The sequence below is a fragment of the Brachymonas moutaii (nom. illeg.) genome (genome assembly GCF_049977365.1).
Classification (GTDB): Bacteria; Pseudomonadota; Gammaproteobacteria; order Burkholderiales; family Burkholderiaceae_C; genus Brachymonas.
The window spans coordinates 1-114,294 of sequence record NZ_JBNGEN010000005.1 but is presented as its reverse complement, the minus strand read 5'-3'; the positions used below and the strand labels follow the sequence as shown (position 1 = coordinate 114,294).

Sequence of the window (114,294 nt, the reverse complement as noted above, 5' to 3'; positions counted from 1 at the left end):
CCGCAGCAGATCGGGCTGGCGGGCCAGGAGCGCCATGCGGGCATTGAGCAAACGCAACCGGAAATGCTCGCGCACATAGACGCCCTGATCCGGCGGCAGAAAGACGGCCTCGGCAGGTGTGCCGGCCCCGCCGCTGCGTGCACGCATCCAGCGGGTCAGCGCCTCGCGCGCGGGAGTCCAGAGCCGCCGCCACCAGGACACCGAGGCGTCGGGCGGAGGAGCAGAAGCGGCAGACCGGGCCACCACGCCAGAGGCAGAAGAAGTTCCAGGGCGCAAGGGAAGGGTGTCGACCATGGCCACCAGCTGGTCGAGCCGATGTGCAAGGGCGGGCACATCCGTCAGGCTGGCGCCCTTGAGGCGGTCGATGTCACTCTGCACGGCCCGGTGCAGTGCGCGCAGTCGGGGCTGTGCGCTGCGGGCCAGACGGTGTTCGCTGCTGACGAGCGCGGCCAGCAGAGGATCGACGCTGCCGGTGAGCTGGGACTGCTGCTGTCCCAGTTCAATGGCCGAATCGATGTCGACGAGCAGATTCTCATCCTTGGCCCGTGCCAGCCCCTGAAGCATGGCGTCGATCTGGGCCCGCTGCGCCTGGATGTCCCGAACCTCGGACTGCAGGGCACCGGAACGGCTCTGCGCGTCCTGGCTCTGCTGATGCGCCTGGCGTGCCAGGAGAGCCGTCTCCCGGGTCTGCAGCCGCATATCGGCCACCTGCGTGCTGACCTGGCGCTGCATCTGCTGCACGGTCTGCCACAGCCAGATGGCCACGAGCGTGGCTGCCACGGCCAGCAGCACAGCCAAGGTCAGTGCCACACGCGCAAGGGCAGGCATGCTCTGGAGGCCTCCTGCGCCGGCCCCTTCCCTGACGTGGGGAGGGGCAGAGACACCCAGGGAGGCCGGACGGGAAGAAGCCGGGGCATCCGGTGCCGGGAGGGGAATCATGCGACCGATTGTATCGACCGCACCACGTCCTCCACAGTGGGTCGGGAAGACACCACCCTCCCGAAGCCCATGCGCCCGGCCGCCTCGCCGATGCGCGGATGGGTCACGATGGCCACGGCCTGCTGCCAGTTCTGCCCTGGCAGCAGCGCATGCAGATGGGTCAGCGCCTGTGAACTGCTCCAGACCCAGAGGCTGGGCTGCTGCACCTGCAGGGCCATGCGCTCGCGCTGCAGCGGATCCCACCCCGGCGGCTGGCGCAGATAGGCCACCACGGTGTCGAGCGCCACGCCTTCCTCGCGCACGCGAGCACCCAGCCAGTCGCGCCCTGCACCGGCGCATGCCGGATCGCACTCGGCCTGCGAATCGGCCCCCCTCACGCGCAGCACACGCTGCCTCTGATGCCGCGCCGCTTCCAGCTGGGGGCGCACGAGCGGCCAGAGGGTCTCGGAATCGAACTGCGCGGCCTCGGGCGAAGGGCTGTCGATGAGATCGGGACGCACGCCCAGCTCATGCAGCGCCTGCCAGGTGCCCCGGCCCGGTGCCCAGGCGCGCACGCCGGCCGCGTTCCATGCCGTGACACCGCCCGGCAGACTTGCCATGAAATACCGCACGGCCGGGATGCTGACGAAGAAGGCTGCCGCATACGAGGCAAGGTCTTGCCCCACCTCCCGCAGGCGGGCCTGTGCCGCGGGGAGCGTCACAGGGCCAATGTCGATGAGAGGCAGGGCCTCGGGCACAAAGCGCGCATCGAGCTGCACCTGCAGTGCCCGGCACCATGCCGAGGCCTGCGGCTCGGGCCGGGTCACGAAGACCGGCAAGGCCTGCGATGCCCTGGAAACCGTATCGGGCACCATGTCAGTCCCGCACGGGAACGGCACCCTGCGCGATCAGGCGCTGGGCCACTGCATGGCCTAGGGCGGCAGCGTCCTCCAGCGTCTGCACGGCCTGTTCTGCCCGTGCACGCACCAGCACCGGAGCAGACGCCTCCGCATCGCCCCAGGCGGCCTCGATGGACAGCACACCGTCGTCACGCAGCACGGCATGGGCGGCCAGCGGCATGGAGCAGCTTCCGCCCATGGCGCGGCTGACGGCCCGCTCGGCGGCCACGCGCAGCCAGGTGGCCTGATCGACCAGCGGGGCGAGGGCCGCTTCCAGCTCGGGGCGCCCCGCACGGATCTCGATCCCCAGTGCGCCCTGCCCGGCTGCCGGCAGCATGGCATCCGGCGCAAAGATGTGTCGAATGCGCTCCCCCAGCCCCAGCCGCTTGAGGCCTGCAGCGGCGAGCACGATCCCGTCATAGGCTCCTTCGTCGAGCTTGCGCAGGCGGGTGTCCAGATTGCCACGCAGGGGCTCGATGCGCAGATCGGGGCGCGCCGCACGCAGCAGCACGGTGCGACGCAGGCTGGAGGTGCCGATCACCCCGCCCTGAGGCACCTCGTCGAGGGAGGCGTAGCGGGGCGAGACGAATGCGTCACGCGGATCCTCGCGTTCCATGATGCAGGCCAGCTCGAAGCCCTCGGGCAGCTCCATGGGCACATCCTTGAGCGAATGCACGGCCAGATCGGCTCGCCCTTCCTGGAGCGCGATTTCGAGCTCCTTGACGAACAGGCCCTTGCCGCCGACCTTGCTGAGGGTGCGATCCAGAATCTGGTCGCCCCGGGTGGTCATGCCCAGCAGGGTCACGCGGTGTCCACGGCTTTCGAGCAGGGCCTTCACATGTTCGGCCTGCCACAGGGCAAGCCGGCTTTCGCGCGTGGCGATGGTAAGTGCGAGGGGAGCAGCCTGTGCTGCAGCGGTGGTCGACATGGTGATTCCAGATGCATCGGTAGCAGGAGCGCTTCGGAGCGGAAGGCTCCCATGAGACGGGATTCAGGAAGAAGACAGCTCTCCAGCCCGGGTGCCACCCGGTGTGGCCCCGCCCGGAGCGGCTGCCCCTTCCTCTGCATCGGCGATGCTAGCACGGCCCCCAGCCGATCCTCGGTGCCCAGTCCCTGGCGGGGGCTTTTGCTGATCCAGGGCAGGAACCTCGGCACTGCCCGGTCAGTCCTCCTGCCGGAGCACCTGCCTCACCGCAGGCAGCTGGCGCCGGGATACCTGCACCCATTTCGGCACCCCCTCGACCTGCACCTGCCAGCCTTCATCGTCTCCGTCGATGGAAGGCGGCGCCCGACGCAGGCCGCGCACCGCCGCCCGGGCCACCAGCGCGCTGCGGTGCACCCGCAGGAAGTGGTCGGCATAGCGCTCTTCCAGCTGGTTGAGGGTGCCGTCCCACAGCAGCCCCTGTTCCTGCGCGGTATGCAGGGTGACATATTTCCATTCGGCCCGCGCGAGCAACACCGCCGGGACCGGCAGGCGCTGCTCGCGCCCACGCGACTCCACGCGCAGCGTCGGCACATCGGGTGCCACTGGCGCAGTCGATCCCGGCGTGGACGGCCCCGCTCCCCGCAGGCGAAGCGCCTTGTCCAGTGCCTCGGCCAAACGCTCGCGACGCACAGGCTTGGTGAGGTAATCGACCGCTGCCACCTCAAAGGCTTCCAGCGCATGCTCCGCGTGCGCCGTCACGAACACCAGCGCACAGTCCGGAGCCCGCGTGCGCAGCCTGCGGGCCAGCTCCATGCCGTCCATGCCCGGCATCTGGATGTCCAGCAGCACCAGATCGGGATGGCAGTCCGCCACGCGCGCCAGCGCCTCGGCTGCGGTGCCAGCCTCGCCCACGACCTCGGGCACAGGCTCCGCCATTTCAGCGAGCAACCCGGTGAGCCGCAGACGGGCCAGCCGCTCGTCATCGACCAGCAGCACCCGCAGCGGTGCGGTGTTCGATCCCGGATGCGCACTCATGGGCACCCCCCTTCTGCCGCGATCTGCATCGGCACCTCGATGCGCACCACGAAGCGGTCCCGCACCACCTTGGCGGAAAAGCGCAGCTCCATGTCGTGACAGAGGGCGAGGCGGTTGCGCACGTTCTCCAGGGCCATGCCGTTTCCGGGCGCCCCCGGCCCGGCAGGGAAGGTATTGGCAAGGACGATGCGAACCCGATTGCCCCGCAGCTGGGTCCGCACCCGGATGGCGGCTCCCGTGTCACTGGGCTCCACGCCATGCCGGATGGCATTTTCGAGCAGGGGCTGCAGAATCAGCGGCGGCACCACCGCCAGCCCTGCGGCAGGGTCCAGCACCCAGTCCACCCGCAGCCGCTCCCCGAACCGCACTTCCTCCACGCGCAGGTAGCGCTGTGCCAGCTCCAGCTCTGCCGCCAGGGTGCTGCGGTGCCGCGCGCCCCGCAACATGCCGCGGAACAGGTCGGCCAGATCCTCCAGCACCGACTCGGCCCGCGCCGGATCGACCCGTACCAGCGCAATCGCGCTGTTGAGCGCATTGAACAGAAAATGCGGCCGGATGCGGGCCTGCAGCTCGGCCAGCTGCGCCGCCACGTCCTCGGGGGAACGCAGGCGACTGCGCAGAAGCTGCTGCGACGCCAGCAGCCAGGACAGCACTGCTCCCACCAGCACGCCCCCCAGCCAGGGGCGCCACGGTGCGGTTTCCACGACACTCGTGTAGAGCAGTGCGGCAAACCAGCCGCATCCGCCCCCAGCCAGCACCGCCACCCGCCACTGCACCCGGGCGGGTCGCCCCGCCAGCACCGGCCGCAGCGCGCACAGCACCATCAGCCACAGCAGGGTCGCCGGCAGCGCACAGCCGGCTCCTATGCCCAGGGACAGCAGCCACCCACCCCAGCCGGCTCCACGTGGTTCCCCAAAAAGCAGAAAGCCTGCCAGCACCACCAGATGCACCAGCACCACCGCCCGCAGCACCATGCCGGAACGGCAGGCCTCCAGCCCGGGGGCGGGAGCGCCGCCCCCCACGACTCCCGCCGGAGTCGCCCGGCTGGCTACAATCTGGGCATCCACCGTCCGGTCCGCCGTCGTGGATGGGGCTCTGCTTCGTGTCTGCATGCGCATGGGAGTTCCAGACGGGGCCGGCGCTGCTGCGCGCCCCTCTGGGGTGCCCTTCCTTTCGGTGTCTATTTCCGTTTCGTATCCCATCCGCACCATTGTGGCGGCTCGCCAACTCCCGGAGCCTGCACCGTGGCGGATTTGCCTCTTTTGATGGATTCTCCCCCATGTCCGAACCTTCCCAGAACCAACTCGATTCCAAATCCCAAGGCTGGTCCGCCCTGTTCTCCGAGCCCATGAGCGAGCTGGTGCAGCGCTACACCGCCAGCGTGTTCTTCGACAAGCGCCTGTGGCGCGCCGACATGCAGGGCAGCCTTGCCCACGCCGACATGCTCGCCGCCCAGGGCATCATCAGCCCCTCCGATCTGGCCGCCATCGAGCGCGGCATGGCCGAAATCCGCACCGAGATCGAATCCGGCACCTTCCAGTGGAAGCTCGAACTGGAAGACGTGCACCTCAACCTCGAAGCCCGCCTCACCCAGCTCGTGGGCGATGCCGGCAAGCGGCTGCACACCGGCCGCAGCCGCAACGACCAGGTCGCCACCGACATCCGCCTGTGGCTGCGCGACGAGATCGACCTGCTCGTGGGCCTGCTGCGCGACGTGCAGGGCGCTCTGCTCGACGTGGCCAGCCGCCATGTCGACGTCATCCTGCCTGGGTTCACCCACCTGCAGGTGGCTCAGCCGGTGAGCTTCGCCCACCATCTGCTGGCCTATGTGGAAATGTTCGCCCGCGACGAAGAACGCCTCGGCGACGTGCGCCACCGCGTCAACCGCCTGCCGCTGGGCTCGGCCGCTCTGGCCGGCACCACCTACCCGCTCGACCGCGAACGTGTCGCGCGCACCCTGGGCATGGAAGGCGTCTGCCACAACAGTCTCGACGCCGTGAGCGACCGCGACTTTGCCATCGAATTCACGGCCGCCGCCAGCCTGGTCATGGTCCACATCAGCCGCCTCAGCGAAGAACTGGTGCTGTGGATGAGCCAGAACTTCGCCTTCATCCGCATCGCCGACCGCTTCACCACCGGCAGCTCGATCATGCCGCAGAAGAAGAATCCCGACGTGCCCGAGCTCGCGCGCGGCAAGAGCGGCCGCGTCTTCGGCCATCTCATGGGCCTGCTCACCCTCATGAAGGGCCAGCCCCTGGCCTACAACAAGGACAACCAGGAAGACAAGGAACCCCTGTTCGACACCGTCGACACCGTGCGCGACACCCTGCGCATCTTCTGCGACATGATCGGCGGGCAGGTCAACCCCGACACCGGCGCCAAGGAAGGCGGCATCACCGTCAACCCCGACGCCATGCGCCGCGCCGCCAGCCGCGGCTACGCCACCGCCACCGATCTGGCCGACTACCTCGTCAAGAAGGGCCTGCCCTTCCGGGATGCCCACGAAACCGTGGCCCATGCCGTGCGCCTCGCCCAAGAGCAGGGCATCGACCTCTCCGAACTCCCGATCGACGCCCTGCGCCGGATCCACCCCGACATCAACGAGGACGTGTACGAAAAGGCCCTCACCCTCGAAGCCTCGCTCCACGCCCGCAACACCCTGGGCGGCACCGCGCCGGCCCAGGTGCAGAAGCAGCTCGCACGCCACCTCGAACGCCTGGCCGCCGCTCGCGCCTGACCCCGTTCACCCCGGCCCTGCGCCCCTCCTCCGAGCCCCTGTCCGGTCCGCCGGCAGGGGCTCGGTACATCTCCGGGGGATACAGGATTTGCCGCGGCACATATAATCGGAATTTCCACCACGCGGGATATTCACACCCGCTTCTGGCCATGACTACCAAATTCGTCTTCGTCACCGGTGGTGTCGTGTCTTCCCTCGGCAAAGGCATCGCATCGGCGTCCCTGGCTGCCCTCCTCGAGTCGCGCGGCCTCAAAGTCACCCTCATCAAGCTCGACCCCTACATCAACGTCGACCCCGGCACGATGTCGCCCTTCCAGCACGGCGAAGTCTTCGTGACCGACGACGGCGCCGAAACCGATCTCGACCTGGGGCACTACGAACGCTTCATCGAGACCCGGATGAAGCAGAGCAACAACTTCACCACCGGCCGCATCTACCAGAGCGTGCTCGAAAAGGAACGCCGCGGCGACTACCTCGGCAAGACCGTGCAGGTCATCCCGCACGTCACCAACGAAATTCAGGAATACATCAAGCGCGGCGCCGGCATCGGCACGCCCGACATGGTCGACGTGGCCATCGTCGAGATCGGCGGCACCGTGGGCGACATCGAATCCCTGCCCTTCCTCGAAGCCGTGCGCCAGCTCAGCCTCAAGCTGGGCCCCAACAACAGCGCCTTCGTCCACCTCACCTACCTGCCGTGGATCGCTGCGGCCGGCGAGCTCAAGACCAAGCCCACCCAGCACACCGTGCAAAAGCTGCGCGAGATCGGCATCCAGCCCGACGCACTGCTGTGCCGTGCCGACCGCGCCATCCCCACCGAAGAACGCGAGAAGATCAGCCTCTTCACCAACGTGCAGCCCTGGGGCGTCATCAGCATGTGGGACGTGGACACCATCTACAAGGTTCCGCGCATGCTGCACGAGCAGGGACTCGACGGCCTCATCTGCGACAAACTGCGCATCAACACCCGCCCCGCCAACCTGCAGCGCTGGGACAACATGGTGTATGAAGTAGAGCACCCGCAGCACACCGTCACCGTGGCCATGGTCGGCAAGTACGTCGATCTCAGCGACAGCTACAAGTCGCTCAATGAAGCCCTGCGCCACGCCGGCATGAAGAACCATGCCCGAGTCAAGATCACCTACATCGACTCCGAGACCCTCACCGCCGAGAACGTCGACGGCAAGCTTGCCGGATTCGACGCCATCCTCGTGCCCGGCGGCTTCGGCAAGCGCGGTGTGGAAGGCAAGATCGCCGCCGCCCGCTATGCCCGCGAGCACAAGGTCCCGTATCTGGGCATCTGCCTGGGCATGCAGGTCGCCACCATCGAATACGCCCGCCACATGGCCGGCCTCGAAGGCGCCAACAGCACCGAGTTCGATCCCAAGACCCCCTACCCCGTCATCGCCCTGATCGACGAATGGCAGGACGCCGACGGCAGCATCCAGAAGCGCCACGAAGGCGGCGACCTGGGCGGCACCATGCGCCTCGGTGCCCAGAGCTCCGACGTGCTTCCCGGCACCCTGGCCCACAGCATCTACGGCGACGTGGTCACCGAACGCCACCGCCACCGCTACGAGGCCAACACCCGCTACCTCGACAAGCTGCGCGAGGCCGGACTGGTCATCTCCGCCCTCACCCAGCGCGAACATCTCACCGAGATCATCGAGCTGCCCCAGAAGGTGCACCCCTGGTTCATGGGCGTGCAGTTCCACCCCGAGTTCAAGTCCACCCCGTGGGCCGGGCACCCGCTGTTCAACGCCTACATCAAGGCAGCCCTGCACCAGCACGGTGACGCTCCGAAGAAGGCCACGGCATGAAACTCTGCGGATTCGACATCGGGCCCGACCGGCCCTTCTTCCTGATCGCCGGCCCCTGCGTCGTCGAGAGCCTGCAGCTCCAGATGGACGTCGCCGGCACCCTCAGGGATCTGACCGCCGAGCTGGAAATCCCCTTCATCTTCAAGAGCAGCTACGACAAGGCCAACCGCTCCAGCGGCGCCAGCTTCCGGGGACCGGGCATGGAGCGGGGACTCGACATCCTCGCGGCCGTGCGCAAGGAACTGGGAGTCCCGCTGCTCACCGACGTGCACACCGAAGCCGAAGTCCCGGCCGCCGCCGCCGTGGTGGACGTGCTGCAGACACCGGCCTTCCTGTGCCGCCAGACCGACTTCATCCGCGCCGTGGCGCAATCGGGCCGCCCCGTCAACATCAAGAAGGGCCAGTTCCTCGCGCCGCACGACATGAAGAACGTGATCGACAAGGCCCGCGCCGCCGCCGCCGAAAAGGGACTCGACACCGACGTCTTCATGGCCTGCGAACGGGGGGTGAGCTTCGGCTACAACAACCTCGTGAGCGACATGCGCAGCCTCGCCATCATGCGGGAAACCGCGGCACCGGTCGTCTTCGACGCCACCCACAGCGTGCAGCTGCCCGGCGGACAGGGCACCTCCAGCGGCGGCCAGCGCGAGATGGTTCCGGTGCTGGCCCGTGCGGCCGTGGCCGTGGGAGTGGCCGGCGTCTTCATGGAGACCCATCCCGACCCCGCCCATGCGCTGTCGGACGGCCCCAACGCCGTGCCCCTGCGCCACATGCGCGCCCTGCTCGAATCCCTCAAGGAACTCGACGCCGTCACCAAGCGGCGCGGGTACCTCGAAAACGACTTCGGGGCCTGAGCCCCTCCGGGCCGGTCCGGCAGGTCTGGCCCCTCCTCCCCTTTGCTAACAGAAAGAGAACCGACCATGAGTGCAATCGTAGACATCGTAGGCCGCGAAATCCTGGACAGCCGTGGCAATCCCACCGTCGAATGCGACGTGCTGCTCGAAAGCGGCGTGATGGGCCGTGCAGCCGTCCCCTCCGGCGCCTCCACCGGCAGCCGCGAAGCCATCGAACTCCGTGACGGCGACAAGAGCCGCTACCTCGGCAAGGGCGTGCTCAAGGCCGTCGAGCACATCAACACCGAAATCAGCGAAGCCGTGCTCGGCCTCGATGCCTCCGAACAGGCCTTCCTGGACCGCACCCTGATCGACCTCGACGGCACCGACAACAAGTCCCGCCTGGGCGCCAACGCCATGCTCGCCGTCTCCATGGCCGTGGCCCGTGCCGCCGCCGAGGAATCCGGTCTGCCGCTGTACCGCTACTTCGGCGGCATGGGCGGCTACCAGCTCCCCGTGCCCATGATGAACGTCATCAACGGCGGCGCCCACGCCAACAACAGCCTCGACCTGCAGGAATTCATGATCATTCCCGTGGGCGCTCCCAGCTTCCGCGAAGCCCTGCGCTATGGCGCCGAAGTGTTCCATGCCCTCAAGAAGATCATCCACTCCCGTGGCATGAGCACCGCCGTCGGTGACGAAGGCGGCTTTGCCCCCAGCGTCGAAAACCACGCTGCCGCCATCGAGCTGATCCTGCAGGCCATCTCCGACGCCGGCTACGTGGCCGGTCAGGACATCGTCCTGGGCCTCGACTGCGCCAGCAGCGAGTTCTACAAGGACGGCAAGTACGTGCTCGCCGGCGAAGGCGGCCTGTCACTCAACGCCGAGGAATGGGCCAACATGCTCGCCGCCTGGTGCGACAAGTACCCCATCATCAGCATCGAGGACGGCATGGCCGAAGGCGACTGGGACGGCTGGAAGCTGCTCACCGAAAAGCTCGGCAGCAAGGTCCAGCTCGTGGGCGACGACCTGTTCGTCACCAACACCAAGATCCTGTCCGAAGGCATCGACAAGGGCGTCGCCAACTCCATCCTCATCAAGATCAACCAGATCGGCACCCTCACCGAAACCTTCGAAGCCATTGAAATGGCCAAGCGCGCCGGCTACACCGCCGTCATCAGCCACCGCTCCGGCGAGACCGAGGACAGCACCATCGCCGACATCGCCGTGGGCACCAACGCCGGCCAGATCAAGACCGGTTCGCTGAGCCGCTCCGATCGCATGGCCAAGTACAACCAGCTGCTGCGCATCGAGGAAGACCTCGGCGAAATCGCCGTCTACCCCGGCCGCAAGGCGTTCTACAATCTGCGCTGATCGCTGACCGCCCCCTCCCAGACCCTGCTCCCACCGCCCCATGCGCACATCGCCCGTCAACCGCACCGTCATCGCGGTCCTGCTGCTGCTCTTCGTGCTGTTGCAGTACCAGATCTGGAACGGCAGCGGCAATGTGCGCCAGGTGGCCAAAATGAAGCAGGATCTGGCGCGCCAGCAGGCCGCCAACGCCCTGCTGGAACAGCAGATCGCCCGCTCCCAGTCGGAAATCCAGGACCTCAAGGAAGGCCTGTCCACCGTCGAGGAAAAGGCCCGCTACGAAATGGGCATGGTCAAGCCCAACGAAGTCTTCGTCCAGATCGCACGCTGAAGCCCCAGCAGCCCCAGCTCCGCATCCTGCAAAGCCCGTGCTCCCGTTCAGGGACCACGGGCTTTGTCATGGCAGGGGGTGAACATGCACCTGAGAGCGCTGGCAGCATGCGACGCTCCTTCTCCGCATCCGAGGCTATTTTTGCCGGATCATTTCGTTCAAAGTGGGGGTTTCCTGCGCTCTTCAGGGTCGCCGCTCTGCGAGGCGGCGCCTCGCCTACCCCCACTCAATGCACGGTATCGCTTGCCGGAGGGCGGGCTTCTGCGGGGACGAAGATGCGGGCGGCTTCGACGGGGTCGAAGCGGTATTGCTTGCCACAGAATTCGCAGCCGACTTCGATGCGGCCCTGCTCTGCGAGGATGCTGTCGGCTTCTTCCCGGCCCAGGCTGCGGATCATGGCGCTGACGCGCTCGGTGCTGCAGGTGCAGGCGAAATGGGGAACGGGGTCGCTGTCGGCAGGGGCGAAGCGCAGCAGCTTTTCGTCCCAGAACAGGCGGTGCAGGATGGTGTCGATGTCCAGCCCCAAGAGTTCCTCGCGCGTGAGGCTCTGGGCCAGGGTGACGATGCGATGGTAGTGTTCGGCAGCTTCTGCCTGGGCTTCGTCTCCGGCATTGCCTGTGCTGCCCGCGAGGTTGGCTTCGCCTTCCAGGGGCAGGCGCTGGATGAGCAGGCCGGCTGCCACGTGGTCATCCGCCGCCAGCACGAGGGTGGTGTCGAGCTGTTCGCTCTGGCGCATGTAGTGCTGCAGAGCCTGTGCCACATCCGGCAGGAGCATCTCCTGGGCATCGCTCAGAGGCACTATGCCCTGGTAGGGCTGCTGGCCGGGCAGGCGGTCGCGGGGGTCGAGGGTGATGGCGCAGCGGCCCTTGCCGTGCTGGTTCACCAGAGTGGACAGGGTGGCGTCCTCGGGAATGGAACCGAGCACGGTGGCCGTGGCGCGCAAGGCCAGGTCGGGCAGCACTTCAGCCACCGCCACCTTGACGGGGCCGTCCCCCTGCATCTGCAGGATGAGTGCGCCGTTGAATTTGATGTTGGCCTGCATCAGGCAGGCTGCGGCAGTCATTTCGCCCAGCAGTCCGGTGACGGCGGGGGCATAGGGGCCGCTGTGGCTGTTGGCGGCACGGCGCTGCACGACCTCCTGCCAGGCATCGGTGAGGCGGACGGCCACGCCCCGGACGGGCATGCCATCGAAAAGGAATTTCTGCAGTTGTGACATGGGAGAGAGGCCACGCCCCCGAGTCGAAGGAGGCACCCGGGCAGGAGCGGCGAAAGGGAAAAAAGAAAGGAGCGGCGGATGCATCACTGCCAGCTGCGCGTCATTGGTAGAGGCGAACGGGAAGCGTGGGAATGCTGGAGGTGCAGATGGGGATCAGGGGAGCTTCTTCAACCGTGTGGCATACCGGCGAGCGTTGTCGACGTAGTGGCGCGCGCTGGCACGCAGCCCCTCGATCTGCTCGGGAGTGAGCATGCGCACCACCTTGGCCGGACTGCCGAGGATCATGCTGCCGTCGGGGAACTCCTTGCCCTCGGTCACGAGGGAGCCTGCGCCCACGAGGCAGTGGCGTCCGATGCGCGCGCCGTTGAGAATCACGGCGCCGATGCCGATGAGGCTTTCGTCTCCGATGGTGCAGCCATGGAGCATGACCATGTGCCCCACCGTGACATGGCGACCGATGGTGAGCGGCACTCCGGCATCGGTGTGCAGCACGCTGCCGTCCTGGATGTTGGTGCCCTCTCCGATGGTGATGGGGTCGTTGTCGCCCCGCAGCGTGGCATGAAACCAGATGCTCGCGTCCTCCGCCAGACGCACGTCTCCGATGACCTGGGCGCTGTCCGCGACCCAGGCACTGTCCGCGATCTGGGGCACCTTGTCATCGAGCTGGTAGAGGGGCATGGACGTCTCCTGGCAGGGAAAAGAGGGGCGAAAAACACGTGCGGCCAGTGTACGCCATGCCCCGGCCGAGGGCAGCCGGGAGAAGCCCGGAAGCGTCCCTGCCAACGGCGAATGCCCTGTGCTCAGGCTGGCAGGGCGTCGAGCTCTTCCGGGGTAAAGCCGGCTGCCAGCCGGGCTTCGCGGTTGTAGGGGCCACGCAGGCGCGGGGCGCCATGGCGTTCCGCGAGCTCGGCATAGGCGACCACTGGGTCGAGTCCGCGCTCGGTGCATACATGGCGGTACCAGCGGTTGCCGATGGCCACATGACCGATCTCGTCGTGCAGGATGACATCGAGAATGGCGGCGGCCTCCAGATCGCCTGCGTGGCACAGCTTGTCTCGAATGGGGGGAGAGGCGTCCAGGCCGCGCGCCTCCAGCGTGCGGGGAACCAGGGCAAGGCGAGCGAGCAGATCGTCGCGCGTTTTCTCGGCCATTTCCCACAGCCCGTTGTGCGCCGGAAAGTCGCCATAGCGATACCCCAGCGTCTCCAGGTGGGCGGCCAGCAGGCTGAAATGCCGCGCTTCCTCGCGCGCAATGCCCAGCCAGTCCCGATAGAAGGCTTCGGGCATGCCCGGAAAGCGCCACACGATGTCGAGCGCCAGATCGATGGCGTTGAACTCGATGTGGGCCAGGGCATGGAGCAGCGCTGCGCGGCCTTCGGTGGTGGCTACCGAGCGCTTGTGCAGCTGGGCTGGCGACACCAGTTCGGGCCGTGCCTCACGCCCCGGAATGGGGGCGGTGGGCTGCAGGACCAGCCCGGGATCGAGAGGGACCTGAAGATCCAGGGCGAGGACGCCCTGCACCTTGGCCGCATGGGAAGACGCACAGAGAAGATCGAGGGCAAGAGCTCGCAGCATGGACACGCGGAAGTGAAAAAGAGAAAGACGAAGGGAATGGCAGAGACGCGCTCCCCTGCCGGGGCCGCCGGACAGCGGCTTCCGGTCAGGGGCGGCACGCGGCCGCCGGGATCCTCAGCGCATCAGATGTATCCGAGCACCCGACCCCAGGCAGTACCGACCGTGAGCCAGATCAGCAGGTTGACCACGCTCATGACGAAGCCGGTGCGCCACCACTGGCCCAGGGTCACGTAATTGGACCCGAAGATGACGGGTGCACTGCCAGTGGCGTAGTGCGTGAGGGTCATCATGAGGCTCGACGCAGCCGCCATCAGGAAGGCCCAGGCCATGGGCGGGGCTCCCAGCGCCAGCCCGGCAGCGAAGAACGCACCGAACATGCTGGTGATGTGGGCCGTGGTGCTGGCGAACATGTAGTGGGCATAGAAGTAGGCCAGCAGCAGGAGCGCGGCCGCCATTTGCCAGTTCAGCCCCATGGACTGGATGCCGTCCTTGAGCGAGCCGGAGAACCAGCCCACGAGGCCGAGCTTGTTGAGGAAGTCGGCCATCATCACGAGGGCCCCGAACCAGATGATGGTGTCCCAGGCGCTCTTTTCCTTGAGCACGTCATCCCAGCTCAGCACGCCGGTAAGGAGCAGCAGCGACAACCCCACGAAGGCCGTGGTGGTCGGGTCGACCTCATAGCTGCGGCCGAAGAACATGGCCGGCACGCCGGCCCACAGCAGCAGCAGCAGCGCGAAGATGCCCACCATGATCTTTTCGCCGCGCTGCATGTGCCCGAGCTCCGCGAGCTTGCCACGCGCAAACTGGGTGGCGTTGGGGGTATCGGTGATCTCGGGCTTGTTGAGCCAGTAGACCACGAGCGGCATCACCAGCAGGGCCACGATGCCCGGCACCAGCATGCCCAGTGCCCACTGGGCCCAGGAGATGTGGATCTGGCTGTGGGTGGCCTTGGCGATGAGATCGACGACCAGCGGATTGGGGGCCGTGGCAGTGATGAACATGGCCGAGGTGATGGGGTTGGTCTGGTAGTTGACCAGCGCGAGGTAGCGGCCGATGCGGTTCTGGGTGCCATTTTCGGGGCGGGAATCGAAGCTGTCGGCAATGGACCGCATGATGGGGTGCATGATGCCGCCGCCGCGTGCGGTGTTGCTGGGCGTCACGGGAGCGAGCACCAGCTCGGAAAATGCCAGCGCGTAGCCGATGCCGATCGTCTTGCGCCCGAAGATGGAGATGAACCAGTACCCGATGCGCGATCCCAGCCCGGTCTTGATGAGCCCGCGCGAGATCATGATGGACACGCCGATCAGCCAGATGAGCGAGTTGGACATGCTGGAGAGCGCATCCTTGATGTAGTCGGCTGCGGTCGAGGGCTTGACGGGCTTGGCCTCGCCCTTGGAGGCAGAAGCAGAGGCCGATGCAGGCGCCGAGGCTGCTGCCCTGGCGGCCGATGCGGACGAGGCTGCCTTGCGTGCGGCAGCCGGTGCTGCCGCCTGTACCGCCGGTGCGGATGCAGACACGGACGCCACGGCGGCGGAAGCCGGATGTGCCCCGCCGGACGCTGCAGGCACCGAGTGCCCGGTGACCCCCGTGAGCGCCACGAGCGTGATGGCCACGATGGAGAGCGCACCAATCGGCATGGCCTTGCCGATGATGGCCACGATGGTGGCCGCGAACAGGGCCAGCAGATGCCATGCGTTGGGGGTCACCCCATTCGGCACGGGAATCACGAACCAGATCAGCAGGCCCACCGCTACCGCGATGGCCATGGGAAGTCGTTTGAAGCCCATCACATCCTCCTGTCCCTTTGCATGCCGCTTCGCACCCGTGTGCGAAGCTGGCCCCATTCTATGCAGGGGACCCCTGCCCCTTCCGCAGCCCTGCCGGGAATGTGGCAGCGAATTGATAGGGATTAAACCCGCTGCCGTCCCCGCAGCTCCACCACACCTGCAGCCGTTTCAGGGCGCGGCTGACCCTGCATCCGGCACGTCGATGCCTGCGGCCAGAAAAACCTCGCGCCAGGCGGCCAGCTTGCGCTCGAAGGACCAGCTGGCATTGGCAGGGCTGGTGGAGGGCAGGCGGTACACCGGCACGCCCAGCCCCTCCGTATGGCGATGCTGGCGCCAGCTTTCGCCGCCGTTGTGGGCTATGGCACGCAGATCGGGGCAGCGTGCGCGCAGGCCCGCCAGATCGTTGACCACGGCGTGGCGTATGGCGGAGTCGAGGCTGCCCTCGCGCTCGCAGCTGGCATACACATCCCAGATGCCGACCCCGTGCGCCAGTGCCGCCGCACGCCGCACGGCATAGTCCGACTCGCGCAGGGGCAGCCCCCAGAGCGTGCCCAGAATGCGCCAGAAGTGGTTCTGCGGATGGCCGTAATACTGCTGCAGCTCCAGCGAGCGCACGCTCGGAAAACTGCCGAGAACCAGCAAACGTGTGTCGGAGTTGGCAAGTGGTGCCAGGCCCGTGAGCGGTGCGGTGCTATAACCTTCAGCCATGCGCGGCCCCCTCGGCGCGCAGCCCGGCCGCCCGGCCGAATCGCGCACCGACGCCCCCGGGCGACACCGGTGCCCGGCCTACGGAAATCTGCATACACGGATACGACATGAACATGAACGTCAATGGACAAATGGACAACATGCTGGCCTACCTTGCCACGCAGGGCACCGATCTGGCGCTCAAGGTGGCGGGGGCCGTCGCGGCCTGGATGATCGGCCGCTGGCTCATCGCGCTGGCCACCCGCCTGCTGGGCAGGATGCTCTCCCGCTCCGGGCGGCTGGACGTGACGCTGGTCGATTATCTCAAGTCGATCACGAGCGTCCTGCTCACCATCATGCTGGTGCTGGGCATTCTGAGCTTGTTCGGGGTGCAGACCACCTCGTTCGCGGCCCTGCTCGCCGGCGCGGGTCTGGCCATCGGCACGGCCTGGGGAGGTCTGCTCACCCACTTCGCGGCCGGCGTGTTCATGCAGGTGCTGCGCCCCTACAAGGTGGGAGACACCATCCAGGCCGCTGGGGTGACGGGCACTGTCACCGCTCTCGGTCTGTTCACCACGACCATCACCACGGCGGACAACGTGACGACGATTGTCGGCAACAACAAGATCTTTTCGGACACCATCCAGAACTACAGCGCTCTGCCCGTGCGCCGCGTGGACTGCACCGCCAAGCTGGCCCACGGCATCGACCCCGACGAGGCCATCGAACGCCTGCGTGCCGCCGTGGCCACGGTGCCGCACGTGGCGGCCTCGCCCGCGCCGGTCATCGGCATTCTGGAATCCTCCGCCGACGGCCTGACGCTGTGCGTGCGCCCCTACACCTCCAATGCGGACTACGGACAGGTGCTGTTCGACACCAACCGCATCATCGCCGAGACGTTCCGCACGGCAGGCTACCCGGTGCCTGCCGCCACCACCATCACGGTGCCGGCTGCCCAGCGCTGAGATCGGCTGCTGGCGCTGCCGACGGCTCTGTGTTCTGCCCCAGCACGGCCAGCCGGGGCAGAACGCGCAGGGCATTGGCCGTGGTGGCAGCGCACAGCTCCTCCACCGGCATGCCGCGCAGATCCGCCAGCACGGCCCCCATGCGCGGGATTTCTGCCGGCCGGTTCGGGGGCACGACTTGTCCCGCCCGGCGCGCTTCCTGCGGCACATAGAGCCAGCTCGGCGGAATGTCGGGAGCATCGGTTTCCAGCACCAGGCTGTCGAGCTGCAGTGTGGCTGCCTGCGCACGCAGACGGGTGGCGCGCTCGAACGTCATGGCGCCGCCGAATCCCAGCACAGCCCCGACCGCGCACAGCGCCTCGGCCTGCTGCAGGCTCCCGACAAAGGCATGGGCAATGGCTCCCGGCGGCGGCAGCTCGCGCAGATGGCGCAGCACGGCATCGACGGCACGCCGTGTATGCAGCAGCACGGGCAGGCCATATCGACGCGCAAGTCGCAGCTGCCCCCGCAGCAGAGCCTCCTGCCGTATCCGCACGGCGGGGTCGTTCCAGCGCCCGTCATGGGCATCGAGGCCGATCTCGCCCACAGCGACCAGATGCGGGTCGTCCTGCCACTCGCGCAAGTGGCCATCGAGCCGCTCCAGCGCCTCTGCCACCTCACCTTGCGGCAGATACAGGGGGTGAAAGCCGAGCGCATACCCATCGCCGGTACGGTGGGCCAGCTCGCGCACGGCGGCAAAGTTGCCGGCATCCACTGCCGGAATCACGATTCGGCCCACGCCGGCGGCCCGCGCCTCCTCCCGCACCCGCTGCGGCCCTCCGCAGGCCGCGAATTCAGGGGCATCCAGATGGCAATGGGTATCGATCCAGAAAGCCATGCGTGCCGCTCCCGATGCCCCGCGCCCGGCCCTGTCAGGCCAGCTGGCCCCGCACCATGCGCAGCTGGCGGCTGCAGCGGGCGGCGAGCTGGTCGTCGTGGGTGACGAGCACAAACGCGGTCTGGTTCCGGCGCGCCAGATCGAGCATGAGCCCGAAGACCTGGTCGGCCGTGCCGCGGTCGAGGTTGCCGGTGGGTTCGTCGGCCAGCACGCAGGCCGGCTGCGTGACCAGGGCACGGGCAATGGCCACCCGCTGGCGCTCGCCCCCGGAGAGCTCGCCCGGCCGGTGGGCAGCGCGATCGGCCAGCCCCACCTGTTCGAGCATGCGCAGGGCTTCGCGGTGGGCCTCCTCGCGGTCGGCACGCCGGATCCACAGGGGCATGGCCACGTTTTCGGCTGCCGTGAATTCGGCCAGCAGATGGTGAAACTGGTAGACAAAGCCCAGGTGCCGGTTGCGCAGGGCCCCCTGCTCCGCGAGCGAGAGTGCCGAGAACGCCTGCCCCATGAGCTGCACGCTGCCACTGGTGGGAGCATCGAGCCCGCCGAGCATGTGCAGAAGCGTGCTCTTGCCCGAACCCGAAGCCCCCACGATGGCCACCGTCTCCCCGGCGCGGATGTCGAGGTCGATGCCCCGCAGCACGGTCAGGTCGAGGTCACGCCCTTCGTGGAAGCGCTTGGTCAGCCCGGTGGCCTGCAGCACGGTGCGGCCCGGGGTACGAAATGCGGCATCGGGAGAAAGGGACATCTCATTCATAGCGCAATGCCTCCGCAGGATTGACGCGGCTGGCACGCCAGCTCGGATAGACCGTGGCCACGAACGACAGCAGCAGCGACACGATGACGATGGGCACGATGTCGCCGGCCTCGGGGTCGCTCGGCATCTTGCTGATGAGGTACACGTCCTGCGGCAGGAAGTGCGTGTGCAGCAGGTGCTCGATGAAGGGCACGATCACGTCGATGTTGCAGGCCACCAGCAGCCCCAGCAGCAGGCCAGCCAGCGTCCCGATGATGCCGGCTGCAGCCCCCTGCACCATGAAGATCGACATGATGCTGCGCGGCGTGGCGCCCAGCGTGCGCAGGATGGCAATGTCGGCGCGCTTGTCCTGCACGCTCATCACCAGCGTGCTCACCAGGTTGAAGGCCGCCACCGCCACGATGAGCGTCAGGATGATGAACATCATGCGCTTCTCGACCTGCACGGCGGCAAACCAGCTGCGGTTCTGCTGCGTCCAGTCGCTCACGCGGTATTCATGGTCGAACAGGGCGCTGATCTTCTCGGCCACCAGCGGCGCCTGGTTCAGGTCCTTGAGCTTGAGGCGCACACCCGTGGGCCCTTCCACATGGAAGATGCGCGCCGCATCGCTCACATTGAGCAGCACCAGGGTGGAGTCGTATTCGTAATGGCCGGAATTGAAGGTTCCCACCACCGTCACCTGCTTGAGCCGCGGCATCACCCCCGCAGGCGTCATGGTGCCGCTCGGAGCCACCAGCGTCACGGTATCTCCGCGCTGCACGCCCAGCGCGCGAGCCAGCTGTTCGCCCAGCACCACATTGAAACTGTCCGGCTTGAGCTGCTGCAGCACCTCGGCGTTGCCGGCAGACACGTTCGACACCTCGGCTTCGCGCGCAGGCTCGATGCCGCGCACCAGCACGCCGCGCATGTCCTCTCCGCGCACGAGCAGCGACTGCCCGACCACAAAGGGAGCGGCCCCCACCACCTCGGGCACCGCGCGCACCTTCTGGAGCACGCCCTGCACATCTGGCAGGGCGCCGCCCGACGGCGTGAGAATCTCGATGTGCGACACCACGCCCAGCATGCGGTCACGCACCTCCTTCTGGAAGCCGTTCATCACGCTGAGCACGATGATGAGCGCCGCCACCCCCAGCGCGATGCCGAGGATGGAAGCCGCCGAGATGAACGAGATGAACCCGTTGCGCCGGGTGGAGCGACCGGCGCGCGTATAGCGCCAGCCAAGAGAGAGTTCGTAGGGAATGGCCATGGAGGATGGGTGTGTCGGGACGAAGCGCCGCCCCGGTCTGCTGCAGCCGGCAGCTCAATCGCTGCCACACCCTGCATTGTGGCAGTGCCATCCCGGCCTCTCGCCGCCGCCCACCGAAAAGCGTGCAAGCAAAGGTTGCGAACGCGTGCCCGGCTCATCGGCAACGCGCCCGATGGGTGCTGGCTGCGGGGCCTGCCATGTGGCATGCCCCACACGAACCGCAACGAGGACAGGCTCCACGACAACATTGGATACATTTGTTTCAAATTGTCTTCAATCTCCCGGTACTCCCTTTCCTGCAGCATTCTGCGGCAGCGCTCCCTGTGCGGAGCGCCCCTGAACAGGCACGTCACCGCCTCACCCGCCGCGTCTGGCCATCGGAAGAAAGTGTTCGGTTACCCTTTTCCTTATGCCCCAAGGATGCAAATGCAAGCGCGATACGGGACAATAGAGAGTTGCTATATGACCGAAGTCTCCGAGCCCCAGCAGATGGCCATGTCCTCCGCCGCCCATCACCTGATCGTGCCCTTTGCCGCAGCGTCCTCTGCGCGCTGTCAGGCCCGCCTTGACCAGCTGACCCTGCGCCATCTTCCGGTGCTGCTGGGCCGCCTGCAGCGCGAGCAGGACGTGCAGTGCGACGAATACAGCTACAGCCCGCCGCACGAACACGTCCTGGCCCGCGCCCTGGGCTGGCCCGAAGCCTCGCGGCAGGACGGCTGCATGCCCTGGGCGGCCCATCTGGCCCGGCGCCACGGGCTCGAAGGCGCATCGTCCCTGCCCTGGGGCGTGGTCACGCTCTGCCACTGGCAGATCCATGCCGACCACGTCACCATGGCGCATCCGGCCGACCTGCACCTCTCCGCCGCCGAAGGCGACGCGCTGCTGGCCGCCATGCACCCCTGGTTCGCCGAGGAAGGCCTGCATCTGGTTCCCCTCCCGGTCGACAAGACCGGCGTGCTCCAGTGGCTGGCCTGCGGGCCGAGCCTGGAAGGCCTGCGCACCGCCTCGCTCGACCGGGTATGCGGCCGCAACGTCGAAGGCTGGATGGCACTCGCTGCCAAGGCCAGCACCAGCCCCACGGCTGCCCACTCCGCGCCCCTGCGCCGTCTGCAGAGCGAGATGCAGATGCTGCTCTATACCCATCCGGTCAACGATGCCCGCGCCGAACAGGGGGCACTCCCCGTGAACTCATTCTGGCTGTGGGGAGCCGGCTCCCTGCCTGCCGAGCCCCCGCGCCCCTCTGCCGAGGTCTCCGCGCCAGAAGCCGGCACACCGGCCCTGCTGCATCCCCATGTGCTGAGGCAACTCGCCCTGCCGGCGCTGCGCGAAGACTGGGATGCCTGGGAAAAGGCCTGGCACTGGCTCGACGAAGCCGTGTTCGGCCCCCTGCTGGCGCAGCTGCGCGGCGGACAGGCACCGCGTGTGCGCATCACCCTGTGCAGCGAGCGGGGCGCCACGACCTGGCACAACGACCAGCGCCCCGGCCTGCTGCGCCTCCTGGGCCGTCAGCTGCGTCCGCTGCAGATGGCCCGGGTGCTGGAGTCCCTGTAATGCGCCTGCAAACCCGCGATGTGCCTCCCCGCGCGCGCTGGGCGCTGGAGCAGGCTGGCCTGCATCCCCTGCTGGCCCAGCTCTATGCTGCCCGGGGCGTCACCCAGGCCTCCGAGCTCGACGATGCCCTCGCACACCTGCTCCCGCCCGACACGCTCAAGGGCGCCTCCGAGGCGGCCTCTCTGCTGGCCGATGCGATCCGGGACAACCTGCGCATCTGCATCGTGGCCGACTACGACTGCGACGGCGCCACCGCCTGCACCGTGGGCCTGCGCGGCCTGCGCCTGCTGGGGGCGCGACAGGTGCACTTTCTGGTGCCTGATCGCGTCAATGACGGCTACGGACTGACTCCCACCATCGCGCAGCGCGTGCATGCCACGGGCGCCGACGTGCTCGTGACCGTGGACAACGGCATTGCCAGCGTGGACGGCGTGGCCGCCGCACGCGCGCTGGGCATGCAGGTCATCGTCACCGACCACCACCTGCCCGGTGCCGAGCTGCCCGAGGCCGACGCCATGGTCAACCCCAACCAGCCGGGCTGCACCTGTCCGAGCAAATCCATGGCCGGTGTGGGCGTCATGTTCTACGTGCTGCTGGCGCTGCGGGCCGAGCTGCGGCGGCGTGGCACCCTGCCCGATCCCCAGCCCCGCCTCGACACCCTGCTGCCCCTCGTGGCCCTCGGCACCGTGGCCGATGTGGTGCGGCTCGATGCCAACAACCGCCGCATCGTCGCCCAGGGCCTGCGCCGCATCCGGGCCGGTGCCATGCCTCCCGGCATGCGCGAGCTGTTTGCCGTCTCCGGCCGCGATGCGCGCCGCGCCAGCACCTTCGACATGGGCTTCGCGCTCGGCCCGCGCATCAACGCGGCCGGCCGACTGGCGGACATGACGCTGGGCATCGAATGCCTCACCACCGACGATGCCGCCCGCGCCGCAGAGCTCGCGCGCATGCTCGACAGCATCAACCGGGAACGTCGCAGCCTGGAAGAAGGCATGCGCGAACAGGCCATGCACCTGGCCGAAGACCTGTTCACCGACGCCGATACCCCGCCAGCGGCCCTGAGCGTGTTCGATGCGGACTTTCATGAAGGCGTGGTCGGCATCGTGGCCTCCCGCCTCAAGGACCGCCTGCACCGCCCCACCTTCGTGTTTGCCGTGAGCGGCGCCCCCGGACAGCAGCATCTGCTCAAGGGCTCGGGCCGCTCCATTCCCGGCTTTCATCTGCGTGATGCACTGGACCTCGTGGCCAAGCGCCATCCCGGCGTGCTCGTCAAGTTCGGTGGACACGCCATGGCTGCCGGCTGCACCATTGCCCGTGACCACTTCGCCACCTTCGAGCAGGCCCTGACCGAAGTCGCCCATGAATGGCTGGACGCCGCCACTCTGGAGCGCACGCTGGCCACCGACGGCCCGCTGCCGGCCAGCTTCCGCCGCATCGACGTGGCTGCCAGCCTGCAGGAGGCCGTCTGGGGCCAGGGCTTTGCCGCCCCTGTGTTCAGCGAGGAGCTGGAAGTGGTGCACCAGCGCCTCGTGGGCGAGCGGCACCTCAAGCTGCAGCTGCGCCATCAGGGCGAGCTGGTGGATGCCATCTGGTTCGGTCGCAGCGAGCCACTGCCCGCACGCGCCACCCTGGCCTACCGGCTCGACGTCAATGAATGGCGCGGCCAGCAGACGGTGCAGCTGGTGGTCGAAGGCATGGCCGACTGAGCACCCGGCCGTGCGAAAGCACCCTGGCCAGCCATCCTCTCTCCGTCACGGGGCTCCCAGACTGGCGGCATGCCAGCACAGCCCCAGCACGGCGAGCACATGGCCGGCCACCGTGGCCCAGAACACCGACTGGAATTCCGGCTTGGCGTTCTTGTGCCGCAGCAGCTGCTGCGCGGCCAGCGCCCCGGGCCAGCCGCCAGCCAGCGACAGCACATGCAGCTGTTTTTCGGGAATGCGCCAGCGCCTGCGCTGCGCCCGGGTCTTGTCGATGGCATAGACCAGAAAGGTCAGCACACTCAGCCCCGCAAACCCCGCCACCAGCCCATTCGAGAGACGGGGCTGCATGAGCACCATGCCCCACAGCAGCAAGGCGCCGGCCTCGATCGGCCAGAACCACAGCGGCAGGGGGGAAGGCACCGGCCGCCCTGTCCGGCGCCCGGCTCCTGTCCGGCCCGGTGGCACCCCCCGCTCGCCAGGCGCACTGCGTGCAGCCTGCCGCCTCCCTGCCGCTCCGCCCGCTGGAGCAGCAGGGCGCCCGCGAATGACGCTCTCCGGCCCTGTGGCCTGCCGTCGAGGTGCCCCGGTCTCTGGTTGGGGAGCCAGGAACTCCACGTTGTGCCCCTGCCAGCCGCCCTGGTGATCGCGCACCAGCCCCAGGCTCACGCGATCTCCCGGCTGCGGACGATGCTGCCGGTCTGGAAAGGCGCGCCAGTGCACAAAGATCTCGGTTCGGCCCAGAAGCCTGCGGGCTCGCTGCACATCGTCCAGCCGCACAAAGCCGAATCCGCGCGCATCGTCGAACCGGGCCACCCGCCCCTGCCAGCGCTCACTGCCCATGCTTTGCCCCGTGCATTTTCCCCTCGGGGCGATGGACCGGCCGGCTGCTCACAGCCGCCCCATGCGCGCCATCAGTCGACGATGCACCCCTGGCGACACCAGTCCATCCACCTCGCCACCCAGCGAGGCGATCTCACGCACATAGGTGCTGCTCAGAAACTGGTACTGGTCGCTCGGGGTCAGGAACACCGTCTCCACCTCGGGCATGAGCCGGCGGTTCATGCCCGCGAGCTGGAATTCGTAATCGAAGTCCGACACCGCACGCAGCCCACGCACCATGGCGCGCGCACCACGGGCCACCACGAAATCACGCAGCAGGCCGTCATAGCGCTCGACCGTCACGTTCGGATAGCGGGCCACAGCCTCGCGCATCATCGCAAGCCGCTCCTCCAGCTCGAAGAGCGGCTTCTTGTGGTGTCCTGCCGCCACCGCGACAATCAGCTCGCCGAACAGCTCCGACGCACGCCGGACCAGCTCCTCGTGTCCCAGAGTGACCGGATCGAAAGTGCCCGGATAAATGGCCGTGATCGGTTTCATGTCTCGATTGCTCCTGCGGACGCCACCACGCCCGCCTCCAGAAAAACAAATTCCACCCCCATGCTCCCACGTGTCAGGAGCAGGCATGTCCCGACACCAGCCACCATGCCAGGGCGTGCGGGGTCCCTGCAGCAGCCTCTGCGGCCCGGTGAGCGGGGTGGTTCAGACCGCCGGCTCTCGCAGCGGCCGCAGCAGATGCGCATGCACCTGCCCCGCCTTGAGATGGCGCACGCGCTGCCAGCCCAGAAGCAGCAGATCCGCCTCGGTCCATTCGCGCCCGGCCTCCAGATAAAGATAGCCTTCGTCGGCCACCACCTGCTGCGCCAGCCGCACGGCGTCGGCATACCAGTCGCTGGCGTAGGGAGGGTCGAGCAGCACCAGATCGTAACGCTCCCCTCCACCTGCCAGCACCGCGCGCGCGTCGCCCTGCCGCACCGCGACGGCAGTGGCCTGCAGCAGGCGAGCCTGTTCCTGCAGATGTCGCACCAGTCCGGCATGCTGCTCCACCATGCGCACCACCGCCGCCCCCCGCGAGGCAGCCTCGAACCCGAGTGCGCCAGTGCCCGCACACAGATCCAGGCACTTCCAGCCGCCCAGATCCTGCCCGAGCCAGTTGAACAGCGTCTCGCGCACACGGTCGGGCGTGGGACGCAGCCCCTCGGGCATTCCCTTGCCGCTCGGCACAGGCAGCAGGCGGCGCCGCCACTGGCCTCCGATGATGCGCACCTGCCCGGGAGCCAGTCGCGGGCGGTGGGACACAGGCGGGCGCTCCCCGCCAGCAGAAACACGACCGGATCGCTCCCCGGTCAAGGCTGAAGATCGTCTCATGCATGCATGATAGCGGTTGCCCCCTGTGCTGCCGGAACGGCCCCCACTACAATCAGTGGCCTTGCCTTCGTGCAGACCGGACACACCTGCGGAATGGAAGCCCTCCGCTCCATGCCCGCTTCTCGTTCGGACAGAGGATGCCGCGCCGTCTGCGCCTGCCGTTTTGCGCCCACACCCGCTCCATGTTCAGCTTCTTCAAGAAAAAACCCTCTCCTCCCGCCGCCACCGACACCCCCGTGGTGCCCGCGCCCTCTCCTGCCGAGTCCCGCACCGAGCCCGCAGCCGCTTCCCCTGCCCCGTCGGAGCCGCCGGCTGGTGCGGGCGGATGGCTCGGAAAGCTCCGACGCAGTTTCGGCGCAGAGGCACAGACCCCCGAGCCTCCCTCTCCGGCCCTGCCCGACGACCTCCCGCTCGCCCAGCAGGCCCTGGCCAATGCCCTGCAGGCTGCCCCCCTGTCGAGCGCCGGCCCGGCCGTCGAGCCCTCCCCCATCGACGAGGCCGAACTCACCCAGGCCGCGCTAGACGCCGAGCCAGCCGACGAGGTCGAGGTACCGACTCCCGCCCCCCCTGCTCCGACACAGCCCACCGACGCTGCGGCCGATGCTCCCGCGCGCAGCCGCTGGCTCGACCGGCTCCGCAATGGCCTGCGCCGCACCGGCAACAGCATCACCACCGTCTTTACCGGCACGCGCATCGACGACGCCCTCTACGAAGACCTCGAAGCCGCACTCCTCATGGCCGATGCCGGCGTCAATGCCACCCAGTACCTGCTCGACGATCTCAAGGGTCGCGTCAAGGCCGCCAAGGCCACCGACCCGGCCCAGGTGCGCGGTCTGCTGGCCGACGCCATCACCGACTTGCTGCGCCCACTCGAAAAGCCGCTCGTGATCGGGGAACACACCCCCACCGTCATCATGGTCGCGGGCGTCAATGGCGCAGGCAAGACCACCTCCATCGGCAAGCTCACCAAGCATCTCGGCCACCACGGACAGGCCGTGCTGCTGGCTGCGGGCGACACCTTCCGTGCGGCCGCCCGCGAGCAGCTCGCTGTCTGGGCCGACCGCAACACCGTCGAGATCGTCAGCAGCGCCGGCGGAGATCCCGCTGCGCTGGCCTTCGACGCCGTGGCCGCAGGCCGCGCGCGCGGCAAGGACGTAGTGCTGGTGGACACCGCCGGCCGTCTGCCCACCCAGCTCCACCTCATGGAAGAGCTCCGCAAGATCCGGCGCACCATCCAGAAGGCCGAAGGCAGCGCCCCGCATGAGGTGCTGCTCGTCATCGACGGCAACACCGGCCAGAACGCCCTGGCCCAGGTCAAGGCCTTCGACGATGCGCTGCAGCTCACGGGCCTCATCGTCACCAAGCTCGACGGCACAGCCAAGGGCGGTGTGCTGTGTGCCATCGCCCGCGAGAAACCGGTTCCGGTGTACTTCATCGGCGTGGGCGAAAAGCTCGAAGACCTCGAAACCTTCAACGCCCGCGAATTCGCACAGGCCCTGCTGGGCTGATTGCGGACGCCCCGGGGGAGCCATGCGCTGCCCCCGGACAGATCCTTACAACTTGCCGCAGGCCGTTTCCATGGCGCCAGAGAGGGGGGTGTTACCATCCCTGAACACGATGCGATGCCCGATCATGGATGCACACGATGCCTGCGCCTCCTTGGCAAATGGCTCACAACCCAAAACAGGCACGGTATTTGCTTTAATTCCCGCCTTTTTGGGGAACCTTTCCTGATCCGAGGTATCCAATCTCTCGAAAGGAGTGAAAGACCTATGGCCAAACAAGCTGTTTCTTCCACCGCTACCCATGACCTCGCCCTTGCCCCCAACTGGTCGGCAGTGGCGACTCTTCCCCCGCTCGGCAATCTCGACGCCTACATCACGGCAGTCAACCGCATGCCCATGCTCACCGCCGAGCAGGAATCCGAATACGCCCGCAAGCTGCGGGACCACAACGACCTCGACGCAGCAGGTCGCCTCATCATGTCGCATCTGCGCCTGGTGGTGGCCATCTCGCGCCAGTACCTGGGCTATGGCCTGCCGCAGGGCGACCTGATCCAGGAAGGCAACATCGGCCTCATGAAGGCCGTGCGCCGCTTCGATCCCACGCAGGGCGTGCGGCTCGTGAGCTATGCCATGCACTGGATCAAAGCCGAGATCCACGAGTACATCCTCAAGAACTGGCGCATGGTCAAGGTCGCCACGACCAAGGCGCAGCGCAAGCTGTTCTTCAACCTGCGCAGCAAGAAGCAGGGCTTCAAGGCCAGCGCCGACATGGACGACGCCCTCGCCCATCGCGACACCCTGACCGAGCAGGAAATCGACATCATCGCCCGGGACCTCCACGTCAAGCGCGAGGAAGTCATCGAGATGGAAACCCGCATGACCGGCGGCGACGTGCTGCTCGACCCCACGCCCACGGATGACGGCGAGCATGCGTTCGGCCCCATCGCCTACCTGAGCGACGCGAGCCACGAGCCCACCGCCATGATCGAAGCCCGCCAGCGCGACGTGATGGCCACCGACGGCATTGCCGCCGCACTCGACACCCTCGACCCGCGCAGCCGCCGCATCGTCGAAGAGCGCTGGCTCAAGGTCAACGACGACGGCAGCGGCGGCATGACGCTGCACGAGCTGGCCTCGGAATACGGCGTGAGTGCCGAGCGCATCCGCCAGATCGAGACCGCCGCCATGAAGAAGATGAAGAAGGCACTGGCCGAATACGCCTGATCCGCCGGCCTTCTGCTTCTGCCTCTCCCCTACCGCCCCTCTGCCGAGGGGCGTTTTTTTGGCTGCCGCACTGTCTTTCCCCCTCAGCCCCACTCGGCAGGCGTTCCATAATGGCTTCATCGCCTTCGCCTGCCGAGTCCCTGCCCTGCCGTTCCTGCAGGGGGCCATGCGGGCTGTGCGCTTCCGATCATCGACCTTCCTTTTCTGCTCTTTGCCTGCCCATCCATGTCCATTTTTCAGCACCACACCACACACGCCGACATCCACGCCCCCAAGCGCACGCTGTATCCGCCCATCGAGCCGTTCCGCACCGGCATGCTCGACACGGGCGACGGGCACGAGATCTACTGGGAGCTGGTGGGCAATCCGGCGGGGCAGCCGGCCATCTTCCTGCACGGTGGGCCGGGGGCAGGATGCAGCGCCGACCACCGCCGCCTGTTCGACCCCGAGCGCTACTGCGTGCTGCTGTTCGATCAGCGGGGCTGCGGCCGCTCGCGCCCGCATGCCAGCCTCGAACGCAACACGACCTGGGATCTCGTCTCCGACATCGAGCGGCTGCGCAGCATGCTGGGCACCGAGCGCTGGCTGGTCTTTGGCGGTTCGTGGGGCAGCACGCTGGCGCTGGCCTATGCCGAGGAATGCCCCGAGCACGTCAGCGCCCTCGTGCTGCGCGGCATTTTCACGCTGCGCCAGCATGAGCTGGACTGGTTCTACCAGGCAGGCGCTTCCTACCTCTATCCCGACCTGTGGGAGGAATATCTGGCCCCTATCCCGGAAGCCGAACGCGACGACATGGTGGCCGCCTACCGCCGCCGCCTCGTGGGCGACAATGCCGCCGCCCAGCTCGAAGCCGCCCAGGCCTGGGCCCGCTGGGAAGGCCGCACCATCTCGCTGCTGCCTCCGCCCGATGCCGACCACTATGGCGATGCGCATTTCGCGCTGGCCTTCGCCCGCATCGAGAACCACTACTTCACACACCACGGCTTCATGGAAGAAGGGCAACTCATCGCCCATGTGGATCGCCTCCGGGGCATTCCGACGGTGATCGTGCAGGGACGCTACGACCTGTGCACCCCCGCCACCACAGCCTGGGACCTGTACCAGGCCATGGTGGCCATTCACCCCGAGGTGGAGCTGCACTGGGTGGGCAATGCCGGACACGCCTACAGCGAGCCCGGCATTCTCGACCAGCTGGTGCGGGCAACCGACCGCCTGTGCGGCAAGGAGGACTGAGCCCCTCACGCGGCCCACCGCCCCACTGGCCGCGGCAGTTGTATCAGGCTGCCTCTGCTCCCAGCCCTTCTACGCCCGGGGGCGCGCTCAGGCAATCTCTCAGGAGCCTACGGCAAGTGGGCGCATGAGCGGCAGATTTGGACTGCTACCCCGGCGCGGACAGTCGGTGCGAGACAGACCGGAATGCTCTACAAGTTGTGACAATATGGCCGGCGCTCCTGTCACTGCAGGTTGTCCGAAGGCTGACGCGATGGTTACACTTTTCTCCAGAGTCTACGCACTCGGTTGTTGTAGCAGGGCCAGTCGAAGCCAATCCATGCCTCTGACCCATCCATGTTTCATTTTTGGAGGATTTTCAGATGACCACCCGTTTTGCCATGCGTACTGCCCTCGTGGCTGCCGCCCTTGCCGCTGCCTTTGGTGCCAGCGCTGCTGTTCCGCACTCCAAGGAAGCCGCTGCGGCCAAGGCGCACAGCGCCACGTTGACAGCCCTGCCGGAAGCCCAATACACCGCCAACGCCGAAGCCCGCTGCGCCCCTCTGCCTGAAGGCTACAAGGAAGCCTGCATGGCCCGCGTGAAGGACGGTGCGGGCAGCAAGGAAGGCAGCGTGCAGGGCGGCGGCATCCTGTTCGAGAGCAAGACCACGGCTCCGCTGGGCTCCAAGCTGGACCTGCCCCCGAAGGTGGCTGCCGAACATGCGCCCATGGGCAAGCCGGCCAAGGCTGCCAAGCCCATGAAGCATGCTGTGCCCCACAAGCCCATGGCCAAGAAGCCCCTGCCCAAGAAGGCCCCGGCTCCGGCTCCGATGAAGGGCAAGCCGGCTCCTGCTTCTATGCAGCCGGCTCCTGCCGCGAAGTGAGCACATCCACCTGACCGGCCTGCCGCTCTGTGCGCCCACGCAGCGGCAGCTTCGCCTGTCCGGCATGTGACCAGCCCGCCCTCCGGCGGGCTTTTTTGTGTGCTCGGAAAGCGTGTGGGAGCTCTGGCGCCGGTCCCTGGCATGGGTAGGCAGGGCCAATCCGGCGGCAGTATGATGACGCCCTTTCCTCTTTTCAGCAGTTGCCCCTTACCCTCATGTCGGATGGTCTGAACGTCTCCCAGCAAGAAGCTGTCAATTACCTGCAGGGCCCCTGCCTGGTGCTCGCGGGGGCGGGATCGGGCAAGACGCGCGTGATCACGCACAAGATCGGCCGCCTCATCCAGGCAGGCTGCGCCCCCGAGCGCATTGCGGCCATCACCTTCACGAACAAGGCCGCCGCGGAGATGCGCGAACGTGCCAAGGGCCTGATTGGCAAGGCGGCGGGCAAGGTGATCATCTGCACGTTCCACGCCCTGGGAGTGCGCATGCTGCGCGAGGACGGGCAGGCGCTGGGGCTCAAGGAGCAGTTCAGCATTCTGGACGCCTCGGATGTGCTCAGCCTGCTCAAGGACTGCGGGGGCACCACCGACGCAGCCGTGGCGCGCCAGTGGCAGTGGACGATCAGCCTGTGGAAGAACCAGGGGTTGACGGCCGAACAGGCGCTGGCCGCCTGCACGGTGGGCCATGACGAACACCGCAGCGCGGCCATGGTCATGGCCCGCTACCAGGAGCGCCTGGCGGCCTACCAGAGCGTGGATTTCGACGATCTGATCGGCCTGCCGCTCAAGCTGCTGCAGGAGCACCCCGAGGTGCGAGCCAAGTGGCAGCAGGCGCTGGGCTACGTGCTGGTGGACGAATACCAGGACACCAACGCCACCCAGTACGAGCTGCTCAAGCTGCTCGTGGGCTGGCCAGACCGGCCCGATGCGCGTTTTACCGCGGTGGGTGACGACGACCAGAGCATCTACGGCTGGCGAGGGGCCACACTCGACAACCTGCGCAAGCTGCCGGTGGACTTCCCGGGGCTCAAGGTCATCAAGCTCGAACAGAACTACCGCTCGACCGGCGCGATCCTGCAGGCCGCCAACAATGTGATCGGCCCGAATCCCAAGCTGTTTCCCAAGACGCTGTGGAGCGCGCTGGGCGAAGGCGAGCCGGTGCGGGTGGTGGATGCCGACAACGAGGAACACGAGGCCGAGCGCGTGGTGGCCCGCATCCAGAGCCAGCGTGCCACCTCGCCGCACAAGGAATGGCGGGATTTTGCCGTGCTCTACCGCGCCAACCACCAGAGCCGGCTGATCGAGACCGCGCTGCGCAAGGCGCAGATTCCCTACAAGGTCTCGGGGGGCACCAGCTTTTTCGACCGAGCCGAAATCAAGGACCTGTGCGCCTGGTTCCGGCTGCTGGCCAACAACGACGACGATCCGGCCTTCCTGCGCGCCATCACCTGCCCCAAGCGCGGCATCGGGCACACCACCCTGGCGCAGCTCGGGGAGTTCGCCAACCGCTACCGCATCAGCATGTTCGAGGCCCTGTTCAGCCACTCGCTGGGCACGGCGCTGTCCAAGCGTGCCGTGGATGGCCTGCACGAGTTCGGCCGCTATCTCAACGATCTCGAATACCGCGCCCGCTCCACGAGCGGCGCCGAGGCGGCCAAGGCCTTTCTGCAGGAATGGCTGCGCGACATCGGCTTCGAGAAGTACCTCTACGACAGCGAGGACAGCGAGAAGGTGGCCGCCGGCCGCTGGAACAATGTGCTGGAATTCTGCGACTGGATGGCCAACCGCTGCGGCGGCTTCGTGGACGACACGGCGGGCGTGACCATGCAGAGCACCACCAAGACGGTGCTCGAAATCGCGCAGAACGTGGCCCTGCTCTCCACCATCTCGGAGCGCCAGCAGGACCAGAACGTGGTCACGCTCTCCACGCTGCATGCAGCCAAGGGGCTGGAATGGCCGCACGTCATGCTTGTCGGCGTGACCGAGGGCATGCTGCCCTTCAAGGTGGAAGATGCCGAGGGCAATACGGAAAGCGAGGGCCTGGCCCAGCGCATCCAGGAGGAGCGGCGGCTCATGTACGTGGGCATCACCCGCGCCCAGCGCAGCCTGGCCGTGAGCTGGCCCAAGAAGCGCAAGAAGGGCCGCGACCTCGTCAGCGCGCAGCCCAGCCGCTTCATCAAGGAAATGGCGCTCGACGCCGCCACCGTCAAGGAAGACCCGCGCGAGAAGCTCAAGGCCCTGCGCGCCGAGTTCGCCAAGCGGGCCGCCGCCAGCAAGGCCTCACAGGCGCCACACTGATCCCCCGCCCGGACGCGGGTGGCATGCAGACCTGCATGTCCGCCGCAGCCGGGCATCTCCCGTTCCCTTCTTTTTTCTGTGCCTGCACTTTTTTTGCCATGACCTTTGCCGACACCCTGGCCACCCTGCCCTCCATCGACCATCTGCGCGGACTCGACATCGTGAATGAACGGGGCGAGGTGATGCACCACATTCCCCATGCGCCGGGCAAGACCGGCTCACTGCGGCTGTATGCCGCACTGGCAGACCGCTTCGGGGGGCTGCTGGATGCCGCCGCCGTGGAACAGGGGCTGCAGTGGTTTGGCGAACACGTGGCCGACGCAGAGGCCCATCCCGGAGCCCATCCCAACATCGATCTGCTGCTGCAGCAGCGCAAGGCCCTGGCCGGCTGGCGCCTGGTGCCGCTGCCGCGCTGAGTCCCGGCACGCTGCCCCCGAGGCGGCAAGTGCCTGTCCCGCAGGGGCGCGCCATCACGCGATGGGTTCGACCGTGACTCCCACCGACAGCGTGTGGTCTGCGTGGCCATACAGCACTCCCCGGATGGGAGAGACATCGGCAAAGTCGCGGCCAACGGCCAGACACACATAGTCTTCGCCCGGCGCCATCCAGCCCACGCGGTTGTTGGTGGGATCGAGATCGAACCAGCCTCCCTGGGGAGCGGAGTCCTCCCCCGCCGGGACAGCCCCGCCGATCACCGGCAGCCAGGCCGGCAGATCGGGCACATAGACCGACACCCAGGCGTGCGAGGCATCGGCTCCGCGCAGCCGCGGCTGACCGGGTGGCGGCATGGTGAGCAGGTAGCCACTGACGTAGCGTGCGGCCAGCCCGAGCGAGCGCAGGCAGCACAGCAGCACATGGGCAAAGTCCTGGCAGACGCCGGCGCGCCGGATCAGCGTGGTTTCGGCCGGTGTGCCGATCTCGGTACTGCCGGCGCGATAGCTGAACTCATGGTGAATGCGGGCCGTGAGGTGGCAGGCTGCCTCCACCAGCGCACGCCCCGGCGTGAACGAGGGACGGGCATAGTCGATGAACTCGGGACGGGTGCGCACATGCACCGAGGGGTACACGTACTGGCTGGCCGGATCGTAGGGGGCTCCCTGTCGGTACACGAAGCGCTCGCGCACGGCTTCCCAGGCCACGGTGCTGAAAGCGGGTGGCGGTGCCGTGGTGCACACGTCGCTGACAGAGCGCACACCCAGATGGTCATGGGGATGGTCGATGGCGAACCAGTCCACCCCATTGCCGAAAAGATCCTGTCGGTGCTCGATCCAGGCAGGCGCGGGATCGACGTCGAGCGCGTGCAGGAGCGTCGTCTGCAGCGGAGTGGCCACGGGCCGCAGATGCGCCTGATGCAGTGCGCCATCGACCATGTGCTCGTAGAGATAGCGGGTGTCATGGGTGATGCGCAGCTTCATGGATCATGCCCCCAGACTGAGCCGCACCTGGCGCGTATGGGTGAAGTGCCGCACCGTGAGCGCCTGCGAGAGTTCCCCCATGGCACGGCGCACCTCCTGCAGCAGGGCATGCAGGGCTGCCCTGTGGCCCTGGGCATCGGCCTGGGCGAGCATGGCGGGATCGACATTTCCCGGCTCGGGCAGGTGCAGAGCCAGATCCTCCAGATCGGGCGGATTGCCTTCCTGCAGGCGGGCCAGCCGCCCCGAGAGCGACTGCATGACCCACCCCAGGGCACGCGGGTTCTCGCGGCTGTGCACCAGCAGCTCCAGCAGCGCGGCCAGATCATGGCTCTGCTGGTAGCGCGCATGGAACGAGATGGTGCTGTCGCACAGAACCAGCAGGGCCTCGAAGCCGTCATCATCCTCCACGGCGCGGGTGGAAAAGGCCAGATCGAAGGCCTCGCACAGAAAGCCGGCCCGCTCGATGAAGCGGCCGATCGAGAGCAGCCGCCAGCCGTTGTCGCGCATCATGCGGTCGAGCTGGGCGCCGATGATGCCGGAGAGCCGCCGCATGAGGTCGCGCAGCAGCTCCTGCGCATCGGCCCACGAAGGCACAGGCTGGGCGGCCAGGGCACGGCTTTCGAGGGCAAAGGTTTCCTGCAGCGAGCGGATTTCGGCCCAGTGCTCCAGCGCAAGCCGGTCGCGCACCTGCGAGGCCGCATGCCGCAGCGACTGCAGGTTGAAGGCCAGCGAGCACAGTCCGTCCTGCCCGGCCATGCCGGTGATGAGGGCATGCACAAAGGCCTGTCGATCCTCCACCAGCCCGGGCGTGCCCGGTGGCACCAGCCCTTGTGCGCGGGCGAGCGCATCGAGCCAGCCCCGCAGCGGGTGCGAAGCCTGCTCCTCGCCGGTCAGGGTATTGAGAATGAGCTGGATGAGGCGGGCATTGTTCTCGATGCGCTCGGTGTAGCGCCCCATCCAGAACAGGTTGTCTGCCGCCCGACTGGTGACGTTGCGCACCGGCGCACCGCGCGCAGCCAGGGTCCGGACGACCGGGCGGGGCGCCATGCCCTGCATCTCCTGCTGCTGGCTGGAGAGCACCCACACATCCGCGCTGGAGCCGCCCCAGCGCATCGAGGACAGCTCCCCGCCCTCGCTGGCGAGCCGGGCCATGCCTCCGGGCAGTACCCGCCAGCTGTCCGCCCCGTTGGAGAGGGCAAACACGCGCACGATGGCAGGGCGCTCCAGCAGCTCGCCTGCCCCCGTCTGTGCCCCGGCAGCAGGGCGCCAGATCGGTACGCCCGAAGCGGGCAGATAGCGCTGCACGGTGCACTCATCGGCCTGGGCACGGATGCGGTTCACCCACTCCGCACGCTGGGCCGGAGTGAGCCAGCGCGTGAGTGCCGTGTCGAAGTGCTGGCGTGCCGGTGCGCCCGGATACGGCGCCGGATAGGTCGGCTTGATGACGCAGCCGTCGATGAGCCCCAGGGCCTGTTCGCGTGCGGCTGCCTCGCCGCACCACCAGGTCGGCAGGGCGGGCAGCGCCAGCTCCTCGCCGATGAGGCGGCGGGCCAGCGCGGGCAGGAAGCCGAGCAGCGCCCCGGACTCCAGAAACCCGGCCCCCGGCGCATTGGCCATGAGCACATGGCCGGCACGGAGCGCCTCCAGCAGACCGGGCACGCCCAGCTGCGAATCGGGGCGCAGCTCCAGAGGGTCGAGGAACTGGTCGTCCATGCGCTTGATGAGCACATCGACCCGTTCGAGGCCCTGCAGGGTCTTGAGGTAGAGCCTGCGGTCGCGCACCGTGAGGTCGCTGCCCTCCACGAGCGAGATGCCCAGATAGCGCGCCAGATAGGCATGCTCGAAATAGGTTTCGTTGTAGGGCCCGGGGGTGAGCAGGGCAATGTGCGCATTCTCGCCGGCAGGGCTCGCCTGCCGCAGGCTGGCCATGAGGCTGCGATAGGCCCCTGCAAGCCGCCGCACGTGCATGCCGTCGAAGGCCTGCGGGAACTGGTGCGAGACGGCGTGGCGATTCTCCAGCAGATACCCTAGCCCCGAGGGTGCCTGCAGCCGCTGGGAAACGATCCACCAGCCGCCCTCCGGCCCCCGAGCCAGATCGAAGGCGGCAATGTGCAGCCTCCGCCCGCCCACCGGCGTGACACCGTGCATGCAGGGCAGGTAGTCGGGGTGCCCCTGCACCAGCGCAGGCGGCAGCAGCCCCTCGCGCAGCAGATGCTGGGGGCCATAGACATCGGTCAGGATGTGTTCGAGCACCCGCACCTGCTGCAGCACGCCCTGGCGGATGTGGGCCCAATCGGCCGCGCCGATGAGCAGCGGAAACAGGTCGACGGCCCACGGGCGCTGCACATCGCCGTCACCGGCGTAGACGTTGTAGCTGACATCGTCCTCGCGGATCTGGCGGCGCAGCCCCTGCAGGCGTGCGTCGAGCGCGGCGGGATCGGGCCGCGTATGGCGCCAGAAGTCGCGCCACGCCGGCGCCAGATCCTCCTGCCGCAGGCCGGGCAGATCCAGCCGCCCCCCCTCGCAGCGCGCCTGCCCCAGCAGCTCGCTGAAGCGCAGCACGCTGCCGGGAGCGCAGACAGGGGGAGACGCCGGCACCAGGCCGGGCGGAGAGGAGGAAGAAAGCACGAAGGACACGTCCCGGATTGTCCGCTTCCGGCTCAGTATCTGGAAGCCGCAGGATGGCGGCGCAGATCCAGAGTGAACGGAAATTCACGGTCTGCCAGCATGGAATTGCTGGTGGGCAGCGCGTTGCGGGCCAGATCCAAGGTGCCTGGCGTATGGCCGAGCCGGAAAAAGCGCGCCAGCCGGCGGCTTTCCGCCTCGTAGGCGTTGACGGGCAGCGTCTCGTAGTTGCGTCCACCAGGATGGGCCACATGGTAGGAACAGCCGCCGAGCGAGCGCCCCATCCAGGTGTCGACCACATCGAAGGTCAGGGGCGCATGCACCCCAATGCTGGGGTGCAGGGCGGACGGCGGATTCCAGGCCTTGTAGCGCACCCCGGCCACCAGCACCCCGGCCTTGCCGGTGGGCTGCAGGGGCACCGGCACGCCGTTGCAGGTGATGGTGTGGCGGGCCGGGTTGAAGCCCCGCACCTCGACCTCCAGCCGTTCCAGCGAAGAATCCACATAGCGCACGGTGCCACCCCCGCCGCTTTCCTCGCCCATGACGTGCCAGGGCTCCAGCGCGCTGCGCAGGGTAAGCGTGACGCCGTCGGCCTCCATGTCCCCGATGTGGGGGAAACGGAACTCGAAATGCGGAGCGAACCACGCATCCTCGAACGCGAATCCAGCGGCACGCAGCTCGGACATGACATCGGCAAAGTCGGCCTGCACAAAGGTGGGCAGCATGAAGCGGTCGTGCAGCTCGGTGCCCCAGCGCGCCAGGGGAGCGCGGTAGGGCTCACGCCAGAACCGGGCAATGAGCGCACGCATCAGCAGCTGCTGCACCACGCTCATGCGGGCATGGGGCGGCATCTCGAAGGCACGCAGCTCCAGCAGCCCCAGCCGGCCGGTGCTGGAATCGGGCGAGTAGAGCTTGTCGATGCAGAACTCGCTGCGATGGGTGTTGCCCGTGACGTCGATCAGGATGTTGCGCAGGCTGCGGTCGACCAGCCAGGGCTGCATCTGTTCGCCGTACTTGGCCTGTGCCCCGTGGATTTCGGCCAGGGCGATTTCGAGCTCGTAGAGCTGGTCGTTGCGTGCTTCGTCCACCCGGGGAGCCTGACTGGTCGGGCCAATGAAGAGCCCGCTGAACAGATAGGAAAGACTGGGGTGGTTGTGCCAATAGGACAGCAGGCTGGCCAGCACGTCGGGCCGCCGCAGGAAGGGGCTCTCGTCGGGCGTGGCGCCGCCCATCACGAAGTGATTGCCACCGCCCGTGCCGGTATGCCGTCCGTCGGTCATGAACTTCTCGGCGGAGAGCCGGCAGTGGAAGGCCGCGTCGTACAGGAACTCGGTACGCGACACGATCTCGCGCCAGGTGCGGGCAGGCTGGATGTTGACCTCGATCACTCCGGGGTCGGGCGTGACCTGCAGCATGGTCAGACGGGGATCGCGGGGCGGCAGATAGCCTTCGAGCACCACGGCCACGTCGAGCGCCTCGGCGGTGCGCTCGATGGCGGCCACCAGGTCGAGATAATCCTCCAGCCGCACGACCGGGGGCATGAACACATACAGCGCCTGATAGCCCTTGGAGGGATCCTTGGGATCGACGATGCCCGTGGTACGCCGCGTGTCGCGTGCCTCCACGCACAGGGCGGTGCGCACGATCCACGGTGCCGATTCGTACAGCCGCGGCTTGCGCTCGCGCAGCTGCCCGCTGGCCATGCCGTCGTCATCCGCGTCCTCGTGCATGCCCACCATGCCGCCACCGGCGAGATTCTCGCTTTCGCGGCGGCGGTGTCTTGCAGCGGTCCCCTCCTTCTGGCAGGCGGCCGCGTCCCTGCCTGCGGCAGCGCGTGCCTGCGCGCCCGGGCGGTCCTGTGCGGGCTGGTCGGCACCGGTGCTGTCGAGCTCCTCGCGCGGCTCGAAGGGATCGACCGGCACGGGTACCGCGCGGTCATCGGCGGCCACCCAGGGCAGCCGGTCGAGCGGCAGACGCAGCCCCACCGGGGAGTCGCCCGGAAGCAGATAGAGCTGCCCTTCGCGCAGATGCCAGGGACTGGTGGCCCAGTGGGGGGCATGCTCGGCCGTCAGCTCGGCGTAGGTGCCCACTTCGGAGACTGCCTGCAGAGGCAGCACGTAGCCCACAGGCCGTGCGAGGCCCTGTCCGAACACGCGGCCCAGCCGGGCACGCTCCAGACTGTCGTCGAGCCGCGCATCCTGCGGCGTGACGTTGCTGGGCAGGCGCTGCTCGCGCCACAGGTGATACCAGGTGTCCTCCAGCGCCGGCATGACGTGGCTGTCGGTGATGCCCAGCTCCTCGGCCAGCTGGCGGATGAAGCGGTCGGCATCTTCCTGGGTGTAGTGCTGGGGCGTGCGCTCATCGGCCAGACGGGCCGGGTTGTGCCACACGGGCTCGCCGTCGGTGCGCCACAGGGCCGAGAGGGCCCACCGCGGCAGCTGCTCGCCCGGATACCACTTGCCCTGCCCACAGTGCAGGAAGCCCCCTTGGCCATACTGGTCGCGCAGACGGTGCAGCAGCTCGATGGCCCGTTCCCGCTTGCGCGGCCCGAGCGCCGTGGTGTTCCACTCGGGCGCGTCGCGGTCGTCGATGGACACGAACGTCGGCTCGCCCCCCATGGTGAGGCGTACATCCCCCTCCTGCAAGGAAGCATCCACTGCATCGCCCAGGGCGAGCACGCGCTCCCACTGCGCATCCGAATACGGCAGCGTGACGCGGGGGGTCTCCAGAATGCGGGACACCGACATCTCGTGGCTGAAGGTCACCTCGCAGGGATCGACCAGTCCCTCGATGGGCGCGGCCCCCCCGGGCTGGGGCGTGCAGGCCAGCGGAATGTGCCCTTCGCCCGCAAACAGTCCCGAGGTGGCATCGAGCCCCACCCAGCCGGCCCCCGGCAGGTAGACCTCGCACCAGGCGTGCAGGTCGGTGAAGTCATGGTCGGTGCCGCTGGGGCCGTCGAGCGACTTCACATCGGGCTTGAGCTGGATCAGGTAGCCGGACACGAAGCGCGCCGCCAGCCCCAGATGGCGCAGCAGCTGCACCAGCAGCCATGCCGAGTCGCGGCAGGACCCGCTGGCCTTGCCCAGGGTCTCCTCCGGCGTCTGCACGCCGGGCTCCATGCGGATGAGATAGCGCACATCCTGATGCACCCGCTGGTTGAGCGCCACCAGAAAGTCCACCGTCGGCGTGGCGCTGCGGTCCACGCCTGCCAGATACTTCTCCAGCAGCGGCGTGAGCGGGTCTGCCGCCAGATAGGGCGCCAGTTCCTGCTGCTCCAGCTCGCCATAGGCAAACGGAATCTGCTCGGCCTCGGGCTCCAGGAAGAAATCGAACGGATTGAACACCGCCATTTCCGCCACCAGATCCACCGTGACCTTGAACTCCTGCGTGGGCTCCGGGAACATCAGGCGCGCCTGGTAGTTGGCGAACGGATCCTGCTGCCAGTTGATGAAATGCTGGGCCGGCTCGACCTTGAGGCTGTAGGAAAGGATGCGACTGCGGCTGTGGGGGGCTGGCCGCAGGCGCACCACCTGCGGTCCGAGCTGCACCAGGCGGTCGTACCGGTAGTGGGTGACGTGGTGAAGTGCGGCGTGTATCGACATGGCTGTGCCCTGCTGGATCATCGGCCCGCGCTCCCGAACAGGGGAGACACGGTCCTGGAAATGGAAGTTCCGCTCATTCTCGTGCGAACGGAAGGCTTCCCTGCGAATCGTGCATCACGAAAGGGGCCTGTCTTCCTCATGGGCGCCGAGGCATGGAAGGCCGGCGCCATGAGGAAAACGGGGCCCTGTCTGGTCAGTCAAGCAATACACATGCCAGCTGCACCCCTGGAGCTGCAGCACGCGCCTCGCTGGCTTCCCCATTGCTCCATGCACGGCCATCGGCCCCCCCTGGGGGCCGATGCACCACTCAGGCTGCCGCGCCGGCAAGCCCCTGCGCGGCAGCCCAGGTCAGCACAAATCCCAGCTGCACCATCCCGGTGCGCGCCAGAACCCGGTTGTAGCCCTTGCCTGGCGCGTGGCGCACAACATCGGTCACCTGCCTGAGCGCAGGCACGAGCATCACCAGCGGCAGAGCCATCCAGGGCGAATTCGCTGCCGGCCCGATCAGCGGCAGAATCACAAACGGGAACAGCATCACCCCTGCATACAGGAGTCGGCTGGCCGGCAGACCCAGCCGCACCGCCAGCGTGCGCTTGCCCGCCCGCACATCGGTCGCACGGTCGCGGGTGTTGTTGACCAGCATGACTGCCGCCGCAAAGGCTCCCATCGCATGCCCCATCCACCAGACATGGGCTGTGGGCACGCCGGCCTGCAGCCAGAAGGTACCCCCCACTGCCGCCAGGCCAAAGAAGCACCAGACGAACACTTCCCCCCACGGTCCATAGGCAATCGGACGCGGCCCCGAGGTATAGGCCCAGCCACACACCAGTGCCAGCAACCCTGTCGCCACGATGGGCCAGCCCCCCACTCCTGCCAGCACGATGCCGAGCAGGAATGCGCCCCCCATCGCCAGAAATCCCGCACGCCTCACGGCGGCAGCTGGCAGCCAGCCACTGGCCACCGCCCGCGGAGGCCCCAGTCGATCGGGCTGGTCGGCCCCCTTCTCGTAGTCGCCCACATCGTTGAGCAGATTGGTGCCGATCTGGATGCACATGGCCGCCAGCAGCGTCACCAACGCCAGCAGTCCGTGCAGACGTCCTGTCTGCAGCCAGGCCAGCATGCACCCTGCCACTACCGGCGAAAGGGTCACGGTCAGGGTGTAGGGCCGGGCCGCCAGCCACCAGGCATGCGCGGCAGACGGCGCAGCCGAACCGGCAGGCGCGGGGGCCGGGAGAACATCGCCCCGCAGGGATTCATCGGAAGAAGCAGACATGGCGCCCCATTGTAGGGGAGGGCCGGAAGCGCCCAACCCTTCCATGGGCCGCAACGCCGCCCCTTTCAGCGCATGGCAAACAGCTCCTGATGGAAGCGCCCTGCCGGCAATCCCTGCGCCAGCAGATCGGTCCGCAGCGCCGTGCCGAATCCTGCCGGGCCGCAGAACCAGACACTGGCCGTGCGCCAGTCCGGCACGGCCGCACGCAGGCGTTCGCCCGTCAGGCGTCCATCACGCGCATCGACCAGCACATGCAGATGCACCCCTGCCGCAGCCGCATCGGCCTCCAGCAGCGCGAGCGCCTCGGGGTCGAGTTCCGTTGTGGTGTGGAACAGATCCACCTCGGGTGCATGGGCCCCCTGGGCCCGCTCCTGCGCCATTTCCTTGAGCCGCGCCACAAAGGGCGTGATGCCGATGCCCCCTCCCACCCAGATCTGGCGGGGAGCATCGTCATTGAAGGTGAAGCACCCATACGGCCCTTCCACCGTGGCCGGCATGCCGGGCTGCAGCGCCTGCGGCAGAGTGGCGGTGTAATCGCCCAGCGCCTTGGTGATGAACGTGATTTCCCGCGTGGCGGGATCCCAGTGCGACGCGATCGTGTACGGATGCGCCCCTTCCGCACGATGCGTGGTCACAAAGGCAAACTGCCCTGCTTCATGCCCCGGCCATCCGGAAGCAAGCCGCAGTGTGGTGCGCACCACGCGCAATGCAGGCAGGCGATGCACCTCCAGGATCTCGCCAGACACCTTGCGCCCGGCCCCCACGCGCCCCAGCAGCACCATCAGGGCAGCCACCACTCCGGCCGCGGTCAGCACGGCCATCAGCCATCCCACCGGCTGGGACCAGTAGGCATACTTGAGCAGCACCACCGTATGAAAGGCCAGCACCAGATAGGCCACGGCCAGCAAGCGGTGTGTCTTGGAAAACAGCCGGTAGGGGAACCACTTCACGAGCGCCAGAACCATCAGCACCACAGCCCCATAGAAGGCCCACTCTCCCATCGATTCGGCCAGATGGCGCTGCGTGTTGAGCCACTGCTCCAGCGTCACAACCGCCTGTGCCACCCCTTCTCCGCCGCCTCGGGGGCCACGGCGTGCGGGGCGCTCCAGCCAGCCCCAGCCCACCATCCACTTCGTCCCCTTGGACATCCACCAGTGCACCACCGACACCACCAGCGCCGTGATCCCCAGCCATTTGTGCAGGCGGTACATCTTGTCAAGCCCATTGAGCCGGGCCTCCAGCCACCGCTGACGGGTCGCCAGCACCATGCCCACGCTCATCACCGCCATGGCCACCACGCCGGTGAACTGGATAAAGACCTCCCTGAACGGGAAATACCTGAACGGCTGCACCCACAGCGTATCGGCCATGAACCACAATCCCGCAGGCACCAGCAGCACCAGCCACCACCCCATCTTGATATTCTTCATTCTGTCCTCGCAAAAAAGTTCCGGACTCCGTGGTCCTCACGCACAGATAGAGTGCATCCAGGCCCCGAAGTTCCCGTATCCATGTTCACCTTGCCGCATGCCTCTTAAGCTTCCCTGAACCGCCTGGCGCCGTCCACCTTGCCCAAAGCCGGGCGCCGGTGCCTCCATACACGCTGTCACACCTGCCGCTGAACTTTGCAGCCGCCATGTGATCTGCCCTTACACACTCATTTCCATCTTCCGACGAACATCCCATGACTGCCGCCCTCCCGATCCGTCCTTCCGCTGCCCCTGCGCGCGCCCTCCGCGGGCCCGCTGCCCTGCTGCTCACCGGTCTCACCCTGCTGACCTCTGCCTGCGTTGCGCCCCTGCCCTACGCCACGACCGACAGCGGTGTCTGGAGCGATGTCGGGGTCGTCCAGCCCGACCCGCTGCTCATTCCCTACGACCCGCCGCCGGTCCTGGTCGAAACCCCGCCCCCCATGCCTTTCATCGGCGCCATCTGGATCGGCGGCTACTGGACCTGGCAGAACCAGTGGGTCTGGGCGCGCGGCCGCTGGGCCAGTGCCCCGCGTCCGGGCTATACCTGGACGCATCCTTACTATGCCCATCGTGGCAATGGCGTCGTGTTCGTCAATGGTCACTGGACTGCGCCTGGCCACCGCTTCGTGCCACCCGGCCCCTCTACCCCCCTGCATGCGGTTCAGGCCCCCGTCAACGGACGTCCATGGGGAGCCACCGCCCCTCACGCCCCCACTGCGCCGGCTGTCACCCCCACGGGCTGGATGCATGCCACGCAGGGCCGGACAGCGCCCGCAGTTTCCCCGGCGGCCCAGCCCGGCACTCCTGCTCCAGCCGCTGTTCCACGTCCTGCCTGGATGTCACAGCGCCCGCGCACCTTGCCGAACTCTCCGGCCGCCGAGCAGCGTCGCATGGCTCCCCAGGCACAGCGTGTGGAACGTGCCCGCACGTTCCAGCGCGATCCCCACGCTATCCAGCAGCCACAGCAGCAGCGCCCCCACAACCGGCCCCAGGAGCATCGCGAATCTCACGATTCCCGGAGTGAACCCCACTTCTGATCCCCCCCTGCGCGCCTCCCTGCCGCCCCCTGCTGCAGACAGGGCGACAGACAGGCCGGGGGATTCGCAAACGGCACCCCAGGTGGTACAACGTGCGCATGGCATCTTCCGGAGCTTTCCCGATGCACCCCCTGCCGCCCCCCCTCTCCTCTCTTTCCATGCCCGCCCTGCCCCCCACCCTTCGGCGGGAGGGGCAGTCTGATTCTTCCTCTCAAGACCTCGCCTCGCGCCGCCACCTGCTGCTCCTGGCCGGGGGAGGCTGCGCAGCCCTCTTGCTCGCGGGCTGCGCCAGCCCTGCCCGCACAGCCCGTCGGCGCTCTTCCGGCACCTCTCCGGGCACGCTCCGGACCGACTACCCCTCCATCGCCCTGCTGCATCCGCTGCAGTTTTCCGGCGACCTGCGCGAAGCCGCCATTGCTCGGGCCATGCTCGCCATCAACACCCCCTACACCTACGGCGGCAATACGCTGGAAGGAGGCTTCGACTGCAGCGGCCTCGTGCAATACGTCTTCAGCGGCATTGCTCCCCGTGCCTTGCCTCGCAGCACCCTGCAGTGGGCCCAGTCGAGTCGCCCCCTTGCCGTGAACCAGCTGCAGCGGGGTGATCTGGTGTTTTTCGATACCTCCGGCAACCCCTTCTCGCACATGGGCATCTATATCGGCCGCCGCGAATTCATCCATGCCCCTTCTTCGGGAGGCATCGTGCGCACCGCCAGCCTCTACAGCCCCTACTTTGCCTCCCGCTTCAACGGTGCACGCACGGTATTCCGCGGGTGAGCCACCCGGCATGGCACCCGGTGCCATGCGCAAGTTTTGCCCATCCGCCTCTTGAATCCCCCTGGATCGCCCTTATCATTAGCACTCGCCAGGGTAGAGTGCTAAAGCCATCCACGCATGTGTGCCGGGATCGCCAGCCGCCTCTGCCGGCCGATGCTTTCCCCGTCCTGCACGGACGCGTTTCCGTGCAGGCAGGGAACATCCCCTGTTTCAACTGTTTGTCTCATCACGACTTACTTTCAAGGAGAGTCCATGAACCTGCGTCCCCTGCACGATCGCGTGATCGTCAAGCGTCTGGAAAACGAAACCAAAACCGCTTCCGGCATCGTCATCCCCGACAACGCCACCGAGAAGCCCGACCAGGGTGAAGTGCTGGCCATCGGCCCCGGCCGCATCAACGACAAGGGTGAAGTCAAGCCCCTGAACGTCAAGGTCGGTGACCGTGTGCTGTTCGGCAAGTACAGCGGCCAGTCCGTCAAGGTCGACGGCGAGGAGCTGCTGGTGATGAAGGAAGACGACATCTTCGCCGTCGTCGAGAAGTAATACCCACCCCATCCCGCACGGATGCGTGGCCGCATGGCACAGGCATCCTGCACCACTGAATCACTGGAGAATTTGCAAATGGCAGCTAAAGACGTAGTTTTCGGCGCGGACGCCCGCGCCCGCATGGTCGAAGGCGTGAACATCCTGGCCAACGCGGTCAAGACCACCCTGGGCCCCAAGGGCCGCAACGTGGTGCTCGAGCGCTCCTTCGGCGCTCCCACCGTGACCAAGGACGGTGTGTCCGTGGCCAAGGAAATCGAGCTCAAGGACAAGCTCATGAACATGGGCGCCCAGATGGTCAAGGAAGTCGCTTCCAAGACCTCCGACAACGCGGGCGACGGCACCACCACCGCCACCGTGCTGGCCCAGGCCATCGTGCGCGAAGGCATGAAGTACGTGGCCGCCGGCATGAACCCCATGGACCTCAAGCGCGGCATCGACAAGGCTGTCGCCGCACTGGTCGAGCAGCTCAAGGCCGCTTCCAAGCCCACCACCACCTCCAAGGAAATCGCACAGGTCGGCTCCATCTCCGCCAACTCCGACGAATCCATCGGCCAGATCATCGCTGACGCCATGGACAAGGTCGGCAAGGAAGGCGTGATCACCGTCGAAGACGGCAAGAGCCTGAGCAACGAACTCGACGTCGTCGAAGGCATGCAGTTCGACCGTGGCTACCTGTCTCCCTACTTCATCAACAACCCCGAAAAGCAGGTCGCTGTTCTCGAAAACCCCTTCGTGCTGCTGTTCGACAAGAAGATCAGCAACATCCGTGACCTGCTGCCCGTGCTCGAGCAAGTGGCCAAGGCCAGCCGCCCGCTGCTGATCATTGCCGAAGACGTGGACGGCGAAGCCCTCGCCACCCTGGTGGTCAACACCATCCGCGGCATCCTGAAGGTCGTGGCTGTCAAGGCTCCGGGCTTCGGCGACCGTCGCAAGGCCATGCTCGAAGACATCGCCATCCTGACCGGCGGCAAGGTCATCGCCGAAGAAGTCGGCCTGACGCTCGAGAAGGTGACCCTGGCCGATCTGGGCCAGGCCAAGACCATCGAAGTGGCCAAGGAAAACACCACGATCATCGACGGCGCAGGCGCTGCTGCTGACATCGAGGCACGTGTCAAGCAGATCCGTGTCCAGATCGAGGAAGCCACCTCCGACTACGACCGCGAAAAGCTGCAGGAACGTGTGGCCAAGCTCGCCGGTGGCGTGGCCGTGATCAAGGTCGGCGCTGCCACCGAAGTCGAAATGAAGGAAAAGAAGGCCCGTGTCGAAGACGCCCTGCACGCCACCCGTGCAGCCGTCGAGGAAGGCATCGTCGCCGGTGGTGGCGTGGCCCTGCTGCGTGCCCGCGCCAGCGTGGGTGAGCTCACCAGCGCCAACGCCGACCAGAACGCCGGCATCAAGCTGGTGTTCAAGGCCATCGAAGCCCCCCTGCGCGAGATCGTCGCCAACGCCGGTGACGAGCCCAGCGTGGTGGTCAACAAGGTGCTGGAAGGCGCCGGCAACTTCGGCTACAACGCTGCCAACCACGTGTATGGCGACATGATCGAAATGGGTATCCTGGACCCGACCAAGGTGACCCGCACTGCGCTGCAGAACGCCGCCTCCGTGGCCAGCCTGATGCTGACCACCGAGTGCATGGTGGCCGAAGCCCCCAAGGAAGACGCTCCTGCCGCCGGCATGGGTGACATGGGCGGCATGGGAGGCATGGGCGGGATGATGTAATTCATCTCCGCCGGTCTCCGGCTGCAGGGCAAGCGGGCGCGGTTCCCGCAAGCCGCTGATCCCTGCATCCGGCCCACCGCACCAACCCTCTCGTCCTTCGGGGCGGGAGGGTTTTTTCATGCGCAGGCAGCGTGCCGAACACCCCACCCTGCGGTCTTCTCCATCCCCCACATCCCGATACAGAACGCCCCTTCCAATCCCTTGAAAATCCTTTGATGGCGCTTACTTAGGAGACATGCAACGTTGCCGTGAACTTGAATTTTCACCTTCAACCTGATGGAGAAACGCATGAATACCCTGATCAACCGCAATCCCCTGCTCGATGACTTCTTCAAGGATGTCGCTCCCGGCTTTTTCATCAAGCCGCTGCATGGCGAGCCTCTGCCGCCGCCCTCGCAGCTCCGGATCGACGTCAAGGAATCCGGTCAGGACTTCACCGTGCATGCCGATCTTCCCGGCGTCCCCAAGGAAGACATCCAGGTGGGAGTCGAAGGCAATGTGGTGACCATACGCGCCGAGGTCAAGCAGCAGGACAGCCACCGCGAAGGCGACAAGGTCCTGCGCACCGAGCGCTACCAGGGCGAGGTGGCCCGCAGCTTCCAGCTGCCTGCAGAGATCGATGAATCCGCTGCCAAGGCCCGATACGAAAATGGCGTGCTCGTGCTCACCCTGCCCAAGAAAGCCGTCAACGTCCCGCAGCGCATCCGGGTCGAGTAAGGCAGGTCGGGCTTTTTCTGCGGCGCAGATCAAGGGACGGTTACGTCCACTGCGCCGCGTCATCCGTCACCGCCACATACAGAAAACCCGCCTCCCTCACGGACCGGCGGGTTTTCTGCTGCTCCGGCAGAAGCGTCACATCGCAGCGCGCATGCGGGTCAGGAGATCGGCCGTGGAAGCATCGAGCCCCTGCACATCCCCGCTCGAGAACCGTGGTGCCAGTCCGCTCGCGAGCTGCTTGCCCAGCTCCACGCCGAACTGATCGAAACTGTTGAGCCCCCACACGGCACCGCTCACGAAGACACGGTGCTCGTAGAGCGCGATCAACGTCCCCAGCGTGAAGGGGGTGAGCTCCGGCAGGAGAATGAAGGTGCTCGGCCGGTTTCCCGGGCAGCAGCGCTGCGGATCAGGGTCGTCCCGTCCCAGCATTAGCGCCTGCGCCTGCGCCAGCGCATTGGCCAGCAGCAGCTCATGGTGCAGCGCCCATGGATGCTGGGGCCGACACACGGCGATGAACTCGACAGGCAGCACCTGGGGGCCCTGATGCAGCATCTCGAAGAAAGCATGCTGCCCGTTCGTTCCCGGTTCTCCCCACACGGTGGGACAGGTGGCATAGTCCAGCAGCTCTCCGCATGCGCTGGAGCGCTTGCCATTGCTTTCCATTTCAAGCTGCTGCAGATAGGCCGGGAAACGTTGCAGCATCTGGGCATAGGGTGCCATGCACCGGGATGCATGCCCAAGGAAACTGCTGCGCCACACATCCAGCAGACCCAGCTGCATCGGCAGACTGTCCTGCGCCGGGGCTTCCACGAAATGCCGGTCCATGGCATGCGCTCCTGCCAGGAATTCCCGGAAGCGGGTGGCACCGATTGCCACCGCCAGCGACAGCCCCACAGCCGACCAGACCGAATACCGCCCGCCCACCCAGTCCCACATCGGAAATGCCTGCCGCATGCCGAGCGCATGGGCCGATTCGACCCGTGTCGTGATGCCCACGAAATGCTCGCCCAGGCGATCGGCATGGCGGCCTTCCTCTGCCGCGCGGAACCAGGCCATGGCAGTGGCCGCATTGGTCATGGTTTCGAGCGTCGTGAAGGTCTTGCTCGCCACGATGAACAGGGTATGTGCAGGCTTCACCCGCGCCAGCACATCGTGCAGGGCATCGCCGTCGACATTGCTCACGAAATGGAACCGCTTGCCTGTGTGCCCATAGGGAGCCAGCGCCTCGATCGCCATGCGCGGCCCCAGATCGGACCCCCCGATGCCTATGTTGACGATATCCGTGATGGACGCATCGTCCCGCACCCGTTCCGCATAGTCGAGAAAGGCGGTGCGCACAGCATCCATCTCGCGCCACAGAGGCTGCAAGGGCTCCGCCACGCCTGCTTCCACAGGCTCGCGCAGCAGCCAGTGCATGACCCGACGCCCCTCTGTATGGTTGATGCGCTCACCGTCAAACATGGCCTGACGGCGGGCTTCCACTCCCTGGGCACAGGCCAGCCGGTGCAGAAGGGTCAGCACGTCGTCGTCGATGTGCGTCTTCGAGAAATCGACGTGTGCCAGCCATCTGTCCCCGTGGACAAAAGTGCGGCTCAGGCGTGCCGTACGCCCGGCATCCCGCGCAAAGGCAGTTCGAAGATCGAAGAGAGCGGCTCGCTCTGCCGAAGACGGCAGCGGCACACCCCCTGGCTGCACCCGGTTGACCGGAAAACGCGCTGCTGCCTCCTTCAGGAGACGCCATTCTGGCTGCCGGCTGGCGGCGCCGGGAGGCGTACAGACCACGGCAGACGACGATGCGGCCTGTGCCTCACAACGCTCGGGCGAAAATACATTCATGAACGGAACCTGGAGAAAACGAACTAATTGCGCAGCCTGACGGCAGATGGCATACCAGTCCCGACAGAGACAGGTGCGGTCTGCCCCGGGATCAGGCGGCTGCGTGCATCAGGGCCTCAAGCTTGACCGCATCGGCCGCAAACGCACGGATGCCCTCGGCGAGTTTTTCGGTGGCCATGGCGTCCTCATTGAGGGCATAGCGGAACGAGGCCTCGTCGAACTGCACGGCAGGAAGGGCACTTTCCCGTGCCTGTGCCACCGTGAGAGAGGGTGCGAAATCCGGCTGCGCGGGAGTCGTGGCCAGCTGCGCAAGCAGCTCGGGACTGATGGTGAGCAGATCACACCCGGACAGGGCCATGATCTGGCCCACGTTGCGGAAGCTGGCCCCCATGATCTCGGTGGCCACCCCATGCTGCTTGTAGTAGTCGTAGATGCGCCGCACGGACTGCACGCCGGGATCGTTCGGACCGCTCATGGCTGCGTCATCCCATGCAGCGCCGGCCTGTTTTCGGTACCAGTCGTAGATGCGGCCCACGAAAGGCGAAATGAGCTGTACTCCCGCATGGCCACAGGCCACGGCCTGACAGAAGGAGAACAGCAGCGTCAGATTGGTATGGATGCCGCGCTCTTCCAGAATGCGTGCCGCCTGGATGCCCTCCCAGGTCGATGCGATCTTGATGAGCACACGGTCGATGTGCACGCCCTGCCCCTCGTAGAGTTCGACAAGGTGCTCCGCGCGCGCTACCGTGGCTTCGGTATCGAAACTCAGTCGTGCATCCACTTCGGTCGAGACCCGGCCGGGAATGAGCGTGAGGATTTCGCAGCCGAACCGAACCAGCAGGTGGTCCATGGTGTCTGCGAGATTGGACACCCCCCTGCTGCGCACGATGTCCAGCAGCAGCGGTGCATAGTCGGGCTTCTGGACGGCCTTGAGAATGAGAGAGGGATTGGTCGTCGCATCGCGCGGCTGGAACTGGGCGATCTGGCGAAAATCGCCAGTGTCTGCCACGACCTTGGTGTATTGTCGGAGAGCGTCGAGCTGATTCATGTGGAGATTATGTGCCAATGGCTGCACAGCCTTGAATTCTGCATTGTGCAGTCGAATGGTTTCCGTGTGCTGACGCATCGACACAAAAATGTGACCAGGGCATACACCACGTGGCGCACACCCTCAGCCGGCGCGGGCATCCTCGGACACAGTGGCTTCCACTCCGTCGACCAGTGCGCGAAAGGCGGCACGCACCTGCGCTTCGCTGCATCCCAGCAGCAGGGCATCGTCAAGCGCATCCTGCAGGAGCTCGCGCAGCTCGGCATAGTTCTCGTTGAGCACCTTGACCTTCTCGAAGCACGACACGACCGAGCCATCTGCTCGGCGCCAGATCACGGAAGGGGATGCATCGGGTGTCCCGGAGGACACCGGAACAGGAGTGGAAGGGCTGCTCATGCGCAGGGATTGTAGAAGGGCATGCCCGGCCGCGCCACTGCGGCGTCGAGAACCCCTGCCCCGTCAGGCCGAAGGACCTGAAGAACCCGGTGCGTAGCCCAGGCGTGCCATCCAGGCCAAGCCCGCATCCGTCCCACCCACTCCCCCGCGGGCTGGCACATACTCACAGCCGACATAGCCTCCATACCCTGCGGCATCGAGCCAGCGCAACCAGGTGCGAAAGGGAATCCGGCCAGTCCCCGGCTCATGGCGTCCGGGGGCATCGGCCAGCTGGAGATGCCTGATGCGCGGCAAGTACCGGGCCAGCAGAGGCAGCGCCTCCTGCCCCATGCGGGCTACATGGTAGAAATCCAGCTGCACCTTGACCCCAGGCACCTGTTGCCGATCCAGCAGATGCAGCACCTCCTGCACAGTGGGCAGAAGGAATCGGGGCATATCCCAGGTATTGATGGCCTCCACCACCAGCCCGATGCCGTGCGGCGACAGGCGCGCCTGCGCATACCGCAAGTTCGCCCCCATCACGCTCCGCGCCTCTGCCGGATCTGCCCCTTCCGGCAGCAGCCCTGCCAGACAGTTGAGCTGCCGCACCTCGGTGATGCGCGCATGCGCCAATGCCTGCTCCACTCCCTCTCGAAATTCCACCTGTCGATCCGCCAGACAGGCGATGCCCCGCTCGCCGGTGGCCCAGTCCCCCGCTGGCAGGTTGTGCAGCACCAGCCGCAGGCCATGGCGATCGAGCAGATCACGGCAGCGCCGGGCAGGCAGCGCATAGGGAAACTGGCACTCCACCGCACTGAAGCCGGAACGTGCCGCAGCGGCAAACCGGTCCTCGAAGGGGTATTCGGGATAGAGCAGGGAAATATTGGCAGCGAACCGAGGCATGCGCCCAAGTATGCCCCCAATCGGACAGGGCGCGTTTCACCGCGTCGCCCTCCGCCTTTCTGCATCCCACGATTGCCTGTCGACACCCTGTGACAGGCTCTCGGGTGTCGGGTGCCATCCGGGGGCTTGTCCGGAGCAGGTCGTGCACTTTTTCGGCCTGCATTGGCGCTATGCTTGTCATGCAGCTGACTTGCACAACTTGTAAAAGGAATGAGATTCCCCTAGGCTTGTCATGCTCTCCCTGCTGCCGTTTTGCTTCGGTGCCGACGGTGGGGAAAGCCGGATGAGTCAGGTGATTCTGTTCCGCTCCCTTTTCTTGGATCGACCCCATGCGTAGTCCCACCACCCGCACTCCTTCGGATGATTCCTCCTCTCTGGCATCCCGTACCCCTTCCCGGGTGCTGGACCAGAAGTTCCAGGCACTGATTGCCCAGGCCACGGGTTCGCAGTCTCCTGCGCTCAACACCATGGCGTTCTACGACTGGATGGTCCACCTGATGGCCTCCCCCGGCAAGCAGCTGGAGCTCTGGCAGCTCGCCACCCAAATGCTCACGGAACTGCATCGCTTTGCCGTGGAGAGCCGCAATCACACCCTGCAGGAAAAGCTCGCTCCGCTGGTCGGTCTGCGCGCTGCAGACCCCGTGCGCTACCCTGTGGAAGACCACCGTTTTGCCGATCCGGCCTGGCAGAACTGGCCCTTCAGTCTGCTGCAGCAGGGCTATCTGATGCAGGAACGCTGGTGGCGCGCCGCCACGCAGAACGTGCGTGGAGTCGACCCCCACCATGCCGACTGGGTGTCTTTCTGCGCCCACCAGTGGATCAGCATGTACTCGCCAGCCAATTTCGCGCTCACCAATCCGATGGTGCTGCATCGCACCAAGGAAGAACATGGCGCCAACCTGGCGCGTGGTCTCAAGAATTTCTTCGACGACATGCAGCGCAAGCTCCACAACGCACCTGCAGCGATCACCGAAGACTTTGTGGTGGGCAAGGATCTGGCGGCCACTCCGGGCAAGGTCGTGCTGCGCACCGAGCTGATGGAACTCATCCAGTACAGCCCCACCACCGACAAGGTGCGCCCCGAGCCCGTGCTCATCGTTCCGGCGTGGATCATGAAGTACTACATCCTCGACCTGTCCCCGCACAACTCCATGATCCGCTATCTGGTGACACAGGGGCATACGGTATTTGCCATCTCCTGGAAGAACCCCGGGCTGCACGAGCACAACCTGGGCATGGAAGACTATTTGCGCGAAGGCCTCTATGCCGCCATCGACGCCATTGGCCGCATCGTGCCCGATCAGGGCATTCACGCCTGCGGCTACTGCCTGGGCGGCACGCTGCTGTCCATCGGCGCGGCTGCCATGGGGCGCGATGACGACAAGCGCCTCGCTTCCGTCACGCTCCTGGCTGCACAGACCGATTTCTCCGAACCCGGGGAGCTCGCGCTCTTCATCGACGAGAGCCAGCTCAACCTGCTCGAGGCACAGATGGCCGAACGTGGCTACCTCGACTCGACCCAGATGGCCGCCGCCTTCACCTGGCTGCGCTCCTACGACCTGGTCTGGTCGCGCATGGTGCAGGAATATCTGCTTGGCGACCGCGGACACAGCATCGACCTCATGGCCTGGAACGCGGACGCCACCCGCATGCCCGCGCGCATGCACACCGAATACCTGAGCAAGCTGTTCCTGCACAACGACCTTGCCCGCGGCAAGTACGAGGTCGGCGGCCGTCCTGTGGCGGTATCCGAGATCAGGCAACCCGTCTTTGCCGTGGGCACCGAGAGCGACCACGTCGCTCCCTGGTGTTCGGTCTACAAGATCCACCTGCTCAGCGATGCCGAGATCACCTTCGTGCTCACCAGTGGCGGACACAACGCCGGCATCGTCTCTGAACCCGGTCACCCCCACCGCCATTACCGCCAGATGACCCGCAAGGCAGGCGGGCATTACCTTTCGCAGGAGGAATGGGCCGCCACCGCACCGAGCTTCGAGGGCTCGTGGTGGGAATCCTGGAACCGCTGGCTCGATGCGCACTCCGGTGCTCCCATCGCTCCTCCGACCATGGGTGCCCCTGACGGCGGCTGCCCCGTCCTGTGCGACGCCCCTGGACATTACGTCCTGCAACGCTGAAACCGTTCCTTTACCCGTTCACCTTTCACGCACGATCCGCCATGCCCGATATCCCGAACATCCTGAATACTCCCAGCAGCCATTTCGTCACCGTGAGCCCCGACCTTTCCGTCAAGGAAAACGGCGAGCCCATGGCACTGCACAACCGCACCTTCGACGAACTGCAGATGGGCGACAGTGCCAGCATCACCCATACCCTCACCCGCGAGGACGTGACCCTGTTCGCCCTGGCCACCGGCGATCTCAATCCCCAGCACATCGATGACGCATACGCTGCCAACAGCATCTTCAAGACCGTGATCGCGCACGGCATGTGGGGTGCCGGACAGATCTCCGCCGTGCTCGGCATGCGCTTTCCCGGGCCAGGCACCATCTATCTGGGCCAGACCCTGCACTTCCGCGCGCCCGTGCTGGTGGGCGACACCATTACCACCACCCTCACGGTCAGCGCCCGCGACGAGGTCAAGCGCCACATCACCTTCAGCTGCGAGTGCACCAACCAGCACGGCAAGACCGTCATTTCGGGCGACGCCACGGTCATTCCTCCGCGCGAACATGTCGAATGGGTGCCCCACGGCATCCCGGAAGTCCGCCTCATTCCGGCGCAGGATGGTGCCCGCCGCCTGGTCGACTATGCCCTCACCCTGGGTCGCATCCGCACGGCCATCGTCCACCCCTGCAATGCCCTCACGCTGGACTCCGCCCTCAAGGCTGCCGCCCGGGGCCTGATCGAGCCGGTGCTCATCGCCCCCAAGTCCAGACTCGAAGCCCTCGCAGAGCAGTGTGGATATGACCTGAGCGGCATCGCCATCGAGGACGTCCCCCACAGCGATGCCGCCGCCGAGCGTGCTGCCGAGATGGCCCGTGCCGGCACGGTCGAAGCCATCATGAAGGGCAGCCTGCACACCGACGAGCTCATGCGCGCCATCGTGGCCAAGGATTCCGGTCTGCGCACCAAGCGGCGCATCACCCACTGCTTCCTGCTGCAGTCGCCCGCCTACCCGCGCCCCTTCATCATCACCGATGCGGCAATCAACATCCTCCCCACGCTGGAGGTCAAGGCCGACATCATCCGCAACGCCATCGATCTCGCCCATGCCATCGGCGTGGCCAGGCCCAAGGTGGCCATCCTGGCTGCCGTGGAAACGGTGAATCCGGCCATGCCCGCCACGCTCGATGCCGCTGCCCTGTGCAAGATGGCCGATCGCGGCCAGATCACCGGTGGCGTGCTCGATGGCCCCCTGGCGCTCGACAATGCCGTCTCTGCCCATGCGGCGGCCATCAAGGGCATCCAGTCCGAAGTAGCCGGCGAGGCCGACATCCTTGTCGTCCCCGACCTCGAAAGCGGCAACATGATGGCCAAGCAGCTCGAATACCTGGGCGGTGCCCACATGGCAGGCATCGTGCTCGGAGCCAAGCTGCCCATCATTCTCACCAGCCGCGCGGACGAAGAAGAATCGCGCATCGCATCCTGCGCGCTGGCCGTGGTGCTGGCCCACCACTACCGCGTCACGCCGCCCTGAGGCACCTTGCGGCATCCCCTTGCCGTCAGAAGACGACAAGGGGAGCTCGCACATGATGCCCCCCTTTCGCCCCTCTTCCCTTCTTCTCCCGCCCACTCGACGGGCCTTCCTTGCCTTGCTGTCCACTTCCTCTGCGGCCACAACGCTACACAGGAAACGTCATGACAGAACTGCCGTCAGAATGACTCGGCCCGCATAGCGCAAGCCGGGACGTTGCCCCAGTCTGCGTCCTGCTTTCTCATGCGCAAGCGGCGTGTGCTCTGCACAACACAGCACTCTCTTCGCTCTCCAGTCCGTTCCTTTTTCCTTCCACTCATGAGCAAACTCATCCTCGTCCTGAACTGCGGTTCCTCCAGCATCAAATTTGCCCTGTTCGAAACCTCTGCTGGCAAGGTGCCGCGCCAGCGCATCTGGGGAGGCAAGGTCAACGGCATCGGGGGCACCCACCCCACCTGCGACACCACTGCTGCACCCTCGGTCGACCTCCATCTCGACCCGGAGCGCCCCTACCATGCGGCACTGGAACATATCCGGGATCTGGTCGTGGACTACCAGGGGGAACGCCGCATTGCCGCCGTGGCCCACCGCGTGGTGCATGGTGGTACCAAGTACTTTGCCCCTGTGCGCGTGGATGCAGCCGTACTCGATGACCTGCGCAGCTACATCCCCCTGGCGCCCCTGCACCAGCCCTTCGCTCTCGAAGCCATTGCCGCCCTGCTGGAGGAATATCCCCGCCTGCCCCAGATCGCGTGCTTCGACACGGCCTTCCACCACACCCTGCCCGATGTCGAGAAGATGCTCCCCATCGACTGGGAGGCCTGGGAAGGCGGGTTGCGCCGCTACGGCTTCCATGGACTGTCCTACGACTACATGAGCATTGCGCTGCCCGAACGCCACGGCGATCTGGCTCGCGGCCGTACCCTGGTCGCCCACATCGGCAGCGGAGCAAGCCTGTGCGCCATGCACCACCTGCAGAGCGTAGGCACCACCATGGGCTTTTCGTCGCTCGATGGCGTGATGATGGGCACGCGCTGCGGCGCTCTCGATCCCGGCGCCGTCATCTACCTCATGGAAATCCAGAAACTCTCTCTGGAGGAGGTGGGACACATGCTCTACCACCGATCCGGCTTGCTGGGCATTTCCGGGCTCTCGGCTGACACCATGGATCTGCTTCCGGTCGAGCACGACAATCCCCGCGCCCGCCTCGCCCTCGCGGTCTATGTGCGCAGCATCGCCAAACAGATCGCCACCATGGCAACCACACTGGGAGGCATCGATCTGCTCGTTTTCACCGCCGGCGTGGGGGAACACAACGCCACGATCCGGGAACGCGTCTGCGCCGAGCTGGAATGGCTGGGAGCTCGACTCGACCCCGAGGCCAATGCCCGCCATGCCAGCGTCATCTCTGCCCCAGAGAGTGGCTTCACCATCGCGGTGGAACCCACCAACGAAGAATGGGTAGCCGCCCAGCGCAGCCACGAGCTGCTGGGATTCACGGAGTGAACCCCGACAGCCCCCGATGCACACCAGCCTAGTTCTGGCTCACATCGAAATGTTCGGCCTTGAGCACGAGATCGTGCTGCAGCCCATCACTGCTGAATTCGCGCGGCATCTCGACCACGGCATCCAGCCCCTTGTCGAGGTCAGGAGCGGACGTCTCGGCATCGGGCCAATAGCTCTCGGCCGTGCGCTCGAGGCTGCCGAACCGCTCCACAAAGGCGGCAATGGCTGCCTTCCCGGCAGCATTCAGGGCATAACGTTTCATGGACATGTCTCCTGGTACAGGTTTGAGGACACGCATCCAGCTCCTTGGCGTCGGCATTTGCCTGAGGAGCGGGGTCGTGGCTGCCCTATTGTGCCCGTTTCCCATTGCGTCTTCCGGAGGCAGAGGAGACTGTCGGTAGCCTGTACGAGGCCTTGTGCCCTGTCTGCCCTCCTCCGCCCTCCTCCGCCCTGTGCGACGGTTTCGTGAACATTGGATGACGCCCCCTTCTCGCGCCTCGAGGTACTCCCTACAATCTTCGCAAGCGGCTGAAATGCCTTTTCTTGGTGCATTTCCTGTCTGCAGGCTCAGGCTCTCCAAGTCGCGGTCCTGCAGCAAGCAAGCCCGTTTCCAATCCCTCAGTCCCTGAAAGGCCCCCCATCATGCGTGCGATCAAGGAAGCACGGAAGTTCATCGAGAAGAATCCCGGAAGTGACAGCGCTAAAACCCTGTCACGACTGGTGCTGGCGCTCGAATCCGAAGCCGACTTTCCGATTTCGGATATCTACCTGCTGGACTACGACAATTTCAATCTGGCTCTTGCCATCCTGCAGGAATGGCGGCTGGATCGCCATTACGCCGGCAAATCGCGCCTGTTCGACATTTCCCGGCATGTCGCCGACCTGCACGAAGACGCCCCAGTCCCACAGAACGACGCGCTCCGGCCAGAAGGCTCCCCGGCTCCTGCTTCGCGCAAGAGCAGCAGCAAAGACAGCAAGAAATAACGGCTTTCTTGCTGTTCCCCAGAGCTTGCTTGCGTTTTCTGCGAGCTCAGGACAAAAAGAAAAGCGCCTTCAGCCGAAGGCGCCTCACAGGGCATGGAGTTTCCCCATGCCCATCGCATCATGGCAAGCCGCCACAGACATCACAGGCGGGTGCCGTGCGGTCAGTCTGGTCAGGCTGTTCCGATCACGCCGTCATTCCACAGGAGCTGGCCGACGCCATAAAGCTGGGCCAGCGTGCGCAAATGAGACGGCGCATGGAAAATGCTGAGCGCATGCCCCTCTTTCTCGCAGGTTCTCTGCAGAGCCAGCAGCACCGCCAGCGCGGACGAATCGAACTTGCTGAGCGCCCCCGCATCGACAGCGGGAACCGCATGGCCCAACTCACGCAGGAGCTGCTCGCGCAGACTGCGCTCGACTGCCGGCGCCGTATGGACCGTGATTTCGGAAGGCAGGCTCAACATGGTCACGCTTTCTCAAAGGGATTCAATGATTCGCCCTACCCCACTCACCGGCCGGCATTGGCGCGGTTCTTGGCGGCCAGCGAAGCGATGAGGCTGTCCACCCCCTTGGTGTTGACTTCCTGCGCGAACTGCTGCTTGTAGGTGTCGATCATCCACACACCGCCCACATTGAGGTTGTAGGCCTTCCAGCCATATCCGTGCCCGGGCGTCTTTTCGAGCCGGTAGTCGAGATTGACCGGCTGACCGGAACCACCGATGAGCTGGCTGTGCACCAGCACGTCGGATGCTGCACCGCCGCGAACCGGATAGACCTTGACCTGCTTGTCACCAGCCATCTTGAAGGCGCCGGCATAGGTGCGCACCAGCAGCGTCTTGAACTCCTGCTCCAGACGGGCCTTCTGGGCAGGGGTGGCAGTGCGCCATGCGGGACCGACCGTCGAGGCCGTCATGCGTGCAAAGTCGACATGGGGCATCACCTTGCTGTCGACGAGGTGGATGATGCGGTTCACGTCCCCTGCCTGCATGGCCTTGTCGGCCTTGATGGATGCCAGCGTGTCACCCGACACCTTCTGCACCATGGCTTCGGGGCTGAGGTCAGCTGCCCATGCCGCTGCAGGCAGGGCAGACCCGGCCAGCAGAGCAGCGGCAGTGGCCACGGAACCGAGGGAAGCGGTGAAAGTACGACGTAGCATGGTGTTTTTCTCCTTCTGTGCAATCCATGGATGGAATATTCGAAACTGGGCCGCCTATGCCGACCGGCATCCAGCCAATCCCGTGCCGCCATCTTGGCAGCGCTTTGAGCCCACACCGGGCCGAGATGCAACCGAATGCAACGCATGCGGCATCCGGCACGCACCGTGCAGCGAATCGGTCGTTCTTGTTACAACTTCACTGCAGCGTGGGGACCACGGCGATTCATCGTTTCCAGAACGTGCCGCCCCAGTTGTTGTTGAGGCGGTTGAGCAGCTGCGGTGCAGCCGGCATGATCTGACGGCTCTGCTGTCCCACCGATTCGGCTGTTTTGGGGGCAACCATTCCTCCCGTTGTCCCCACCTCCGCAGAGGCAGCGGCCGCAGGCGCTGATGCAGCCCCGGTGGCCGATGCAGCCGGTTCAGGTGCTGTGGCGGTATCCTGTCCCTCGGGCGGTGGCTCGTAGCCGTCTGTGCCATCGGGCGGCGGCGCATAGCCATCGGCCGCCGATGCTGCCCCTGAAGCCGGAGTGACCGGCGTGGCGACACTTCCATCCGCGTTCTGCGCTGCCACCTGATACTGGCGATTCTGCAGATAGGCGTCCCGCATGAAGCTGTAGGGATCCAGGGCAGCCTGGTCGAGCAGATCGGTGGTGTCGAGCAGACCCGCGCGGGTATTGACGGCAGAAAGCACAATGACGCCGTTGCGGGCATCCACGTTGTGAATGGCCCCCACAGGATTCATGTACCAGTCCATCGGCAGAGCTGCCGTATCACGCAGCGTGGAAGGGCCCAGAATGGGCAGCACCAGATAGGGTCCCGGCCCCATGCCCCAATGGGCCAGCGTCAGGCCGAAATCCTCGCGCTTCTGGGGGATGCGTGCCTCGGAGGCCACATCGAAGATGCCGCCCAGACCAAAGCTGGTGTTGATCGCAAAGCGCCAGAAATTGTTCATGGCCTCCTGGCCCTTGAACTGCAGGACGCTGTTCACGGCCGACCATGCATCGCCCAGATTGCTGAACACATTGCGCACACCCGTCTGCACGAACCCCGGTGTCACCTTGGTGTAGGCCACGGTGACGGGTCTGAACACGGCCCGGTCAAAGGCATCGTTGAAGCTGTAGACGCCGCGATTCCAGGGTTCGAGCGGATCGGCGGGGTTGGCCGTGGGGCCCGTCGCACAGCCGGCCAGCACAACCGAGGCTCCGAGCGCCCACAGCCAGCGACGGGGCACGCGGACGGAAGAAGAGGACAGGGACACGTGTTTCACTGGCTGGCTCCTTGCTTGCTGCTTTTGGCGAGAGCGGGAGCAGGTGCGGCCGCCTTGCCTGCATCGCTGCCGTCGGAGGCCGAACCATCGCTGCTGCCGGCCTGTTCGGCCTTGCTGTTGATGAACTGGCCGATGAGGTTCTCCAGCACCACGGCAGACTGTGTATTGGTGACTTTGTCACCCTGCTTCCAGCTGGCGTCGCTGTACCCGGCCTCGATGCCGATGTACTGATCCCCCAGCAGCCCGCTGGTCAGGATCTTGAGGGAGCTGTCGGAAGGAAAATGATACTGGCTGTCGAGATCGATGGTGACCATGGCCTGATAGGTCTTGTCGTCGAAGTGAATGCTCTTGACGCGCCCCACCAGCACCCCCGCGCTCTTGACGGCGGATTTGGGCTTGAGCCCCCCGATGTCCTGGAACACGGCCTGGACCTCATAGCCCTTGCTGCTGCCCAGCGACAGCAGATTGCCGGCCTTGAGCGCCAGGAAAAGCAGTGCGACGCCTCCCAGCAGCACAAACAGTCCTACCCAGATATCGACTTTGGAACGTTGCATGATCGAAGAATCCTTCCGTTGTTCTTGTGCGCTGCTCAGATGCTGAACATCATGGCCGTGAGCAGGAAATCGAGTGCCAGCACGGTCAGCGAAGCCACCACGACGGTGCGGGTGGTGGCACGGGACACCCCTTCTGGCGTGGGCCGCGCCGAATATCCTTCCAACAGGGCGACGAAGGTCACGGCAATGCCGAACACCACGCTCTTGATGACCCCATTGGCCACATCCTTCCAGACATCGACTCCCCCCTGCATCTGACTCCAGAAGGAGCCGTCGTCGAGCCCGATGAGCTTGACCGCCACCAGCCAGCCCCCCAGAATGCCGACAGCGCTGAAGATGGCAGCCAGGACCGGCATGGCCACCACCCCGCCCCAGAAGCGCGGTGCCAGAATGCGATCCACCGGATTGACGGCCATCATCTCCATGGCGTCGAGCTGTTCGCCCGCCTTCATGAGGCCGATTTCCGCCGTGAGCGAAGTGCCCGCACGGCCGGCAAAGAGCAGCCCAGTCACCACCGGCCCCAGCTCACGCAGCAGACTCAGTGCCACCAGCAGCCCCACCGATTCCGAGGAGCCGAAGCTCTTGAGGGTGTAGTAGCCCTGGAGGCCGAGCACAAACCCGACGAAAAGCCCTGAAATGGCGATGATGGACAGGGAATAGTTGCCCAGAAAATGCACCTGGTCCCGGATGAGTCCCGGTCGGCGCCAGCTTCCCACGGAGGTGATGAGGCGGCCGAAGAGGCGTGCGCCCATGCCCAGCCGCACCACCTGACGGCGCAGGGCATAGCCGAGATCGGAGGGATTGAGATAGTTCATGGCTTTTGTGCCTGCCCTTGCAGATCGCGCAGCCCCAGGTCCTGCGCCAGACTGGGGCCCGGGTAGTGGAAGCGCACCGGGCCATCCGGCGAAGCCTGCACGAACTGGCGCACCAGAGGGTCCTCGTTGCGCCGGATGTCATCGGGTGTGCCCTGCGCCGCGATGATGCCATTGGCCAGAATGACCACATGGTCGGCGATGCGGAAGGTCTGATCCAGATCGTGCGACACCAGAATGCTGGTGAGCCCCATGGCATCGTTGAGCTGGCGCACGAGCTGGGCAATGGTGCCCAGGGAAATGGGGTCGAGCCCGGCAAACGGCTCGTCGTACATGACGAATTCAGGATCGAGCGCAATGGCCCGCGCCAATGCCACCCGCCGCGACATGCCTCCCGACACCTCGCTCGGCATCAGATCGCGCGCTCCCCGCAGTCCCACGGCATTGAGTTTCATGAGCACGATGTCGCGGATCATCGACTCGGGCAGCTGCGTGTGCTCGCGCAGGGGAAACGCCACGTTGTCGAAGACCGTCATGTCGGTGAACAGGGCACCGAACTGGAACAGCATGCCCATGCGCCTCCGTGCGGCATACAGGGCGGCATGATCCAGACGCCCCACATCCTCGCCGCCCAGGAGCACCTCGCCGCTGCGCGCACGCTGCTGCCCACCGATGAGCCGCAGCACCGTGGTCTTGCCTCCGCCTGAAGCCCCCATGATGGCCGTGACCTTGCCACGGGGCACCGTCAGGGAAACATCTCGGAGAATCTCCGGCCCCTCGCCATAGCTGAAATGCACATGCCGCAACTCCACCAGTGCAGGCACGGCAGAGGACGGCTCGGCCCCGGAAGCCATCGACGTGGTCACCGGGGCCCCGGAAACGGCAGGGGACATGGACATGCCAAGGATTCTAAGGCCTGCGCCCGAGACCTGCACGGCCCCCTTGTCGGGCTCCTTCCACCCTGAAGTCATCTGCCCCATTCAGGCAGTCAGCACCTCGCCCCGCAGGGAATGCGGCAGCGCCTCGGTGATGCGCACGTCCAGCATGTGCCCCACGAGGCGATCACGCCCCGCTCCTGCGGCGAAGTTCACGATGCGGTTGCAGGCAGTGCGCCCCATGAGCTCTTCGGGGTTCTTGCGGGAGGGGCCTTCGACCAGAATGCGCTGCACCGAACCTACCCGGCTGGCGCTGATGCGCCGCACGTTTTCCTCCAGCAAGGCCTGGACCTGCTGGAGCCGGCGCAGCTTCACCTCGTGCGGCGTATCGTCGGCCAGATTCGCAGCCGGGGTACCGGGACGTGGACTGAAGATGAAGCTGAAACTGGAGTCATAGCCCACATCCTCGATCAGACGGAGCAGACGGGCGAAGTCGTCGTCCGTCTCGCCGGGGAACCCCACGATGAAATCGCTCGACAGACTGATGTCCGGCCGCACGGCACGCAGCTTGCGAATGATGCTCTTGTACTCCATGGCGGTGTAGCCACGCTTCATGGCCATGAGAATGCGGTCGCTGCCATGCTGCACCGGCAGATGCAGGTGGCTCACCAGCTGGGGCACGCGGGCATAGACGTCGATGAGCCGCTGGGTGAATTCGTTCGGATGGCTCGTGGTGTAGCGGATGCGCTCGATCCCTGGAATATCGGCCACATACTCGATCAGCAGCGCAAAATCGGCGATCTCGCCGCCATCTCCCATCTTTCCTCGGTAGGCATTCACATTCTGCCCCAGCAGGGTCACTTCTTTCACGCCCTGGTCGGCCAGCCCCGCCACCTCGATCAGCACTTCCTCCAGCGGTCTGCTGAACTCCTCGCCGCGCGTGTAGGGCACCACACAGTAGCTGCAGTACTTGCTGCAGCCTTCCATGATGGACACGAAGGCTGATGCCCCCTCCACCCGGGCAGGCGGCAGGTGATCGAACTTCTCGATCTCGGGAAAGCTGATGTCCACCTGTGGCGCATGCTGCGCCTCGCTCTCCTGCAGCAGCTCAGGCAGCCGGTGCAGTGTCTGGGGACCGAACACTACGTCCACAAAAGGCGCACGCCGGATGATCTCGGCCCCCTCCTGACTCGCCACGCAGCCCCCCACCCCGATCTTCACGCCACGTGCCTTGAGATGCCGGATGCGCCCCAGATCGCTGAAGACCTTTTCCTGCGCCTTTTCACGCACGGAGCAGGTGTTGAAGAGGATGAGATCGGCCTCCTCCACGTCGTCGGTTTTCTGGTAGCCCTGCGCTGCACCGAGCACATCGGCCATCTTGTCCGAGTCGTACTCGTTCATCTGGCAGCCGAATGTCTTGATGTAAACCTTGCGGGGAGTGGAATTGGACATGAGGGAAACTCCTGCCGCACGCCATGCGCATGCAGCCATTCAATGGAAGGATGAAGAATTCAAATTCAGGAAGCGGAGGCCACAGCCCCTGCCACCGCAGATGGCATGACCATGCGCGTCACCGTCACTGCGGCCGAGCGGCCCGGCGATGGAATCGCTTCCACAGGTCGGAACGCCTCCTGCCTGACACCAGAAACGCAGCCCGCCCGGGAAATGCCGTCACTGCGTCCCGTCGAAGGTAGGCAGCTGATCAAAGGGGGTGTCGCGCCGAACCCTGCGCGTGGGATCCACCCCCATCATGCGCAGGGCCTGGTCGCGCTTCTGACGGGGCGAGAGCTGCTGCGCCTCTTCGCGATCCAGCAGCCAAATGTCGCCGATGCGCCCGCTGGCATCGCGCAAATACAGAGCGTCATAGAGAATGCCCGTACCGCCGAGCTGTCGTGCCGACAGCTGGCGATTGCGCGGCCCGCGCACATGCGACCCCGGCGAAAGCCGCTCGTCGTGGCCATCGACCCGGATGGCCGGCGGCTCCACGAACTCGATCATGCCCCGCTCTGCCTTGTCTGGGAAACTGCGGTGCCGCATGTAGGGCTGGGAGGAAGACGTGCTGTCCGTTGCCACCGGAAAGCCGGTATCGGCAAGGGCACTCCCTGCCGCCCCCCACAAGGCAAGCACATGCGCACACAGCGCCAGACGGGACATGCAGCGGTTCATGGTGTAGATCCAGAGGCTGAAAGGAATGAGGACCGAAGAACGGCATGCGCGCCCGGAGCGGGAACACTGCTGTCCTATCCGTATCATCCCGAATCGGGATTTGTAAAACTTGCGGCCGGCCTTTTCGCTGCGGATGCGAACACCCTGCATAATGGAACGGCAAGACGCGGAGCCCGCACTCTCCTGGAGCAGTGCAGCACGGGCGGCCAGCGATTTTACCTCACCCGCTATTTCAGGGGATTGACATGAGCGCTGCACCCGAAGAACTGAGCTACGGCCACCTCAGGATGAATGTACCCAAATTCCTGGCCAACAACATTCCCATCAAGCTGACCAAGGTCGCCAAAATCGACATCCAGGGGGATGAAATCCCCGGCACCGCCATCTACAGCGTCTCCAATGCCATCACGGGAGAAACCATCTTCAAGAGCACCCAGGTGGAAGAACTGCGGCGCTGGATCCACGACAACTCCGACGCCTACGACACCAGCTACTGAAAAGAACGGAACGCAGAGAGCGGCCAGCCACGCCTCGCTCTGTGGCTGGCGCCTTTGGGGATACCCATGAGGCAAGAGGACGCCTGCGCTCCCCATACTCACAGCTAAAATGAGAAAACCCCTGCCTTCGCAAAAAGGCAGGGGTTTTTATTGGTGGCGCTTCACGGACTCGAACCGCGGACCTGTGGATTATGATTCCATCGCTCTAACCGACTGAGCTAAAGCGCCGTAGGAGACGAAGTATAGCATGGCTTTTGAAAACTCTGGGCATGCCGAGTTCAAAAGTTGCTGCGCTTCGCATCACGCCGGTGGATCAGCTGTTGGTGAAGGCAGGCTTGCGCTTTTCGACGAAGGCGGCCATGCCTTCCTTCTGGTCATGGGTGGAGAACAGGCTGTGGAACAGGCGGCGTTCGTACATGACACCGTCGGAGAGGCCGCTTTCAAAGGCGCGGTTGACCGATTCCTTGGCCGCGAACACGGCCAGACGCGGCATGCTGGCGATCACCAGGGCAGTGCCGAGAGCCTCTTCCATGAGCTTGTCGAGCGGCACGACGCGGCTCACCAGTCCGGCACGCTCGGCTTCGGTGGCATCCATCATGCGGGCGGTCAGGGCCATGTCCATGGCCTTGGCCTTGCCCACGGCGCGTGGCAGACGCTGTGTGCCGCCAGCACCGGGGATGATGCCGAGCTTGATCTCGGGCTGGCCGAACTTGGCATTGTCGGCAGCGATGATGAAGTCGCACATCATGGAGAGTTCGCACCCGCCACCCAGCGCATAGCCGGACACAGCGGCGATCACGGGCTTGCGGATGTGGCGAATGGCCTCCCAGTTGCGGGTGATGTAGTCGCCGCCGAAGGCATCGGCAAAGCTGTAGCCTGCCATGGCCGTGATGTCTGCGCCTGCGGCAAAGGCTTTTTCACTGCCGGTGATGACCATGCAGCCGATCTTGTCGTCTGCCTCGAAGGCCTGCAGCGCCTGGCCGAGTTCGGTCATCAGCTGGTCATTGAGGGCGTTGAGGGCCTGGGGACGATACAGGGTGATGACCCCCACCTTTTCGCCTTCGATACGGGTCTGGATGCATTCATAAGCCATGAGTGAGCTCCTGAAGGAAAGTGTTTGTTGCACATGCACACACCGGCCCGAGAGCCGGCTGCAGATCGGCGCGCTGGGCGCCTGCTCCTTGGACGGGCGGAGCCGTCCATCACCGCCCACTATACCCGAGCACCATGTCACCGGCGCGGCAGAACTGGGATAATGCCCGCCATGTCTGCAGTGCTGAACCGGCCACCCTGGTGGAAATATGTCTTCTCGGTGTTCAGGGGCTTCGATGGTCCCCTGGCCTTTGCCGTGTTCATCCTGATGTGCATCGGCCTGACGGCCATGTATTCGTCCGGGCACGACATGGGATCGCGCTTTGCCGACCATGGCCGCAACATGCTGCTGGCGGGATTCATGATGTTCGTGGCAGCCCAGATTCCGCCGCAACGGCTGGTGTCCTTTGCGGTGCCGCTCTACACGATAGGCGTGGCGCTGCTGGTGGCGGTGGCGCTCTTCGGCATCACCAAGAAGGGGGCTCGACGCTGGATCAACATCGGCGTGGTGATCCAGCCAAGCGAGCTGCTCAAGATCGCCATGCCGCTCATGCTGGCCTGGTGGTTCCAGAAGCGGGAGGGTCAGCTGCGCCCGGTGGACTATGCCGCTGCCGGGCTGCTGCTGGTCATTCCGGTAGGGCTCATCATGAAGCAGCCCGATCTGGGGACGGCCCTGCTGGTGCTGATTGCCGGCATGTCCATCATCTTCTTTGCCGGACTGAGCTGGAAGCTCGTGATTCCCCCTGTGGTGCTGGGCGCCATCGGCATTGGGTTGCTGGTCTGGTTCGAGCCCCGGCTGTGTGCCGACGGAGTGCGCTGGCCTGTGCTGCACGACTACCAGCAGCAGCGCATCTGCACGCTGCTCGACCCCACCCGCGACCCGCTGGGCAAGGGCTTCCACATCCTGCAGGGAATGATCGCCATCGGCTCCGGCGGCATCTGGGGCAAGGGGTTCATGAAGGGCACCCAGACGCATCTGGAATTCATTCCCGAGCACACCACGGACTTCATCTTCGCCTCTTTCAGCGAAGAGTTCGGGCTGGTGGGCAATCTGGCCCTGCTCCTGGCCTACCTGTTTCTGATCTACCGCATTTTCTATCTGGCAGCCCACGCCAGCTCGCAGTTTGGACGCCTGCTCGGAGGCAGCATCGGGGTGATCTTCTTCACCTATGCCTTCGTGAACATGGGCATGGTGAGCGGCATTTTGCCGGTGGTGGGGGTACCCCTGCCCTTCATCAGCTACGGAGGAACGGCCATGGTCACCCTGGGACTGGCGCTGGGCATGATGTTTGCCATTGCGAGGGACAAGCGCACCTTCCACTCCTGAGTTCCCGCCCCTCCCGAGGCCATGCGCCATGCATCGCCCATGGCCCCGGCAGGGGCCGGGAGAGAGCCTGTCCCGCGTCGCGGCGAGTCCCCCTACAATGCGGACATGACCCTGAATCTTCCCGATTTTTCCGCCCTTTCCGATCGTCCGCGCAAGCGCCACACCAGCGAGCGGCTTGCCTTGGCCGAGCGCCTGCTGCTGACGCCCTTCGATCTCACGCTGCCTCGCCTGCACAAGGCACTTGCTGCCATGCACACGCATCAGGTGGACGATGCGGATCTGTACTTTCAGTACACCTGCAGCGAAGGCTGGAGCCTGGAAGAAGGCATCGTCAAGACCGGCAGCTTCAGCATCGACCAGGGCGTGGGCGTGCGTGCGGTTTCCGGCGAAAAGACGGCCTTTGCCTATTCCGACGACATTTCGCGCGAGGCGCTGATGGATGCGGTACGCAACGTGCGCACCATCGGAGCAGCTGGCCAGCAGGGACGCCAGCGCGTGGGGCGCGCCGACACGCGCAAGGCGCGCAGCCGGGCCCTGTACGCTCCGCTGGACCCGATCGGCACACTCGACAGCACGAGCAAGGTGGCCCTGCTGGAAAAGGTGGAAAAGCGGGCCCGCGCCAGCGACCCTCGCATCCGACAGGTGATGGCAGGACTGGCCGCAGAAAATGATGTGGTTCTGGTGGTGCGGCTCGATGGCAAGGTGGCCGCAGATGTGCGGCCCCTGGTGCGCCTGAGTGTGACCGTGATTGCAGAGCAGACCCAGGGAGGCGAAGTGCGCCGTGAGGTCGGATCCAGCGGAGGCGGCGGCCGGTTCGGCCTGGATTACTTTGACGACACCCTGATCCAGCAGTATGTGGACGAAGCCGTGCAGGCTGCCCTGACCAACCTGGAAGCCCGCCCTGCCCCTGCCGGCGTGATGGATGTGGTGCTCGGATCGGGCTGGCCCGGTGTGCTGCTGCACGAGGCGGTCGGGCACGGGCTCGAAGGCGACTTCAACCGCAAGGGCAGCAGCGCCTTCAGTGGCCGCCTGGGGCAGCGGGTGGCGGCCAAGGGCGTGACCGTGCTTGACGACGGCACCCTGCCGGATCGCCGGGGCAGCCTGAATGTCGATGACGAAGGGCATCCCACCCAGCGCAACGTGCTGATCGAGGACGGCATTCTGCGCGGCTATCTGCAGGACCGCCTCAATGCGCGTCTCACAGGCGCGAGCTCCACCGGCAACGGGCGCCGCGAAAGCTATGCCCATACGCCGATGCCCCGCATGACCAACACCTATATGCTCGGCGGCAGCGAAGATCCGCAGACCGTGGTGTCGAGCCTCAAGAAGGGGCTGTACGCCACCAACTTCGGCGGCGGACAGGTCGACATCACGAGCGGCAAGTTCGTGTTCTCGGCCAGCCAGGCCTGGTGGGTGGAAGACGGCAAGCTCCAGTATCCCGTCAAGGGGGCCACCATCATCGGCAACGGCCCGGATGCGCTGACCCGCGTGAGCATGATCGGCAGCGACCTGCAGCTCGACAGCGGCGTGGGCACCTGCGGCAAGGACGGGCAGAGCGTGCCCGTCGGTGTGGGACAGCCCACCATGCGCATCAATGGCCTCACGGTGGGCGGCACAGCCTGAACACAGGCCCGGCCCCTGCCCGGCGATATTCCCCGAACATCGGGCTGACGCGTCAGCCTATTGACAGCAGCCCGGGAAATCGTGCTATATTGCAGCCATGCAAGTTTCACGTGCTTTTTATTTTGGCTTTTGGTTCTCGGTCCCAGGCGGACGAGAGGCTTGAGCTCAACTGCAAAAGCACACTTCTCAAAACCGCCGGATCTCCGGCGGTTTTTTTTTGCCGGTTTCATCCCCTGTTCTTCCCACCGCTTTGTGCAAGGAGTTGCCCTCATGTCCGCCAGCAAGACGAACGACACAGCCTGGTTTTCCCAGCCTGCCGACAAGACCAGCCAGACCGACAACACCCGCCTCAAGAGCCTGACCGTGCTGCCTCCTCCCGACCACCTGATCCGTTTCTTCCCCATTCATGGCTCGCCGGTGGAGAAGCTGGTGGAGAACACCCGCCGCACCATTCACGACATCATGCGGGGCAAGGATGACCGCCTGCTGGTGATCATCGGACCGTGCTCCATCCATGACGTGCCCGCCGCGCTCGACTATGCCCGCCGCCTGCAGAAGCTGCGCGAAACCTACAGCGACACTCTGGAAGTGGTGATGCGGGTGTACTTCGAGAAGCCCCGCACCACCGTGGGCTGGAAGGGCCTCATCAACGACCCCTACCTCGATGAGAGCTGCCGCATCGACGAGGGGCTGCGCATCGCCCGCCAGCTGCTCATCGAGATCAACCGGCTGGGTCTTCCGGCTGCAAGCGAATTCCTGGACGTGATTTCTCCCCAGTACATCGGCGACCTCATCAGCTGGGGCGCCATCGGTGCCCGCACCACAGAGAGCCAGGTGCACCGTGAGCTGGCCAGCGGGCTGTCGGCTCCGATCGGCTTCAAGAACGGCACGGACGGCAATCTCAAGATCGCCACCGATGCCATCCAGGCGGCCTCGCGCGGGCACCACTTCCTGTCGGTACACAAGAACGGTCAGGTGGCCATCGTGCACACATCGGGCAACGAGGATTGCCACGTCATTCTGCGCGGCGGCAAGGCACCCAACTATGACGAAGCCAGCGTGCAGGCGGCCTGCAGAGATCTGGAAGCAGCGCACCTGCGTCCGACCGTCATGGTGGACTGCAGCCATGCCAACAGCAGCAAGAAGCACGAGAAGCAGCTCGAAGTGGTGCGCGAGATCGCTCGCCAGATGGCTGCGGGGTCCACGCAGGTCTTCGGGGTGATGATCGAGAGCAACATCCATGAGGGAGCCCAGAAGTTCACCCCTGGCAAGGACGATCCTGCCCAGCTCGAATACGGCAAGAGCATCACCGATGCCTGCATCGGCTGGGATGACTCCATCCAGGCGCTGCAGGTGCTTTCCAATGCCGTGGAGGCTCGCCGCAAGGCCCACAAGAAAGGCTGAAGGCACAGGACCTCCGCAGCAGAGCGGCTCGCGTATCGCGTGCCTGCGGTCTGCTGCGAGGCTTGGCTCCCAAGGGTAATTCCCGAGCCTGCGAAGGGCAAGAGAGGATCTGGGCGCTGCTAAGCTGGCCTGAGGGCCTGTTGGCCTTTTCGATGCCTCGCTCCGCCCAGTGGAGCATTCCTGTGAGGAGTTCCACGATGCACAGTGAACTGTCCGTGCGCTTCGATGCGCAGCACGCCTTCACCTTTCCGCTCGATCAGGCGCAGCCCATGGATCCCAGGGCTGCGCGCGCATGGCTCGACCGCGAATTCATTCGGTATGCCTGCGAGCCCTTGCGCCGTTCGGGCAAGGTGCTCAATGCGGACAAGGTGGTGTGCGTGGCCCAGGCGGCAGGCAGGCAGGGGTTTGCCGATCCAGAGTGGGCCCGCGCCTTTGCCAGCGCTGCCCACGCGGCACTCGATCAGGAGGTGATCCTGATCGACGCCACCATGGCCTCGGTCACTTTCTGTCCGCCGGCTCCTGCCATCCCCGGCACGCGCACGGCGCCGCATTCCTAGTCGTCGCTGCAGCGCGGATGGCACACGAATCCAGCCCTGCTGTCTCCCTCTGTGCCCCCTCTCCAATGGAGGAAATCAGGCGGGAGGCTGTTCTGCGTCATCGCGCTGGCGCAGGCGGCGATAGAGGGTGTTGCGGCTGACGCCGAGCCGGCGCGCGGCGAGTGACACATTGCCGTCTGCAGCCTGCAGGGCCTGTTCCACCGCAGCCAGGGTCAGGGCAGCCAGGGTGATCGGCTCCACAGGCGAAGACGCCAGTCCCGACACCGCCGCATCGTCGAGCACCTCGGGGCACTCTGCTGCGTGCAGGGACGCGGAGGGGCTGCCCTCTCGCTCTTCCGGGAACCGCGCAGCGTCAAGTTCGGGCAGCAGGTCATCGGGCAGGTGCTCGCGTTCGATGCAGGAGGCATCCCCGAGCAGGGCCACGGCCGTGCGCAGCACGTTGTCGAGCTGGCGCAGGTTGCCTGGCCAGCCATAGGCCTCGAAGGCCTGCTGCAGCTCCGGTGCGAGCGCGATGTCGCGCCGTGGAGCCATGTCGGCCAGCATGCGCGCCATGAGGGTCGACAGATCCTTGCGTACGCGCAAGGGCGGCAGATGCAGGGTCAGCCCATTGAGCCGCCAGTACAGGTCGGCCCGGAAGCGCCCGGCGGCCACCTCTTGCTTAAGGTCGCGATGGGTGGCGCAGATGAGGGCAAAGTCGACGGCGATGGGCTGTCCGCCGCCCAGAGGGACGACCTGCCGGTCCTGCAGCACGCGCAGCAACCGTGTCTGCAGCGACAGCGGCATGTCGCCGATCTCGTCGAGGAAAAGCGTGCCGCGATGGGCCTCCCGGATGCGTCCGGGAGCTCCTTCGCGCCGGGCTCCCGTATAGGCGCCGGGAGCATAGCCAAAGAGTTCGGCTTCGATGAGGTGCTCGGGCAGGGCTGCACAGTTCACCGCCACCAGGGTCTGCGCACTGCGAGGACCGCTGCGGTGCAGGGCCTTGGCCAGCACTTCCTTGCCGGTGCCGGATTCGCCGTGCAGAAGCAGCGGTATGGGCTGCCCGAGCATCTTGCGGGCCTTGCCGATCAGCACATGCCAGTCCGCATCGCCGGTGTCGAGCCGGGCGAGTTCGTCCTGGGGTGCAGACGACGGCACGGACTGGTCGATCACGACCTCTCCACGCAGCCCCCCCTGGGCTGGAAGCATCACCCGCGCATGCAGAATCTGTACCGCGGGCTGCCGCCCCCGCAGATGCAGGGCAAACACCACCTGAGGCTGCCGGCGCTCCCGGGCCAGCATCTGCTCGGTCGTGGTGTCGAACACCTGTTCGAGCGACACCCGCCCGAGCTTGTGGGTATCGAGTCCCAGAAACGCCAGGGCCGCCTGGTTGGCCCCCACGATGTGGTGCGTTTCATCGAGCGCAATGACCCCTTCTGCGATGGTGCCGATGCCTTCGGGCAGAGGATGGAAATGCAGCCGCACATGGCTGCCGTGACGCGCCTCGAACAGGCGGTTCTCGATCATCTGCGTTGCCGCCCGCACCATGCTGAAGGTATGTGGATGGCGGTTGCTGCGCTCGCCGGAAATGTCGAGCACCCCCAGAATGCGGCCATCAGGCCCGGTGACCGGCGCCGCCGCGCAGGTGAGAAAGCCGTTGCACTCCAGAAAATGCTCGGCCCCATGGACCGCGATGGGCACCCCTTCGGCCAGCGCGGTGCCGATGGCATTGGTGCCGCGGTGGGTCTCATGCCAGGATGCGCCAGGCATCAGCGCCACGCGCTGGGCACGGTCGAGAAACCGGGCATCGCCCAGGGCATGCAGCAGGAGTCCGGCCTCGTCTGCCAGGATGACCATGCTGCTGCTGTCACGCATCTGGCCGTGCAGATATTCCATGACCGGCCGTGCATGCGCCAAGAGCTCGTGCTGGCGCTCGGTGGCCTGGGCCAGCTCGAAGCGGCTCACGGGCAGTCCACGCTGGGGGTCCAGCCCCGCGTGCAGGCCCGCTGCAGCGCTGCGGTTCCATGAACGCGACACATATCCCAGGGTGTCGGGCAACACCCCCTCAGGCAGCGCCCCGCGTTGCTGCAGCATCCGGCGGGCCTGCTGCAGGCTCGCTTCGTCTCGGGAGGTCATGATGGGCATGGTAGGGTCCTCGTCCGCCCTGTCGGGCGCCGTTTCGGCGGCATCCTAGCATGGGCCCGCGCCGCATCCAAACGGGTAAACCCCCGCCATGGGACTGTCTGCGCTGCAGCCCGTGCATGACACAGATGCGCCATGTTCACTTATGACACACCCGTCCTCATTCAAGACACTCATGGCACAGAATGGTGTTCATCGAAGTCGATGTGAAAACCAGATTCTCCATGTGAAAACCAAGTCTTATAGAGGAGTGTCCGGAATTTCCCTTGGATTGCTCGAACTGGCACGCCTGTTGCTCGATGGGCCGCAGCCGCAGCGGACTCCCGCAGTCCGCCGACGGCGACAAGCACAACCTCAAACAGGAGACATCCATGATCTATTCCTACCCCGGCCAGCCCAGCGCGCCCGTCCAGTTCAAGGCCAAGTACGACAACTTCATCGGCGGCAAGTGGACGCCTCCGGTCAAGGGCGAATACTTCGACAACATCACCCCGGTGACGGGACAGGTCTACTGCCAGGCCGCACGCTCCACCGCCGAGGACGTCGAGCTGGCCCTGGATGCCGCCCATGCCGCTGCCGACCAGTGGGGCAAGACCCCCGCTGCCGACCGCAGCAACATCCTGCTCAAGATTGCGGACCGCATCGAACAGAACCTGGAGAAGCTGGCCTACGCCGAAACGGTGGACAACGGCAAGCCGATCCGCGAAACGCTCAACGCCGACGTCCCCCTCTCTGCCGACCATTTCCGCTACTTTGCCGGCTGCCTGCGCGCACAGGAAGGCAACATGTCGGACATCGACGAGAACACGGTGGCCTACCACTACCATGAACCTCTGGGCGTGGTCGGCCAGATCATTCCCTGGAACTTCCCGCTGCTGATGGCCGCCTGGAAACTGGCCCCTGCCATTGGGGCCGGCAACTGCGTGGTGCTCAAGCCCGCCGAATCGACCCCCACCTCCATCCTGGTGCTGGTCGAACTCATCGCCGACCTGCTGCCCCCGGGCGTGCTCAACGTGGTCAATGGCTTCGGGCGCGAAGCCGGCATGCCGCTGGCCACCAGCAAGCGCATTGCCAAGATCGCCTTCACCGGCTCCACCGCCACGGGTCGCGTGATCGCACAGGCCGCTGCCGGCAACCTGATCCCTGCCACGCTGGAACTGGGAGGCAAGTCGCCCAACATCTTCTTCGAGGACATCATGGCGCGCGACGACGCCTACCTCGACAAGGCCATCGAAGGACTGGTGCTGTTCGCCTTCAACCAGGGCGAAGTGTGCACCTGCCCGTCCCGTGCCCTGATTCAGGAATCGATCTACGACCGATTCATGGAACGCTGCCTGCCGCGGGTGGCTGCCATCAAGCAGGGCAACCCGCTCGACACCGAGACCATGATCGGTGCCCAGGCCAGCCAGATGCAGCTCGACAAGATTTCCTCCTACCTGGAGCTCGGCAAGGAAGAAGGCGCCCAGGTCCTGTGCGGTGGCGCCCCGGCGCAGCTGCCCGGTGACCTGGCTGGCGGCTACTACATCCAGCCGACCCTGTTCAAGGGGCACAACAAGATGCGCATCTTCCAGGAGGAAATCTTCGGCCCCGTGCTCGCCGTGACCACCTTCCGCGACGAGGCCGAAGCCCTGTCGATCGCCAACGACACCCAGTATGGCCTGGGCGCCGGCGTGTGGACCCGCAACGGAAATCTGGCCTACCGCATGGGCCGCTCCATCAAGGCCGGCCGCGTGTGGACCAACTGCTACCACGCCTACCCCGCCCACGCTGCGTTCGGTGGCTACAAGGAATCGGGCCTGGGCCGCGAAACCCACAAGATGATGCTCGACCACTATCAGCAGACCAAGAACCTGCTGGTGAGCTACAGCGAAAACAAGCTGGGCTTCTTCTGATCGCCTGATCTCCGTCAGGTGCTCCCGTGCCGCGCGGCGATATGCTCCGTGCGGCCTCCGTCCCTCCTGCCCGCCACCCGGTGCACAGGGGTGGACCCGGGCGCTCCGGACCCAGGGTTGGCGCAGTTCAGCGATCCTGCCGCATGCCGCGGAACCGAGGTGATCCCTCGCGCTTCCGCGCCGGTGCGGCGTCAGCCATGCCTCCGAAGTGTCCTTCCTCTTTCCTTCCTACTTACCCCTACAGGAACTGAACATGGCACTGTCGCAATTCTTCATGCCCTCCAACAACCTGCTCGGCGCAGGCGCCCTCGACGAGGCCGTCCGCCAGCTGGGTGAAAGCGGCTTCCGCAAGGCGCTCATCGTCACCGATGCCGCGCTCGCCCGCATGGGCCTGGCCCAGACCCTGGCCGACAAGCTGACCGCCAAGGGCATTGCCAGCACCGTCTTCGACGGCGTGCAGCCCAACCCCACCATCGGCAACGTCAATGCCGGCCTTGCCATGCTGCACGAAGCCCAGTGCGACCTGGTGATCTCCCTGGGTGGCGGTTCCGCCCATGACTGCGCCAAGGGCGTGGCCCTGGTCGCCAGCAACGGCGGTGCCATCGCCGATTACGAAGGGCTCGACAAGTCTGCCAAGCCGCAGCTGCCGCTGCTGGCCATCAACACCACGGCCGGCACCGCGTCCGAGATGACCCGCTTCACCATCATCACCGACGAGAGCCGCCACGTGAAGATGGCCATCGTCGACAAGCACGTCACGCCCTTCATGTCGGTCAACGACCCCGAGCTCATGGAAGGCATGCCCGCAGGCCTGACCGCCGCCACGGGCATGGACGCCCTCACCCACGCCGTCGAAGCCTACGTCTCCACCGCCGCATCGCCCATCACCGATGCCTGCGCCGTCAAGGCCGTGGCGCTGATTGCCCGCTACCTGCCCGTGGCCGTCAAGGAACCCCACAACAAGGAAGCCCGCGAACAGATGGCCTACGCCCAGTTTCTCGCCGGCATGGCCTTCAACAATGCCTCCCTTGGCTATGTGCATGCCATGGCCCACCAGCTCGGCGGCTTCTACAACCTGCCCCACGGCGTGTGCAACGCCCTGCTGCTGCCCCATGTGCAGGCCTTCAACCTTCAGGCTGCCGGTGGCAAGCTCGGAGAAATCGGCACCCTGCTGCAGGACAACAATCCCGACCTGGCCGGACTCGACACCATCCCTGCCATCAAGAAGCTGGCTGACATCGTCGGCATTCCCAAGTCGCTGGAAGAACTCGGCGTCAAGCGCGACGACTTCGACACGCTGGCCGCCAATGCGCTCAAGGACGTCTGTGGCCTGACCAACCCGGTACAGGCTGGACACACCGAAATCGTCGGCATCTTCGAAGCGGCCTTCGGTCCGCGCTGAGCGCACACCGACCGCGGGAAGACCGCCGCCGTCATCCCGCGTCCGGCACGGCCAGCGCCTACAATGCCCAACCATGCATATCCACATTCTTGGCATTTGCGGCACCTTCATGGGAGGTGTCGCGGCGCTGGCCCGTGAGGCCGGACACACGGTCACCGGCTGCGATGCCGGTGTCTATCCCCCCATGAGCGACCAGCTGCGGGCGCTCGGCATCGACCTCATCGAAGGGTTCGATGCCAGCCAGACCGCCCTGCAGCCCGACATCTACGTGATCGGCAACGTCGTGAGCCGCGTGCACCATGCCGACGGCAGCCCCAGGTTTCCGCTCATGGAAGCCATCCTCGATCAGGGCCTGCCCTACACCAGCGGCCCGCAGTGGCTGGCCGAAAACGTCCTGCAGGGCCGCCATGTGCTGGCCGTGGCAGGCACGCACGGCAAGACCACCACCACCTCCATGCTGGCCTGGATTCTGGAATCGGCCGGACTCACCCCCGGCTTCCTCGTCGGCGGCGTCCCTCTCAACTTCGGGGTCTCCGCCCGCCTCGGACATCTGGCCCCGGGACATGCCCGCAGCTACTTCGTCATCGAGGCCGACGAGTACGACACCGCCTTCTTCGACAAGCGCAGCAAGTTCGTGCACTACCGGCCGCGCACCGCCGTGCTCAACAACCTGGAATTCGACCACGCCGACATCTTCGACGATCTGGCTGCCATCGAGCGCCAGTTTCACCACCTTGTGCGCACCGTCCCCTCTACCGGCCGCGTCGTGGTCAATGGCCTCGAAGCCTCCCTGGCCCGCGTGCTCGACATGGGCTGCTGGAGCGAAGTGAGCCGCTTCGGCGCACCCGACAGCGACTACACCGCCCAGGGCGAACCCCATGACTTCGACGTGCTCCACCGGGGACAGATCGTCGGCCATGTGCAATGGGGCATGACCGGCATGCACAACCAGCGCAATGCGCTCGCCGCCATCGCTGCCGCTGCCCACGTGGGGGTCGATCCGCACACGGCCGCAGCCGCCCTGGGGCAGTTCGCCAATGCCCGCCGCCGCATGGAAGTGCGCGGCACCGTGGCACGCGCCGGCGGCACCATCACCGTCTACGACGACTTCGCCCACCATCCCACGGCCATCCGCACCACGGTCGATGGTCTGCGCCGCCGCCTCGACGCCGAAGGCCGTCGCCAGGACCGCATCCTGGCCGTCTTCGAGCCTCGCAGCAACACCATGAAGCTCGGCACCATGAAGTCGCAACTGCCCTGGAGCCTGGAAGAGGCAGACCTGGCGTTCTGCCACGCGGGCGGGCTCGACTGGGACGCTGCCGAAGCGCTGGCCCCCATGGGTTCCCGTGCCCAGGTAGCCGGCGACATTGCCGCACTGGTCGAGCAGGTGGCCGCCGCCGCCCGCCCGGGAGACCACATTCTCTGCATGAGCAATGGAGGCTTCGGAGGCATCCATGACAAACTGCTGGCCCGACTCGCGGGCTGATCTCCTCCCGGCACAGGTGCCCCAGCAGGCTCCCTGTGCCCATTTCCCCGTCACGGGAGGCCTGCATCATGCATGACATCTCCCTGGACACCCTGACCGCCACCGCAGCCCGTCTGGTGGTCGAGGAAGGGCTCGATTACGGCGCCGCCAAGCAGCGCGCGCTCCGGCAGCTCAAGCTGTCGCCCCGCACCCCGCTGCCGGACAACCTGCTCCTCGAAGCCGCTGTCCGCGAGTATCTGGCCGTCTTCTGCGCCGATACGCAGCCCACCGAGCTGGCAGCCCTCAGGCAGCTGGCACTGCAGTGGATGGAACGGCTCGCCGAATACGCCCCCCTCATCGGCGGCGCCATCTGGCACGGCACCGCCACACGGCTCAACGACATCTATCTCCAGCTCTTCTCGGACGACCCCAAGGCCGTCGAGCTCACCCTCATCAACCAGAATCTGGACTACGAGGTGACCCGCGTCACCGGTCTGCACGGGACGGACGTGGATGCACTGAGCCTGCACGCCTGGTGCCCCGAACTCGGGGAAGATGTGGGCGTGCACCTGCTGGTCAACGACGGCAGAGCGCAGCGCGGCGCCCTCCAGCCCGACCAGGCCCGCCGCAAACCCCGCGGCACAGCCGCCCAGCTGGCAGCCCGACTGCAGGAGGATGCTGCATGACAGACGAACGCCCTCTCCCCCGCCCTTCACGGCGAACGATGCTGGGTGCCGGCGTGGCCGTGGCGGCCCTCGCCGCCGCAGGCTCTGTGGCATGGCTCCGGCGTGATCCGCCCTCTCCTGCCGCAGGCCTGGCTCCGATTCCCAAGGCCGACTGGTGGGAGCGCTCATTCCCCACCCCCGACGGCACGCCCCTGGCTGTGCGCACCTTCAAGGGCCGCCCCCTGCTGCTCAACTTCTGGGCCAGCTGGTGCCCGCCCTGCGTACAGGAAATGCCCCTGCTTGCCGAGTTCTACCGGCATCATCAGACCAACGGCTGGCAAGTTCTGGGTCTGGCCGTGGATCGGCCCGATGCCGTCCGGCGTTTTCTGGCGCGCCACCCCATGCCGTTCCCCATCGCACTGGCGGGCGACGAAGGGCTGGACCTGGCGCGCGCTCTGGGAGATACCCAGGGCTCCCTGCCCTTCAGCGTGCTTTTCGACGCGAGCGGTGCCATTGCGGACCGCCATCTGGGGCAGCTCCACCCCAAGCAGCTCAATCACTGGGTCACCACCGAAAAATCCTGAAATCACGCGATTCAAGGCACCAAATCCGTTCCAAAAGGCGCGAACTCCACGCAAGATTCCTGTCCATTACCCTCTCCACCCCGGCCATGCACGATGGAAGATAGATGAAAAATAAGGGAAAGTAGCCCACAAAAGACGCAAATTTCCTGATTTGCGTTACATTCACCCCATTGGTTCACCCTCCTCTTTTGTCTGGAACATCCTCATCATGGATCTACGCAAACTCAAGACACTCATCGACCTGGTGTCTGAATCCAACGTCTCCGAACTCGAAATCACCGAAGCCGAAGGCAAGGTCCGCATCGTCAAGGGCGGCGGTGCCGTACAGGCCGTCATGCCGGCCATGATGCCGGTGCCTGCAGCTCTTCCGGCCGCTGCAGCTCCTGCTGCGGCCCCCGCAGCGGCTCCAGCCGCCGCCGAGCCCGAACAGCCCAGCGGCCATCAGGTCAAGTCTCCGATGGTGGGCACGTTCTACCGTGCCAGCAGCCCCGGCTCCGACCCGTTCGTGGAAGTGGGCAGCACGGTGAAGGAAGGCGACCCGCTGTGCATCGTCGAGGCCATGAAGATCCTCAACGAGATCGAAGCCGACAAGTCCGGCGTGGTCAAGCAGATCCTGTGCGAGAACGGGGACACGGTGGAATTCGGCCAGACCCTGTTCATCATCGAATAAGACGGGCCCACCGTCCTTCCGGCAGGCATTCTCCATGCGCCCGCCCCGTTCGCTCCCTCTCCGCCTGCCGGCCTGTGATCGGGCCTTGCGGTCGACATGCGCGGCACTCCTTCCTTCGGACGTGCCGCGAGAAAAGAGCGCCAGGCTCGGGGCCAGGGTCTGCCGGGACATTTCGCGGACCGCCGCAGGCATACAGCTCCCCCGCCCTCTGCCTGGTGCCGTTTTCCCGGTATTCCGGCGCTCCATGCCGGACGCCCCAGAAGGACTCGTCCCGAGGAAATCCTCCCTATGTTCAAGAAAATCCTGATCGCCAATCGCGGCGAAATCGCCCTGCGCGTCCAGCGCGCCTGCAAGGAAATGGGCATCAAGGCCGTCATGGTCTATTCCGAGGCCGATCGCGACGCCAAGTACATCAAGCTGGCCGATGAAGCCATCTGCATCGGCCCGGCGCCGTCCTCGCAGAGCTACCTGAACATGCCTGCCCTGATCTCTGCGGCCGAAGTCACGGACGCCGAGGCCATTCACCCCGGCTACGGCTTCCTGAGCGAGAACGCCGACTTTGCCGAGCGGGTCGAGAAAAGCGGCTTCACCTTCATCGGCCCCACTGCCGAATCCATCCGTCTGATGGGCGACAAGGTGTCTGCCAAGCAGGCCATGATCAAGGCCGGTGTGCCTTGCGTGCCGGGCTCCGACGGCGAATTGCCCGATGATCCGGCCGCCATCAAGCGCATTGCCCGCCAGATCGGCTATCCCGTCATCATCAAGGCATCGGGCGGCGGCGGCGGACGCGGCATGCGCGTGGTGCACACCGAAGCAGCCCTGGTCAACGCCGTGGCCATGACCAAGGCAGAGGCCGGCACGGCCTTCGGCAACCCCTCGGTCTACATGGAGAAGTTCCTCCAGAACCCCCGTCACATCGAGATCCAGGTGATGGCCGACACGCACCGCAACGCGGTCTACCTCGGCGAGCGCGACTGCTCGATGCAGCGCCGCCACCAGAAGGTGATCGAGGAAGCACCGGCACACGGCATTCCCCGCCGCCTCATCGAGCGCATCGGCGAACGCTGCGTCGCAGCCTGCAAGAAGATCGGCTACCGGGGAGCGGGTACCTTCGAATTCCTGTACGAGAACGGCGAGTTCTACTTCATCGAGATGAACACCCGCGTGCAGGTGGAACATCCCGTGACCGAGAAAATCACCGGCATCGACATCGTGCGCACCCAGATCCTGGTGGCGGCCGGCGAGAAGCTGCCCTTTGCCCAGCGGCACATCCAGCTGCGCGGCCATGCCATCGAATGCCGCATCAACGCCGAAGACCCCTACAAGTGCCTGCCCTCTCCCGGGCGGATCACGCAGTGGCATGCCCCGGGCGGCCCCGGCATCCGGGTCGACAGCCATGTCTACAACAACTATTTCGTCCCCTCCAACTACGACTCCATGATCGGCAAGATCATTGCCCATGGCGACACCCGCGAACAGGCCATTGCACGCATGCGCACGGCCCTGAGCGAGACCGTGATCGAGGGCATCAACACCAACATCCCCCTGCACCGCGAGCTGATGGTGGATGCGCGCTTCCTGGAAGGCGGCACCAACATCCACTATCTCGAAGAGTGGCTGCAGCACCGCGACCGCTGATGCTCCGTGACCCTGCGCGGCTGCAGGACGCTGCCCCCCTGGGCAGGTGTCCGGCGACGCGCCAGGGTCTTTTCCTTTCTGCCCCTGCCTCCCCCGGGAGGTTCTGCACGTTTCTGCCATGTTTGAACTCCGCCTGCTCAGCCCCGAAGCCCAAGTCGAGACGCTCTGCGATGCCCTGGATGCCCTGGACGCCCTGAGCGTGTCGGTGGAAGATGCCGACGCCCAGACCGAGTCCGAGCAGCCCCTGTTCGGGGAACCTGGCATGCCCGCCCCCCGGGAGAGCTGGGACCGCTCCGTCCTGGTGGCCCTGTTCCGCCAGGAAGAGGCGGCCCGCGAGGCGGCCCGGCTGCTGCAGCTGCAGGACTTCTTTGCCGGCAGCCAGGTGGTCGACGTGCGTGCAGTGCCCGATCAGGACTGGGTGCGGCTGACGCAATCGCAGTTTGCTCCGGTCGACATCACGCCCACCTTCTGGATCGTGCCGAGCTGGCATGAAGCCCCGGCCGAAGCCCGCCAGATCATGCGGCTCGATCCCGGACTCGCCTTCGGCACCGGCACCCATCCCACCACGCGCATGTGCCTGCGCTGGATCGCCCACCATGCCGCCGAGCTCGGCCATGTGCTGGATTATGGCTGCGGCTCCGGCATTCTGGCCATCGGGGCGGCCCTCTTCGGCGCCCATCCCATCGATGCGGTGGACATCGACCCCGCTGCCGTCGAATCCACGCTGGCCAATGCTGCGGCCAACCATGTGACCCTGCGTGCCGGGCTGCCCGACCTGGTGGATCCGCCGGCTGCGGCCTACCAGACCGTGATCGCCAACATTCTGGCCACCCCGCTCAAGGTGCTCGCTCCCCTGCTGTGCAGCCACCTGCAGGCCGGTGGCCACCTGGTGCTGGCCGGCATTCTGGAACGCCAGGCCGAGGAGCTCCAGCAGGCCTACGCGCCCTACGTGTCCCTGCAGGTGACAGACCGCGAAGACGGCTGGATCCTCATGACGGCTACCGCGCCCAAGCCCACCCGCGCCTGAGCCCCGCATCCAGCGGCCCGGGCAGACACGCTGCTGACCTACAATCGGCAACACGATGCGATTTGTCTCCCACTGCCCCCACTGCGGTACTTCCTTCCGGATTGTCCCGGACCAGCTGCACATCGCCAACGGCTGGGTGAGATGCGGCAAGTGCAGCCATGTGTACATGGCCTACACCACCCTGCATGCCCTCCCGGACGACGCGGACGAAGGAGAAAGTCCGGCCCCGACCACGGTGCCCTCCCCTTCGGCACAGACAGCTCCGCCGCCGCCAGCGCAGCCCACACACACTGTCGAAGCGGTTCCCGCTCCTGCCCCCGCCATCGACGCAGCGCCTGAAGCCCTGAAAACAGCGCTGCCGGACGTGCATGCCACGCCAGCTGCAGCCGCCGCGGCAGAACGGACGCCGGTGCTCACCGCTGCGCCTCTCCCTGCGACCGACCGCCCTGCTCCCACAGACGAGCCGGTCATGGAGCCAGCGCCTTCGATCGCACCGGCTGCAGCAGAGGTGCCTCGGCCCCCCGCATCGCCGGTTGCGCCTGCCAAGCCGCCCGTCATCCCCATGCCGGAGGCTACCGAGGGCCTCGATGCCCTGTTGAAGGTACTGCTCGCTCCGACTCCGACTCCGACTCCGACTCCGACTCCGACTCCGACTCCGACTCCGACTCCGACTCCGGCGCTCGAGGGCGAAGCAGGTGCAGCAGCGGAAGAAGCACCTCGCACAGAACGTCCTGCGCCCGCGCCGCAGTCTTCTCTCGGCGATCCCCAGCTGGTCACTTCTGCACATGCGGCCACAGTGCCGGCGGTCTGGTCCCTGGCGCGTGACCGGCGTGCCGGCGCAATCCCCGCCGCCATGCCGCACGATGGGATGGAAGCAGCCGGGGAAAGAACCGAGCCGGTCGAAATCCTGCAGCCGGCCCCCAAGCTGCCGCAGGCTCCCCAGGAGGCTCTGCCGACCGCTGCGACCGCGGCGCCCTTGCCCGAACCTGCGACGGTGCGCCACGAACTCCCGGCCACTTCCGAGGCGGAAGAAAAAGAGCCTCTGCGCACCGAGCCGGTCCTGGAGCCTGCAGCCGATCCGTCACCGTCTGTCGGCGCCCCTTCTGCCGATGCGCTGACAACACAGCCGGTTCCCGACACACGCGCAGCACGTCTGGCCCGGCGTCGCAGCCGGCAACCTGGCCATGGACTTCTGCACATCGACTTCGATGCGGGCATCTCGCCCCAGGAGGCTGCGCCTGCCGAGATCGATACGGCCGGTTCCAGCCTCGACCAAGCGCACTTCGTGCCAGGAAGCACCGAGACCGATACCGCGCCAGAAGCCTCTGGGACACCTGCGTCCGAGCTGTCGCCCGACACCCTCATACCCGACACGGACGACGAGGAGCCCGATTTCGTGCAACGCGCGCGCCGCAAGGCACGCTGGCACAGCCTGCCCGTGCGCCTCGGCCTGGGGGCCGGCGTCGTGGCGGGCACGGTCCTGCTCGCAGGACAGGTGATCTACCAGCAGCGCGACATGCTCGATGCCCGCTCTCCCCTTCTGCGCGCCGTCCTGGAGCCGGCCTGTGCCCGCTTCGGCTGCACCATCAAGCCCTGGAAGCACATCGAGTCCGTCGTCATCGACAACAACAGCCTGCGCAAGCTCGACGATACCCATTTCCGCCTGGGCCTCACGCTGCGCAACACGGGCACGCACCCCGTGGCCATGCCAGCGGCCGAGATCGTGCTGCTCAACACCGACGGCAAGGTCCTGTATCGGCGCGTGGCCACGCCGGAAGATCTGCTGGCCCCCGAGGTCCTGCCGCCCAAGGGCGAATGGAGCAACACGCTCATTGTGCGTGTGCCCCGTCCGGCCGGCGCCGATCAGGCCGTGAACAACTATCGCGTGGCCGTGTTCTATCCCTGAGAGGGCTGCACGGCCCCTGTTTCCTTTTCTTTTCTTCCTGCCCCATGCCTATTCTGATTTCCGGCTCCATGGCCTTCGACGTGCTCATGGAATTCGACGGCCACTTTGCCGACCATATCCTCTCCGATCAGATCGACAAACTCAATGTCTCCTTCCTGACGCCTCGCATGCGCAGCGACTTCGGGGGATGTGCTGCCAACGTGGCCTATGCCGTCAAGCAGCTCGGCGGAGAGCCGATTCCGGTGGCCTCGATCGGCCAGGATGGCGGCAACTACCTCGAACGGCTGCGCCAGCTCGGCATCGCCACAGACCATATTGCCGTGCTGCCGGAGTGCTACACCGCACAGTGCGTGATCGTGACGGACCGGCGCCAGAACCAGTTCACGGCCTTCCACCCGGGTGCCATGGCCGAGGCCCACCTCAACACCATGCCGCTCGACACGGGCGCCACGGTGGCCATCGTTTCGCCGGATGGCAAGCAGGCCATGCAGGAGCATGCCCAGCAGCTGCACCGGGCGGGCATTCCCTTTGTCTTCGATCCCGGACAGGCCATTTCGCAGTTTGCGGGCGATGAGCTCCATGCCCTGATCGACCAGGCCACCTGGCTCACGCTCAATGAGTACGAGGCCTTCCTGCTGTGCGAGAAGACCGGACTGGAGCGCGCAGCCCTGGCCTCACGGCTCCGGGGGCTGATCGTGACCCTGTCGGGACGTGGCTGCGAAATCTGGACGGGCGGCGAAACCACCGTGGTCGAACCCTTCCAGGCCAGCGAGATCGTGGATCCGACGGGATGTGGCGACGCCTGGCGCGGCGCCCTGATGGTGGGCCTGGAACGTGGCTGGCCCCTCACCCGCGCCGCACGGCTCGGCAACTACATGGGCGCCCGCAAGATCGCCCACCGGGGCCCGCAGAACTACCACATCGATCCCGAGGACGTGGCGGCCTTCTGACGCCTGTCCTCCACAGCCCCTGCGTGTGGAGGGATGTGCAGAGGACTGCAGAGCCCCCTGCACAGGGCTCGCGGCCCCATGGCACCAGGACCGGGTGACACTGCTCTCCGCAGCGACTCAGGGCTTGATGCCGGTGGGGAAGGGCCAGGAGCTTGCTGCCGTGGCCGGAGCTGCAGCGACCTTGCTGCTGCGGCGTGCGGATTTGGCAGTGTCTGCGGCAGGAGTGGCCCTGGGGGCCGCAGCCGCTCCTTCGGCCTTGGGCTTGGAGGCACGCGACTTGCGCGGCGCGGGCTGCTCGGCTACCCCTGCCAGCACTTCCTTTTCGAATTCGGCTGCCTCACGCTTCGTGGCGGCCTGGGCTTCGCGCACAGTCCGTTCGGCCGCACGCACCTTCCGCTTCACGGCACGCTCGACGACCTGCGCCTTGTCAGTCACGGTATCGACCACGTCCTGCGCCTCGGCCGCCACGGTGGCCGCCGCTTCCTTCACCCTGCGACGAACGGTGCGTGCACCGGTGGCTGCAGCGGCTTCGGCGGCCCGGGTATCTCGCGTCACTTCCCGTGCCAGCGCGGTCTCGGATTGCGCCACCCGGGTACGGGCGCGTGCAGCGCGCACACGCACCTGCTCGACACCTGCGGCAGCGGCTTCCTTGACGGCTTCTGCCGCCTTGCCAGCCTTCTTCTTGACGGTGGCTTTCAGGGCTGCGGCTTCGTGCTGCAGGGTATCGGCAGCCTGCGCCGCCGGAGTCGCGGGGGTGGCATGGGCGGTTTTTCGTGTGGTGACCATTGTTTCTCCTGTGTGCCGTGGAAATGCGCTGCCCGGAGGATGCCGGGGCCGCATCGAGCCATGCTCCCGTCCCCGTGCCTCCGGCGCAGACAGCGATTCCGCATCATACTGCCGGACTGCCGGGGGAGCCGGTACGGCGCAGGGGCCGGAGATCCCCTCTGCGGATTCCTTCCAGCCGAGGCCCGACCGGAAGCTGCGCGATTTTCGTGACAAAGTACCGATTCACCCGGCCAGACAGCTCCGGGGCTTCCCCCTGCATGCGCAACCTGGCTGCGCTCGCGCCCTAAAATTTCGCCCAATGCGGGGGATTCAGGTACTTTTTCATGGTTTGAACCGCTGAAAGTCCGGTTCGTACGTGGCATGCCCACGTTTTCCCTGCCTTGTCTCCCTGGCGTCAGGCGCAGACTCTGCACAGGCGATTCGCTCAGGAGTCCTGCCGCAGAGGCTGACATGACGGCGCGCCCTTTCCGGCCTGAAGCCCATGATCGAACCCTCTTCCAACAAACTCAAGGCCCGTGCCTCGGCCAAGGCCTCCAAGCGGGACGCCCGCAAGCGGCAGCTGGCCGACAGCGCCCTGGTGGCCCTGGGCCGCTATGGCTACGCCAATACGTCCATGCGCGACATTGCGGAACAGGCCGGCCTGTCGCTCGGGCTGCTGCATTACTACTTCGAGGACAAGGATCATCTGCTGATCGACTGTGTCACGCGCTACAAGGACGGATTCATCACCAGCGTGGACGCCGTGCTGCAGACGCTCTCCGCTCCCGAGGCCCGCATGGAGCTTCTGGCCCGGCACCTGGCCAGAACCCTGACCACGGATGCCGCCACCCACCGGCTGTGGTACGACATCCGTATCCAGAGCACTTTCAACGATGTCTTTGCGCCCATGGTGATGTCCATCGAACAGCGTCTCGTCGACTTGATGCGCCATGTGGCTTCGGATGAAAAGGCCGCGTGCGAGCGTCTGTATGTGGGGCTCGACGGCCTGTTTCTCCATTGCCTGGAGAAGCTGCTCGAAGGACAGCCGCTGGCTGTGGCCGACATGGAAGCCGCCTTCATCGATGTGATGCAGCGTCTGCGCTGAAGGGCCGTCGTCTTTCCCCCATGCGCCGCCGTGCGCCGGATCAGCGGCGCACCTCAGGAGCAGGCAGCACGCCGGGAGGAAACCAGGCATCGGGCCAGCCGGTGAGGCGGGCGAGCTGGAGCCAGTCGAAGGCGCTGCCGGGATCGGCCTTGCGTCCTGGCGCGATGTGCTGGTGTCCGGCCACCCAGCGGATCGGGTAATGCTGCACGAGCGCCTGCCCCAGTCGAACCAGGGCCGCGTACTGCGCCGGTTCAAAGGGAGTGTCTTCCAGCCCTTCGAGCTCGATGCCGATGGAATCGTCGTTGCAGTTGTCCCGGCCGCGCCAGTGTGAGCGGCCCGCGTGCCAGGCGCGGTCATCCGCACTCACGAACTGGCACACGCTGCCGTCCCGGCGAATCACGAAATGGGAAGACACCTCCAGCCCCCGGATCTGCTGGAAGTAGGGATGGGCGTCCCAGTCGAGCGTGTTGGTGAAGAGCTGGGCGATTTCCGGGCCTCCGTACACGCCCGGCGGCAGGCTGATGGAGTGCACCACCAGCAGGTCGATGCTGGCTCCCGCAGGGCGCGGGCCGAAGTTGGGCGACGGCAGATGCCGCACGCCCGAGAGCCAGCCGTCCTGCCAGTGGGCAGGGGCATCGATGGGATGGGCGTGGCGCCGGCTCATGCGGTTTCTCCATGGGGGCCGCTGCGGCCATCATCGGCAATGCCCAGCCGCTCCATGCGGTAGCGGATCTGCCGCAGGTTGAGCCCTAGCAGCGCAGCTGCGGCCGTGCGGTTGAACTGGGTGCTGTGCAGGGCGCGCAGCAAGAGGGCACGTTCGTGAGCGTCGACGAATCCCGCCAGATCGCAGGGCAGCGGAACCTCGTCGGCGCGTGGCGGCTGGGGCTCGCGGACCATTCCTGCCCCCGCGCCCACCCGGAAGGCAGTCCCCTGAGGTCCCGCCGCAGGGTGTGCACGATCGCCCTGCGGTGACGAAGGAACGACGGCAGCGGGCAGCCCGGCTGCCGTGGGAGCATGTGCGCTGGGCAAGCCATCGAGCAGATCGGCCCGCAGGATATGCCCGTCGCTCAGGGCCCAGCAGCGATGGAGGGTGTTTTCCAGCTCGCGGACATTGCCGGGCAGCGGCAGAGCCTGCAGCCGGGCGAGGAAGTCCGGCTCCAGCACGGGAATCTGCTGCTGTCCCTGTCCTCCTGCAATGCGCCGCAGCAGGGCCTGGCAGAGGGCTGGAATATCCTCGCGCCGTTCGCGCAGGGGCGGCACCCGCACATCGATGACATTGAGCCGGTAGTAGAGATCCTGCCGGAAGGTGCCGGACTGCACCATGTCGGCCAGATTCTGGTGGGTGGCGCTCACGATGCGGACATCGACGGGCTCTTCCTGGGCCCCACCCAGGGGCCGGACCTGCCGCTCCTGGATGACGCGCAGAAGTTTGGCCTGCATGGCCAGCGGCAGATCGCCGATCTCGTCGAGGAACAGGGTGCCGCCGTCGGCAAGCCGGAAGAACCCCTCGCGGTCTGCCACCGCACCGGTATAGGAGCCCTTGCGGGCGCCAAAGAATTCGGCCTCCAGCAAGGCCTCGGGAATGGCTCCGCAGTTCACGGCCACGAAGGGCCCCTTGGCCCGGTGGCTGCAGGCATGCAGGCCACGCGCGACCAGCTCCTTGCCCGAGCCGGACTCGCCGAGAATGAGCACGGGAGCCATGCTGGGCGCCACCTTGACGAGGGTGGACTTGAGCTGCCGCATGGCAGGCCCGGAGCCCACCATGCCGTCGAGGGCGGCGGGCCAGGGCTCGGCCGTTCGGCTCTCCTGCGAGGCGGAAGCAGCGGTAGCCCCAGACATGGCAGGCTGCGCAGAAGGGGAGGCTCCTCCCTGCGGCAGCACCGATGGAAGAGGCCGCTCGCCGGTCTTCGGGGCAGGCTCTTCCTGCATGGAACTGCCGACCGGGCCCGCCTGCAGGGCGGCGGCCACCACCCGCCGGAACTGATCGAGATTGACGGGCTTGGTGAGATAGTCAAAGGCTCCGGCCTTGAGGGCCCGCACGGCATTGTCGGCCGAGCCGTAGGCCGTGATGACCAGCGCCCGCTCGGGCCGGTGCGCGGCGTGCAGCTGTTCGAGCAGCTCCAGCCCCAGTCCGTCGGGCAGGCGCATGTCGGTGATGAGCAGATCGAACTGCTGGCTGCGCAGCAAGGCACGGGCACCTTCCATATCCTCGGCCGTGAAAACCTGGTAGCCGGCGCGCATGAGGGTGATCTCGTAGAGCGCGCGCAGATCGGGCTCGTCATCGACCACGAGGATGCGGGGAGCGGGCATGTTCATGAGGCAGAGAGTTCCTTGAGGGAGGGTCAGAAGAAGGACGAGGCAGGCCCGGCGGAGCCCAACGGCGCAGGTCCTGCCGTGGGCGACCCCTGGGCAGGCATGAGCAGATGGAAGGCATTGCCCTCCCCGTCCGGCAGCCCCTTGAGCGGCAGGTGCGGCGTCTGCGCCAGCACGAGCCGCTGGTAGTGCACATCGGCGCCATAGCGCTGTGCCAGCTCGCGACAGATGTAGAGGCCCAGCCCGGTAGAGCGGCTGTGCCCCGAGGCGAAGGGCTCGAACAGACGTGCCTGCAGCGCGGCATCGAGGGCGGTCCCGGTGCTCCATACCTGCACACGGGCCAAGTGGGGGCCATCCATGCTGGTGCTCAGCACGACACGCGGCAGCGGGGTGGCATCTGCATAGCGCCATGCGTTGTCGAGCAGATTGACGAGGATGCGGCGCAGGTGTTCCGGATCGAAGCGCACCCAGATGTCAGGAGCCCCCAGGCACAGGCGCGTTGCGGCGCTGCCGGGCTCGATCCTGTGCTGATCCCGCCATTCGCGGGCCAGCCGCTCGACGACCTCGTCGAGGCGCAGGGCGGCCACCTGGTCGATGGAGGTAGGCTCCATGCGCGAGATGTCGAGCACATCGCGCACGATCCGCCCCAGCCGCTCCACATGGGTCAGCACCATGCCGCTGAGCTTCTTCTGCAGTGGCTGGTCGAGCTCCTCGTCGAGCAGCTGAGAAGCCTGCGAAATGGCGGCCAGAGGATTGCGGATCTCATGGGCCACGGCGGCCGACATGCGCCCCATGGCCGCCAGCTTCTCGGTGCGCACCTGCTGCTGGAGCACCTGCATGTCCTGCAGATACAGCAGGCACATGCGCTCGGTGCGGTCCGCGCGCTGATCGTGAGAAAGCACCGTGCGCACCATGAGGTGGACCGTGGCATCGTCGGACGTCATCAGCAGCACCTCGGAAGACAGGCCCTGCCCTCCGCGAAAGCTCTGCCGCACCAGGTCGGTCAGGGGCTGCAGGGCCTCGATGTCCTGCATGAACTGTCCAGGCAGCCGGCTCGTGAGCGGCAGGTGCAGCATGGACAGGGCCGTGCGGTTGGTGGCCCGGATGCGCCCGTTGGCACTGACGACCATCACCCCGTCCGGCACATTCTGCACGACCAGATCGTTGATGCGCCCCCGCAGCCGGGCAAGGCGCTGGTTCTCGTAGGAGCGCAGCTGCTGAATGCCCAGATTGCGCGCCAGCAGATGCAGCGCCCAGCTCACCAGCAGCATCACGCACAGGTACACCGTCATCTGCGCCAGGAACATCCAGCCCCCGCTGCCCATGAGCGCGCCCACATGCCAGCTCCCCAGACTGATGAGCAGGCCCGCCAGCAGGGCGCTGAGTGCCGTCATGCGCCAGGTGCCGAGCACCGCGCACACCAGCGGCGGCAGCGCCAGCAGCGGAAAATAGCTCACCGAGGATCCCGCCGGCTCAGCCCAGCCGATCACGAAATAGACCGCGAGATCGAGCCCCACGGTATAGGGCCAGTACTGCTCGAAATCGGCCCCGAGACGCACCGGTGCCATGCGGAACCGCGCGAACGCCGTCGCTGCCATGTAGGCCACGAAAAAGACGACCAGACCCACCCAGCCCCGGCTGCTTCCCATGCCATCGACACCGCGCGCCATGAGCAGGAGCGCCAGCACCAGAATGGCAATCATCAGGCGTGCCGTCATGAAGCCGAGCCAGATGCGCCCAGCGGCAAACTCCTCGCTGAAGGCGCGCGGAAGCTCGTCGGCCGTCAGCTGTGCCTGCACCCAGGTGCCCTCGTCTGCCGCAGCCTGCATGTCGGCCTGGGCCACCACCTCAGGCTCGTGTGCCGAGGACTCGTCCAGAAAGGAGGGGTCGGGCCGCTCCCTCATGGGCGTCGCGCATCCTGGGACGCCGGGGGCACGGCCCCTGCCTCGGCATGCTCGGTGCAGCAAAAGCTCTGCCCGTGGGCCTGTACCGCCTCCTGGCGGGGCACGTGCAGCCCGCAGCGCGCGCAGGGCACCATGTCCTGCGGACCGGCCACACGCGCAGTCTGCGGGCGTGGCCCTGCCCCCGCCGTGCGCCCGGCCGAAGGCGGAAACCTGCGATGGGCATGGGGGCCCCATATCCGGTAGACCACCCAGACCACGACCAGCACCACCAGGAACTTCATGGCTGTCCTCCGACGGAGATCATTCGGCCGGACGGTGAAGCAGCACTTCGAGCACGAAGCTCGACCCCACATAGGCCAGCAGCAGCAGGATTCCGCCCAGATAGATCATGCGCACCGAACGCTGCCCGCGCCAGCCGAAGCGGTAGCGGCCTGCGAGCAGAACCGCCAGCACCAGCCACGAGAGCACGGAAAACACCGTCTTGTGATTCCAGCGCAGGCTGCCCACGGCCGCGCCGCCATACAGCTGCTCGCCGAAGATCCACCCCTGGGCAATCGTCACCGTGAGCAGTATGAAGGCCAGCAGCACGAACCGGAACGTCAACCGCTCCAGCGTCATGAGGGGCAGTTGCCCGTGCTGGCCGTTCCCCTCGGTGGGCTGCAGCAGCCCGCCGCCCAGGCGCATATGGCGCTCGGCTCGCCCCATGAGCCAGGCGTGCAGCACCGCCACCGCCAGCAGCCCATACGATGCCATGCCCAGCATCAGGTGCAGCGGCAGCCATTCGGAGGCATGCGGATGCAGCTCGTTGCCCGGGAACAGCCAGGCCAGCATCACCGTCACCGCCCCCACCAGTGCCAGCCGCCAGCGCAGCTGCAGCAGGGAGTAGGTACGGCTCTCCACGGCATACACCAGGAGTGCCCACCAGGCCGTCATCGACAGCGCCGGCCCGAATCCGAAGCGCGGCGGCTGCGTGAGCCCCAGCCACAGCGCCACGGCCTGACAGCCCCAGGCAATGGCAAGCGCTACCGCACCGCTGCGACCGATATGCTCGCGCACATGCGTCAAGGTGGCGGCCAGCAGATAGGCCGCAGCGCTTGCGAGGGTAAAGAGGGACACGTAGGACTGGGCACTGGCTACAATCATGGCTACAGTTTATCCCGTCCCGCCGCCGCCATGGCGGCCGATTCCGCGGTTGATTCCCCCCTTTCGACAGGCTTGCGCTGCCGCACGGCTGCCCACCCTGCCCTGCTGCACGCAGTCTCTTTCTCCTCGCCCCATCCATGGCCTCCGCACTTACCGACAAACTCTCTCGCCTCGTCAAGAACCTCAGCGGCCAGGCGCGCATCACCGAAGGCAACGTCTCCGACATGCTGCGCGAGGTGCGCATGGCCCTGCTGGAGGCCGACGTGGCTCTGCCGGTCGTGCGCGACTTCATCGCCCGCGTCAAGGACAAGGCCATGGGGCAGGAGGTGCTCGGCAGCCTCAAGCCTGGCCAGGCGCTCGTGGGCATCGTCAACCGGGAGCTGGCCGCCACCATGGGCGAGGGGGTGAGCGACCTCAATCTCGCGGTGCAGCCCCCGGCCGTCATCCTGATGGCGGGCCTGCAGGGCGCGGGCAAGACCACCACCACCGCCAAGCTCGCCAAATACCTCATCGAGAAGCGCCGCAAGAAGGTGCTCACCGTCTCGGGCGACGTGTACCGCCCCGCCGCCATCGAGCAGCTGCGCACCGTCACCGAACAGGTCGGAGCGGAGTGGTTCCCCAGCACTCCGGACCAGAAGCCGGTCGACATCGCCCTTGCCGCGCTCGACTACGCCCGCAGGCACTACATCGACGTGCTGCTCGTCGACACGGCCGGCCGCCTGGCCATCGACGAACCCCTGATGGCTGAAATCAAGGCCCTGCACACGGCCATCCACCCGGTGGAGACCCTGCTGGTCGTCGACGCCATGCAGGGCCAGGATGCCGCCAACACCGCCCGCGCCTTCAAGGAGACCCTGCCCCTCACAGGGGTGGTGCTCACCAAGCTCGACGGCGACGCCCGCGGCGGTGCAGCCCTGTCGGTGCGCCAGATTGCCCAGGCCCCCATCAAGTTCGCAGGCGTGAGCGAGAAGATGGACGGGCTGGAGCTCTTCGATGCCGAACGGCACGCCGGCCGCATCCTCGGCATGGGCGACATCGTGGCCCTGGTCGAGCAGGTGACCGCAGGTGTCGACCTGCAGGCCGCCCAGAAACTCGCCGCCAAGGTCAAGAGCGGCGACAGCTTCGACCTCAACGACTTCCTCGGCCAGCTCCAGCAGATGAAGCAGATGGGCGGGCTCTCCAGCCTCATGGACAAGCTGCCCGCCCAGATCAGCGCCAAGGCCACGAGCACCGACCTCGAACGCGCCGAAAAGGACATCCGCCGCAAGGAAGGCATCATCTCCAGCATGACCGCGCTGGAGCGCAGAAAGCCCGAGCTCATCAAGGCCAGCCGCAAGCGCCGCATTGCCACGGGGGCCGGCGTGCAGGTGCAGGAAGTCAACCGCCTGCTCAAGGAATTCGAGCAGATGCGCGACATGATGAAGAAGATGAAGGGCGGCGGCCTCATGAAGATGATGCGCCGCATGGGCGGCATGAAGGGACTCAAGGGTCTCATGGGGGGAGACATGAGCGGCCTCGGCGGCGGTGGCTTCCCCGGCATGCCTCACTGAACGTCCATGGGAATACGAGGGTGAGCGCGCGCAGCGTGCGCCTGCGCGCGGGGACGATGCGCCTGGCGGCAACGGCCACGCCAGAGCCTGCCCCATCGCCACGCGATTCAGGCTCCTTGTTTTCTTTCCGGCCCGTCTGATCCTGCGGAGTCGACCGATGGGCCTAGGCCTGTCGCTCAGCCGGTGCCCTGGGCTGCGCCTGCAGCTCTTCTGTCTGTGACAGAGCCCCCAGCTGCCGCTGGGCCGCCATGCGGCCGCAGACCAGATCGCACAGCTCGTACACGGTGTCGTCGGCGATCGCGCAATACACGCTGGTGCCCCGGGCCGTACGGCTCACCAGCCCCCGCTGCGCCATCAGGGCCAGATGCCGCGAGGCGTTGGCCGTGCTCGTGCCCACGAGCCGCGCGAGCTCGCCCACGCTCCGCTCCCCGCCCCGCAGCGCATTGAGCAGTTCCAGCCGCATGGGCTCGGCGAGCGCCTGAAAGTAGCCTGCCACCCGCTGGAGTGCCTCAGGCGGCAGCCGATCCATGGGAAGCACTGGAAAACTCGGGGGCATGGGAATGGAAATGGACAGAAAAATCAGGAACACTCGCAAGCACCCCCAGCGCACCGCATGGCTGTGGCGTACCGGGGGACACCGGCACGGCCGGTCTACGCGACACGGACATCCTGCGGCGGCTGTCCGGCATTATCCTGCTATTCAATCAATTACGTAACTTGTTATATGATCCGCGCATCACCGAAACACCGGTCCTGCGCATGGAGTGCAATTACATGAAGCGTCTTTCCCTTGCAGTGGCGGCAGCAGGCCTGCTCGCGCCGTGGATGTACCACGTGGCCCAGAGTGCCGATGCGCCCGCCCGTGCCTCGCTGGCGGCCGTGGCCGTGCAGGCCTCCCATGCAGCCGGACAGGTGTCCTACGAAGGGCAGGTCGAGGCCGTGCGCCAGACCACCGTGGCAGCCCAGGTGCCTGGTGCCGTGCTCAGTCTGCCGGTCAAGGCGGGTCAGCGCGTGCAGGCTGGCGAGGTGCTGGCCCGGCTCGATGCCCGGGCCGCCGACCAGGCCAGCATCGCGGGGCGCGCGCAGCAGGAAGTCGCAGCCCGCGACCTGGAACGCAAGCGCCAGCTCTATGCCCGCCAGTACATCAGCAAGGCGGCCCTCGAACATGCGGAGGCTGCCTACAAGGCCGCTGCCGCACAGGCCACGGCCGCACAGACCACCTCCGGCTTCCATGTCATCCGTGCGCCCTATGCGGGTGTGGTATCGGCCGTGGCGGTCGAGCAGGGCGACATGGCCATGCCGGGGCGCCCCCTGCTCACCCTGTACGATCCTGCAGCCCTGCGCGTGACGGCCCAGGTGCCGGCTTCGGCCTTGCGCCAGGTGAGCGTGGCACAGGCGCGCGTGGACATTGCAGGCCGCATGGTCACCCCCATCCGGGTCGAGATTCTGCCCACGGTCGATCCCCGCAGCATGACGCAGCAGGTGCGCGCCACCCTGCCCGGCGGTCTGGCCGTGGCACCCGGGCAGTTCGCCCGCCTCTGGCTACCGCAGGGCACTGCCTCCGAAGGCATGGCGCTGTCGGGCGACAACCTGCAGGTGCCGCTCAAGGCCATCGTGCGGCGCGCCGAAATGACGGGACTCTACGTGCTCGACCAGAACAGCCGTCCCCTGCTGCGCCAGGTGCGCCTGGGCCGCGCCCATGGCGACACGGTGGAAATTCTCTCCGGCCTGCAGGCTGGCGAGCGGGTCGTGACCGATCCGCAGGCCGCTGCCCGCGCACAGTGACGTCCCACGGAACCCTTTCCCATGCGTGATGCCATGCCCCCCACCCCCGACACCTCCGGCAAGACGGCCCGCCTGGGCATCTCCGGCCGGATCGCCGCCTTCTTCGAGGCAGCCCAGATCACCCCGCTCCTGGCCCTGGTGGCCTTTCTGCTGGGTCTGTTCGCCATTCTGGTAACGCCCCGCGAGGAAGAACCCCAGATCGACGTGACGATGGCCAACGTCATCATCCCCTTCCCCGGTGCAGCGGCGAAGGACGTGGAATCGCTCGTCGCCACACCAGCCGAGCAGGTGCTCTCGCAGATGACGGGGGTGGACCACGTCATGAGCGTGTCGCGCTCGGGCGTGGCGGTGCTGACCGTGCAGTTCAAGGTCGGCGTCAAGCGCAACGATGCGCTGGTGCGTCTGTACGATACCGTGGGCGCCAATTCGGACTGGCTGCCCAAGGGGCTCGGGGTGCTGGCCCCGGTCATCAAGCCCAAGGGCATCGACGACGTGCCCATCGTGGCCCTGACCCTGCACAGCCAGCGCCCCGACAGCAGTGCCTATGACCTCGAACGCGTGGCCCACAGCATCGAGGCCGATCTCAAGCGCGTGCCCGGCACCCGCGAGGTCACCACCCTCGGCGGCCCGGGTCATGCCATTCTGGTCGAGCTCGATCCCGCACGCCTGGCCGCGTCGGGCCTGACGGTGCAGGACCTGCACCGTGCACTCGAAGGGGCCAATTTCGGCATGCCGCTCGGCGATCTGCTCCATGCCAACCGCGCCATCGAGCTCGAATCGGGCCCGTATCTGCACAATGCCGACGAAGTGGCCGATCTGGTCGTGGGCTCCAGCGGAGGCAAGCCGGTGTTCCTGCGCGAGGTGGCCACCATCCGCGACGGTGCCCCGCCGCCCACCCGCTACGTGTGGTACGGCGCTCCCGTGCACTCCGCCGGCAGCCAGGCCAGCGCCGCCACCGGCACCGAGTCTCCGGCCGTGACCATTGCCGTCACCAAGAAGCCGGGCGAGAACGCCATCGACGTGGCCAACGCCGTCATGACCCGCGTGGATCAACTCAAGAACACCGTGATCCCTGCCGACGTGCAGGTATCCGAGACGCGCAACTACGGCGCCACCGCCAACGACAAGGCCACCAAGCTCATCGAGAAGCTGCTGTTCGCCACCGCCTCCGTCGTGGCCCTGGTGTTCTTTGCCCTAGGCCGGCGCGAGGCAGCCATCGTGGGAACTGCGGTGATCCTGACCCTCACGGTCACGCTGTTTGCGTCATGGGCGTGGGGGTTCACGCTCAACCGTGTGTCGCTGTTCGCACTGATCTTCTCGATCGGCATTCTGGTGGATGACGCCATCGTGGTGGTCGAGAACATCCACCGCCATCAGGCGCTCGAACCGGGCAAGTCGCTGCGCGAGATCATTCCGGGCGCAGTCGACGAAGTGGGCGGCCCCACCATTCTGGCCACCCTCACCGTCATTGCCGCCCTGCTGCCGATGGCCTTCGTAAGCGGGCTCATGGGCCCCTACATGAGCCCCATTCCCATCAACGCGAGCATGGGCATGCTGCTGTCGCTGACCATTGCCTTCATCGTCACGCCGTGGCTGTCGCGCATGTGGCTCAAGCCATCCTCCGGCCACGACGCGGCTGCCGGCCATGCACAGGGCCAGGGGCTGACCGGCAAGCTCACCCCGATCTTTCACCGCATTTTCGACCCGCTGCTCGACGCACGGCGCGGGCGCCGCAACCGCCGCCTGCTCGGTCTGGCCGTGGCCGGGCTGATTGCCGTGTCGATGCTCCTGCCTGCGCTGGGACTGGTGGTGCTCAAGATGCTGCCGTTCGACAACAAGAGCGAGTTTCAGGTCGTGGTGGACATGCCTGCCGGCACCCCGGTCGAGAAGACCGCCGCCGTCATGCACGAGATGGGCGCCTACCTGGTCACAGTGCCCGAAGTGGAAAACTACCAGGCCTACGCCGGCACCGCCTCGCCCATCAACTTCAACGGTCTGGTGCGCCAGTACTACCTGCGCGCCGAGGGCGACCGGGGCGACATGCAGGTCAACCTCGTGGACAAGCACCACCGCAAGGAGCAGAGTCACGCCATCGCCACCCGCGTGCGCCCCCACCTGCAGGAAATCGCCCGCCGCTTCGGTGCCAATGTGAAGGTCGTCGAAGTGCCGCCGGGGCCCCCCGTGCTCTCCCCGATCGTGGCCGAGGTCTATGGTCCCGAGCCCGAGGGCCGCGCGCAGATCGTGCATGCCCTGCGCCAGGTGTTCACGCACACGCCCAATGTGGTCGACGTGGACGACACCACCACCGCCCAGGCACCCAAGATCAACCTCATCGTCGACCGCCGCAAGGCCGCGCAGCTGGGCGTGCCGCAGCAGGCCATCGTCACCACGCTGCGGGCCGGTCTTTCGGGCGATGCAGCCACCTTCCTGCACGACCAGAGCCGCTACGCGGTGCCCACCGTGCTGCAGCTGCCCGCCGAATCCCAGGGCAGCCTCGATACCCTGCTGCAACTGCAGGTCCGCAGTGCCAGCGGGACGCTGGTGCCCATCCGGGAGCTGGTCACCCCCAGTGACAGCCAGCGCGAGCAGACCATCTACCACAAGGACCTGCTGCCCGTGAGCTTCGTCACCGGCGACATGGCCGGCAGCAACGACAGCCCGCTCTACGGCATGTTCAAGATGCGCAGCCACCTCGCCGACATCGCCACGCCCAACGGAGGCAAGGTCGAGGAGTTCTTCATCCACCAGCCGCAGGACCCCTACCGGAACTATGCCGTCAAGTGGGATGGCGAATGGCAGATCACCTACGAAACCTTCCGCGACATGGGCGCCGCCTATGCGGTGGGCCTGATCCTGATCTACCTGCTGGTGGTGGCACAGTTCGGCTCGTACCTGGTGCCCCTCATCATCATGGCCCCCATCCCGCTCACCATCATCGGCGTGATGCCGGGACACGCACTGCTGCACGCCCAGTTCACCGCCACCAGCATGATCGGCATGATCGCGCTCGCCGGCATCATCGTGCGCAACTCCATCCTGCTGGTCGACTTCATCCGCCTGGAGCTGGCACGGGGCGTGCCCTTCGAGCAGGCCATCGTCCACAGTGCCATCACCCGGGCCCAGCCCATCCTGCTCACGGGCCTCGCCGCCATGATCGGGGCACTCTTCATCCTCGATGACCCGATCTTCAATGGCTTGGCCATCTCCCTGATCTTCGGCATCTTCGTCTCCACCATCCTCACGCTGGTCGTGATCCCGATCCTGTATTACGTGGCCTACCGCAGGCAACATGCGGAGTCCCCGACTTCCCCCCACGGCCCGACAGAGGCCGACCACGGCGCCAAAGCCACCTGACCCAGAGCCACAAGGAGACAACCATGGCCCACATCGTCATCATGGGAGCCGGACTCGGCGGCCTTCCCGCCGCCTACGAGCTGCGCTCTGCCCTGCCCGAAGAGCACCGCGTCACGGTCGTCAGTGCCGTGGACTACTTCCAGTTCGTCCCCTCGAACCCCTGGATCGCGGTGGGCTGGCGCAAGCGCGACGACATCGTCCTCGCCCTGGAGCCCCTGCTCGCACGCAAGCACATCGGCTTCATTGCCAGTGCCGTCCGCGCGATCGACGCCCTGTCCAGCACCCTGACGCTCGACAACGGCCAGACCCTGTCCTACGACTATCTCGTCATCGCCACCGGGCCACGGCTCGCCTTCGAGGAGGTGCCCGGCTCCGGCCCGCTGGGAGGACACACGCACTCCATCTGCACGGTGGACCACGCCGAACGCTTCTGGGCCGACTACCAGCAGTTCCTGACCCAGCCCGGCCCCATCGTCATCGGCGCCATGCCCGGCGCCAGCTGCTTCGGCCCGGCCTATGAGTTCGCCTTCGTGGTGGCGGCCGATCTGCGCCGCCGCAAGCTGCGCCACCAGGTCCCCATCACCTACGTCACCAGCGAACCCTACATCGGCCATCTGGGCCTGGGCGGCGTAGGGGACAGCAAGAGCATGCTCGAAAGCGAGCTGCGCAGCCAGGACATTCGCTGGATCACCAACGCACGCACCACCCGCGTCGACGACGGCTCGCTCCATGTGGAGCAGCTCGACGACAACGGCCAGGTCCTCCGCGAGCACGACGTCCCCTTCCGCCTGTCCATGATGCTGCCCGCCTTCAGGGGCGTGGAAGCCGTGGCCGCTGTGCCGGGGCTGTGCAACCCGCGCGGCTTTGTGCTCATCGACGAGTTCCAGCGCAGCAAGGCCTACCGCAACATCTTCTCGGCCGGGGTCTGCGTGGCCATTCCGCCGGTCGAGGCCACGCCCGTGCCCACCGGCGCCCCCAAGACCGGCTACATGATCGAGACCATGATCAGCGCCATCACCCACAACATCGTCGCCGACCTCACCGGCGGCACTGCCGACGCCACCGCCACCTGGAACGCCATCTGCCTGGCCGACATGGGCGACACCGGCGCCGCCTTCGTCGCCCTGCCCCAGATCCCGCCGCGCAACGTGAGCTGGTTCCGCAAGGGCAAGTGGGTGCACCTCGGCAAGATCGCCTTCGAGAAATACTTCCTCAACAAGATGAAGACCGGCAACGCCGAGCCCATCTACGAGAAATACATCCTGGGTCTGCTCGGCATCACGCGGCTCCACAAGCCCGCCGATCCCACCTGAGACCGCTCTACACACGGAGTACCGCATGACATCCTGGCAACCGGCCCGCCCCCTCGGCGCCCTCGCCCTGGCACTGGCCACCACCGTCACCCTGCCGGCATGGGGCCAGTCCACCCCGGCCGTCACCCCGCTGCCGCGGGGACAGACCCTCACCCTGATGCAGGCCTGGCAGGCAGCCACCCAGCATGACCGCCAGCTCGACGTGGCCCGTGCCGATCAGGCGGCGGCCCAGACCCGCCGCGACCAAGCGGCCGCACTGTGGAAACCCTCCGTCTTCGTCAACGCCGGTGCCGGCTGGGGCGCCGGCTCCACCCGCATGGAAGGCGCCCAGTTCTCCGCTCCCGGCATGGGGCCCATGACCCAGGCCAACTTTGCCACCTCCGTCACCGACGGCACCGCCACCCGCTGGGGCGTCACGCTCCAGCAGCCCCTCTTCAGCCCTGCACGCTCGGCCCAGCGTGCCCAGCTCGCTCTTTCGGCCGACATGGGCGACACCGCCTGGCAGGCTGCACGCACCGACACCATGCTCCAGACCGCCGAGCGCTACCTGGCCCTGGCCCTGGCCGAAGAGCGCGTGCGCGTGCTGGGCGTGCAGCAGCAATCCGTGGCGCGCACCACGCAGGAAGCCCACGAACGCTTCCGCCTGGGCAACGCCCCCGTCACCGACACCCATGAAGCCGACGCCGAAAACTCCGGCATCCAGGCCCAGATCGCCGCTGCCATGCTCGATCTGAACGTGCGCAGGCAGGCCCTGGCCGACAGCACCGGCATGGCATCCCCCACGGCCCTGCTGCCCACCGACTCCACCTGGATCGCCCGCGCTCCCTCCGGCACTCTCGCCACATGGCTCGATGCAGCCCACTCCCGGAACCTGCAGCTCATCAGCCTGCGCCAGGCCCTGGAAATGGCACGCCAGAACGTCCGCAAGCAGGCCCCCATGGCGGGCATGTCCGTCGATCTGGTCGCCCAGGCAGGGCAGGACAAACTCACCGGCAGCGGCGACTTCGGCTCTGGCGCCACCACCCGCAACACCAACCGCATGATCGGCGTGCAAATCACCATTCCGCTCTATACCGGCGGCATGGCCAGCGCCCAGCAGCAGGAAGCCATACGCCTGCGCGAAAAGGCCCAGGCCCAGCTCGACGCCACCCAGCAGCAGATCGACCGCCAGGTCGAGGCCGCCTGGTGGGGGCTCCAGGCCGGACAGGCCCGCCTGCAGGCCCTCGCACAGGCCCGCCAGGCCATGCATTCCCGGCTCGATGCCACCCGCATGGGCCATACCCTCGGGGACCGCTCCACCCTCGACCTGCTGGCAGCCGAAAGCGCCCATGCCCAGAGCGTGCTGGCCCTCGCGGAAGCCCGCAACACCCAGGTTCTCAACCACCTGCGCCTCGCAGCCCTCGCCAACCAGCTCGACGACGCGCTCCTGCAGCAGGTCAGCCAGCACCTCACCACCGTCCCCACGGCCACAACCATCGCCGCAGTCCCCCCAGGCAGCAGCGCTTCCAGCCGGACTTCTTCCCATGCGGCCCGCACATCGGCTCCGCACCGGCGCGCTGCACGTGCGGTGCCGACGCAAGGCAGCTGATGCAGCACGCGTGCTGCCCTCGGGAGAGGGCCCAGACCCACGCGCAATGGCGAGGCCATGTCAGGCGTGATCAGTTGCCCGAGTCAGTGGTATCCGCAGGGTAGTAGCACACATGCCGACTGGCGTCATAGAGCTGTGCCGGCCGGCACACAGTGAACATGGCAGCCACCGTCTCGGCCACCAGACGGCTCGGCCGCGGGTAATGCGCCACAAACACGGTCCGTACCCGGCTCTCTCCCTCGGCCAGTGGATACGGCTGACAATTCACGCTGTTGCTGATGGCGCCTCCGCTCCCGAACCGGGAAACGAGCGCTTTCTGATAGGCCTGACAGATCTGGCTGGCCGACGTGCCGCTGGCATAGGCCATCTCCAGTCGCGCCACCCGAATCTCCGGCACTTTCTGCGTCATATCGACATGGGCGTACAGCTCCCGAGCCGCATACGGCCGGCTCGCTCGCGCCAGATAGCTGTCGATCGGCACCACGGCCGAGGGATTTCTGACCTCTCCGGCCAGGGACATCCCTACGCCCAGCACACTCCCTCCTGCCAGCAAGATGCTGCCCCACACACGACGGCTCGACGACATACCTCTACTCCTCAGAGTCTGATTTCGGAAAAGGCCCGCTCTCCTTGCTGGGGAAACCGGCCACACGACAGGACAGCGGCCTATACCGCCCTCACTTCGCCCCCTCGACACGCACACACTCGATGACGGGCCCCGACAGCGTCTTGCCTGCTGACCATGGCACCAGGCGATAGGACTGCGCGGTCAGCTTTGCCAGACGATAGCGACGGATGCCATGGTGGCTGACCGCCTGCAGAAGCAGTGCATTGATATGCGGCCCGCCCGCAATGGCGAATTGCGAAGACTGGTCAAACGGCCGGAGAAGCCGATAGTGCTGCACCACCTCCAGCACATCCCCCCCGCGGACTGAACCCATGCCGCGCGCCGCAGTCAGCACGCGATAGCGGGCAGAAACCGCGCCAGACGCCCTGTTGCCCACATAGTCGATGACCGAGTTGCTGTTCCAATGTCCCTCGGCATCGGCCGCGTAGGCGGTGCGCTGATGCAGCGTACCGGCCGGCACCCCTGCATGGGCAGGCACATGAATGGCTGGAGCCGTGCAACGCCACTTGCCCTGCAACGGATAGGCCGCCTGTGCGCCTTCGGACAGAACCATGGCCAGAAGGGCTCCCCCCAGCATCCTGCAACGCAGGGAAGATGTCCTGGATGCCCTTTCCGCCGACTGGGGGCGGCCATCGTTCGAGACATGCGTCCTCATGCTTCCTGCTGCCATTTGAGTCGCCGCTGCGGATCGAAATCAATTCCGGTGATATAGCGCTCCCCCGCATGGGCCTGTATGTGCACGATCACATCGATGGTCTGCATCAGCAGCCGCTTGATGACATTGAATTCCAGCCCCGAGCCCTCGGGAGATGCCTTGACCATCAGTGCGAGCTGATCCCATGTCTGGTGGATGCTCCCCGCATGGCAGCTGGTGATCGACCCCGGGTGCCCGGATGCGCAGTTGCGGATGAAGTAGAACGACTCGTCCCCGCGCAGCTCCGCCAGAATGATGCGGTCCGGCTTCATGCGCAGGCAGGCCTCCATGCAGGTCTTGGCGCTGACGTTGGCCGTACTCTGCCCCCCCTTGGAATACAGCAGGTGCACGACATTGGGCTGCGCGATGAACAGCTCGCGCGCATCCTCGATGGTGATGAGTCGCTCCTCATCCGGAATATGGTGGACCAGCGACTTCATGAAGGTGGTCTTGCCACTGCCGGTGGCTCCGGCCACCACGATGTTCTTCCGGTAGTTCACCGCCTGTCGAAAGAACGCCGAATAGCTGTGCGCCTGCTTGAGCTCCAGCAGCTCCTGATCCATGGGAGAGAGCTGCGTTGCAGATTCCACGATGCGATCAAAGAATCCGTCGTCCGCATACTGCGCGAGCGTCTTGGTCCGCCGGGACGGTTGGCGGATGGTGATCGACACCTTGCCCGCCTCCACGGCAGGCGGTATGACGAACTGTGCGCGCTGCCCCGATGGAAACGTGAGCGACACCACAGGATCGGTTTCCGTGATGCGCTGCCCGGTATTGCTCTCGTTGACCACCGTGGTGCAAAACTGGCGCGCACGCTCGAAGGTCAGGGCAGGCACCTCCAGCCGCTGCCAGCCCTGGGCGCTCTCGATGTAGATATGGCCAGGACTATTGACACAGATTTCGGTCACATCGGTTCGCTCCAGCACCTCCCTGATACCCAGCACCTCGTACTGGTAGTTCAGAAAGTCCAGAGAAACATGTGCCAGCGGACCTTCGCTGGCATCGGTGCAAGGCATGTCCATTACTGCATCACCGCTGAAAAATCGATGTCGCGGGAGGCATAGATGTTGATCAGCGTCCCCTGATTGATCGTCACGGTGGCTCGGCGGTTCGCCGCCTGCGTCACGGCATTCTGCGCAAACTGCTGCAGCGTGGCTGCGGTCTGCGTCTGATAGGGATTGACCTGCTGCACTGCAGTTCCATTGACACCCGACAGCGTGGTCGTCGTTTTGGCGCTGTCCGAGACGAACCGGTTGGATTCGATCTGCACCAGATCCCCCATCATGCTCACCAGCAACGCCCCCGTCAGACGACTGCCCCAGTGCCGATCCACATGCCCAGGGTGCCCTGCGCCACCCAGACCATCGACGCCTGGACTGCCCAGCGCAACATCCAGACCATTGGGCGTAAGCACTCGCTCCCAGACGGCTCCCACCCGTCCGGTTTCCACGCCGTCGAGCTTGTACTGTCCGGAGATCTTGGAACCACGCGGAATGAGCACATGCCGCCCTGTCGTGGAATAGACAGGCTCGGTGACCACACAGGAGGCATACCCGGAGATATCCGTGACGATGCGCGTCTCCAGCACGCAGCGGATATAGGTGCCCCTGGTCAGCAGATAATCGGCGTGTGCCAGACGGCTCACACTCCCGCGTGCCACCTGAAAGGCATTCCGGTCGTCGGCCGGAGAGGCCGCATTCATGACCAGACCGGACGAACCGGCACGCTGGCGGCTCAGGGCATCCCCCTCCCCATGGGCCGCTGTACCAGGATTTCCAGCCTGCGCGGCCCATGGCGCCACGGCACCCTGCCCCGCTCCCCGGGCACGTCCCCCCTGTGCGGGGGCTGCCGATCCCCCCGGAGCAGCCAGCGCAATGGCCTGGCCTGGCTGCGGGGTTTCCGGCAGCGGTGCCGTTTCCTGTCCTCGGGGAGACATGCCGCCTGCGGCGCCAGTCAGCGCCGCCGATGCCGGCGCCACCGGCACAGGGGGCATCGGCGGATCATCGGGAATCACCACCCGCTCCGTGGCCGCCTTGGCTGGCTCCCTTTTTCCAAAGAGGCTGAACTGACTGAATCCCCACGCCAGCAATCCCATGCCCATCACGCCCAGAGCAGCCAGAAACAGAATGGCCTTTCGATTGAGCTTGCGAGAGGCGCCATACTGCAACCGAGGCTCCTCCTCAAGCGGGGGCAGGTCATGCGCAGCGGACTGATCCGAAGCGGGGGAAGCAGGCTGGGTAGGCGAAGAATGAATGGGCATCATGAATGGCTCCTGCGCAGCCCCACCACGCTGTCGCCATGGCGCAGCACGAGATAGTCGTAAAGACCGAAGATCGTGAGTCTGTCCTTCTCCTGGCGTGTATTCACCAGAAACTCCTCCCCATCTTCCTTCTTCTTGCCGTAAACCGATGGCATGCCACCTCCAGGCATCTGATGCGGATCGAGCGTGATGTAGGTGAACTTGCCATCGTCATAGACCTGCCGTGGCACCAGCCACTGGGAATCCCGACCGGCTGCGTAGTCGTAGTTGCCGTTGGGCACCTTTTCCGAGACAGGCTGAATCAGCCCTCCCGCACGACGCGGCTCGCCTGCCCCCCGAGGGTCTGATTCATCCCGTTCCTGCGGATAGGTGAACGTGATCCGGTAATCCACCCCTGCCCGCTTGGCCTCCGCCAGGGTCTTCCACTTGCGGACCACCACATGGAGATCGAAAAGGTAGTTGCGCCGGTCCGTGCGGATGTACATGTTCGTTTCCGCATGGGGCGACTTGGGCTTCAGATAGAAGACGTTGTCGCGTCGCACCAGATCCCAGGCCGCACTGAATCCCGTACCGAAATCCTTGACCTCTTCCCGGGGGCTGATCACGATCTGGGTGGCAATGCCCAGACCCGCATGCACCGTATAGACCGCATTGGGCGAATAGGCATACTGCTTGAGTGGGGCGGCGTGTGCGACGCCGCCACCAGCCAGAACGACAACCAGCGCTGCAAGCACACGGAGAGGAGCAAGATGCTTCATCATGGCACTGTCCTCACGATTTGCCGGAAGTCCGGGGTTGTGCTGCCGGTGTGGCCGGGAGGTCGGGCATGGCGGGCTGCGTGGTTCTGGCCGCGGGCTGCGCAGGCACGGCAACGGCCGCAGCGCCGCCGGCCCCCGGCGTCACGGCTGCCGCGGGCGGCTGTGCAGAGGTGGCCTCTCCGAAGGAATCCGGATCCGTGCGATAGGCATAGACCCGGAAGCCCAGCGGATTCAGATAGCGTCCTTCCTCCGCCATCTGCAAATTCCGGTCGTAGCCGATCTTGAGGCTGGCTATGCGCGTGTCGAGGAACTTGGACTGGCCTGACACGCGATTGAACACCCAGCGCTCGAACCGCACGGTAGCTGCCGAGGGAGGCTTCTCCTGACTTCCCCCCTGGAGCACGATGCTCAGGATACGGATGCGCAGTGACGCATTCGGCCCATAGACCTTGTCGGGATTCTCGGCCCCGCCCTCGGCATAGAGCGCACGGTATTCGGCCAGCGCGGACCCCGTGGCCATGGAATACACCATCCGCCGGTCACGCCGGCTGGTGATATCCCAGTCATAGGATTCGCGTGCGATCACGAAGTTCGCCACATTGCTCTTGTTGAGAAACTCGTTGGCCGTATAGACGGGATTGAGCGCCTCGATGCGCGCCACGGTGCTCGTGCCCCTGTAGGGATCGGCCAGCACCAGATAGGGCACCTGTTCCTTGAGCGGCATCACGAACAGATACCCCACCCCCAGCAGGAGGGACATGGCGAGCGATGCCCCGGCCACCATCCAGGCCCGACGCTCGCTGCGACGGCTCATCTCCGAAAGACTGACCTCGAAATCGCGGGATTGCTGAAGCACTTTTTCGGTCGGCATTCCGGACCGACGCGTACGTTGGGTGAACATGTTTCTGAAGATCACGGTTGAGTGGGGGAAACAGGCGTCGGCACGAGTGCCGGGGCAGCAGAAGGCACGGCATCCACTCCGGAACGACGCGAGACGGCCGGCGCCGGAAAGGACAGATCCCCGGAACTGTCCTGCGGCATTGCCCCCTGGGCAGGGGAATGCCCCCCCTCGGCAGACAGGTCCTGTACCACGATGACATTGCCCACCCCTGCCTGGGACAGCGCAATCCCATAGGGTGCGTAGATGCGATTAAGGGCTTCCAGCGCCTGGGCCAGGCTCTCTGATCTCACGCGCCCCGCCTCACGCGGGAGGGAGAAGTCCGCACTCGCGCGGTAATCCAGAGTGCTGCCCGATTCGGCCGCCCATCGATGCAGGGTGCCCTGCAGGGTGCCATCCAGGGCCCGCACGCCATAGACGTGCGGCTGATAGAAGGGGATGCGCTCGACCCCCACGGTGAAGGCATTGACCTTCTTCCAGCTGGAACCAAAGGAAGCAGGAGCCGGAGGGGCCGAGCACCCTGCCAGAACCACCACCGGAAGAAGAACCGACACACACCGGGCAAGAGAAGGTTTGAACCACATAGCAAACAGAAAGAATTGAACCCGAAGTGCAATACACATCAAAAGGATTCACTTTCAAGGAAAATTTGCGTACAGTATAGCGTTACAAAATACACAATTGATACAATCGTGTTGTTTTGGTGCATACTTCTGTGCTTCATTGAGTCAATCCATGGATGTATCTTCCTCGCATTGCCACTCATGCACAACCATGTGCCTACACATGATCTCCCTTTGACCATGCTCGACTGTCCAACGATTCAGAACCTGGCTGTGCCCGTCGGGATCATGCGCCACGTGGCACGGGTGGAATCCGGCTTCAACCCCTACGCCATCGGCGTTGTGGGGGGGCGGCTGGCACGCCAGCCGCGCACCTTGGGCGAAGCCGTCTCTACCGCGCGCATGCTGGAAGCCCGAGGCATCAATTTCTCGCTGGGAGTCGTACAGGTCAACCGCTACAACCTGAGCCGCTATGGGCTGGGGAGCTACGAGCAGGCCTTTTCCACCTGTCCCAACCTGCATGCCGGTGCGCGCATCCTGCGCGAGTGCTACGACCGGGCTGGCGACTGGGGCAAGGCATTCAGCTGCTATTACTCCGGCAACTTCACCACGGGCTACCGCCATGGATACGTGCAGAAAGTCATGGCCTCCATGGCCTCGACCGCGCCAGCAGCCACCCCCATCCCGGTCATCCTCAAGCATGCCCCCGCCAGGGCACGCACCACGCACCTCCCGGCCGCACGTGCATGGCCTTCAGCTCCCCCCAGGAACCGGCCTCTCCCTGGGGTACCCCGGACGCTCTCTTCTCCCAACGCCGCAGGCGGAGCCGGGGACTCTGCCTTCGTTTTCTGACCTTCCCTTCCATTCATTTTTTTACTCACAGAAAGGAAACTTCCATGACTTCTCTTGCCTCCTCCGTGCGCACCCCCCAGCTCGATGCAGCGGTGCTGGCCTCCATTTCTCCCGCAGCCATGGAGAAAAAAGTCCGGCAGGTTGAACGTGTGCTCATGCGCTGGCTGCCGTGGGTGGTGATGGCCCTGATCTGCGCCCTGTTTCTGTACGCCCCCGACGCCATGGCGCAAGCCACGACCTCGGATTCCTCGACCGATGCAGGCAGCAAGATTCAGGGATTCCTGCTGACCGTCAAGAAAGCGCTGGGCCCGATTTCCATTCTCATCGTGACGATCGCCTTCATCTTCGCGGGCTACCAGATCGCCTTCAACCACAAGCGCATCGGCGATGTCGCTCCTGTGCTCATCGGCGCCATCGTCATTGGTGCGGCCACGCAGCTGGCTGGCTGGTTCATCAACACCAGCGACTTCAATCAGTGACATGCAGAAAAACACCCTTTTCAGGGGATGTACGCGCCCCCCTATGTTTCTGGGAGTTCCCTACGTTCCCTTTTTCATGGGAGCGGGGGGGTGCGTGCTCATGGCCGCCTGGTTCAACCTGTTCTGGTTGCTGGCCATTCCCCCCGTGCTGTTTGTCATGCGCATGATGACCCGCCACGACGAGATGATCTTCCGCCTGCTGGGAGTCCGGCTGCAGTTCCTGGTCAGGGTGCGCAACCGCCCACTGCACGACGGCATGTGGGTATTCACACCCAACCTCTACCGGGACAAGCCCCCTGCCTGATCGGGCACGCACCTGCCCCCGCACTCCCCTTCCGTCCGCCTCATGAGCGCCCCATGTTCACTCCAGACCCCAGCATCAGCGCATTTGTGACGCTATCCGCACACGTCTCTCCCCATGTAGTCAAGACCACCACGGGAGATTTCCTCATCACGTGGTATCTCGACGGCATGCCCTTCGTGGGGCGAGAGGAGTGGGAGCTCGAACACCGGCACAAGACCTTCAACAATCTCCTGCAGACCCTTCGGGCCCCGGACTATGTCAATGTGGCCTTCTGGGTGCATGACGTACGGCGCAGACGCCGCATCAACATGCCCGGCAGATTCGATGAAGCATTCAACCAGCAGGCCTCGGACGAATACTTCGAGCGACTCTCGTCCAGGAAGGTCATGCAGAACGAACTCTATTTCACCATGGTGTACCGCCCCGTGGTGGAAGGGAAACGGTTCATCGAGAAATCGACCAATCTGGAACGCCTGCGGGCCGAGCAGGACCAGGCGGTGGCCAAGATCAATGAGCTGGCCACCAACGTGGAAGCAGTGCTCCACGACTACTCCCCCTATCGCCTGGGCATGTACGAATCAGCCAGCGGCATGGTCTTTTCCGAGGTGCTGGAATTCTTCAGCTATCTCATCAACCGCATGGACGAACCCGTCCCGGTGCTGTCGGCCCCCATCTACAACTATCTTCCCGTGGCCAAGCACATCTTCAGCCCCAAGGGAGGGGACTACATCATCCGGACACCCGAGGGACGCAATCATTACGGCGCCATCCTCAACATCAAGGAGTACGCAGATGCAACCTGGCCCGGGATTCTGAACGGGCTCAAGTACCTGGACTTCGAATATGTGATCACGCACTCCTTCACGCCTCACTCCAAGAGCGAGGGGCTCCGGGCGCTGGAACGCACCAAGGGCATGATGATCTCCTCCGGAGACCGCGGGGTCAGCCAGATCGCAGAGCTCGACGTCGCAATGGATCAGCTTGCGAGCGGCAACTTCGTGCTGGGCGAATACCACTTCACCCTGGCGCTGTACGGCAGCTCGCAGGAGGAGCTGCAGCGCCAGGTGGCCATGGCACGCGCCGAACTCTCCAACGCCGGATTCGTATCGGCCAAGGAAGATCTGGCGATCACGGGAAGCTTCTATGCGCAACTGCCCTGCAACTGGCGGTATCGCACGCGCCTGGCCAATGTCTCGTCACTCAACTTTCTGGGACTCAGCCCGCTGCACAACTTCGCCACAGGCAAGCGCAGCAACAATCCGTGGGGAGACTGCGTGACTGTGCTCCAGACCACCAACGGGCAGCCCTATTACTTCAACTTTCATGCCACGCATCCAGGGGAAAACAGCCTGGGTGAAAAGGCCATCGGCAACACCATGGTCATCGGCAAGTCAGGTACGGGCAAGACAGCACTCATCAACTTTCTGCTGTCGCAGGTCCAGAAGTTCAAGCCCAAGCCCACCATCTTCTTCTTCGACAAGGACAGGGGAGCAGAAATCTTCGTGCGAGCCTGCGGAGGCAACTACATGGCCCTGGACAACGGCCAGCCCACCGGATTCAACCCCCTGCAGTGCGAGGCCTCCGAGGCCAACGTCCAGTTCCTGTCCGACATGGTGAAGCTGCTGGCAGCCAAGCCCAGCTATACCGCCAGCGAGGAGGAAGACATCCTTCGGGCGGTACGTGCCATTCTCGACACCCCTCGCGCACTGCGCACCTTGACCAACCTCCAGAAATCCATGCCGAATCTGGGCGAGGACAGCATCTTTGCCCGCCTGCGCAAATGGACCCGTTCCGGATCGCTGGGCTGGGTCTTCGACAACCCTCAGGACAGCATCGACTTCAGCGGCGCCAGCATCATCGGCTTCGACTATACGGATGTCATCGACAACGCGGAAGTCCGCACGCCGGTCATCAACTACCTCATCCACCGACTCGAAGAGCTCATTGATGGTCGTCCGCTCATTTATGTGATGGATGAGTTCTGGAAGATCCTGGATGGCGAGGGCGGACTCAAGGAATTTGCCAAGAACAAGCAAAAAACCATCCGCAAGCAGAATGGACTGGGAATCTTCGCCACGCAATCGCCCGAGGATGCACTGCGCAGCGACATCGCTGCAGCGCTGATCGAGCAGACAGCCACCATGATCCTGCTGCCCAACCCCAATGCCGACCGCAAGGATTACATCGAGGGTCTCAAGCTCACGGAAAGCGAATTCAAGGTCATCACCGCCCTTGATGAGCGCAGCCGCTGCTTTCTGGTCAAGCAGGGGCATGCCAGCGCCGTCTGCCAGCTGGACCTGCGCGGCATGGATGATGTGCTGTCCGTCATTTCAGCCAGCACCGACAACATCGGCATCCTGCACCAGATACTGCACGAAGCCGAGGCCTCCTCCCCCGAGCACGGTCTTGTGGCAGTCCACCCCGATCAATGGCTGTCGATCTTCTACGCACGGCGCAAGGGAGCCCGAGGCTCTGGCGACACCAGGACCGGCGCGCGCTCCGGCCGGGAGGGACTGGCCAAGGAAACCGCATCCGCATCCTCACAGGTGGAGCCGGCATGAGTGGTTCCCTCTCCCTTCTTCACCGTCCGCTGCGCAGCCTTTTCATGGGCGTGACGCTGTACACGACGCTGCCTGCCATGGTGGCCATGGCGCAGCGCACCACCATCCCCAACGCCTGCACCTCGCTGAGCCCAGGCGGAAGCAATGTCCGCATGACGGCATCAGGCCGCACCGCCACCTGCACCTCGACCGGTCGCCAGTTGCCCCGTCCCGGTGGAGATCCCTTCGTCTTCTGCACCGAAGGAGTTCCCACCGATTGCTGGGTGGCCGTCTCCCCGGTCAGCGGAGCCTGGCAAAGCATCTGCCTGGAATACGTCAATCCACGGTGGATTCCCACCTATGAATATGCATGCCCTCTCGGCCGCCCCCGTGACGGCACGGGATACAACTGGCAGGGCCGCGGCATTCCCAGTCAGCGCCCCAGCTATCACTGACGGCCTTTGCCCCATCCTGTGGCAGGCACATGGCTTTCTGGATAGGAACTCAACGGAACATCACAGGACAGGACCATGAAGATTTTTTCCTTTCCCTCCCGACGGGGAATGCGCCGCAGCGCATGGTCCTCGCTCCTCGGAATGCTGTGCCTGCTCGCCTCCGCGCACGCACACGCGCAATGGCTGGTCTATGACGAGGATGTCTACAACAAGATCGACAACCTCAACAGCCAGCTCAGCATGCGCACCGACACCAACAGCACGACCGGGCTGGTAGGCAAGGGCCCGTCCATCAGCGACAGCGGCGACGGCATCTCGCTCGACTTCTCCAAGGGAGCCCAGTCGGCGGGCCTCCTCTCCTCCGTGACCGATTACGCCAAGCAATGGGCTGCCGATCTATTGGGCCTCTCATCCGGCAATGGCAATTTCGGCACCATGCGCACCAACACCCAGTCGTTGCTGAACTTCAGCAATGGCAGCGACTCCTACGACGGCTCCGTGGCCAGCATTGCCGGAAGCCTGACGTCCAGCCTGGGACTGAGCTCCGCCCTCAGCGCTGCAGGCATCGAAACCGGCCCCTACGCAACGGCTGCCAAGCAGTTCTATGGATCCGGCGCCAACGGCCTCACCCCCAACTGCAACGACAGCGCAATAGGAACCAAATACGGTCGACTCCTCTACCAGAACTGCCTCAAGGCCCGCAACGTGCTGGCTGCACAGCTCCAGCAGATCAGCGACATCTCCAAGGTACTGGACGAACGCAACGACACCCTCCAGCGCATGTTGCAGAACAGCAATGTGGACAAGACCCGCGACCTGCAGCTGCGGCAATACAAGCTGACGGCCCTGCAGACCCTGATCGCCAACGACCAGATGCGCCTGCAGGCTGCCATGGCGAGCTACCAGGCCCTGCGGCAACTCTATGACGAAAAAAGGGCAGAAGCCCAGCAGGCCCTCACCACCGGCAAATCTGCCGATTTCATGAGCAATGCAATCGGCACGCTCGTCAGTGCCCTGGGAGCCGCCGGAGGCATGGCTGTAGGCAAGGAGGCGGCCGATGCCGTCCAGACCAGCATCGGTGTTCCCAACATGTTCGACAGGGCCGTGTACGACTCCAGCCAGGCTCGAATCAACAAGGCCTTCGGCTACAGCGCCCCCTGACACCCTCTTTTCATATTTCACATCATCATGGCACTCTCTCTGGGTCAATTCCTTTCCGAAAGCATGTTCAGCAACCTGCACGACTACGTGCTGGGCATGGTGCAGGACTTCGGATACGCAGGAATGGGGCGGCTGTTCCAGGTCACGATCACTATCGGCACCGCCTGCCTGACCCTGTGGTTCATGTGGGAAGGGT

The 114,294-nt window shown here is 65.9% G+C and carries 100 protein-coding genes and 1 tRNA gene (1 of these 101 only partly in view); 50 read left to right on the top strand and 51 right to left on the bottom strand.

What is annotated here, in order from left to right; genetic code table 11:
• From ACP2WS_RS07505 to ACP2WS_RS07485, 5 genes are all read right to left on the bottom strand, one after another.
• Nucleotides 1-828 carry the 5' portion of a uroporphyrinogen-III C-methyltransferase gene (locus ACP2WS_RS07505; protein WP_426460250.1) on the bottom strand. 228 nt of this gene lie to the left of the window's left edge, so only the first 828 of its 1,056 coding nucleotides appear in the window; its start codon is at nt 826-828; its stop codon lies off the left edge, out of view.
• A gap of 107 nt (nt 829-935) precedes the next feature.
• Complete coding sequence (locus ACP2WS_RS07500) at nt 936-1,793, bottom strand: uroporphyrinogen-III synthase (RefSeq protein ID WP_374492227.1); 858 nt, start codon at nt 1,791-1,793, stop codon at nt 936-938.
• 1 nt (nt 1,794) lies between these two features.
• Nucleotides 1,795-2,745 (bottom strand): hydroxymethylbilane synthase, encoded by a 951-nt coding sequence (gene hemC, locus ACP2WS_RS07495; RefSeq protein WP_426460249.1) that lies wholly within the window; start codon nt 2,743-2,745, stop codon nt 1,795-1,797.
• 234 nt (nt 2,746-2,979) lie between these two features.
• The gene (locus tag ACP2WS_RS07490; protein ID WP_426460248.1) at nt 2,980-3,777 is read right to left on the bottom strand and encodes a LytR/AlgR family response regulator transcription factor; all 798 of its coding nucleotides are present in this window, start codon (nt 3,775-3,777) and stop codon (nt 2,980-2,982) included.
• Nucleotides 3,774-4,844 carry a sensor histidine kinase gene (locus ACP2WS_RS07485; RefSeq protein ID WP_426460247.1) on the bottom strand — a complete coding sequence of 357 codons (1,071 nt, stop codon included), beginning with the start codon at nt 4,842-4,844 and terminating at the stop codon, nt 3,774-3,776. Before ACP2WS_RS07485 ends, ACP2WS_RS07490 begins: the two co-directional genes overlap by 4 nt.
• Nucleotides 4,845-5,056: 212 nt before the next feature.
• Here ACP2WS_RS07485 and argH point away from each other — a divergent pair, with 212 nt between their 5' ends.
• From argH to ACP2WS_RS07460, 5 genes are all read left to right on the top strand, one after another.
• Nucleotides 5,057-6,514 carry an argininosuccinate lyase gene (gene argH, locus ACP2WS_RS07480; RefSeq protein ID WP_374492223.1) on the top strand — a complete coding sequence of 486 codons (1,458 nt, stop codon included), beginning with the start codon at nt 5,057-5,059 and terminating at the stop codon, nt 6,512-6,514.
• A gap of 149 nt (nt 6,515-6,663) precedes the next feature.
• Nucleotides 6,664-8,334, top strand: a complete 1,671-nt coding sequence (locus ACP2WS_RS07475) for a CTP synthase (protein ID WP_374492221.1) — start codon at nt 6,664-6,666, stop codon at nt 8,332-8,334.
• Nucleotides 8,331-9,188 (top strand): 3-deoxy-8-phosphooctulonate synthase, encoded by an 858-nt coding sequence (gene kdsA / locus ACP2WS_RS07470; protein ID WP_374492220.1) that lies wholly within the window; start codon nt 8,331-8,333, stop codon nt 9,186-9,188. The genes ACP2WS_RS07475 and kdsA overlap by 4 nt, the downstream gene beginning before the upstream one ends.
• A 66-nt stretch (nt 9,189-9,254) precedes the next feature.
• Complete coding sequence (eno, locus tag ACP2WS_RS07465; protein WP_374492219.1) at nt 9,255-10,541, top strand: phosphopyruvate hydratase; 1,287 nt, start codon at nt 9,255-9,257, stop codon at nt 10,539-10,541.
• A gap of 40 nt (nt 10,542-10,581) precedes the next feature.
• Complete coding sequence (locus tag ACP2WS_RS07460; RefSeq protein WP_374492218.1) at nt 10,582-10,869, top strand: septum formation initiator family protein; 288 nt, start codon at nt 10,582-10,584, stop codon at nt 10,867-10,869.
• A 226-nt stretch (nt 10,870-11,095) separates the two neighbouring features.
• Here ACP2WS_RS07460 and hslO read toward each other — a convergent pair whose 3' ends face one another.
• From hslO to ACP2WS_RS07435, 5 genes are all read right to left on the bottom strand, one after another.
• On the bottom strand, nt 11,096-12,085 hold the full coding sequence (gene hslO / locus ACP2WS_RS07455; protein WP_426460245.1) for an Hsp33 family molecular chaperone HslO: 990 nt from the start codon (nt 12,083-12,085) through the stop codon (nt 11,096-11,098).
• Between the two features lie 153 nt (nt 12,086-12,238).
• Nucleotides 12,239-12,763, bottom strand: a complete 525-nt coding sequence (locus ACP2WS_RS07450) for a gamma carbonic anhydrase family protein (RefSeq protein ID WP_374492215.1) — start codon at nt 12,761-12,763, stop codon at nt 12,239-12,241.
• A gap of 122 nt (nt 12,764-12,885) precedes the next feature.
• Nucleotides 12,886-13,659: a ferritin-like domain-containing protein gene (locus ACP2WS_RS07445; protein ID WP_426460302.1), complete on the bottom strand. Its 774-nt coding sequence runs from the start codon at nt 13,657-13,659 to the stop codon at nt 12,886-12,888.
• Nucleotides 13,660-13,781: 122 nt separating this feature from the next.
• The gene (locus ACP2WS_RS07440) at nt 13,782-15,425 is read right to left on the bottom strand and encodes a DASS family sodium-coupled anion symporter (protein ID WP_426460244.1); all 1,644 of its coding nucleotides are present in this window, start codon (nt 15,423-15,425) and stop codon (nt 13,782-13,784) included.
• Nucleotides 15,426-15,614: 189 nt separating this feature from the next.
• Nucleotides 15,615-16,154, bottom strand: coding sequence for a DNA-deoxyinosine glycosylase (locus tag ACP2WS_RS07435; RefSeq protein ID WP_426460243.1), 540 nt, complete (start codon nt 16,152-16,154; stop codon nt 15,615-15,617).
• Nucleotides 16,155-16,261: 107 nt separating this feature from the next.
• On the opposite strand from ACP2WS_RS07435, the gene ACP2WS_RS07430 reads away from it, so the two are divergent.
• A complete protein-coding gene (locus ACP2WS_RS07430; RefSeq protein ID WP_426460242.1) occupies nt 16,262-17,098 on the top strand; it encodes a mechanosensitive ion channel family protein in 837 nt (278 codons plus the stop codon).
• On the opposite strand, the gene ACP2WS_RS07425 is transcribed toward ACP2WS_RS07430, so the two are convergent.
• The 3 genes from ACP2WS_RS07425 to ACP2WS_RS07415 are packed head-to-tail and all read right to left on the bottom strand — an operon-like array spanning nt 17,073 to nt 19,975.
• Nucleotides 17,073-17,975 (bottom strand): TatD family hydrolase, encoded by a 903-nt coding sequence (locus ACP2WS_RS07425; RefSeq protein ID WP_426460240.1) that lies wholly within the window; start codon nt 17,973-17,975, stop codon nt 17,073-17,075. The genes ACP2WS_RS07430 and ACP2WS_RS07425 overlap by 26 nt on opposite strands.
• Nucleotides 17,976-18,009: 34 nt before the next feature.
• Nucleotides 18,010-18,729: a lipoprotein-releasing ABC transporter ATP-binding protein LolD gene (gene lolD, locus ACP2WS_RS07420; protein ID WP_426460239.1), complete on the bottom strand. Its 720-nt coding sequence runs from the start codon at nt 18,727-18,729 to the stop codon at nt 18,010-18,012.
• Complete coding sequence (locus ACP2WS_RS07415; RefSeq protein ID WP_426460238.1) at nt 18,722-19,975, bottom strand: lipoprotein-releasing ABC transporter permease subunit; 1,254 nt, start codon at nt 19,973-19,975, stop codon at nt 18,722-18,724. The genes lolD and ACP2WS_RS07415 overlap by 8 nt, the downstream gene beginning before the upstream one ends.
• A 462-nt stretch (nt 19,976-20,437) precedes the next feature.
• On the opposite strand from ACP2WS_RS07415, the gene ACP2WS_RS07410 reads away from it, so the two are divergent.
• Both ACP2WS_RS07410 and recJ read left to right on the top strand, forming a co-directional pair.
• Nucleotides 20,438-21,526, top strand: coding sequence for a phosphoglycerate mutase (locus ACP2WS_RS07410; protein ID WP_426460237.1), 1,089 nt, complete (start codon nt 20,438-20,440; stop codon nt 21,524-21,526).
• A complete protein-coding gene (recJ, locus tag ACP2WS_RS07405; RefSeq protein WP_426460236.1) occupies nt 21,526-23,232 on the top strand; it encodes a single-stranded-DNA-specific exonuclease RecJ in 1,707 nt (568 codons plus the stop codon). The genes ACP2WS_RS07410 and recJ overlap by 1 nt, the downstream gene beginning before the upstream one ends.
• 45 nt (nt 23,233-23,277) lie before the next feature.
• Here recJ and ACP2WS_RS07400 read toward each other — a convergent pair whose 3' ends face one another.
• The 3 genes from ACP2WS_RS07400 to rsmD form a co-directional block, all read right to left on the bottom strand.
• On the bottom strand, nt 23,278-24,069 hold the full coding sequence (locus ACP2WS_RS07400) for a DUF1294 domain-containing protein (protein WP_426460235.1): 792 nt from the start codon (nt 24,067-24,069) through the stop codon (nt 23,278-23,280).
• Nucleotides 24,070-24,117: 48 nt separating this feature from the next.
• Nucleotides 24,118-24,606, bottom strand: coding sequence for a pantetheine-phosphate adenylyltransferase (gene coaD, locus ACP2WS_RS07395; protein WP_374492203.1), 489 nt, complete (start codon nt 24,604-24,606; stop codon nt 24,118-24,120).
• A gap of 162 nt (nt 24,607-24,768) precedes the next feature.
• Nucleotides 24,769-25,365, bottom strand: coding sequence for a 16S rRNA (guanine(966)-N(2))-methyltransferase RsmD (gene rsmD, locus ACP2WS_RS07390; RefSeq protein ID WP_426460234.1), 597 nt, complete (start codon nt 25,363-25,365; stop codon nt 24,769-24,771).
• A gap of 251 nt (nt 25,366-25,616) precedes the next feature.
• Between rsmD and ftsY the strand changes: the two genes are divergently transcribed.
• From ftsY to ACP2WS_RS07360, 6 genes are all read left to right on the top strand, one after another.
• Nucleotides 25,617-26,942 carry a signal recognition particle-docking protein FtsY gene (gene ftsY / locus ACP2WS_RS07385; protein WP_426460233.1) on the top strand — a complete coding sequence of 442 codons (1,326 nt, stop codon included), beginning with the start codon at nt 25,617-25,619 and terminating at the stop codon, nt 26,940-26,942.
• 225 nt (nt 26,943-27,167) lie between these two features.
• Nucleotides 27,168-28,163 (top strand): RNA polymerase sigma factor RpoH, encoded by a 996-nt coding sequence (rpoH, locus tag ACP2WS_RS07380; RefSeq protein ID WP_426460301.1) that lies wholly within the window; start codon nt 27,168-27,170, stop codon nt 28,161-28,163.
• 225 nt (nt 28,164-28,388) lie between these two features.
• Nucleotides 28,389-29,396, top strand: coding sequence for a prolyl aminopeptidase (gene pip / locus ACP2WS_RS07375; protein WP_426460232.1), 1,008 nt, complete (start codon nt 28,389-28,391; stop codon nt 29,394-29,396).
• Nucleotides 29,397-29,755: 359 nt separating this feature from the next.
• Nucleotides 29,756-30,256 (top strand): hypothetical protein, encoded by a 501-nt coding sequence (locus ACP2WS_RS07370; RefSeq protein ID WP_426460231.1) that lies wholly within the window; start codon nt 29,756-29,758, stop codon nt 30,254-30,256.
• Between the two features lie 215 nt (nt 30,257-30,471).
• A complete protein-coding gene (locus ACP2WS_RS07365; protein ID WP_426460229.1) occupies nt 30,472-32,553 on the top strand; it encodes an ATP-dependent helicase in 2,082 nt (693 codons plus the stop codon).
• Between the two features lie 98 nt (nt 32,554-32,651).
• Complete coding sequence (locus ACP2WS_RS07360; RefSeq protein WP_374492197.1) at nt 32,652-32,969, top strand: DUF2322 family protein; 318 nt, start codon at nt 32,652-32,654, stop codon at nt 32,967-32,969.
• 54 nt (nt 32,970-33,023) lie between these two features.
• Here the strand turns inward: ACP2WS_RS07360 and ACP2WS_RS07355 are convergent, their stop codons facing one another.
• The 5 genes from ACP2WS_RS07355 to ACP2WS_RS07335 form a co-directional block, all read right to left on the bottom strand.
• Nucleotides 33,024-33,968 carry a transglutaminase family protein gene (locus tag ACP2WS_RS07355; protein WP_426460228.1) on the bottom strand — a complete coding sequence of 315 codons (945 nt, stop codon included), beginning with the start codon at nt 33,966-33,968 and terminating at the stop codon, nt 33,024-33,026.
• A 3-nt stretch (nt 33,969-33,971) separates the two neighbouring features.
• On the bottom strand, nt 33,972-36,605 hold the full coding sequence (locus ACP2WS_RS07350) for a circularly permuted type 2 ATP-grasp protein (RefSeq protein ID WP_426460227.1): 2,634 nt from the start codon (nt 36,603-36,605) through the stop codon (nt 33,972-33,974).
• Between the two features lie 23 nt (nt 36,606-36,628).
• Nucleotides 36,629-40,195 (bottom strand): transglutaminase family protein, encoded by a 3,567-nt coding sequence (locus tag ACP2WS_RS07345; RefSeq protein WP_426460226.1) that lies wholly within the window; start codon nt 40,193-40,195, stop codon nt 36,629-36,631.
• Between the two features lie 307 nt (nt 40,196-40,502).
• Complete coding sequence (gene menA, locus ACP2WS_RS07340) at nt 40,503-41,468, bottom strand: 1,4-dihydroxy-2-naphthoate octaprenyltransferase (RefSeq protein WP_426460225.1); 966 nt, start codon at nt 41,466-41,468, stop codon at nt 40,503-40,505.
• Nucleotides 41,469-41,533: 65 nt separating this feature from the next.
• Complete coding sequence (locus ACP2WS_RS07335) at nt 41,534-42,898, bottom strand: ferredoxin reductase family protein (protein ID WP_426460224.1); 1,365 nt, start codon at nt 42,896-42,898, stop codon at nt 41,534-41,536.
• 254 nt (nt 42,899-43,152) lie between these two features.
• Between ACP2WS_RS07335 and ACP2WS_RS07330 the strand changes: the two genes are divergently transcribed.
• From ACP2WS_RS07330 to ACP2WS_RS07310, 5 genes are all read left to right on the top strand, one after another.
• The gene (locus ACP2WS_RS07330; RefSeq protein ID WP_426460223.1) at nt 43,153-43,977 is read left to right on the top strand and encodes a hypothetical protein; all 825 of its coding nucleotides are present in this window, start codon (nt 43,153-43,155) and stop codon (nt 43,975-43,977) included.
• A gap of 158 nt (nt 43,978-44,135) precedes the next feature.
• Nucleotides 44,136-44,753 (top strand): C40 family peptidase, encoded by a 618-nt coding sequence (locus ACP2WS_RS07325; RefSeq protein WP_426460222.1) that lies wholly within the window; start codon nt 44,136-44,138, stop codon nt 44,751-44,753.
• 252 nt (nt 44,754-45,005) lie between these two features.
• Nucleotides 45,006-45,296 carry a co-chaperone GroES gene (gene groES / locus ACP2WS_RS07320; protein ID WP_374492187.1) on the top strand — a complete coding sequence of 97 codons (291 nt, stop codon included), beginning with the start codon at nt 45,006-45,008 and terminating at the stop codon, nt 45,294-45,296.
• 78 nt (nt 45,297-45,374) lie between these two features.
• Nucleotides 45,375-47,018 carry a chaperonin GroEL gene (gene groL / locus ACP2WS_RS07315; protein WP_374492186.1) on the top strand — a complete coding sequence of 548 codons (1,644 nt, stop codon included), beginning with the start codon at nt 45,375-45,377 and terminating at the stop codon, nt 47,016-47,018.
• A gap of 288 nt (nt 47,019-47,306) precedes the next feature.
• Nucleotides 47,307-47,735, top strand: coding sequence for an Hsp20/alpha crystallin family protein (locus ACP2WS_RS07310; RefSeq protein ID WP_426460220.1), 429 nt, complete (start codon nt 47,307-47,309; stop codon nt 47,733-47,735).
• Nucleotides 47,736-47,870: 135 nt separating this feature from the next.
• On the opposite strand, the gene pgi is transcribed toward ACP2WS_RS07310, so the two are convergent.
• The 4 genes from pgi to ACP2WS_RS07290 all read right to left on the bottom strand — a co-directional run bounded on the left by pgi (nt 47,871) and on the right by ACP2WS_RS07290 (nt 51,897).
• Nucleotides 47,871-49,571, bottom strand: a complete 1,701-nt coding sequence (gene pgi / locus ACP2WS_RS07305; RefSeq protein ID WP_426460218.1) for a glucose-6-phosphate isomerase — start codon at nt 49,569-49,571, stop codon at nt 47,871-47,873.
• A 91-nt stretch (nt 49,572-49,662) separates the two neighbouring features.
• A complete protein-coding gene (gene tal, locus ACP2WS_RS07300; protein ID WP_426460216.1) occupies nt 49,663-50,619 on the bottom strand; it encodes a transaldolase in 957 nt (318 codons plus the stop codon).
• A gap of 123 nt (nt 50,620-50,742) precedes the next feature.
• Entirely contained in the window at nt 50,743-51,015 is a 273-nt protein-coding gene (locus ACP2WS_RS07295) for a hypothetical protein (protein WP_426460215.1), read from the bottom strand.
• Between the two features lie 63 nt (nt 51,016-51,078).
• On the bottom strand, nt 51,079-51,897 hold the full coding sequence (locus tag ACP2WS_RS07290) for a hydroxypyruvate isomerase family protein (protein ID WP_426460214.1): 819 nt from the start codon (nt 51,895-51,897) through the stop codon (nt 51,079-51,081).
• A 329-nt stretch (nt 51,898-52,226) separates the two neighbouring features.
• Here ACP2WS_RS07290 and ACP2WS_RS07285 point away from each other — a divergent pair, with 329 nt between their 5' ends.
• From ACP2WS_RS07285 to ACP2WS_RS07275, 3 genes are all read left to right on the top strand, one after another.
• Nucleotides 52,227-54,032: a PHA/PHB synthase family protein gene (locus ACP2WS_RS07285; protein ID WP_426460213.1), complete on the top strand. Its 1,806-nt coding sequence runs from the start codon at nt 52,227-52,229 to the stop codon at nt 54,030-54,032.
• Nucleotides 54,033-54,163: 131 nt separating this feature from the next.
• Complete coding sequence (locus ACP2WS_RS07280; protein ID WP_374492318.1) at nt 54,164-55,555, top strand: bifunctional enoyl-CoA hydratase/phosphate acetyltransferase; 1,392 nt, start codon at nt 54,164-54,166, stop codon at nt 55,553-55,555.
• A 315-nt stretch (nt 55,556-55,870) separates the two neighbouring features.
• Nucleotides 55,871-57,058, top strand: coding sequence for an acetate/propionate family kinase (locus ACP2WS_RS07275; protein WP_374492178.1), 1,188 nt, complete (start codon nt 55,871-55,873; stop codon nt 57,056-57,058).
• A 28-nt stretch (nt 57,059-57,086) separates the two neighbouring features.
• Here ACP2WS_RS07275 and ACP2WS_RS07270 read toward each other — a convergent pair whose 3' ends face one another.
• A complete protein-coding gene (locus tag ACP2WS_RS07270; protein ID WP_426460212.1) occupies nt 57,087-57,320 on the bottom strand; it encodes a hypothetical protein in 234 nt (77 codons plus the stop codon).
• A gap of 380 nt (nt 57,321-57,700) precedes the next feature.
• On the opposite strand from ACP2WS_RS07270, the gene ACP2WS_RS07265 reads away from it, so the two are divergent.
• Nucleotides 57,701-58,042 carry a hypothetical protein gene (locus ACP2WS_RS07265; protein WP_426460211.1) on the top strand — a complete coding sequence of 114 codons (342 nt, stop codon included), beginning with the start codon at nt 57,701-57,703 and terminating at the stop codon, nt 58,040-58,042.
• Nucleotides 58,043-58,212: 170 nt separating this feature from the next.
• Here the strand turns inward: ACP2WS_RS07265 and ACP2WS_RS07260 are convergent, their stop codons facing one another.
• The 8 genes from ACP2WS_RS07260 to ACP2WS_RS07225 form a co-directional block, all read right to left on the bottom strand.
• Nucleotides 58,213-58,503 (bottom strand): STAS domain-containing protein, encoded by a 291-nt coding sequence (locus ACP2WS_RS07260; RefSeq protein WP_426460300.1) that lies wholly within the window; start codon nt 58,501-58,503, stop codon nt 58,213-58,215.
• Nucleotides 58,504-58,547: 44 nt separating this feature from the next.
• Nucleotides 58,548-59,195, bottom strand: coding sequence for an MlaC/ttg2D family ABC transporter substrate-binding protein (locus ACP2WS_RS07255; RefSeq protein WP_426460210.1), 648 nt, complete (start codon nt 59,193-59,195; stop codon nt 58,548-58,550).
• 223 nt (nt 59,196-59,418) lie between these two features.
• Nucleotides 59,419-60,462 (bottom strand): MlaA family lipoprotein, encoded by a 1,044-nt coding sequence (locus tag ACP2WS_RS07250; protein ID WP_426460209.1) that lies wholly within the window; start codon nt 60,460-60,462, stop codon nt 59,419-59,421.
• Nucleotides 60,459-61,016: an outer membrane lipid asymmetry maintenance protein MlaD gene (mlaD, locus tag ACP2WS_RS07245; RefSeq protein WP_426460208.1), complete on the bottom strand. Its 558-nt coding sequence runs from the start codon at nt 61,014-61,016 to the stop codon at nt 60,459-60,461. The genes ACP2WS_RS07250 and mlaD overlap by 4 nt, the downstream gene beginning before the upstream one ends.
• 35 nt (nt 61,017-61,051) lie before the next feature.
• Nucleotides 61,052-61,831: a lipid asymmetry maintenance ABC transporter permease subunit MlaE gene (mlaE, locus tag ACP2WS_RS07240; protein ID WP_374492171.1), complete on the bottom strand. Its 780-nt coding sequence runs from the start codon at nt 61,829-61,831 to the stop codon at nt 61,052-61,054.
• Nucleotides 61,828-62,682 (bottom strand): ABC transporter ATP-binding protein, encoded by an 855-nt coding sequence (locus ACP2WS_RS07235; protein WP_374492315.1) that lies wholly within the window; start codon nt 62,680-62,682, stop codon nt 61,828-61,830. Before ACP2WS_RS07235 ends, mlaE begins: the two co-directional genes overlap by 4 nt.
• Before the next feature lie 126 nt (nt 62,683-62,808).
• Nucleotides 62,809-64,155: a tRNA (N6-isopentenyl adenosine(37)-C2)-methylthiotransferase MiaB gene (miaB, locus tag ACP2WS_RS07230; protein WP_426460206.1), complete on the bottom strand. Its 1,347-nt coding sequence runs from the start codon at nt 64,153-64,155 to the stop codon at nt 62,809-62,811.
• A 219-nt stretch (nt 64,156-64,374) separates the two neighbouring features.
• The gene (locus ACP2WS_RS07225) at nt 64,375-64,869 is read right to left on the bottom strand and encodes a hypothetical protein (protein ID WP_426460205.1); all 495 of its coding nucleotides are present in this window, start codon (nt 64,867-64,869) and stop codon (nt 64,375-64,377) included.
• A 245-nt stretch (nt 64,870-65,114) separates the two neighbouring features.
• Between ACP2WS_RS07225 and ACP2WS_RS07220 the strand changes: the two genes are divergently transcribed.
• Nucleotides 65,115-65,366 carry a hypothetical protein gene (locus ACP2WS_RS07220; protein ID WP_426460204.1) on the top strand — a complete coding sequence of 84 codons (252 nt, stop codon included), beginning with the start codon at nt 65,115-65,117 and terminating at the stop codon, nt 65,364-65,366.
• A gap of 151 nt (nt 65,367-65,517) precedes the next feature.
• On the opposite strand, the gene ACP2WS_RS07215 is transcribed toward ACP2WS_RS07220, so the two are convergent.
• Nucleotides 65,518-65,594 (bottom strand) — tRNA-Met (locus ACP2WS_RS07215).
• Nucleotides 65,595-65,679: 85 nt separating this feature from the next.
• The gene (locus ACP2WS_RS07210; protein WP_374492167.1) at nt 65,680-66,459 is read right to left on the bottom strand and encodes an enoyl-CoA hydratase; all 780 of its coding nucleotides are present in this window, start codon (nt 66,457-66,459) and stop codon (nt 65,680-65,682) included.
• A gap of 171 nt (nt 66,460-66,630) precedes the next feature.
• On the opposite strand from ACP2WS_RS07210, the gene rodA reads away from it, so the two are divergent.
• The 4 genes from rodA (at nt 66,631) to ACP2WS_RS07190 (ending at nt 71,369) form a co-directional block, all read left to right on the top strand.
• Nucleotides 66,631-67,785, top strand: coding sequence for a rod shape-determining protein RodA (rodA, locus tag ACP2WS_RS07205; RefSeq protein ID WP_374492166.1), 1,155 nt, complete (start codon nt 66,631-66,633; stop codon nt 67,783-67,785).
• Nucleotides 67,786-67,890: 105 nt separating this feature from the next.
• On the top strand, nt 67,891-69,408 hold the full coding sequence (gene tldD, locus ACP2WS_RS07200) for a metalloprotease TldD (protein WP_426460203.1): 1,518 nt from the start codon (nt 67,891-67,893) through the stop codon (nt 69,406-69,408).
• Between the two features lie 270 nt (nt 69,409-69,678).
• Nucleotides 69,679-70,812 (top strand): 3-deoxy-7-phosphoheptulonate synthase, encoded by a 1,134-nt coding sequence (locus tag ACP2WS_RS07195; protein WP_374492164.1) that lies wholly within the window; start codon nt 69,679-69,681, stop codon nt 70,810-70,812.
• A 197-nt stretch (nt 70,813-71,009) separates the two neighbouring features.
• Nucleotides 71,010-71,369, top strand: a complete 360-nt coding sequence (locus ACP2WS_RS07190; protein WP_426460202.1) for a hypothetical protein — start codon at nt 71,010-71,012, stop codon at nt 71,367-71,369.
• 75 nt (nt 71,370-71,444) lie between these two features.
• Here ACP2WS_RS07190 and ACP2WS_RS07185 read toward each other — a convergent pair whose 3' ends face one another.
• The gene (locus ACP2WS_RS07185) at nt 71,445-73,481 is read right to left on the bottom strand and encodes a sigma-54-dependent Fis family transcriptional regulator (protein WP_426460201.1); all 2,037 of its coding nucleotides are present in this window, start codon (nt 73,479-73,481) and stop codon (nt 71,445-71,447) included.
• Between the two features lie 377 nt (nt 73,482-73,858).
• On the opposite strand from ACP2WS_RS07185, the gene exaC reads away from it, so the two are divergent.
• The 10 genes from exaC to ACP2WS_RS07135 all read left to right on the top strand — a co-directional run bounded on the left by exaC (nt 73,859) and on the right by ACP2WS_RS07135 (nt 85,686).
• Nucleotides 73,859-75,379, top strand: a complete 1,521-nt coding sequence (exaC, locus tag ACP2WS_RS07180; protein WP_426460200.1) for an acetaldehyde dehydrogenase ExaC — start codon at nt 73,859-73,861, stop codon at nt 75,377-75,379.
• Between the two features lie 253 nt (nt 75,380-75,632).
• Nucleotides 75,633-76,781 carry an iron-containing alcohol dehydrogenase gene (locus ACP2WS_RS07175; protein ID WP_426460199.1) on the top strand — a complete coding sequence of 383 codons (1,149 nt, stop codon included), beginning with the start codon at nt 75,633-75,635 and terminating at the stop codon, nt 76,779-76,781.
• A gap of 73 nt (nt 76,782-76,854) precedes the next feature.
• Nucleotides 76,855-78,267 (top strand): UDP-N-acetylmuramate:L-alanyl-gamma-D-glutamyl-meso-diaminopimelate ligase, encoded by a 1,413-nt coding sequence (gene mpl / locus ACP2WS_RS07170; protein ID WP_426460198.1) that lies wholly within the window; start codon nt 76,855-76,857, stop codon nt 78,265-78,267.
• A gap of 68 nt (nt 78,268-78,335) precedes the next feature.
• Nucleotides 78,336-78,932 (top strand): hypothetical protein, encoded by a 597-nt coding sequence (locus tag ACP2WS_RS07165; protein WP_426460197.1) that lies wholly within the window; start codon nt 78,336-78,338, stop codon nt 78,930-78,932.
• Nucleotides 78,929-79,495, top strand: coding sequence for a TlpA disulfide reductase family protein (locus tag ACP2WS_RS07160; RefSeq protein WP_426460196.1), 567 nt, complete (start codon nt 78,929-78,931; stop codon nt 79,493-79,495). The genes ACP2WS_RS07165 and ACP2WS_RS07160 overlap by 4 nt, the downstream gene beginning before the upstream one ends.
• A 208-nt stretch (nt 79,496-79,703) precedes the next feature.
• Nucleotides 79,704-80,165, top strand: a complete 462-nt coding sequence (gene accB, locus ACP2WS_RS07155) for an acetyl-CoA carboxylase biotin carboxyl carrier protein (protein ID WP_374492156.1) — start codon at nt 79,704-79,706, stop codon at nt 80,163-80,165.
• A 288-nt stretch (nt 80,166-80,453) separates the two neighbouring features.
• Entirely contained in the window at nt 80,454-81,803 is a 1,350-nt protein-coding gene (accC, locus tag ACP2WS_RS07150; protein WP_374492155.1) for an acetyl-CoA carboxylase biotin carboxylase subunit, read from the top strand.
• A gap of 118 nt (nt 81,804-81,921) precedes the next feature.
• Nucleotides 81,922-82,830, top strand: coding sequence for a 50S ribosomal protein L11 methyltransferase (prmA, locus tag ACP2WS_RS07145; RefSeq protein WP_374492154.1), 909 nt, complete (start codon nt 81,922-81,924; stop codon nt 82,828-82,830).
• 55 nt (nt 82,831-82,885) lie between these two features.
• Nucleotides 82,886-84,736 (top strand): DUF3426 domain-containing protein, encoded by a 1,851-nt coding sequence (locus ACP2WS_RS07140; protein WP_426460195.1) that lies wholly within the window; start codon nt 82,886-82,888, stop codon nt 84,734-84,736.
• A 44-nt stretch (nt 84,737-84,780) separates the two neighbouring features.
• Nucleotides 84,781-85,686: a carbohydrate kinase family protein gene (locus ACP2WS_RS07135; RefSeq protein WP_426460194.1), complete on the top strand. Its 906-nt coding sequence runs from the start codon at nt 84,781-84,783 to the stop codon at nt 85,684-85,686.
• Between the two features lie 117 nt (nt 85,687-85,803).
• Here the strand turns inward: ACP2WS_RS07135 and ACP2WS_RS07130 are convergent, their stop codons facing one another.
• Nucleotides 85,804-86,472, bottom strand: a complete 669-nt coding sequence (locus ACP2WS_RS07130; RefSeq protein ID WP_426460193.1) for a hypothetical protein — start codon at nt 86,470-86,472, stop codon at nt 85,804-85,806.
• A 481-nt stretch (nt 86,473-86,953) separates the two neighbouring features.
• On the opposite strand from ACP2WS_RS07130, the gene ACP2WS_RS07125 reads away from it, so the two are divergent.
• Nucleotides 86,954-87,556 (top strand): TetR/AcrR family transcriptional regulator, encoded by a 603-nt coding sequence (locus ACP2WS_RS07125; protein ID WP_374494142.1) that lies wholly within the window; start codon nt 86,954-86,956, stop codon nt 87,554-87,556.
• Nucleotides 87,557-87,596: 40 nt separating this feature from the next.
• Here ACP2WS_RS07125 and ampD read toward each other — a convergent pair whose 3' ends face one another.
• The 5 genes from ampD to ACP2WS_RS07100 are packed head-to-tail and all read right to left on the bottom strand — an operon-like array spanning nt 87,597 to nt 92,916.
• Complete coding sequence (gene ampD / locus ACP2WS_RS07120) at nt 87,597-88,220, bottom strand: 1,6-anhydro-N-acetylmuramyl-L-alanine amidase AmpD (RefSeq protein ID WP_426460192.1); 624 nt, start codon at nt 88,218-88,220, stop codon at nt 87,597-87,599.
• Nucleotides 88,217-89,872, bottom strand: coding sequence for a sigma-54-dependent transcriptional regulator (locus ACP2WS_RS07115; protein WP_426460191.1), 1,656 nt, complete (start codon nt 89,870-89,872; stop codon nt 88,217-88,219). The genes ampD and ACP2WS_RS07115 overlap by 4 nt, the downstream gene beginning before the upstream one ends.
• Nucleotides 89,873-89,898: 26 nt before the next feature.
• Nucleotides 89,899-91,773 (bottom strand): sensor histidine kinase, encoded by a 1,875-nt coding sequence (locus ACP2WS_RS07110; protein WP_426460190.1) that lies wholly within the window; start codon nt 91,771-91,773, stop codon nt 89,899-89,901.
• Nucleotides 91,770-92,054: a PP0621 family protein gene (locus tag ACP2WS_RS07105; protein WP_426460189.1), complete on the bottom strand. Its 285-nt coding sequence runs from the start codon at nt 92,052-92,054 to the stop codon at nt 91,770-91,772. The genes ACP2WS_RS07110 and ACP2WS_RS07105 overlap by 4 nt, the downstream gene beginning before the upstream one ends.
• Before the next feature lie 19 nt (nt 92,055-92,073).
• Complete coding sequence (locus ACP2WS_RS07100; RefSeq protein WP_374494132.1) at nt 92,074-92,916, bottom strand: cytochrome C assembly family protein; 843 nt, start codon at nt 92,914-92,916, stop codon at nt 92,074-92,076.
• 137 nt (nt 92,917-93,053) lie between these two features.
• Between ACP2WS_RS07100 and ffh the strand changes: the two genes are divergently transcribed.
• Complete coding sequence (gene ffh / locus ACP2WS_RS07095) at nt 93,054-94,466, top strand: signal recognition particle protein (RefSeq protein WP_426460188.1); 1,413 nt, start codon at nt 93,054-93,056, stop codon at nt 94,464-94,466.
• A 163-nt stretch (nt 94,467-94,629) separates the two neighbouring features.
• On the opposite strand, the gene ACP2WS_RS07090 is transcribed toward ffh, so the two are convergent.
• Nucleotides 94,630-94,995, bottom strand: a complete 366-nt coding sequence (locus ACP2WS_RS07090; RefSeq protein WP_426460187.1) for an ArsR/SmtB family transcription factor — start codon at nt 94,993-94,995, stop codon at nt 94,630-94,632.
• Nucleotides 94,996-95,240: 245 nt separating this feature from the next.
• Between ACP2WS_RS07090 and ACP2WS_RS07085 the strand changes: the two genes are divergently transcribed.
• The 4 genes from ACP2WS_RS07085 to ACP2WS_RS07070 are packed head-to-tail and all read left to right on the top strand — an operon-like array spanning nt 95,241 to nt 102,506.
• Entirely contained in the window at nt 95,241-96,251 is a 1,011-nt protein-coding gene (locus ACP2WS_RS07085; RefSeq protein WP_426460186.1) for an efflux RND transporter periplasmic adaptor subunit, read from the top strand.
• 21 nt (nt 96,252-96,272) lie between these two features.
• Nucleotides 96,273-99,605 carry an efflux RND transporter permease subunit gene (locus ACP2WS_RS07080; protein WP_426460185.1) on the top strand — a complete coding sequence of 1,111 codons (3,333 nt, stop codon included), beginning with the start codon at nt 96,273-96,275 and terminating at the stop codon, nt 99,603-99,605.
• A 23-nt stretch (nt 99,606-99,628) separates the two neighbouring features.
• The gene (locus ACP2WS_RS07075; protein ID WP_426460184.1) at nt 99,629-100,918 is read left to right on the top strand and encodes an NAD(P)/FAD-dependent oxidoreductase; all 1,290 of its coding nucleotides are present in this window, start codon (nt 99,629-99,631) and stop codon (nt 100,916-100,918) included.
• A 25-nt stretch (nt 100,919-100,943) separates the two neighbouring features.
• Complete coding sequence (locus tag ACP2WS_RS07070; protein WP_426460183.1) at nt 100,944-102,506, top strand: TolC family protein; 1,563 nt, start codon at nt 100,944-100,946, stop codon at nt 102,504-102,506.
• A gap of 70 nt (nt 102,507-102,576) precedes the next feature.
• Here the strand turns inward: ACP2WS_RS07070 and ACP2WS_RS07065 are convergent, their stop codons facing one another.
• The 7 genes from ACP2WS_RS07065 to ACP2WS_RS07035 form a co-directional block, all read right to left on the bottom strand.
• The gene (locus tag ACP2WS_RS07065; RefSeq protein WP_374494121.1) at nt 102,577-103,092 is read right to left on the bottom strand and encodes a hypothetical protein; all 516 of its coding nucleotides are present in this window, start codon (nt 103,090-103,092) and stop codon (nt 102,577-102,579) included.
• A gap of 91 nt (nt 103,093-103,183) precedes the next feature.
• Nucleotides 103,184-103,687, bottom strand: a complete 504-nt coding sequence (locus ACP2WS_RS07060) for a hypothetical protein (protein ID WP_374494119.1) — start codon at nt 103,685-103,687, stop codon at nt 103,184-103,186.
• Nucleotides 103,688-103,785: 98 nt separating this feature from the next.
• Nucleotides 103,786-104,844: a P-type DNA transfer ATPase VirB11 gene (gene virB11, locus ACP2WS_RS07055; protein WP_374494117.1), complete on the bottom strand. Its 1,059-nt coding sequence runs from the start codon at nt 104,842-104,844 to the stop codon at nt 103,786-103,788.
• A 5-nt stretch (nt 104,845-104,849) separates the two neighbouring features.
• Entirely contained in the window at nt 104,850-106,091 is a 1,242-nt protein-coding gene (locus ACP2WS_RS07050; RefSeq protein WP_426460182.1) for a TraB/TrbI/VirB10 family type IV secretion system protein, read from the bottom strand.
• Nucleotides 106,088-106,849, bottom strand: coding sequence for a TrbG/VirB9 family P-type conjugative transfer protein (locus ACP2WS_RS07045; RefSeq protein WP_426460181.1), 762 nt, complete (start codon nt 106,847-106,849; stop codon nt 106,088-106,090). The genes ACP2WS_RS07050 and ACP2WS_RS07045 overlap by 4 nt, the downstream gene beginning before the upstream one ends.
• A 10-nt stretch (nt 106,850-106,859) precedes the next feature.
• Entirely contained in the window at nt 106,860-107,717 is an 858-nt protein-coding gene (locus tag ACP2WS_RS07040) for a VirB8 family type IV secretion system protein (RefSeq protein ID WP_426460180.1), read from the bottom strand.
• Between the two features lie 41 nt (nt 107,718-107,758).
• The gene (locus ACP2WS_RS07035; RefSeq protein WP_426460179.1) at nt 107,759-108,298 is read right to left on the bottom strand and encodes a hypothetical protein; all 540 of its coding nucleotides are present in this window, start codon (nt 108,296-108,298) and stop codon (nt 107,759-107,761) included.
• 249 nt (nt 108,299-108,547) lie between these two features.
• Here ACP2WS_RS07035 and ACP2WS_RS07030 point away from each other — a divergent pair, with 249 nt between their 5' ends.
• From ACP2WS_RS07030 to ACP2WS_RS07005, 6 genes are all read left to right on the top strand, one after another.
• On the top strand, nt 108,548-109,159 hold the full coding sequence (locus ACP2WS_RS07030) for a transglycosylase SLT domain-containing protein (RefSeq protein ID WP_426460178.1): 612 nt from the start codon (nt 108,548-108,550) through the stop codon (nt 109,157-109,159).
• Between the two features lie 44 nt (nt 109,160-109,203).
• Nucleotides 109,204-109,638, top strand: coding sequence for a TrbC/VirB2 family protein (locus tag ACP2WS_RS07025; protein WP_426460177.1), 435 nt, complete (start codon nt 109,204-109,206; stop codon nt 109,636-109,638).
• A gap of 1 nt (nt 109,639) precedes the next feature.
• On the top strand, nt 109,640-109,942 hold the full coding sequence (locus tag ACP2WS_RS07020) for a VirB3 family type IV secretion system protein (protein WP_426460176.1): 303 nt from the start codon (nt 109,640-109,642) through the stop codon (nt 109,940-109,942).
• Nucleotides 109,943-109,995: 53 nt separating this feature from the next.
• Nucleotides 109,996-112,503, top strand: a complete 2,508-nt coding sequence (locus tag ACP2WS_RS07015) for a VirB4 family type IV secretion/conjugal transfer ATPase (RefSeq protein WP_426460175.1) — start codon at nt 109,996-109,998, stop codon at nt 112,501-112,503.
• Nucleotides 112,500-112,937 carry a hypothetical protein gene (locus tag ACP2WS_RS07010; RefSeq protein ID WP_374494101.1) on the top strand — a complete coding sequence of 146 codons (438 nt, stop codon included), beginning with the start codon at nt 112,500-112,502 and terminating at the stop codon, nt 112,935-112,937. The genes ACP2WS_RS07015 and ACP2WS_RS07010 overlap by 4 nt, the downstream gene beginning before the upstream one ends.
• A gap of 75 nt (nt 112,938-113,012) precedes the next feature.
• Nucleotides 113,013-114,098: a hypothetical protein gene (locus tag ACP2WS_RS07005; protein ID WP_426460173.1), complete on the top strand. Its 1,086-nt coding sequence runs from the start codon at nt 113,013-113,015 to the stop codon at nt 114,096-114,098.
• Nucleotides 114,099-114,294 lie beyond the last annotated feature (196 nt).

Coding starts and splice junctions, on each gene's coding strand:
- ACP2WS_RS07435 (WP_426460243.1), bottom strand. CDS start 16,154: ATGGCTGAAGGTTATAGCACCGCACCGCTCACGGGCCTGGCACCACTT.
- ACP2WS_RS07115 (WP_426460191.1), bottom strand. CDS start 89,872: ATGAACATGCCCGCTCCCCGCATCCTCGTGGTCGATGACGAGCCCGAT.
- ACP2WS_RS07110 (WP_426460190.1), bottom strand. CDS start 91,773: ATGAGGGAGCGGCCCGACCCCTCCTTTCTGGACGAGTCCTCGGCACAC.
- rodA (WP_374492166.1), top strand. CDS start 66,631: ATGTCTGCAGTGCTGAACCGGCCACCCTGGTGGAAATATGTCTTCTCG.
- groL (WP_374492186.1), top strand. CDS start 45,375: ATGGCAGCTAAAGACGTAGTTTTCGGCGCGGACGCCCGCGCCCGCATG.
- ftsY (WP_426460233.1), top strand. CDS start 25,617: ATGTTCAGCTTCTTCAAGAAAAAACCCTCTCCTCCCGCCGCCACCGAC.
- ACP2WS_RS07460 (WP_374492218.1), top strand. CDS start 10,582: ATGCGCACATCGCCCGTCAACCGCACCGTCATCGCGGTCCTGCTGCTG.
- ACP2WS_RS07255 (WP_426460210.1), bottom strand. CDS start 59,195: ATGCTACGTCGTACTTTCACCGCTTCCCTCGGTTCCGTGGCCACTGCC.
- ACP2WS_RS07210 (WP_374492167.1), bottom strand. CDS start 66,459: ATGGCTTATGAATGCATCCAGACCCGTATCGAAGGCGAAAAGGTGGGG.
- menA (WP_426460225.1), bottom strand. CDS start 41,468: ATGTCTGCTTCTTCCGATGAATCCCTGCGGGGCGATGTTCTCCCGGCC.
- accC (WP_374492155.1), top strand. CDS start 80,454: ATGTTCAAGAAAATCCTGATCGCCAATCGCGGCGAAATCGCCCTGCGC.
- ACP2WS_RS07185 (WP_426460201.1), bottom strand. CDS start 73,481: ATGACCTCCCGAGACGAAGCGAGCCTGCAGCAGGCCCGCCGGATGCTG.
- ACP2WS_RS07425 (WP_426460240.1), bottom strand. CDS start 17,975: ATGGCTTTCTGGATCGATACCCATTGCCATCTGGATGCCCCTGAATTC.
- ACP2WS_RS07065 (WP_374494121.1), bottom strand. CDS start 103,092: ATGTCGTCGAGCCGTCGTGTGTGGGGCAGCATCTTGCTGGCAGGAGGG.
- ACP2WS_RS07360 (WP_374492197.1), top strand. CDS start 32,652: ATGACCTTTGCCGACACCCTGGCCACCCTGCCCTCCATCGACCATCTG.
- ACP2WS_RS07275 (WP_374492178.1), top strand. CDS start 55,871: ATGAGCAAACTCATCCTCGTCCTGAACTGCGGTTCCTCCAGCATCAAA.
- ACP2WS_RS07450 (WP_374492215.1), bottom strand. CDS start 12,763: ATGCCCCTCTACCAGCTCGATGACAAGGTGCCCCAGATCGCGGACAGT.
- ACP2WS_RS07060 (WP_374494119.1), bottom strand. CDS start 103,687: ATGGTTCTGTCCGAAGGCGCACAGGCGGCCTATCCGTTGCAGGGCAAG.
- mlaD (WP_426460208.1), bottom strand. CDS start 61,016: ATGCAACGTTCCAAAGTCGATATCTGGGTAGGACTGTTTGTGCTGCTG.
- ACP2WS_RS07105 (WP_426460189.1), bottom strand. CDS start 92,054: ATGAAGTTCCTGGTGGTGCTGGTCGTGGTCTGGGTGGTCTACCGGATA.
- ACP2WS_RS07015 (WP_426460175.1), top strand. CDS start 109,996: ATGTTCACTCCAGACCCCAGCATCAGCGCATTTGTGACGCTATCCGCA.
- ACP2WS_RS07430 (WP_426460242.1), top strand. CDS start 16,262: ATGAACATGAACGTCAATGGACAAATGGACAACATGCTGGCCTACCTT.
- ACP2WS_RS07330 (WP_426460223.1), top strand. CDS start 43,153: ATGACTGCCGCCCTCCCGATCCGTCCTTCCGCTGCCCCTGCGCGCGCC.
- ACP2WS_RS07415 (WP_426460238.1), bottom strand. CDS start 19,975: ATGGCCATTCCCTACGAACTCTCTCTTGGCTGGCGCTATACGCGCGCC.
- ACP2WS_RS07195 (WP_374492164.1), top strand. CDS start 69,679: ATGTCCGCCAGCAAGACGAACGACACAGCCTGGTTTTCCCAGCCTGCC.
- mpl (WP_426460198.1), top strand. CDS start 76,855: ATGCATATCCACATTCTTGGCATTTGCGGCACCTTCATGGGAGGTGTC.
- kdsA (WP_374492220.1), top strand. CDS start 8,331: ATGAAACTCTGCGGATTCGACATCGGGCCCGACCGGCCCTTCTTCCTG.
- ACP2WS_RS07165 (WP_426460197.1), top strand. CDS start 78,336: ATGCATGACATCTCCCTGGACACCCTGACCGCCACCGCAGCCCGTCTG.
- ACP2WS_RS07085 (WP_426460186.1), top strand. CDS start 95,241: ATGAAGCGTCTTTCCCTTGCAGTGGCGGCAGCAGGCCTGCTCGCGCCG.
- ACP2WS_RS07440 (WP_426460244.1), bottom strand. CDS start 15,425: ATGGCCATCGCGGTAGCGGTGGGCCTGCTGATCTGGTTCGTGATTCCC.
- ACP2WS_RS07190 (WP_426460202.1), top strand. CDS start 71,010: ATGCACAGTGAACTGTCCGTGCGCTTCGATGCGCAGCACGCCTTCACC.
- prmA (WP_374492154.1), top strand. CDS start 81,922: ATGTTTGAACTCCGCCTGCTCAGCCCCGAAGCCCAAGTCGAGACGCTC.
- ACP2WS_RS07140 (WP_426460195.1), top strand. CDS start 82,886: ATGCGATTTGTCTCCCACTGCCCCCACTGCGGTACTTCCTTCCGGATT.
- recJ (WP_426460236.1), top strand. CDS start 21,526: ATGCGCCTGCAAACCCGCGATGTGCCTCCCCGCGCGCGCTGGGCGCTG.
- ACP2WS_RS07010 (WP_374494101.1), top strand. CDS start 112,500: ATGAGTGGTTCCCTCTCCCTTCTTCACCGTCCGCTGCGCAGCCTTTTC.
- ACP2WS_RS07220 (WP_426460204.1), top strand. CDS start 65,115: ATGAGCGCTGCACCCGAAGAACTGAGCTACGGCCACCTCAGGATGAAT.
- ACP2WS_RS07070 (WP_426460183.1), top strand. CDS start 100,944: ATGACATCCTGGCAACCGGCCCGCCCCCTCGGCGCCCTCGCCCTGGCA.
- ACP2WS_RS07260 (WP_426460300.1), bottom strand. CDS start 58,503: ATGTTGAGCCTGCCTTCCGAAATCACGGTCCATACGGCGCCGGCAGTC.
- ACP2WS_RS07175 (WP_426460199.1), top strand. CDS start 75,633: ATGGCACTGTCGCAATTCTTCATGCCCTCCAACAACCTGCTCGGCGCA.
- mlaE (WP_374492171.1), bottom strand. CDS start 61,831: ATGAACTATCTCAATCCCTCCGATCTCGGCTATGCCCTGCGCCGTCAG.
- ACP2WS_RS07400 (WP_426460235.1), bottom strand. CDS start 24,069: ATGGGCAGTGAGCGCTGGCAGGGGCGGGTGGCCCGGTTCGACGATGCG.
- pip (WP_426460232.1), top strand. CDS start 28,389: ATGTCCATTTTTCAGCACCACACCACACACGCCGACATCCACGCCCCC.
- ACP2WS_RS07370 (WP_426460231.1), top strand. CDS start 29,756: ATGACCACCCGTTTTGCCATGCGTACTGCCCTCGTGGCTGCCGCCCTT.
- argH (WP_374492223.1), top strand. CDS start 5,057: ATGTCCGAACCTTCCCAGAACCAACTCGATTCCAAATCCCAAGGCTGG.
- ACP2WS_RS07475 (WP_374492221.1), top strand. CDS start 6,664: ATGACTACCAAATTCGTCTTCGTCACCGGTGGTGTCGTGTCTTCCCTC.
- ACP2WS_RS07355 (WP_426460228.1), bottom strand. CDS start 33,968: ATGAAGCTGCGCATCACCCATGACACCCGCTATCTCTACGAGCACATG.
- eno (WP_374492219.1), top strand. CDS start 9,255: ATGAGTGCAATCGTAGACATCGTAGGCCGCGAAATCCTGGACAGCCGT.
- ACP2WS_RS07325 (WP_426460222.1), top strand. CDS start 44,136: ATGCCCGCCCTGCCCCCCACCCTTCGGCGGGAGGGGCAGTCTGATTCT.
- ACP2WS_RS07030 (WP_426460178.1), top strand. CDS start 108,548: ATGCTCGACTGTCCAACGATTCAGAACCTGGCTGTGCCCGTCGGGATC.
- ACP2WS_RS07490 (WP_426460248.1), bottom strand. CDS start 3,777: ATGAGTGCGCATCCGGGATCGAACACCGCACCGCTGCGGGTGCTGCTG.
- exaC (WP_426460200.1), top strand. CDS start 73,859: ATGATCTATTCCTACCCCGGCCAGCCCAGCGCGCCCGTCCAGTTCAAG.
- ACP2WS_RS07335 (WP_426460224.1), bottom strand. CDS start 42,898: ATGAAGAATATCAAGATGGGGTGGTGGCTGGTGCTGCTGGTGCCTGCG.
- ACP2WS_RS07500 (WP_374492227.1), bottom strand. CDS start 1,793: ATGGTGCCCGATACGGTTTCCAGGGCATCGCAGGCCTTGCCGGTCTTC.
- ACP2WS_RS07285 (WP_426460213.1), top strand. CDS start 52,227: ATGCGTAGTCCCACCACCCGCACTCCTTCGGATGATTCCTCCTCTCTG.
- hemC (WP_426460249.1), bottom strand. CDS start 2,745: ATGTCGACCACCGCTGCAGCACAGGCTGCTCCCCTCGCACTTACCATC.
- ACP2WS_RS07225 (WP_426460205.1), bottom strand. CDS start 64,869: ATGAACCGCTGCATGTCCCGTCTGGCGCTGTGTGCGCATGTGCTTGCC.
- ACP2WS_RS07075 (WP_426460184.1), top strand. CDS start 99,629: ATGGCCCACATCGTCATCATGGGAGCCGGACTCGGCGGCCTTCCCGCC.
- ACP2WS_RS07020 (WP_426460176.1), top strand. CDS start 109,640: ATGCAGAAAAACACCCTTTTCAGGGGATGTACGCGCCCCCCTATGTTT.
- pgi (WP_426460218.1), bottom strand. CDS start 49,571: ATGAATGTATTTTCGCCCGAGCGTTGTGAGGCACAGGCCGCATCGTCG.
- ACP2WS_RS07345 (WP_426460226.1), bottom strand. CDS start 40,195: ATGTCGATACACGCCGCACTTCACCACGTCACCCACTACCGGTACGAC.
- ACP2WS_RS07295 (WP_426460215.1), bottom strand. CDS start 51,015: ATGAGCAGCCCTTCCACTCCTGTTCCGGTGTCCTCCGGGACACCCGAT.
- ACP2WS_RS07025 (WP_426460177.1), top strand. CDS start 109,204: ATGACTTCTCTTGCCTCCTCCGTGCGCACCCCCCAGCTCGATGCAGCG.
- ACP2WS_RS07310 (WP_426460220.1), top strand. CDS start 47,307: ATGAATACCCTGATCAACCGCAATCCCCTGCTCGATGACTTCTTCAAG.
- tldD (WP_426460203.1), top strand. CDS start 67,891: ATGACCCTGAATCTTCCCGATTTTTCCGCCCTTTCCGATCGTCCGCGC.
- ACP2WS_RS07125 (WP_374494142.1), top strand. CDS start 86,954: ATGATCGAACCCTCTTCCAACAAACTCAAGGCCCGTGCCTCGGCCAAG.
- ACP2WS_RS07090 (WP_426460187.1), bottom strand. CDS start 94,995: ATGGATCGGCTGCCGCCTGAGGCACTCCAGCGGGTGGCAGGCTACTTT.
- ACP2WS_RS07160 (WP_426460196.1), top strand. CDS start 78,929: ATGACAGACGAACGCCCTCTCCCCCGCCCTTCACGGCGAACGATGCTG.
- coaD (WP_374492203.1), bottom strand. CDS start 24,606: ATGAAACCGATCACGGCCATTTATCCGGGCACTTTCGATCCGGTCACT.
- ACP2WS_RS07265 (WP_426460211.1), top strand. CDS start 57,701: ATGCGTGCGATCAAGGAAGCACGGAAGTTCATCGAGAAGAATCCCGGA.
- ACP2WS_RS07005 (WP_426460173.1), top strand. CDS start 113,013: ATGAAGATTTTTTCCTTTCCCTCCCGACGGGGAATGCGCCGCAGCGCA.
- ffh (WP_426460188.1), top strand. CDS start 93,054: ATGGCCTCCGCACTTACCGACAAACTCTCTCGCCTCGTCAAGAACCTC.
- ampD (WP_426460192.1), bottom strand. CDS start 88,220: ATGAGCCGGCGCCACGCCCATCCCATCGATGCCCCTGCCCACTGGCAG.
- ACP2WS_RS07080 (WP_426460185.1), top strand. CDS start 96,273: ATGCGTGATGCCATGCCCCCCACCCCCGACACCTCCGGCAAGACGGCC.
- tal (WP_426460216.1), bottom strand. CDS start 50,619: ATGAATCAGCTCGACGCTCTCCGACAATACACCAAGGTCGTGGCAGAC.
- ACP2WS_RS07130 (WP_426460193.1), bottom strand. CDS start 86,472: ATGGTCACCACACGAAAAACCGCCCATGCCACCCCCGCGACTCCGGCG.
- ACP2WS_RS07235 (WP_374492315.1), bottom strand. CDS start 62,682: ATGGCTTCCGGGGCCGAGCCGTCCTCTGCCGTGCCTGCACTGGTGGAG.
- accB (WP_374492156.1), top strand. CDS start 79,704: ATGGATCTACGCAAACTCAAGACACTCATCGACCTGGTGTCTGAATCC.
- ACP2WS_RS07410 (WP_426460237.1), top strand. CDS start 20,438: ATGACCGAAGTCTCCGAGCCCCAGCAGATGGCCATGTCCTCCGCCGCC.
- ACP2WS_RS07270 (WP_426460212.1), bottom strand. CDS start 57,320: ATGAAACGTTATGCCCTGAATGCTGCCGGGAAGGCAGCCATTGCCGCC.
- lolD (WP_426460239.1), bottom strand. CDS start 18,729: ATGAATGAGATGTCCCTTTCTCCCGATGCCGCATTTCGTACCCCGGGC.
- ACP2WS_RS07100 (WP_374494132.1), bottom strand. CDS start 92,916: ATGATTGTAGCCAGTGCCCAGTCCTACGTGTCCCTCTTTACCCTCGCA.
- ACP2WS_RS07280 (WP_374492318.1), top strand. CDS start 54,164: ATGGCACTGCACAACCGCACCTTCGACGAACTGCAGATGGGCGACAGT.
- ACP2WS_RS07040 (WP_426460180.1), bottom strand. CDS start 107,717: ATGCCGACCGAAAAAGTGCTTCAGCAATCCCGCGATTTCGAGGTCAGT.
- ACP2WS_RS07045 (WP_426460181.1), bottom strand. CDS start 106,849: ATGATGAAGCATCTTGCTCCTCTCCGTGTGCTTGCAGCGCTGGTTGTC.
- hslO (WP_426460245.1), bottom strand. CDS start 12,085: ATGTCACAACTGCAGAAATTCCTTTTCGATGGCATGCCCGTCCGGGGC.
- virB11 (WP_374494117.1), bottom strand. CDS start 104,844: ATGCCTTGCACCGATGCCAGCGAAGGTCCGCTGGCACATGTTTCTCTG.
- ACP2WS_RS07050 (WP_426460182.1), bottom strand. CDS start 106,091: ATGATGCCCATTCATTCTTCGCCTACCCAGCCTGCTTCCCCCGCTTCG.
- ACP2WS_RS07445 (WP_426460302.1), bottom strand. CDS start 13,659: ATGCTGCGAGCTCTTGCCCTCGATCTTCTCTGTGCGTCTTCCCATGCG.
- ACP2WS_RS07135 (WP_426460194.1), top strand. CDS start 84,781: ATGCCTATTCTGATTTCCGGCTCCATGGCCTTCGACGTGCTCATGGAA.
- miaB (WP_426460206.1), bottom strand. CDS start 64,155: ATGTCCAATTCCACTCCCCGCAAGGTTTACATCAAGACATTCGGCTGC.
- ACP2WS_RS07365 (WP_426460229.1), top strand. CDS start 30,472: ATGTCGGATGGTCTGAACGTCTCCCAGCAAGAAGCTGTCAATTACCTG.
- ACP2WS_RS07290 (WP_426460214.1), bottom strand. CDS start 51,897: ATGCCTCGGTTCGCTGCCAATATTTCCCTGCTCTATCCCGAATACCCC.
- groES (WP_374492187.1), top strand. CDS start 45,006: ATGAACCTGCGTCCCCTGCACGATCGCGTGATCGTCAAGCGTCTGGAA.